Annotated in this window: 95 protein-coding genes, 35 pseudogenes, 1 riboswitch and 1 other annotated feature (1 of these 132 running past the window's edge); of the genes and pseudogenes, 91 read left to right on the forward strand and 39 right to left on the reverse strand. The window is 40.9% G+C overall.

Annotated features, from left to right (window positions below; all coding sequences use genetic code 11):
- Positions 1–166 precede the first annotated feature (166 nt).
- The 6 genes from motA (at position 167) to JCM19033_RS10805 (ending at position 4638) form a co-directional block, all read left to right on the forward strand.
- Entirely contained in the window at positions 167–982 is an 816-nt protein-coding gene (motA, locus tag JCM19033_RS10785) for a flagellar motor stator protein MotA (protein ID WP_054636318.1), read from the forward strand.
- A complete protein-coding gene (gene motB, locus JCM19033_RS10790; protein WP_054636319.1) occupies positions 960–1709 on the forward strand; it encodes a flagellar motor protein MotB in 750 nt (249 codons plus the stop codon). Before motA ends, motB begins: the two co-directional genes overlap by 23 nt.
- Positions 1710–1810: 101 nt before the next feature.
- Positions 1811–2395, forward strand: coding sequence for a TetR/AcrR family transcriptional regulator (locus JCM19033_RS10795; RefSeq protein WP_054636320.1), 585 nt, complete (start codon positions 1811–1813; stop codon positions 2393–2395).
- 236 nt (positions 2396–2631) lie between these two features.
- Positions 2632–3213, forward strand: coding sequence for an MATE family efflux transporter (locus JCM19033_RS27425; protein ID WP_306301316.1), 582 nt, complete (start codon positions 2632–2634; stop codon positions 3211–3213).
- A complete protein-coding gene (locus tag JCM19033_RS27430) occupies positions 3165–3749 on the forward strand; it encodes an MATE family efflux transporter (protein WP_306301317.1) in 585 nt (194 codons plus the stop codon). Before JCM19033_RS27425 ends, JCM19033_RS27430 begins: the two co-directional genes overlap by 49 nt.
- A gap of 271 nt (positions 3750–4020) precedes the next feature.
- Positions 4021–4638: a YpjP family protein gene (locus tag JCM19033_RS10805; RefSeq protein ID WP_054636321.1), complete on the forward strand. Its 618-nt coding sequence runs from the start codon at positions 4021–4023 to the stop codon at positions 4636–4638.
- A gap of 65 nt (positions 4639–4703) precedes the next feature.
- Here the strand turns inward: JCM19033_RS10805 and JCM19033_RS25675 are convergent, their stop codons facing one another.
- Both JCM19033_RS25675 and JCM19033_RS10815 read right to left on the reverse strand, forming a co-directional pair.
- The gene (locus JCM19033_RS25675) at positions 4704–5186 is read right to left on the reverse strand and encodes a hypothetical protein (RefSeq protein WP_269758137.1); all 483 of its coding nucleotides are present in this window, start codon (positions 5184–5186) and stop codon (positions 4704–4706) included.
- 241 nt (positions 5187–5427) lie between these two features.
- The gene (locus JCM19033_RS10815) at positions 5428–5721 is read right to left on the reverse strand and encodes an HPr family phosphocarrier protein (protein WP_054636323.1); all 294 of its coding nucleotides are present in this window, start codon (positions 5719–5721) and stop codon (positions 5428–5430) included.
- Between the two features lie 400 nt (positions 5722–6121).
- Here JCM19033_RS10815 and JCM19033_RS28150 point away from each other — a divergent pair.
- The 5 genes and pseudogenes from JCM19033_RS28150 to JCM19033_RS10840 all read left to right on the forward strand — a co-directional run bounded on the left by JCM19033_RS28150 (position 6122) and on the right by JCM19033_RS10840 (position 12593).
- Positions 6122–8478: pseudogene (locus JCM19033_RS28150) on the forward strand (glycoside hydrolase family 31 protein).
- A gap of 224 nt (positions 8479–8702) precedes the next feature.
- A pseudogene (locus JCM19033_RS10825) lies at positions 8703–10382 on the forward strand (alpha-glucosidase).
- A 121-nt stretch (positions 10383–10503) separates the two neighbouring features.
- On the forward strand, positions 10504–11280 hold the full coding sequence (locus JCM19033_RS10835) for a DMT family transporter (RefSeq protein ID WP_269758138.1): 777 nt from the start codon (positions 10504–10506) through the stop codon (positions 11278–11280).
- A gap of 259 nt (positions 11281–11539) precedes the next feature.
- Positions 11540–11842: a DUF2600 family protein gene (locus JCM19033_RS27450; RefSeq protein ID WP_306301320.1), complete on the forward strand. Its 303-nt coding sequence runs from the start codon at positions 11540–11542 to the stop codon at positions 11840–11842.
- Positions 11832–12593, forward strand: a complete 762-nt coding sequence (locus tag JCM19033_RS10840) for a tetraprenyl-beta-curcumene synthase family protein (RefSeq protein ID WP_306301321.1) — start codon at positions 11832–11834, stop codon at positions 12591–12593. The genes JCM19033_RS27450 and JCM19033_RS10840 overlap by 11 nt, the downstream gene beginning before the upstream one ends.
- A 45-nt stretch (positions 12594–12638) precedes the next feature.
- On the opposite strand, the gene JCM19033_RS10845 is transcribed toward JCM19033_RS10840, so the two are convergent.
- Positions 12639–13403 (reverse strand): DUF4397 domain-containing protein, encoded by a 765-nt coding sequence (locus JCM19033_RS10845; protein ID WP_054636325.1) that lies wholly within the window; start codon positions 13401–13403, stop codon positions 12639–12641.
- A 181-nt stretch (positions 13404–13584) separates the two neighbouring features.
- Here JCM19033_RS10845 and JCM19033_RS10850 point away from each other — a divergent pair, with 181 nt between their 5' ends.
- From JCM19033_RS10850 to JCM19033_RS10860, 3 genes are read left to right on the forward strand one after another with little or no spacing between them, the layout of a single operon-like run.
- Complete coding sequence (locus JCM19033_RS10850) at positions 13585–14442, forward strand: alkaline phosphatase family protein (RefSeq protein WP_054636326.1); 858 nt, start codon at positions 13585–13587, stop codon at positions 14440–14442.
- 26 nt (positions 14443–14468) lie between these two features.
- A complete protein-coding gene (locus tag JCM19033_RS10855) occupies positions 14469–14780 on the forward strand; it encodes a hypothetical protein (RefSeq protein WP_054636327.1) in 312 nt (103 codons plus the stop codon).
- Positions 14741–15163 carry a hypothetical protein gene (locus tag JCM19033_RS10860; protein ID WP_054636328.1) on the forward strand — a complete coding sequence of 141 codons (423 nt, stop codon included), beginning with the start codon at positions 14741–14743 and terminating at the stop codon, positions 15161–15163. The genes JCM19033_RS10855 and JCM19033_RS10860 overlap by 40 nt, the downstream gene beginning before the upstream one ends.
- A 190-nt stretch (positions 15164–15353) precedes the next feature.
- Here the strand turns inward: JCM19033_RS10860 and JCM19033_RS25680 are convergent, their stop codons facing one another.
- From JCM19033_RS25680 to JCM19033_RS10875, 5 genes are all read right to left on the reverse strand, one after another.
- Entirely contained in the window at positions 15354–15488 is a 135-nt protein-coding gene (locus JCM19033_RS25680) for a hypothetical protein (protein ID WP_269758139.1), read from the reverse strand.
- 28 nt (positions 15489–15516) lie between these two features.
- A complete protein-coding gene (locus JCM19033_RS10865) occupies positions 15517–16374 on the reverse strand; it encodes a hypothetical protein (RefSeq protein ID WP_054636329.1) in 858 nt (285 codons plus the stop codon).
- 141 nt (positions 16375–16515) lie between these two features.
- Positions 16516–16965 (reverse strand): alkaline phosphatase family protein, encoded by a 450-nt coding sequence (locus tag JCM19033_RS10870; RefSeq protein WP_198153484.1) that lies wholly within the window; start codon positions 16963–16965, stop codon positions 16516–16518.
- Positions 16966–17269: 304 nt separating this feature from the next.
- A complete protein-coding gene (locus JCM19033_RS25685) occupies positions 17270–17539 on the reverse strand; it encodes a hypothetical protein (RefSeq protein WP_269758140.1) in 270 nt (89 codons plus the stop codon).
- Positions 17536–18171 carry a diacylglycerol kinase family protein gene (locus JCM19033_RS10875; protein WP_269758141.1) on the reverse strand — a complete coding sequence of 212 codons (636 nt, stop codon included), beginning with the start codon at positions 18169–18171 and terminating at the stop codon, positions 17536–17538. Before JCM19033_RS10875 ends, JCM19033_RS25685 begins: the two co-directional genes overlap by 4 nt.
- A 318-nt stretch (positions 18172–18489) precedes the next feature.
- Here JCM19033_RS10875 and JCM19033_RS28155 point away from each other — a divergent pair, with 318 nt between their 5' ends.
- The 10 genes and pseudogenes from JCM19033_RS28155 to JCM19033_RS10925 all read left to right on the forward strand — a co-directional run bounded on the left by JCM19033_RS28155 (position 18490) and on the right by JCM19033_RS10925 (position 25026).
- Positions 18490–19206: a nitrate/nitrite transporter gene (locus tag JCM19033_RS28155; RefSeq protein WP_374701230.1), complete on the forward strand. Its 717-nt coding sequence runs from the start codon at positions 18490–18492 to the stop codon at positions 19204–19206.
- Positions 19124–19684 carry a nitrate/nitrite transporter gene (locus tag JCM19033_RS28160; protein WP_374701231.1) on the forward strand — a complete coding sequence of 187 codons (561 nt, stop codon included), beginning with the start codon at positions 19124–19126 and terminating at the stop codon, positions 19682–19684. Before JCM19033_RS28155 ends, JCM19033_RS28160 begins: the two co-directional genes overlap by 83 nt.
- Before the next feature lie 115 nt (positions 19685–19799).
- Positions 19800–20096 carry a hypothetical protein gene (locus JCM19033_RS10885; RefSeq protein WP_054636331.1) on the forward strand — a complete coding sequence of 99 codons (297 nt, stop codon included), beginning with the start codon at positions 19800–19802 and terminating at the stop codon, positions 20094–20096.
- Between the two features lie 435 nt (positions 20097–20531).
- Complete coding sequence (locus JCM19033_RS10895) at positions 20532–20843, forward strand: cache domain-containing protein (RefSeq protein ID WP_054636333.1); 312 nt, start codon at positions 20532–20534, stop codon at positions 20841–20843.
- A 17-nt stretch (positions 20844–20860) separates the two neighbouring features.
- A complete protein-coding gene (locus tag JCM19033_RS10900; RefSeq protein ID WP_269758151.1) occupies positions 20861–21214 on the forward strand; it encodes a cache domain-containing protein in 354 nt (117 codons plus the stop codon).
- Positions 21215–21246: 32 nt separating this feature from the next.
- Positions 21247–22269, forward strand: coding sequence for a methyl-accepting chemotaxis protein (locus tag JCM19033_RS10905; RefSeq protein ID WP_054636335.1), 1023 nt, complete (start codon positions 21247–21249; stop codon positions 22267–22269).
- Positions 22270–22528: 259 nt separating this feature from the next.
- Entirely contained in the window at positions 22529–23149 is a 621-nt protein-coding gene (locus JCM19033_RS10910; RefSeq protein ID WP_054636336.1) for a cell wall hydrolase, read from the forward strand.
- Positions 23150–23454: 305 nt separating this feature from the next.
- Positions 23455–24071: pseudogene (locus tag JCM19033_RS10915) on the forward strand (TetR/AcrR family transcriptional regulator).
- 428 nt (positions 24072–24499) lie between these two features.
- Positions 24500–24711, forward strand: a pseudogene (locus tag JCM19033_RS10920) (acetyl-CoA carboxylase biotin carboxyl carrier protein subunit).
- A 123-nt stretch (positions 24712–24834) separates the two neighbouring features.
- On the forward strand, positions 24835–25026 hold the full coding sequence (locus JCM19033_RS10925; protein WP_054636337.1) for a hypothetical protein: 192 nt from the start codon (positions 24835–24837) through the stop codon (positions 25024–25026).
- A 151-nt stretch (positions 25027–25177) separates the two neighbouring features.
- Here JCM19033_RS10925 and bioA read toward each other — a convergent pair.
- From bioA to bioF, 6 genes and pseudogenes are all read right to left on the reverse strand, one after another.
- Positions 25178–26510 (reverse strand): annotated as a pseudogene (gene bioA / locus JCM19033_RS10930) (adenosylmethionine--8-amino-7-oxononanoate transaminase).
- 52 nt (positions 26511–26562) lie between these two features.
- A complete protein-coding gene (gene bioD, locus JCM19033_RS10935) occupies positions 26563–27258 on the reverse strand; it encodes a dethiobiotin synthase (RefSeq protein WP_054636338.1) in 696 nt (231 codons plus the stop codon).
- Positions 27259–27333: 75 nt separating this feature from the next.
- Positions 27334–27597 carry a hypothetical protein gene (locus JCM19033_RS10940; protein ID WP_054636339.1) on the reverse strand — a complete coding sequence of 88 codons (264 nt, stop codon included), beginning with the start codon at positions 27595–27597 and terminating at the stop codon, positions 27334–27336.
- Entirely contained in the window at positions 27591–28148 is a 558-nt protein-coding gene (locus JCM19033_RS10945) for a methyltransferase domain-containing protein (RefSeq protein ID WP_054636340.1), read from the reverse strand. Before JCM19033_RS10945 ends, JCM19033_RS10940 begins: the two co-directional genes overlap by 7 nt.
- Positions 28145–28915, reverse strand: a complete 771-nt coding sequence (locus JCM19033_RS10950; protein WP_083465395.1) for an alpha/beta fold hydrolase — start codon at positions 28913–28915, stop codon at positions 28145–28147. The genes JCM19033_RS10945 and JCM19033_RS10950 overlap by 4 nt, the downstream gene beginning before the upstream one ends.
- A pseudogene (gene bioF, locus JCM19033_RS10955) lies at positions 28867–30062 on the reverse strand (8-amino-7-oxononanoate synthase). The gene JCM19033_RS10950 and the pseudogene bioF overlap by 49 nt, the downstream one beginning before the upstream one ends.
- Positions 30063–30251: 189 nt before the next feature.
- Here bioF and JCM19033_RS10960 point away from each other — a divergent pair.
- Together JCM19033_RS10960 and JCM19033_RS10965 are read left to right on the forward strand one after the other, a co-directional pair.
- A complete protein-coding gene (locus tag JCM19033_RS10960) occupies positions 30252–30938 on the forward strand; it encodes a futalosine hydrolase (protein WP_054636342.1) in 687 nt (228 codons plus the stop codon).
- Positions 30935–31761, forward strand: a pseudogene (locus tag JCM19033_RS10965) (1,4-dihydroxy-6-naphthoate synthase). The gene JCM19033_RS10960 and the pseudogene JCM19033_RS10965 overlap by 4 nt, the downstream one beginning before the upstream one ends.
- 75 nt (positions 31762–31836) lie before the next feature.
- Here the strand turns inward: JCM19033_RS10965 and JCM19033_RS10970 are convergent.
- Positions 31837–32046 carry an MFS transporter gene (locus JCM19033_RS10970; RefSeq protein ID WP_157049842.1) on the reverse strand — a complete coding sequence of 70 codons (210 nt, stop codon included), beginning with the start codon at positions 32044–32046 and terminating at the stop codon, positions 31837–31839.
- A complete protein-coding gene (locus JCM19033_RS10975; RefSeq protein ID WP_054636344.1) occupies positions 32037–33092 on the reverse strand; it encodes an MFS transporter in 1056 nt (351 codons plus the stop codon). The genes JCM19033_RS10970 and JCM19033_RS10975 overlap by 10 nt, the downstream gene beginning before the upstream one ends.
- 127 nt (positions 33093–33219) lie before the next feature.
- Between JCM19033_RS10975 and JCM19033_RS10980 the strand changes: the two genes are divergently transcribed.
- The gene (locus JCM19033_RS10980) at positions 33220–33612 is read left to right on the forward strand and encodes a nitroreductase (RefSeq protein ID WP_306301322.1); all 393 of its coding nucleotides are present in this window, start codon (positions 33220–33222) and stop codon (positions 33610–33612) included.
- A gap of 266 nt (positions 33613–33878) precedes the next feature.
- Positions 33879–34952 carry a branched-chain amino acid aminotransferase gene (locus JCM19033_RS10985; RefSeq protein WP_054636345.1) on the forward strand — a complete coding sequence of 358 codons (1074 nt, stop codon included), beginning with the start codon at positions 33879–33881 and terminating at the stop codon, positions 34950–34952.
- Positions 34953–35163: 211 nt separating this feature from the next.
- Here the strand turns inward: JCM19033_RS10985 and JCM19033_RS10990 are convergent.
- Together JCM19033_RS10990 and JCM19033_RS10995 are read right to left on the reverse strand one after the other, a co-directional pair.
- A pseudogene (locus JCM19033_RS10990) lies at positions 35164–36171 on the reverse strand (cytochrome d ubiquinol oxidase subunit II).
- 18 nt (positions 36172–36189) lie between these two features.
- A pseudogene (locus JCM19033_RS10995) lies at positions 36190–37523 on the reverse strand (cytochrome ubiquinol oxidase subunit I).
- Positions 37524–37817: 294 nt separating this feature from the next.
- Here JCM19033_RS10995 and JCM19033_RS11000 point away from each other — a divergent pair.
- The 4 genes and pseudogenes from JCM19033_RS11000 to hpf all read left to right on the forward strand — a co-directional run bounded on the left by JCM19033_RS11000 (position 37818) and on the right by hpf (position 40412).
- The gene (locus JCM19033_RS11000; protein WP_054636346.1) at positions 37818–38021 is read left to right on the forward strand and encodes a hypothetical protein; all 204 of its coding nucleotides are present in this window, start codon (positions 37818–37820) and stop codon (positions 38019–38021) included.
- 13 nt (positions 38022–38034) lie between these two features.
- Positions 38035–38396: pseudogene (locus JCM19033_RS11005) on the forward strand (spore coat protein).
- Positions 38397–38418: 22 nt separating this feature from the next.
- Positions 38419–39554: pseudogene (locus JCM19033_RS11010) on the forward strand (zinc-dependent alcohol dehydrogenase).
- A gap of 312 nt (positions 39555–39866) precedes the next feature.
- Entirely contained in the window at positions 39867–40412 is a 546-nt protein-coding gene (hpf, locus tag JCM19033_RS11015; RefSeq protein ID WP_054636347.1) for a ribosome hibernation-promoting factor, HPF/YfiA family, read from the forward strand.
- A gap of 212 nt (positions 40413–40624) precedes the next feature.
- Here the strand turns inward: hpf and JCM19033_RS27460 are convergent.
- The 3 genes and pseudogenes from JCM19033_RS27460 to JCM19033_RS11025 all read right to left on the reverse strand — a co-directional run bounded on the left by JCM19033_RS27460 (position 40625) and on the right by JCM19033_RS11025 (position 41538).
- Positions 40625–40857 (reverse strand): annotated as a pseudogene (locus JCM19033_RS27460) (universal stress protein).
- Positions 40858–40877: 20 nt separating this feature from the next.
- On the reverse strand, positions 40878–41060 hold the full coding sequence (locus tag JCM19033_RS27465; RefSeq protein ID WP_306301324.1) for a universal stress protein: 183 nt from the start codon (positions 41058–41060) through the stop codon (positions 40878–40880).
- Between the two features lie 31 nt (positions 41061–41091).
- Positions 41092–41538 carry a universal stress protein gene (locus tag JCM19033_RS11025; RefSeq protein WP_054636348.1) on the reverse strand — a complete coding sequence of 149 codons (447 nt, stop codon included), beginning with the start codon at positions 41536–41538 and terminating at the stop codon, positions 41092–41094.
- 194 nt (positions 41539–41732) lie between these two features.
- Here JCM19033_RS11025 and aroD point away from each other — a divergent pair, with 194 nt between their 5' ends.
- Positions 41733–42506 (forward strand): type I 3-dehydroquinate dehydratase, encoded by a 774-nt coding sequence (gene aroD, locus JCM19033_RS11030; protein WP_054636349.1) that lies wholly within the window; start codon positions 41733–41735, stop codon positions 42504–42506.
- Between the two features lie 140 nt (positions 42507–42646).
- On the opposite strand, the gene fbpA is transcribed toward aroD, so the two are convergent.
- On the reverse strand, positions 42647–42823 hold the full coding sequence (fbpA, locus tag JCM19033_RS22205) for a Fur-regulated basic protein FbpA (RefSeq protein ID WP_232725509.1): 177 nt from the start codon (positions 42821–42823) through the stop codon (positions 42647–42649).
- Positions 42824–43076: 253 nt separating this feature from the next.
- Between fbpA and JCM19033_RS11035 the strand changes: the two genes are divergently transcribed.
- The 6 genes and pseudogenes from JCM19033_RS11035 to JCM19033_RS11055 all read left to right on the forward strand — a co-directional run bounded on the left by JCM19033_RS11035 (position 43077) and on the right by JCM19033_RS11055 (position 47683).
- Entirely contained in the window at positions 43077–43532 is a 456-nt protein-coding gene (locus JCM19033_RS11035; RefSeq protein WP_054636350.1) for a MarR family winged helix-turn-helix transcriptional regulator, read from the forward strand.
- Positions 43532–44401, forward strand: a complete 870-nt coding sequence (locus tag JCM19033_RS25690; RefSeq protein ID WP_269758142.1) for an MATE family efflux transporter — start codon at positions 43532–43534, stop codon at positions 44399–44401. Before JCM19033_RS11035 ends, JCM19033_RS25690 begins: the two co-directional genes overlap by 1 nt.
- Complete coding sequence (locus JCM19033_RS25695) at positions 44398–44910, forward strand: MATE family efflux transporter (protein ID WP_269758143.1); 513 nt, start codon at positions 44398–44400, stop codon at positions 44908–44910. The genes JCM19033_RS25690 and JCM19033_RS25695 overlap by 4 nt, the downstream gene beginning before the upstream one ends.
- A gap of 316 nt (positions 44911–45226) precedes the next feature.
- The gene (locus JCM19033_RS11045) at positions 45227–46438 is read left to right on the forward strand and encodes an NADP-dependent malic enzyme (RefSeq protein ID WP_054636351.1); all 1212 of its coding nucleotides are present in this window, start codon (positions 45227–45229) and stop codon (positions 46436–46438) included.
- Positions 46439–46570: 132 nt separating this feature from the next.
- A pseudogene (locus tag JCM19033_RS11050) lies at positions 46571–46950 on the forward strand (hypothetical protein).
- Positions 46951–47120: 170 nt separating this feature from the next.
- Positions 47121–47683 (forward strand): annotated as a pseudogene (locus JCM19033_RS11055) (shikimate kinase).
- A gap of 41 nt (positions 47684–47724) precedes the next feature.
- Here the strand turns inward: JCM19033_RS11055 and JCM19033_RS11060 are convergent.
- From JCM19033_RS11060 to JCM19033_RS11070, 3 genes and pseudogenes are all read right to left on the reverse strand, one after another.
- Entirely contained in the window at positions 47725–48450 is a 726-nt protein-coding gene (locus JCM19033_RS11060; protein ID WP_054636352.1) for a lactate utilization protein C, read from the reverse strand.
- A pseudogene (locus JCM19033_RS11065) lies at positions 48447–49872 on the reverse strand (LutB/LldF family L-lactate oxidation iron-sulfur protein). Before JCM19033_RS11065 ends, JCM19033_RS11060 begins: the two are co-directional and overlap by 4 nt.
- A gap of 1 nt (position 49873) precedes the next feature.
- Entirely contained in the window at positions 49874–50596 is a 723-nt protein-coding gene (locus JCM19033_RS11070; protein ID WP_054636353.1) for a (Fe-S)-binding protein, read from the reverse strand.
- A 297-nt stretch (positions 50597–50893) separates the two neighbouring features.
- On the opposite strand from JCM19033_RS11070, the gene JCM19033_RS11075 reads away from it, so the two are divergent.
- The 10 genes and pseudogenes from JCM19033_RS11075 (at position 50894) to JCM19033_RS11115 (ending at position 60402) form a co-directional block, all read left to right on the forward strand.
- A complete protein-coding gene (locus JCM19033_RS11075; protein WP_054636354.1) occupies positions 50894–51277 on the forward strand; it encodes a hypothetical protein in 384 nt (127 codons plus the stop codon).
- Positions 51278–51456: 179 nt separating this feature from the next.
- Entirely contained in the window at positions 51457–52128 is a 672-nt protein-coding gene (locus tag JCM19033_RS11080; RefSeq protein WP_054636355.1) for a phosphatase PAP2 family protein, read from the forward strand.
- Positions 52129–52151: 23 nt separating this feature from the next.
- The gene (locus JCM19033_RS11085; protein ID WP_054636356.1) at positions 52152–52829 is read left to right on the forward strand and encodes an MOSC domain-containing protein; all 678 of its coding nucleotides are present in this window, start codon (positions 52152–52154) and stop codon (positions 52827–52829) included.
- A 255-nt stretch (positions 52830–53084) separates the two neighbouring features.
- Positions 53085–54074, forward strand: coding sequence for a hypothetical protein (locus JCM19033_RS25700; RefSeq protein ID WP_269758144.1), 990 nt, complete (start codon positions 53085–53087; stop codon positions 54072–54074).
- Positions 54071–54643 (forward strand): ATP-binding protein, encoded by a 573-nt coding sequence (locus tag JCM19033_RS25705; RefSeq protein ID WP_269758145.1) that lies wholly within the window; start codon positions 54071–54073, stop codon positions 54641–54643. Before JCM19033_RS25700 ends, JCM19033_RS25705 begins: the two co-directional genes overlap by 4 nt.
- Positions 54640–54909: a response regulator gene (locus tag JCM19033_RS25710; protein WP_269758146.1), complete on the forward strand. Its 270-nt coding sequence runs from the start codon at positions 54640–54642 to the stop codon at positions 54907–54909. The genes JCM19033_RS25705 and JCM19033_RS25710 overlap by 4 nt, the downstream gene beginning before the upstream one ends.
- Before the next feature lie 944 nt (positions 54910–55853).
- Positions 55854–57533: a DASS family sodium-coupled anion symporter gene (locus tag JCM19033_RS11100; protein WP_054636398.1), complete on the forward strand. Its 1680-nt coding sequence runs from the start codon at positions 55854–55856 to the stop codon at positions 57531–57533.
- A gap of 202 nt (positions 57534–57735) precedes the next feature.
- Positions 57736–58711, forward strand: a pseudogene (locus JCM19033_RS11105) (ring-cleaving dioxygenase).
- Between the two features lie 31 nt (positions 58712–58742).
- Positions 58743–59348, forward strand: a complete 606-nt coding sequence (locus tag JCM19033_RS11110; protein ID WP_054636357.1) for an alpha/beta hydrolase — start codon at positions 58743–58745, stop codon at positions 59346–59348.
- A gap of 62 nt (positions 59349–59410) precedes the next feature.
- Positions 59411–60402 (forward strand): annotated as a pseudogene (locus JCM19033_RS11115) (acryloyl-CoA reductase).
- A gap of 42 nt (positions 60403–60444) precedes the next feature.
- Here JCM19033_RS11115 and JCM19033_RS11120 read toward each other — a convergent pair.
- Complete coding sequence (locus tag JCM19033_RS11120) at positions 60445–60975, reverse strand: transcription repressor NadR (protein WP_054636358.1); 531 nt, start codon at positions 60973–60975, stop codon at positions 60445–60447.
- On the reverse strand, positions 60975–62114 hold the full coding sequence (locus tag JCM19033_RS11125; RefSeq protein WP_054636359.1) for a cysteine desulfurase family protein: 1140 nt from the start codon (positions 62112–62114) through the stop codon (positions 60975–60977). The genes JCM19033_RS11120 and JCM19033_RS11125 overlap by 1 nt, the downstream gene beginning before the upstream one ends.
- 88 nt (positions 62115–62202) lie before the next feature.
- On the opposite strand from JCM19033_RS11125, the gene nadB reads away from it, so the two are divergent.
- The 4 genes from nadB to JCM19033_RS11145 all read left to right on the forward strand — a co-directional run bounded on the left by nadB (position 62203) and on the right by JCM19033_RS11145 (position 67237).
- The gene (nadB, locus tag JCM19033_RS11130) at positions 62203–63771 is read left to right on the forward strand and encodes an L-aspartate oxidase (RefSeq protein WP_054636360.1); all 1569 of its coding nucleotides are present in this window, start codon (positions 62203–62205) and stop codon (positions 63769–63771) included.
- A gap of 5 nt (positions 63772–63776) precedes the next feature.
- Positions 63777–64628 (forward strand): carboxylating nicotinate-nucleotide diphosphorylase, encoded by an 852-nt coding sequence (nadC, locus tag JCM19033_RS11135; protein WP_054636399.1) that lies wholly within the window; start codon positions 63777–63779, stop codon positions 64626–64628.
- Entirely contained in the window at positions 64615–65718 is a 1104-nt protein-coding gene (gene nadA, locus JCM19033_RS11140; RefSeq protein WP_054636361.1) for a quinolinate synthase NadA, read from the forward strand. Before nadC ends, nadA begins: the two co-directional genes overlap by 14 nt.
- 124 nt (positions 65719–65842) lie before the next feature.
- The gene (locus JCM19033_RS11145; protein WP_054636362.1) at positions 65843–67237 is read left to right on the forward strand and encodes a hypothetical protein; all 1395 of its coding nucleotides are present in this window, start codon (positions 65843–65845) and stop codon (positions 67235–67237) included.
- A gap of 221 nt (positions 67238–67458) precedes the next feature.
- On the opposite strand, the pseudogene ilvD reads toward JCM19033_RS11145, so the two are convergent.
- Positions 67459–69148: pseudogene (gene ilvD, locus JCM19033_RS11150) on the reverse strand (dihydroxy-acid dehydratase).
- A 191-nt stretch (positions 69149–69339) separates the two neighbouring features.
- Here ilvD and JCM19033_RS11155 point away from each other — a divergent pair.
- Both JCM19033_RS11155 and JCM19033_RS11160 read left to right on the forward strand, forming a co-directional pair.
- Positions 69340–71355, forward strand: a complete 2016-nt coding sequence (locus JCM19033_RS11155) for a methyl-accepting chemotaxis protein (protein WP_054636363.1) — start codon at positions 69340–69342, stop codon at positions 71353–71355.
- 200 nt (positions 71356–71555) lie between these two features.
- Positions 71556–72029 carry a hypothetical protein gene (locus JCM19033_RS11160; RefSeq protein WP_054636364.1) on the forward strand — a complete coding sequence of 158 codons (474 nt, stop codon included), beginning with the start codon at positions 71556–71558 and terminating at the stop codon, positions 72027–72029.
- Between the two features lie 123 nt (positions 72030–72152).
- On the opposite strand, the gene JCM19033_RS23430 is transcribed toward JCM19033_RS11160, so the two are convergent.
- Positions 72153–72311 carry a hypothetical protein gene (locus JCM19033_RS23430; protein ID WP_157049843.1) on the reverse strand — a complete coding sequence of 53 codons (159 nt, stop codon included), beginning with the start codon at positions 72309–72311 and terminating at the stop codon, positions 72153–72155.
- Between the two features lie 548 nt (positions 72312–72859).
- Here JCM19033_RS23430 and JCM19033_RS11165 point away from each other — a divergent pair.
- The 7 genes and pseudogenes from JCM19033_RS11165 to JCM19033_RS11195 all read left to right on the forward strand — a co-directional run bounded on the left by JCM19033_RS11165 (position 72860) and on the right by JCM19033_RS11195 (position 81398).
- Positions 72860–74220, forward strand: a pseudogene (locus tag JCM19033_RS11165) (aminotransferase).
- Positions 74221–74457: 237 nt separating this feature from the next.
- The gene (locus JCM19033_RS11170) at positions 74458–75348 is read left to right on the forward strand and encodes a nitrilase-related carbon-nitrogen hydrolase (RefSeq protein WP_054636365.1); all 891 of its coding nucleotides are present in this window, start codon (positions 74458–74460) and stop codon (positions 75346–75348) included.
- A 17-nt stretch (positions 75349–75365) separates the two neighbouring features.
- Positions 75366–76744, forward strand: a pseudogene (locus JCM19033_RS11175) (NAD(P)-dependent oxidoreductase).
- Between the two features lie 35 nt (positions 76745–76779).
- Positions 76780–78062, forward strand: a pseudogene (gene preA / locus JCM19033_RS11180) (NAD-dependent dihydropyrimidine dehydrogenase subunit PreA).
- A gap of 14 nt (positions 78063–78076) precedes the next feature.
- Positions 78077–79495 (forward strand): dihydropyrimidinase, encoded by a 1419-nt coding sequence (gene hydA, locus JCM19033_RS11185; protein ID WP_054636366.1) that lies wholly within the window; start codon positions 78077–78079, stop codon positions 79493–79495.
- Between the two features lie 128 nt (positions 79496–79623).
- Positions 79624–81111, forward strand: coding sequence for an NCS1 family transporter (locus JCM19033_RS11190; protein WP_054636367.1), 1488 nt, complete (start codon positions 79624–79626; stop codon positions 81109–81111).
- A gap of 71 nt (positions 81112–81182) precedes the next feature.
- Positions 81183–81398 carry a hypothetical protein gene (locus JCM19033_RS11195; protein ID WP_054636368.1) on the forward strand — a complete coding sequence of 72 codons (216 nt, stop codon included), beginning with the start codon at positions 81183–81185 and terminating at the stop codon, positions 81396–81398.
- 172 nt (positions 81399–81570) lie between these two features.
- Here JCM19033_RS11195 and JCM19033_RS11200 read toward each other — a convergent pair whose 3' ends face one another.
- Positions 81571–83211 carry a PucR family transcriptional regulator gene (locus JCM19033_RS11200; RefSeq protein ID WP_054636369.1) on the reverse strand — a complete coding sequence of 547 codons (1641 nt, stop codon included), beginning with the start codon at positions 83209–83211 and terminating at the stop codon, positions 81571–81573.
- Between the two features lie 404 nt (positions 83212–83615).
- Here JCM19033_RS11200 and JCM19033_RS11205 point away from each other — a divergent pair.
- From JCM19033_RS11205 to JCM19033_RS11215, 4 genes and pseudogenes are all read left to right on the forward strand, one after another.
- Positions 83616–84325: pseudogene (locus JCM19033_RS11205) on the forward strand (NlpC/P60 family protein).
- 272 nt (positions 84326–84597) lie between these two features.
- Positions 84598–85770 (forward strand): MalY/PatB family protein, encoded by a 1173-nt coding sequence (locus JCM19033_RS11210; protein ID WP_054636371.1) that lies wholly within the window; start codon positions 84598–84600, stop codon positions 85768–85770.
- 103 nt (positions 85771–85873) lie between these two features.
- Positions 85874–86026: a hypothetical protein gene (locus tag JCM19033_RS23435; RefSeq protein WP_157049844.1), complete on the forward strand. Its 153-nt coding sequence runs from the start codon at positions 85874–85876 to the stop codon at positions 86024–86026.
- Positions 86027–86121: 95 nt separating this feature from the next.
- Positions 86122–86616 (forward strand): YwpF family protein, encoded by a 495-nt coding sequence (locus JCM19033_RS11215; RefSeq protein WP_054636372.1) that lies wholly within the window; start codon positions 86122–86124, stop codon positions 86614–86616.
- A gap of 13 nt (positions 86617–86629) precedes the next feature.
- Here the strand turns inward: JCM19033_RS11215 and JCM19033_RS11220 are convergent.
- Positions 86630–87252: pseudogene (locus JCM19033_RS11220) on the reverse strand (stage II sporulation protein M).
- Positions 87253–87486: 234 nt separating this feature from the next.
- On the opposite strand from JCM19033_RS11220, the gene ytkD reads away from it, so the two are divergent.
- From ytkD to JCM19033_RS25720, 3 genes are all read left to right on the forward strand, one after another.
- Positions 87487–87996 (forward strand): RNA deprotection pyrophosphohydrolase, encoded by a 510-nt coding sequence (gene ytkD, locus JCM19033_RS11225; RefSeq protein ID WP_054636400.1) that lies wholly within the window; start codon positions 87487–87489, stop codon positions 87994–87996.
- 470 nt (positions 87997–88466) lie between these two features.
- A complete protein-coding gene (locus tag JCM19033_RS25715; protein WP_269758147.1) occupies positions 88467–88820 on the forward strand; it encodes a S9 family peptidase in 354 nt (117 codons plus the stop codon).
- A 23-nt stretch (positions 88821–88843) separates the two neighbouring features.
- The gene (locus tag JCM19033_RS25720) at positions 88844–89263 is read left to right on the forward strand and encodes a S9 family peptidase (protein WP_269758148.1); all 420 of its coding nucleotides are present in this window, start codon (positions 88844–88846) and stop codon (positions 89261–89263) included.
- A 17-nt stretch (positions 89264–89280) separates the two neighbouring features.
- On the opposite strand, the pseudogene pckA reads toward JCM19033_RS25720, so the two are convergent.
- Positions 89281–90866 (reverse strand): annotated as a pseudogene (pckA, locus tag JCM19033_RS11235) (phosphoenolpyruvate carboxykinase (ATP)).
- A 360-nt stretch (positions 90867–91226) separates the two neighbouring features.
- Here pckA and JCM19033_RS11240 point away from each other — a divergent pair.
- Both JCM19033_RS11240 and metK read left to right on the forward strand, forming a co-directional pair.
- Complete coding sequence (locus JCM19033_RS11240) at positions 91227–91637, forward strand: thiol-disulfide oxidoreductase DCC family protein (RefSeq protein ID WP_054636374.1); 411 nt, start codon at positions 91227–91229, stop codon at positions 91635–91637.
- A gap of 106 nt (positions 91638–91743) precedes the next feature.
- Positions 91744–91853: riboswitch (SAM riboswitch) on the forward strand.
- A gap of 202 nt (positions 91854–92055) precedes the next feature.
- On the forward strand, positions 92056–93264 hold the full coding sequence (gene metK, locus JCM19033_RS11245; protein ID WP_054636375.1) for a methionine adenosyltransferase: 1209 nt from the start codon (positions 92056–92058) through the stop codon (positions 93262–93264).
- Positions 93265–93445: 181 nt separating this feature from the next.
- Here the strand turns inward: metK and JCM19033_RS11250 are convergent, their stop codons facing one another.
- Complete coding sequence (locus JCM19033_RS11250; protein ID WP_054636376.1) at positions 93446–94336, reverse strand: helix-turn-helix domain-containing protein; 891 nt, start codon at positions 94334–94336, stop codon at positions 93446–93448.
- Positions 94337–94497: 161 nt separating this feature from the next.
- Between JCM19033_RS11250 and JCM19033_RS25725 the strand changes: the two genes are divergently transcribed.
- On the forward strand, positions 94498–94626 hold the full coding sequence (locus JCM19033_RS25725; protein WP_269758149.1) for a hypothetical protein: 129 nt from the start codon (positions 94498–94500) through the stop codon (positions 94624–94626).
- A 99-nt stretch (positions 94627–94725) separates the two neighbouring features.
- Here JCM19033_RS25725 and JCM19033_RS11255 read toward each other — a convergent pair whose 3' ends face one another.
- The gene (locus JCM19033_RS11255; protein WP_054636377.1) at positions 94726–95280 is read right to left on the reverse strand and encodes a gamma carbonic anhydrase family protein; all 555 of its coding nucleotides are present in this window, start codon (positions 95278–95280) and stop codon (positions 94726–94728) included.
- Positions 95281–95406: 126 nt separating this feature from the next.
- Here JCM19033_RS11255 and JCM19033_RS11260 point away from each other — a divergent pair.
- Positions 95407–96188, forward strand: a pseudogene (locus JCM19033_RS11260) (lysophospholipase).
- A gap of 69 nt (positions 96189–96257) precedes the next feature.
- A complete protein-coding gene (locus JCM19033_RS11265) occupies positions 96258–97313 on the forward strand; it encodes a tetraprenyl-beta-curcumene synthase family protein (protein ID WP_054636378.1) in 1056 nt (351 codons plus the stop codon).
- Positions 97314–97344: 31 nt separating this feature from the next.
- On the opposite strand, the pseudogene JCM19033_RS11270 reads toward JCM19033_RS11265, so the two are convergent.
- A pseudogene (locus JCM19033_RS11270) lies at positions 97345–97919 on the reverse strand (class I SAM-dependent methyltransferase).
- A pseudogene (locus JCM19033_RS11275) lies at positions 97916–98886 on the reverse strand (TIGR01212 family radical SAM protein). The pseudogenes JCM19033_RS11270 and JCM19033_RS11275 overlap by 4 nt, the downstream one beginning before the upstream one ends.
- Positions 98887–99132: 246 nt before the next feature.
- On the opposite strand from JCM19033_RS11275, the gene JCM19033_RS23440 reads away from it, so the two are divergent.
- Both JCM19033_RS23440 and leuS read left to right on the forward strand, forming a co-directional pair.
- Positions 99133–99273: a hypothetical protein gene (locus tag JCM19033_RS23440; protein WP_157049845.1), complete on the forward strand. Its 141-nt coding sequence runs from the start codon at positions 99133–99135 to the stop codon at positions 99271–99273.
- A 92-nt stretch (positions 99274–99365) separates the two neighbouring features.
- Positions 99366–99590 (forward strand) — a binding site (T-box leader).
- Positions 99591–99695: 105 nt separating this feature from the next.
- A pseudogene (leuS, locus tag JCM19033_RS11285) lies at positions 99696–102111 on the forward strand (leucine--tRNA ligase).
- A gap of 300 nt (positions 102112–102411) precedes the next feature.
- On the opposite strand, the pseudogene JCM19033_RS11290 reads toward leuS, so the two are convergent.
- Positions 102412–103695, reverse strand: a pseudogene (locus JCM19033_RS11290) (NAD(P)/FAD-dependent oxidoreductase).
- A 182-nt stretch (positions 103696–103877) separates the two neighbouring features.
- Here JCM19033_RS11290 and JCM19033_RS11295 point away from each other — a divergent pair.
- The 8 genes and pseudogenes from JCM19033_RS11295 to JCM19033_RS11315 all read left to right on the forward strand — a co-directional run bounded on the left by JCM19033_RS11295 (position 103878) and on the right by JCM19033_RS11315 (position 108933).
- Positions 103878–104281: pseudogene (locus JCM19033_RS11295) on the forward strand (secondary thiamine-phosphate synthase enzyme YjbQ).
- A 158-nt stretch (positions 104282–104439) separates the two neighbouring features.
- Complete coding sequence (locus tag JCM19033_RS27470; RefSeq protein WP_306301325.1) at positions 104440–104601, forward strand: hypothetical protein; 162 nt, start codon at positions 104440–104442, stop codon at positions 104599–104601.
- Positions 104602–104618: 17 nt separating this feature from the next.
- A complete protein-coding gene (locus JCM19033_RS27475; protein WP_306301330.1) occupies positions 104619–105209 on the forward strand; it encodes an oligosaccharide flippase family protein in 591 nt (196 codons plus the stop codon).
- Positions 105164–106069, forward strand: a complete 906-nt coding sequence (locus JCM19033_RS27480) for a polysaccharide biosynthesis C-terminal domain-containing protein (protein ID WP_306301326.1) — start codon at positions 105164–105166, stop codon at positions 106067–106069. Before JCM19033_RS27475 ends, JCM19033_RS27480 begins: the two co-directional genes overlap by 46 nt.
- A gap of 206 nt (positions 106070–106275) precedes the next feature.
- Positions 106276–106626: an FtsW/RodA/SpoVE family cell cycle protein gene (locus tag JCM19033_RS27485; RefSeq protein WP_306301327.1), complete on the forward strand. Its 351-nt coding sequence runs from the start codon at positions 106276–106278 to the stop codon at positions 106624–106626.
- 118 nt (positions 106627–106744) lie between these two features.
- Positions 106745–107445, forward strand: a pseudogene (locus JCM19033_RS27490) (FtsW/RodA/SpoVE family cell cycle protein).
- 84 nt (positions 107446–107529) lie between these two features.
- Positions 107530–108201 carry a hypothetical protein gene (locus JCM19033_RS11310; RefSeq protein WP_054636381.1) on the forward strand — a complete coding sequence of 224 codons (672 nt, stop codon included), beginning with the start codon at positions 107530–107532 and terminating at the stop codon, positions 108199–108201.
- Positions 108202–108203: 2 nt separating this feature from the next.
- A pseudogene (locus JCM19033_RS11315) lies at positions 108204–108933 on the forward strand (pseudouridine synthase).
- Between the two features lie 216 nt (positions 108934–109149).
- Here the strand turns inward: JCM19033_RS11315 and JCM19033_RS22220 are convergent.
- Positions 109150–109368, reverse strand: coding sequence for a DeoR family transcriptional regulator (locus JCM19033_RS22220; protein ID WP_083465399.1), 219 nt, complete (start codon positions 109366–109368; stop codon positions 109150–109152).
- A gap of 261 nt (positions 109369–109629) precedes the next feature.
- Here JCM19033_RS22220 and pepV point away from each other — a divergent pair.
- Positions 109630–111038 (forward strand): annotated as a pseudogene (pepV, locus tag JCM19033_RS11325) (dipeptidase PepV); the annotation flags it as partial.
- A gap of 48 nt (positions 111039–111086) precedes the next feature.
- Here pepV and cysK read toward each other — a convergent pair.
- Positions 111087–112019 (reverse strand): cysteine synthase A, encoded by a 933-nt coding sequence (cysK, locus tag JCM19033_RS11330; RefSeq protein WP_054636383.1) that lies wholly within the window; start codon positions 112017–112019, stop codon positions 111087–111089.
- Positions 112020–112373: 354 nt separating this feature from the next.
- Between cysK and JCM19033_RS11335 the strand changes: the two genes are divergently transcribed.
- The 6 genes and pseudogenes from JCM19033_RS11335 to JCM19033_RS11360 all read left to right on the forward strand — a co-directional run.
- The gene (locus tag JCM19033_RS11335; RefSeq protein ID WP_054636384.1) at positions 112374–112823 is read left to right on the forward strand and encodes an HAD family hydrolase; all 450 of its coding nucleotides are present in this window, start codon (positions 112374–112376) and stop codon (positions 112821–112823) included.
- A 26-nt stretch (positions 112824–112849) separates the two neighbouring features.
- Positions 112850–113143, forward strand: coding sequence for an RNA 2',3'-cyclic phosphodiesterase (thpR, locus tag JCM19033_RS11340; RefSeq protein WP_054636385.1), 294 nt, complete (start codon positions 112850–112852; stop codon positions 113141–113143).
- Positions 113140–113430 carry a 2'-5' RNA ligase family protein gene (locus JCM19033_RS11345; protein ID WP_054636386.1) on the forward strand — a complete coding sequence of 97 codons (291 nt, stop codon included), beginning with the start codon at positions 113140–113142 and terminating at the stop codon, positions 113428–113430. Before thpR ends, JCM19033_RS11345 begins: the two co-directional genes overlap by 4 nt.
- A 110-nt stretch (positions 113431–113540) precedes the next feature.
- Positions 113541–113809 (forward strand): annotated as a pseudogene (locus JCM19033_RS23445) (CidA/LrgA family protein).
- 76 nt (positions 113810–113885) lie between these two features.
- A pseudogene (locus tag JCM19033_RS11355) lies at positions 113886–114478 on the forward strand (LrgB family protein).
- 121 nt (positions 114479–114599) lie between these two features.
- Positions 114600–115343: the 5' portion of an NERD domain-containing protein gene (locus JCM19033_RS11360; protein WP_054636388.1), read on the forward strand. 234 nt of this gene lie beyond the right edge of the window; only the first 744 of its 978 coding nucleotides appear in the window; it begins with the start codon at positions 114600–114602; its stop codon lies off the right edge, out of view.

Raw genomic sequence — 115343 nt, forward strand, 5'->3', positions numbered from 1 at the left:
TAACGATAATAATGATAGAGAATACAAAAGGGCTATGTTAAAAAGAGTGGGGTTTTGGTGTGCACTGGTTTCAAAGGGTCAATAACAATCAGAGCTGAACCCAGCACACTTCCCGTTACTCTTACATCTTAACAAGGCTAATTTACTATAAAGCGGGGGAATAAAGATGGACAAAACATCTTTTATCGGAATTATTATAGCAATAGCAGCTATTGGAGTAGGGATGGTAATGAAAGGAGTAAGCGCGGCAGCCTTATTTAACCCGGCCGCGTTATTAATCATCTTTGCCGGGACTGCGGCAGCTGTCATTATCGCTTTTCCTATGTCAACTATCAAAAACGTTCCTACACTTTTTAAAATTATCTTTACACAAAAGAAGGGGCCTGACCTGAAGTCCCTCATCAACACCTTTACTGAAATGTCTTCCTTTGTCAGAAGAGAAGGTCTTTTATCATTAGAGCAGGAAATCGAGAAAACAGAGGATCCTTTTTTAAAGTCCGGCCTTAGGCTTGCCGTAGATGGACAGTCTCCAGATTTTATTAGAGACGTATTAACAGAGAAGGTTTATGCCATGGAGGAAAGGCACAAGGAAGGAGCTTCTGTTTTCACACAGGCCGGTACTTACGCACCGACCTTGGGTGTTCTTGGAGCTGTTATTGGGTTAATTGCAGCTTTAGGATATATGGAAGATACGGAAGCATTAGGACATGCCATCGCAGCAGCATTTATGGCAACTTTGTTTGGTATTTTTTCAGGGTACATGCTGTGGCATCCTTTTGCTAACAAACTAAAAGAGAAATCTAAGAAGGAAGTGCAGGAAAAGCACCTCATTATTGAAGGGATTGTGTCTATTACCCATGGTGAATCTCCGATGGTCGTTAGAGATAAGCTGGGATCCTTTTTATCTCATTCCGAGTTAAAGAAATTAATTGAGAGTGAAGGAGAAAAGGAGGAAAACAGTGCGGAAACAGAAACAGCATAGTGACGAGCACGTTGATGAATCATGGTTAATTCCTTACGCTGATATGCTTACTCTCCTTCTTGCCTTATTTATTGTTCTTTTTGCAGCAAGTGAAATTGAGAGTGAGAAATTTCAGGAAATAGCCCAGGTCTTTCAATCTGAATTTACAGGTGGAGAGGGGATATTAGATAACGGACCAACTCCTCAAGAACTGCCAGTATCCTCATCAGACACTCAAGACAAAGAAAGTGATGGTCTGCCTGAACTTCGAGAGTTGGAATCATTAGAACAAGAAATTAACCAGTATATAGTTAATAGAAATCTTGAAAATATGCTGGAAACTAATCTTACAGAAGAAGGTCTTCTCCTTACTCTGCTTGATAATGTATTCTTTGATACGGGGAGTGCCAATGTCAAATTGGAAGGAGCAGAGGTAGCGAGAGAAATTTCAGAACTTCTATATACAGAGCCGACTCATGAAGTTGTGGTCAGCGGCCATACTGATGACCGGCCTATTTCCACCAGCGAATTTCAATCAAACTGGGAATTAAGTGTGATAAGAGCAGTGAATTTTATGAGCCTTCTTTTGGAAAATGATAAATTTGATCCCCTTCAATTCAGTGCCAAAGGTTTTGGAGAGCATCGCCCGATCGCAGAGAATGATAGTCCTGAAAACAAGGCGAAAAACAGAAGAGTAGAAGTATTAATTTTGCCTAACCAAGCAATAGATACTAATAGTGAGTACTAAGAAGACGTTTCTGAATTGAAACGTTTTTTTATTTTTCCTTTCCGCTCGCGGGTAACCTGTTATAATGTTAACGAACGATCGTTAACCGGGAGATGATAAGTGTGAGTGCCCAAAAAATAAAAGAAGCTGCCTTACGGTCTTTTGCCCAATACGGGTTTGAGGGAGCATCTTTAGCTGTCATTGCAGATGAGACAGGTTTAAAGAAACAATCAATATATGCCCATTTTGAAGGGAAGGACGATTTATTTCTGCAAACCTTGAAAAGTGCAGCAGAAAAAGAACTTCATAAGCTTGAGGTTTTTTTGCAATCCCATTTTGAAGAGCCTCTTCATGATTTCTTATACAAAGTGTTATTAAATTACATTGATAGATACCGCAATGATTGTAATATGAAGTTTTGGCTGCGTGTGTCCTTTTTTCCGCCTTCTCATTTACATCATACGGTTATTGACTATGTCAACAAACACATTGCTAAAGTAGATTTACTATTCTTTGATCGTTTTTTGAAAGCCGTAGAGACAAATGAAGTAAGGTACCAGGACATTGAGTCAATGACCATGGCTTTTTCTTCATTAATCGATTCTATATGTGTAGAGCTTGTCTACGGAAGCAAAGAGAGGACAGAAAAAAAACTGGAGGCCTCGTGGAGAATATATTGGAATGGAATTGCGGATAACTTTTCATAAGGAAGTACTCACGCTGGGAAGAAACTTTTGCAAATAGTATAGATAAGGCCGGGGACCCGGCCGTTGGTAATGGAGGACGCAGGTATGTATCACGCCAAGTCTAGGAAAGACAAAATGGTATTATTTTTCACGATTTTCTGGCCGATTATGGTGACACAAGTAAGTTTTTTTGCGATGAATTTAGTTGATACGATGATGTCCGGTCGCGTTGGGACGGAGACTTGGCTGGAGTCGCAATGGGATCCAGTTTGTGGATGCCTATTTTTACTGGAATAAATGGGGTGCTGCTGGCTGTTACTCCTATAGTGGCCCAGCTCATAGGAAAAGGAGACAAGAAAAGCATAACAAACTCAGTGAATCAAGGTCTCTATCTATCCCTTGCGTTAGCTATTCTTGTTATTCTCTGTGGAGTTATGTTTCTTCATCCCATCATCACATTGATGAACCTGGCCCCAGCAGTTGAACATATTACTTTTCATTATTTAGTCGGCTTGTCATTAGGTATTATTCCCTTATTTGCAGCGAATGTTTTACGTTATTTTTTTGACGCTCAAGGTTATACACGCATCACAATGATAATTACTGTCCTGGCCGTACCGTTTAATGTTCTTCTTAACTATGGATTTATCTTCGGTGGATTTGGTCTTCCTATGCTTGGTGGTATTGGTGCAGGCTATGCCACTGCTTTAACCTATTGGATCATTTTTATATTGAGCATATGGATGACGTTTCGAATGGAGGTCATCCATCAGTATAAGCTGTTTGTAAAATGGGCGGTGCCTCCTGGAAAGAGCAGCTGGCCATTGGCATTCCGATAGGTCTGTCTATCTTTTTTGAAGCCAGCATTTTTTCTGTTGTCACCTTGTTAATTGGAACCATGTTTAGCACCGTAACTATTGCAGCACATCAAATAGCCTTTAGCTTCACATCACTTATTTTTATGATCCCGTTAAGCATTTCAATGGCCTTAACAATCGTTGTGGGCTTCTCCGTTGGAGGAGAAAGGTGGAGTGCAGCCAGGGAATACGGACGTTTAGGAGTGATTGGGGCAATAGGAATCCTTGCCATTGGTTCAGTTTTCCTTTTCTTTTTACGTGAGCCAATTGCTTATCTTTATACTGATGATCGGCCTGTTGTCACCCTTGCAGCCCAGTTTTTTATCTTCGCGATTTTTTATCAGATTTCTGATGCTGCCCAATCAGCTCTTCAAGGAGTGTTAAGAGGGTATAAAGATGTAAAAGTTCCTTTTATTACAGCTTTTGTTTCATACTGGATCATAGGGATTCCTTCCGGCTATCTCCTCGCTTCCTACACACCTTGGGGCCTTTTGGTTTCTGGATTGGCATCACAATAGGTCTTACTTGTGCAGCAGCAGGATTTTTCATACGTTTAAGAGTTATACAAGCAAGGGCTGAACATCTGCCTGATGGTGAGCAAGCATTACCCTAGTGATGAACAGGATGTGAAGTCACTCCTTTTTCTAAAGAAGATTACATTTTTATGAATTTGAGAAGGCCTTTACCCAGCTCAACACAACCCTATGGTACAATTAAAAAAATTGATTCTTGGAAACTTTGAAATATATTGAGATTTTCAAAGAGATTTGGCACGAGGGGGAATGAAATTTGAAGCTTTGGTTTAAGAAGATATCAGTTATCCTTATAACCTTTATGACTCTTGGTGTGTACATTCCTCCTACATACTTGGATTCCAGCTCATCTGCTTCAGCTAAAGAAGAGAAATCAGGCAGTGATGAGCAGCATTATTCTGTCGCTGAAATAGAAGAGCATTCGGAAATCATTGCTCAGGACTATGAAGAAAACATTGAAGTGTTGGATGACGAGCATTTTATAGACATTATTGTTGAACAAGCGAAAGAACAGTCTGTAAAAAAGCTCGGTCCTAAAATTTTAAAGCAAGTTGAAGCTGACTTTATGACTGACATTCTCCCTAGTATTGAGAATGTTCTTAAAGACCTGGTAGAAGAAGCAGGGATGGAAGAAAGCAAATCCTATGTCATTACAGAAGAGCCTTCTCAAGGAAGCGGAGAAAAGATATTTAATGTGTATGATGATAAGAATAAAAAAGACATTGCCAAATTTCATGTGAGACGGGATCTTCGTCCTAAAGAAGGATATTGGTTTAATTTTCACTATCACTTACATGAAGATAACTTTGAAGAACACCATCAGATTGGAGACGTATACTGGGATAAAAACACTCCTCCAAAGTGGATGTCTTAATTGAAAGGACAAGCTGGCACATATAGCAGCTTGCCCTTTTTTTGTTTGATTACGGGTGAATTTATTTATTGCATTAATTGCTGGCAAAGCTGTTGAATTTGCTGAAGCTTTTGAGCTGCTGTTAATTCTCTCTGGGCAAAGCCCTGAAGCTGGTTTGGCATTTGCGTATCCTGTGAAAATGACTGCTGAAACTGACGTGCGTTTTGTCTTTCTGTTTGCTGCAGCTGCTGTGCCAAATGTTGGATTTGTTGAAGAGCTTGCTGAGACTGTCCGTTTTGAAACCCTTGTTGATTCTCATTGTGATTCATATGCTGAGAAGAACCAGAAGAAAAACTTTGCTGCTGCGGTGAGAATGTCTGATAATTGGAACCTTGTGCAGCCTGAGCGTTTTGCTGTCTTACTTCCTCCACATTTGTACCTGAAAAACCAGGCTGCATGGCTGATTGGGGATTGTGTTGAGTAAAGCTTTGGAATTGTGGAGCTTGCTGTCTTGAAAAGCCTTGCTGCATGCTTTGGGAATTTCCTTGCTGGTTAAATGGATGATTCATATATGAAGACCTCCTAGAATAAGATTCGTTTTATTTTAGGACATAATTTGTGAAATATACGACATAAAAAATGCTGCGTACTGAATAAGAAAAACACCTCCTGGACAGATACCCAGAAGGCGTATTTTTCATTTTCTCCTTTGTGTATTTAGTTAACAGGCAGACAATCCATTTGCCACCGCGGGTCCACAGTAGCTTTTGACGTTCAAACCCACTAAGAAGTTACCTTTCATGATAGTTGTTAATTTAATAAAGGATAAGAAGAACGCTCTTCTGTAAAGATTTTCTTTTCAATAAAACCTTGCAGTAATGAAACTGCTTCTTGGGAATCCCTGCCGACTGCCCTTATTGTTATCTTATCCTGAGCTTTTAAAAAAGCAGAAGTGCTTATGAGGCTTTTACAATTAATGACTGTTGTGCTCGTTTCCAATACAATGTAGCTGTCAAATTGATTCGCCGTTTGCACAAGCTGCAGGATCCTTTCATAGCAGATTTTCTCTTTCCCTTCAATGTTAAGTGATGCAGATGCTTCCATACGATCCCTTCCTTTCAAAGGTAAATGTAAAAAACCAGCGGCTTGAAAGAGACAGTGAAAAGAGTAAAAGTGTGGCTTACTCCACACGTGAACCGGGGAAGCAAATTACCTGTTAGTTTTAGCAACAAAATTAACAGGTGTAAGTAATTATAAGCATAAAAAGATCAAAAGAGGGTTATTTCGTAAGGAAATATTCCAATGTTTTGGAATTTGGCTGGACTCATATTGACCAGGCATTGCCATGAGATCGCCAAAGGACATAAAGATTCTTCTTACATTTCATACAGTTCTTACCTGCCAAATATGATTTTACTGATGTATTCACTTTATTTAACAGGATAATGGAATCGTGCAGAGAACCTATGTAGAAGATGCCAGATAAAAAGGAGTGGGCTTTTATATGGAGGATACAAGTTTTGCAATACATCCGGGGCTAAAAAGAAAATAGCAGGAACAGCTTTAGGGATATAGGCAATCTTATTTCTTATTCCCTCAGCGAAAATAAAAGCTTCATAGGGAAATGTGAGGCAGGATGATCCAAATTCTTTTTTACAGGGACGATATTGTCAGAATTATGATGGATCCCAAAAAAGAACCATCTTTATCTTCCAGTCATGCTGTCGTTGCGGAACCAGAAAAAGTTGACCTAAGAGTACACGATGAAGACTCGTATATCACAATTCAGTCACCTTTATTAACACTTTTTTTATATAAAAATCCATGTCGTATTAAGGCTGTGGATAAGGACGGAAGGACTTTGGTATCAGAAAAAGAAAAAAGGAATGGGCCACAGTGCAGGAGGTGAAGTGATCTGTTATAAGGAAATGGATAGAGAAGACCATTTTTATGGATTTGGTGAGAAAACCAGTTTCCTTGATAAAAGAGGAGAGAAAATGACCATGTGGAATTCAGATGTCTTTGCTCCTCACAACCCTGAGATTGATGCTTTATATGAATCCATCCCATACTTTATGACAGTAAATCAGGGAAAGGCGTATGGCAGTTTCTTTGATAACACCTATAAAACTACTTTTGACATGAAGACCTATGAGGAAACGTATTCTTTTTCGGCAGAAGGCGGGCTCATCAATTATTATTTGATGGCTGGGCCAGAGCCAAAGGACGTGATTACCCAGTACTCCTATTTAACTGGACGCATGCCCCTGCCACCCAAATGGGCGATAGGATACCATCAGTCCAGGTACAGCTATGAAACAGAAGAAGAAGTAAGGGAACTGGTTAAAAATTTTAAGGAAAAGCAAATTCCATTAGATGCGGTTTACTTAGATATTCATTATATGAATGGGTATAGAGTGTTTACCTTTGACGAAGAACGTTACCCGGATCCAGGCAAGTTAATGAATGATTTGAAAAAAGAGGGCATTCATGTTGTGCATTGTGGACCCTGGAGTCAAAACAGACCCGGAATACCCGTCCTATCTGGAAGGTGTGAAAGGAGATCATTTTTGCAAGTACGTAGATGGAAAAATGTATAACGGGGATGTTTGGCCGGGAAACAGCGCGTTCCCAGATTTCACAAATGAAAAAACTCGTAAGTGGTGGGGAGATAAGCACGATTTTTATGTGAACAAAGGAATTGAAGGTATCTGGAATGATATGAACGAACCCGCCGTTTTTAATGAAACAAAAACAATGGATACTGAGGTCATGCATGGAAACGACGGCAATCCTAAAACACACAGGGAACTTCATAATGTTTATGGACTGCTTATGGGGAAAGCGACATATGAAGGAATGAAGGCACAGTTGAAAGGGAAGAGGCCCTTTTTACTGACACGTGCAGGGTATTCAGGAGTGCAGAGGTATGCAGCAGTTTGGACGGGGGATAATCGAAGTTTTTGGGAGCACCTTCAAATGGCACTGCCCATGTGCATGAATCTAGGAGTCTCCGGAGTTCCTTTTTGCGGGCCGGATGTAGGTGGATTTGCTCATGATGCTACGGGCCAGTTATTAGCACGCTGGACACAAGTAGGAGCCTTCACTCCTTTTTTCAGAAACCACTCAGCATTAGATACCGTAAGGCAGGAACCATGGAGTTTCGGGAAAGAAATAGAAGATATCGTAAAGAAATATATAGATCTTCGGTATGTTTGGATGCCGCACCTCTACACTCTTTTTAAAGAAGCAAGTACTACCGGAATTCCGGTAATGAGACCCTTATTTTTAGAATATCCGCAAGACAAGGAAACCACCAACCTGTCAGATGAATTTATGATCGGTGACTCTGTCATCGTTGCTCCGATTCTTCAGCCTGACAAAAATCACCGAGCCGTTTACCTGCCTGAAGGAACCTGGATTGATTATTGGACAGGCGAGGAATACCGAGGATCCGATTATCATCTTGTAAAAGCACCCCTTGATAGACTTCCTATTTTCATTAAAAAGGGTGCAATCATTGCTCTTGGAGAGAAAAAAATGTCGACTGAACAGAAGGAGGAAAAAATTACTTTTCACATTTATCCTTCTTCAAATGGCGGAGAGTATTATTTTTATGAAGACGATGGAAGTACATTTAATTACAGGGAAGGAAAGATGTATGAAGGCGTTTTGAGGTATGAGGTAATTGGAAATGTTATTGATCTTACCTTTGAAACAAAAGTAAATGCTTATGAGCCTGACTTAGAAAAAGAAGTGGTAATACACAGCGAGGATGAAGAGGTAACGCTAAGGATTAATGGAGAAGAAAAAGAAAATACAGATGGGCGCTCTCGTATGATTAAAGCCAGCCTGCTGTGAAATATTTATCGGAAGGTCCCTTTTCAGGGCTTTCCGGTATTTTTTATGTATGAATAACCTTTTATGGGGCTTTACTCTTCATAGGTAATGTGAGGTTTTCATTCTGTACATAAATTGGTATAACTGGGAGGAGTCCTCACCACGTTTTGAAGCTTTTAGCGTGTCTGTTTGTGAAAATAAAATAGAATGATTTCTTTCGTACTTTTAGCTAGGAGGAATGAGAAATGACCCAAACACCCTGGTGGAAAAAAAGCGTTGTCTACCAAATTTACCCAAGAAGCTTTAATGACAGCAACGGAGACGGAATTGGAGACATTCCGGGAATGATTCAGAAGCTTGACTACATAAAGGAATTAGGAATTGATGTCATCTGGCTTTCCCCCGTATATGATTCCCCAAATGACGATAATGGTTACGATATACGAGATTACCAGGCTATCATGAATGAATTTGGAACCATGGAGGATTTTGATCTCCTCCTTCAGCAAATTCATGAACGGGGCATGAAGCTTGTAATGGACCTGGTCGTCAATCATACTTCTGATGAGCATGAATGGTTCATTGAGTCACGCTCTTCTGCAAAAAGTCCGAAACGGGACTATTACATTTGGAAAAAAGGAATAGACGGAAGAGAACCAACCAATTGGGCTTCCAATTTCGGTGGTTCTGCGTGGGAGTATGATGAAAATACAGAGGAATATTATCTTCATTTATTCAGTAAAAAACAACCGGATTTAAATTGGGAAAACCCACTTCTTCGTGAAGACATATATGAAATGATGAATGGTGGCTGGATAAAGGGGTAGACGGCTTTCGAATGGACGTCATTAACTTTATTTCAAAAGACCAGCGCTATCCCGATGGAGAGGTGAATCCTGGAAACAAGTATGCCTCCGGATCAAGCTACTTCAGAAACGGCCCAAGAATTCATGAGTTTCTTCAGGAAATGTATACGAAAGTTCTGTCCCACTATGACACCATGACGGTAGGAGAAATGCCGGGAGTTGGAGTTGAGGAAGGAAAGCTGTACACAGCCGAAGAAAGAAAAGAGCTTAATATGGTTTTTCATTTTGAGCATATGGGTCTTGGTGACGGAGAACATGGGAAATGGTCAGCCCTTTCCTGGAAGCTTACAGATTTGAAGAGAATTATGACAAAGTGGCAAAAAGGGCTGGATCAAAAAGGGTGGAACAGTCTTTACTGGAACAACCACGATCAGCCTCGGGTGGTATCAAGGTTTGGTAATGATAATGAAAAATTTCGTGAGAAGTCTGCTAAAATGCTGGCAACCTGCTGCATGGAATGAAAGGCACTCCCTATGTGTATCAAGGAGAAGAAATAGGGATGACAAATGTGGCTTTTCCGACAATTGAGGATTATGAAGACATTGAAACCTTGAATTGGTATAAGGAGCAAAAAGAAAAAGGTATCGAAGAAGCAGAAATGATGAGAGCTATTTATGCCAGGGGGCGGGATAATGCCCGTACACCTATGCAATGGAATGACAGCAAGCACGCAGGGTTTACTACTGGAGTTCCATGGCTGCAAGTTAATCCAAATTATAAGAGGATTAACGTAACGAACTCTTTAAACGACCTCATTCGGTTTTTTACTATTACAAAAAGCTAATAGAATTAAGAAAAAAGGATGAAACAATTGTTCATGGGAGCTATCATTTGCTTCTTCCTGACGATGAAGACGTGTATGCCTACACTAGAACTTACAAGGACGATATGCTTCTTATCGTTTGTAATTTCAGCTCCTCTGTTCAGACGCGTTCGTTTAGTGAGCTGGGAGAAAGGAAAGTAGATCGTATTCTTTCAAATGAAGATTCTAAACAAACGTATTCCTTAGAAAACGTGGAGCTCTCACCCTATGAGGCCTTTATTTATCGGCTGACATAACATTCGTGGAAAGACTATGGCAAGGAATGAGTGCCATAGTCTTTTTGTAAATAAAATTACCTCTGTTATTCACTTCATGATAATCTTGTTAGTATGACAGTCAGGGGAAGGAGAAAAATATATGACTAATCGTCTGGCTTATTTTGCAGTAATGCTAGGGGCAGCTTTATGGGGAAGCACTGGTTTATTTGTACAAAACTTGTATACATATGGTTTTACTCCCTGGGAAGTTGTGGCAATTCGCTTGCTTTTTTCAGCTCTGCTGATAACACTGGCCTTAGGAATATACAGACGGGATCTGCTTAGGTTTCAGTTAAAGGATATCCCGCTTTTTATTGGTACTGGCATTGTCAGCATTGCCTTCTTTAATTATTTCTTTTTTACTGTAATGGAGGCTGCGTCTGTGTCGCTGGCTGTTGTTCTTTTATACACGGGCCCGGTTTTTGTAGCAGTCATGGCTCGTTTTATTTTTAAAGAGCCTTTCACCGTGACCAAGGCCCTGGCTCTACTTGTTATGGTCCTTGGCTGTGCTTATACCGTAGGAATGCTTCCTCTGGGTTCTGAAAGCATAGGGATCATGGCCATTCTTTTTGGTATTGCTTCCGGATTTTTTTACGCCTTGTACAGTATTTTCGGGAAATTTTTAAGCGGACGATACCACTCTCTGACCATCACTGCATACTCTTTAATTTTTGGCTCTGTTTTTTTACTTTTCACAAGCCCCATTATGAGTAAAGCACACTTATTAACTGAACCAGGAGTTCTTTTAAACGGACTTGGTTTAGCTTTGTTTGCTACTGTTTGTGCTTATTTTCTTTATACAGCGGGTTTAACATATATCGAATCAAGCAGGGCTGCCATCCTTTCAATTATTGAACCGGTAGTGGCAATTGCATAGGTGTTCTTGTGTTTGGAGATATTCTTTCTGGGTGGCAAACGGTTGGTATTCTTCTGATTTTTGGAGCCATCGCCTTGACAGTGTATGGACATGTTCTCTTTAACATGGCGTTTCCACGCGAAAAAAAGACTAGAACGTTAAATGAATAAAGAGGGAACTGTTTGAGGAACAGAGAGAAAGAAGCTATTCCTGCGTTATGGTAATACCTGTATGTAGTCAGGGCATAATACTTTTAAAGGAGTATAAGGAGGTTATTACTTTGAAAGTACCGACTACCCCTTGGACTCTGCTGTCTAAGGTTTATAAAGAAGTGCTCCCCGACGTTCGTTTATGTTTAGGAAGCTGGAGGCAGCGGGCCATGGAAATCCCTAATAATCAATTACGAACCCAGGCTTTGTCCAGTTTAACGGAAAAAGCCTTTCATTGTGAAGGCGGAGCAGTTTACGGGTTATTGGCAGGTGAAGAAAGAAATAAGATTATAACATTTATTGTAGCCTATCAAACCATCAGTGATTATTTAGATAATCTCTGTGACAGAAGCACTTCATTAGATGAAAAATGACTTTAGAGCACTTCATCAGGCTATGTATCATGCGCTAAGTCCAGGAGCAGAACCTGTGAATTATTATAGGTATCGTGAAGATCAAGATGACGGTGGGTATTTACAAGCTCTTGTTACGACATGCCAGAGTGTGTTACCAGAACTCCCTGGATTTCCAAACGTACAAAAAGCGATGCACCATCTGGCGAATTATTATTGTGATTTGCAAGTGTTTAAGCATGTGGAGCCTGAGAAGAGAGTGGATCTGCTGGAGAGCTGGTTTGCCGATCATAAAGACGACTTACCTTCTATGACCTGGTACGAGTTTTCAGCATGTGCAGGTTCAACGTTAGGGATATTCTGTTTTGCAGCTTATGCTGCAAAAGATTGTTTAAGTCACGAAGAAGTATCCCAGCTGAAAGCAGGATATTTTCCGTGGGTTCAAGGTCTTCATATTCTCCTTGACTATTTTATTGACCAGGAAGAAGACAGAATGGAACAGGATTTAAACTTTGTTTCTTATTATCCAAGTGACGAAGAAATGGTTAAGAGAATGAAGCATATAAAAGAAAAGGCAGAAGAAAGTATTCGAAACCTGCCTGACTGGAAGTTTCACAAGCTCATTAATAAAGGCCTTATTGCTATTTATCTGGCCGATAAAAAAGTACAGAGGGATAAGGAGATTAAGAATAAAGCGAAACAGTTTATTCGTTTTGGAGGCCTTCCCACTCTTTTCTTTTATCTAAACAGCTGGGTATTTCGAAAAGCATAAAGAAAATGCTGTCAGGTGAATATCACTTTGACAGCATTTCTCTTTTTAAGGCTGTATAATTAACGTTTCCAGTCTCGGAGTCCCTTCAGCCAATCCCATAGCAGTCACTGAATAAGCCTGCCCTCCACTGAATTGCAAATTACGCAGAGTCATGACCGGCACCGCAGTTCCGGCAGAACGAACTTCAAGCGTGTAAGAACCGGGAGAGAGTTCAGCGTACTCCGTCACCTCACCAAAAGATACATCACTGAAAATAACTTCTCCCTCTTCATCAGTAATGTCTACAGCAGGTGCGTCTGGAGAGAGATGCCAAAACCTGACCATGGCAGCATCGGCAGGAGCTTCCTGAGCCTCTGTTACCTCATAAAAGTCCAAGTTGTCTAGCGTTCCTCCAACCGCAAAGGTGTAGTGTTCATCCTCTTCTAACGAAACAGTCCCGCTTAAAACTGGTGTTTCTGTCTGTCCTGCCTCATAAATCTCAATTTCATGCTCTCCTTCAGGGAATGTAAGATACCTGCTTAAAATTTGATAAGACACATTATCAAAAACCTGCTCTCCATTCACATATACATCAATGGCCGGGGTACCAGGAGAAGCGTGAAGGAACCTTACTAACGCTTGGTCCTGTCTTCGTTTATGGTCAAAAGAAGGACCTGGAATCCCTTGCGTTTTGGCCATTAACTGATGCATACATTGAAAGTGCAGCTTGTAGTAGTGAATATGCAACCGTGGATCTCTGTACTTATAAAAGTCTGCCATGAGGTTATAACAAAGGCACTGCTGCACAAGAGACGGGTGAAAGGGATACATAAAAACACTCCTTTGTAAAAGAATTGCCCAGAGTAGCATATGCACAAAAAGTGAGGAAGTGTTTCAAATCCCAAAAGAACTTTTTGCATGAAAAGGAAAGGAACAGGCACACTATAGGAAAAATATCCTTTACGATCCTTTTACTAAATTGAAGTTACAGAGAGGATAGAAGGTGAATACCATGAGGAATGTTTTTCTAGTATTTCTTGTGCTTTTATTATGTTCATGTAGTGGAACTGAAAAAGAAGAATATGAACCGGATATTCAAGCCAACGATACAGACCCCACTAAGAATGTTGTTATGATTATTATTGATACGATGATGGGGAGTTCCCTCGATAAAAGCATGGAAGAAGGGAATATTCCTGCTCTTGAGTTTCTGGTAAATAACGGTCAGTACTATAAGGATCTGGTAGTGCCTTTTCCCAGTATGTCAGTAACAGTGGAAAGTACTTTAGTTACCGGTGAAATGGCAGATAAACATCGAGTGCCGGGTTTATCCTGGTATGACCAGCAAAGTGACAGGGTTGTTAATTACGGGTCCACTGTTCCTTTTTGGGTAAGGAATGGTTTTTCGGAAGGGATATTTGACGTCTTCTACCGGCTGAATAACGAGCATTTAAGTAAAGATGTCAGTACAGTCTTTGAAGAATTAGAACGCCGAGGACATACTTCAGGAAGCATAAATGCATTAATATACCGGGGGAGTCACCGCCATGAACTGAACATGCCTCCATTAACGAAAGAGCTTACAGATCTTCCATCCTCCATTAACACAAGGGGACCAGACATCTTAGCCTTTGGGCAATTTGAGAAGCCAGGGATTCTAAAAAGAAAGCAGTTTAGTGATGGGGTTTTTCATCGTCTCGGCTTACATGATAAATATACTGTAGAAGTAACTCAGGAGTTAATAGAGGAAAATATCCAGCCTGATTTTATGCTTTTGTTTCTACCTGACAACGATAAAAAAATCATAAACACGGGCCTCATTACCGACGGGGCCTTGAAGCTGCGGAAGGTCATCTTCAAGACATTTTAAACAGCTATGGCAGCTGGGAGAAGGCTTTGGAAGAGAACATTTTTATCGTACTTGGTGACCATGGGGCAGATAAACTACTTCCTGAAAAGGAGGAAGTGGCCATCGATTTAGACCATTTATTGTCTTCTTTTTCTATTGCCGAACTTGGCCAGCCTGTAAGTGACGGGGACATTGCTCTTGGAGTAAATCAGAGGATGACTTATGTCTATGATGTCCATAACGAGGGAATTCTTCCTGAAGTGATAGAGACGTCGTTACAAGAAAAAGGGATCGATTTAGCCGTCTGGCAAGAGGATGGGTGGATGAAAGCTTTCAGCCTGACCACGAGGGAGAATTAAGATTTAAAAGAGGAGACGTGTGGAAGGATCGCTACAACCAAGGTTGGGAGATAGAAGGAAACGAAGAAATTCTGACGCTTGAGCTGGAAAAGGAAAAGAAACAAGTCAAGTACGTTGACTACCCCGACGTCTTGAATCAGTTGGAGTCTGCCCTTGCGAGTCATGAGACACCTAAAGTTATATTGGCGGCTAAGCCAGGACACTCTTTTCTCGCCGAAGGGATTGCTGTTCATGAGGATGGCGGAGAACATGGGGGTCTTCATAAAAATGATCTGTTAACAGCAATGGTGATTGCAGGCACAGAAAAAGAGCCGGCTTCTCTTAGAATGGTTGATCTGAAAGAATACGTTCTTGACCTCTTTGATAATGAAGAAACAAAATAAGCGGCCGGGTGAATATAGAGTCAAGAATATAGGAATCAGTGTGACCTTCCCTTAACAAATTAGAGTAAGGGGGGGTTTTTATTTACCGAAAGCCAGAGTAGAAATAAGAAAAAGCGGCGAAGGAAAGCCGCTTTTCTTATTACAATTATGTTACATTCTCTATGGGTGCCAGGCACCGAAAAACAGAATGTTATTTTCTTTTTGCTGCTTCTTTGATCATGTCTGTCGTCAGCTCGTCTTCAAAAAGATGCTCGTACTCGAACGCGAAAATTGAGTGTAGAATTTCGCTCATTAGGTCTTTTATATAAAGCAGGGCTTTAAGCAATTTGTCATTCCTCCTATAGTAAGTTTATTCATGAACGGGGAGACTGGTGCTGTATGAGGTGGAGAATCCACTTTTTTAAATCAACAATGCGCCGAAATTCAGGTGCTGTATCAGTCCCTGCAACCATCATCGGAATAAGTGAATCGTTCGAATGGAATCCCCCGTGGCTTGCTCCTCCTGCATGGGAAGGAGTACTTTCACTGATGAATTCATAGCCTGGCTTCACAGAGACTGTAATAAACTCTCCATTATGGGAATGAAGAGCGCTATATAAGCGTGCCAAAGCATCTGGAAACCGGCCAAAGGTAACTGCATTCTCATGTAGTTGTAAATCTAAAAGAGAATCATCGCCCTCGATTTCCCAGGTTTGATTGTATTCATCAACCCAGCGCCCTTCATGCTTAAATTGACAGGTTTTAGTATTACCTCCAGCAGTCACTTCAATCCATTCACCTTTTTTCCAGGCAATCATTTCTATTCTTGTATCCTTTTGGAGCTTCTCTACAAGTAGAGAAAGGGGAACCTCAGAAGGAGATAAAGTATAAATAAAGCATGACCTCAAGTTGGGAGCAAGTACCACTTGGTCTTCCTTCCTGACTCCATTTCTTAGCTTAGTGATTTTTAAGGGAGCCAACAGTTTCCGTAAGTCCACTAACGCTGTTTTACTGTCATTATTTACATGAGATTGTCCGTTATCGCCAATTAAAATCCATACCGCGCTTTCTAGAGCCTCTTCCCAGGAGGGAAAGGTATTTAGAATAGTTTCAAGCTGTTTATCCATGTCTTTAATTCCTTGTATGTCCATCGGGCCATGTTTGTGTACATTTTTATCATGGTCAGGTAAATAAACTATGGAAAAAGAAGGCAAGTTCTCATTTTCAATCAAATGAGAAAACTCCTGCACAGAAAAATTATTATTAAATCCGTATTTACTCCAGATTCTCCCGTACTTTCTTAAAGCTGAGCTGGGCAAGTCGCCCATAAACAAAAGTAGAGGCGGCGTTTGTAGTGATTTTTTTCTCACATGCTACAAAAAACGGATGAGAGAAGGAATAGTAATGGTTTGAGAAGTTTTTCCCCGGTGTATGAGAGGATTTATGGAAGCGGATGATTTTCCCTGCTCGTGAAGTTCTTCATGTATGGTTTTTACGTTTTCATTTAAGTGGGAATGATTAAGGCGGTATAAGACATCGTACATGCTCCTAGTAAGTCCTAGTTTCATCAACTCCATAATATGGGTTCCATAGTTAATAATTCTATTTTCAGTCTCGCTGTACCAGGCTAAAGCTGGTACATGATGATGGTTTGAATATTGCCCAGTCAGCAAGGTGCTCTCTACGTTTACAGACATTGTAGGGTAGGGAGCCACGATGTCTGGATAATAATAATTGGCTGTTTTCATAAAGAATGAAAAAGCAGGAAGGTTCTCTTCTTGCAACGCTTTTTGAAAAGGTTTATCCATTAATGTATCAAGCATTATCATAATTACTTTTTTGATGACGCTCTGTGGGGATTCATGCCGATCATCCTTTTTATATAATATGGCTTTCTTCAAGGTGGAAAATTACATATTTAAGCTGTCGAGTGACCTCCATTGATTATTCCTTCCGCTTAAAAAATCGGGGACCTTCAGGATGGCTGTTACGTAAAGGTAATGAAGTAAAGATTCCCAAACCCTCTAAATAAAAGGGAAGAGACCAGATTGTATGCCTTATTTAGTTTGAAACAACGGAAACAAATTATGTAAAAAAACAGCCTTTATAAAAAGGCTGAAAAGATATTTATCCAACTGAAGTGAAGACTTGAAGATGACGAGGTAAAACCGTAAACTGAAAATCTTTTACTCGATGTTCATCCCCATCCAAGTTCAGGCTGATTTGTTGAGGGATTGTAAAGGAGCCAGTTTGAATGGTTGTATGCTGAATAATGGTCGCTTTATTAGGGACCTGTAACAGCTCACAAAGAAGAACGAGCAGTAAAGCCGCACGGCTGCTAGCTTTACAAGTCAGGAGATGAAAGTGGGCATCCCTGTTTTTATTACTTTTTATCAAGCGCTCAAAGGTCCCACCCCATTTCCGTTCATGATTAAAAATAATGAAAGGTCTGAGAGCAGTTCTTGCGAAGGAAGATTAATGGAGATGGGGTGGGATTGTTTAGACATAAAAAAGGTTTTTAAGAAACAAAATACATATGCCCATTCTCCAATGTAAGCTTTCAGATAAGACGGAGTTTTATAAGTGATATCAGAAAGCCAGCCAGCTGAAGCGATATTAGCGAAATACTTATCACCAAATTTGCCTATGTCAATCGCCTTTGTCTGTCCATTTCTGATGACTTGGAATACCTCCTCCATTTGAGAAGGCATACCAATATATTTTGCAAATTCGTTGCTGGTTCCTAGAGGGATAACGGCGATAACCGGCCTATGCTGTTCTGTTGCCAGGGTTTGAAGAGAGCTGTTCACTGTCCCGTCACCACCAGCAATAAATATCGCATCCCATTTCTTTTGGCAGGCTTCTTTAATGGGGGTTTCAATATTTTGGAAGTCAGTTAACTGGTGAATCATAAGCTGGTATCCTAATTGGGTCAATCTTTCAACAATAAAAGGAAAGGCACTGTGTCTCTTTTTCTTTCCTGATTGTGGGTTATATATAAATAATGCTTTTTTGCTTAATGTTTTCATGAATATACCCCGTTTATTTTAATGAAGTATTCGTATTTTGTTCTATCAAGCATTATTTATAAAGGTTTTAAGGTGAATAATATTGACAAATAAGGAGAAAAAGAGTGGGGGAGGAACTAAAATACTGTGCAGCCAGTTTTAAAGGGAAGAAGCAATGATACAATCCAAACTCCACATGTTAAAAATTCATGTTAGGTTTTATGACATGATCACCCAAATTCATCATAAGGAACGATAAAATAAAATTTGTCGGGATTTTATTTTAAATATGTATTTTATATACAGCAAAAAGTTTCTATAGTATTGGGGTGAGAGTGTATGGAAGAACAACAGAAAATAAGCAGAAGAATATTATTACTGACAACTCTTGCAATGGTTTTCTCGTTTACTGTTTGGGCTTCTTTATCGCCCTTAGCGAATCAATTTGAGACGATTTACGGATTAACGGCAACGCAGACCAGTGTATTAGTAGCAATCCCCGTGCTCTTAGGGTCTGTTATGAGAGTGCCCCTTGGAATTCTAACTGATCAGCATGGGGGCAGAAAGGTTTTCACTGCTTTGTTGATTTTTACTATTATTCCCTTGATAGGCATTGGTTTTGCCGATTCATACTACTCTTTGTTAATTTGGGCGTTCTTTTTAGGTATGTCTGGAGCTTGTTTTGCAGTTTCCATCACCTTTGTAGCAAAGTGGACTCCAACAGAAAAGCAAGGCACGGCATTAGGGATAAATGGAATGGGGAATATAGGAACGGCTCTTGCCGGGGCCGCTTTGCCTACCATCGCTGTGGTGTACGGTGTGCAATGGGCTTTTTGGATACTGGTTGTTCCTATCGTTATAATGGCCGTCATGATTTGGTGCTGGACTCCCGAAACCCCAAAGCCAGCTGAAAAGAAAACATTAGCAGGGACACTTTCGGTATTAAAGCATAAGGACAGTATTATTTTTTCTTTTGTTTTATTTCGTAACGTTTGGTGCATTTGTAGCTTTTGGTATTTATCTGCCGACGTTATTAATGTCTCTCCACGATCTTAGCGCCGTCGACGCAGGGGCCAGAGCAGCTGGTTTTGTAATTTTAGCGACTCTTGTTCGTCCTTTTGGTGGATACGCAGGCGATAAAATTGGAGCTGGAAAAGCAATAACGGTTGTATTTATAGGGATTACATTAGGAGGATTAGTACTTACTTTTGGCTTGGAAAACATGGCTTTAATGACGGCTGCCTGCTTGCTGATTGCCCTCATGTGCGGGATAGGAAACGGAGCGATCTTTAAACTAGTACCAGAGAAGTTCCCGAAATCAACGGGTGCGGTAACTGGAATTGTCGGGGCGGCAGGAGGACTTGGGGGGTTTTTCCCGCCAATCCTGCTTGGAATGGTCCAGGACGTAACAGGTACCTATATGCTTGGGTTTCTGCTCCTGTCTATTCTGGCTCTCGTTTGTTTTGTCATTAATCTAAAACAATACGACAACACAAAATACACAAGGTTAGTAGATGTAAAAGCTGGCTCCTAGAAAAAAACGCTTAATCCTTTATTGAGATTAAGCGTTTTTTGTATGGATTAGAATCTTCTAAGTGAGAAGGAAGAATACAGACAAGAGAGAATAACATATCCAAGGGAGGTGTAGTATGAAACTGAGCTTTATGATAGCGTCTTTGTCAGCAGTTGTCGTTTTTACTCTTAGTCTGATCACGGGCAGTTGGTACTTCCTTATATATATATCAGGTTCCTTGGGTGTTATGAGCTTGTTCCTGGCTTTTTTTGTTTATTTAGATTCGGTTATGCAGGATAACAAAGAATCCTTTTTTTCCGAGTACGGAGTTAAAAAGGATAGAAGGGAGGCGGCGAAAGTACATGCAGCTGCTTCTGTTCCCAACCTGACAGTTGCACTTATATATTTATTTGTCTCCCATTTTATTTTTTAGTAAAGCTTGTTACATCTTATAGTTAATTTTGTAAAAAGCGCTCGTTTGCACTAAAAGGTACAAGTACGGGCAAGCATTCATTCTTCATTTCATTCACGGTCTCATAGCCTCAGCTTCCCTGGGAAACTCAACCTGCAGGACCTTCTGCTCATCCTCTCCCCAAGGGTCTCACACAATCTATAACGTGACTGATGCAACATTAGCCTTTACCAGTTCCTATAGGAAAAGCCAGAAATGAGGTATTTTTTTGTCTCTTCTGGCTCACAATTTTATCCTCCGGCGGGCGTTCGATTTCTTCTACTTCACTAAACTCCCTCTCTCCTTGCTATTACCTTTCCCATTATTTTATTGTAAACGCCTTCAACTTATAGAAAGAGAAGACGATAAAGCATATAAGGAGTTAGAAAATTCTATATTTTTGAAGGAGGGAGAATAATGGGGTTAAAAGGAAGGCTGCTATTACTGTGTTTGGTTACATTAATCGTTCCCATGAGTGTTTTAGGGTGGGTAAGCTACAAAACCGCAGAAGCTGAACTTACACAAGCAGGCGAGATCAATTTAGAAAACAATGTTAATCTTGCCATGGAATTAATTAATAGTGTGCAAAGTGATGTGGAAGCCGGCGGACTTTCTTCAGAGGAGGCACAGGAGATGGTAAAGGAAAGTCTGGTCGGAGTGTTGCAGGAAGATGGGAGCGCAAGATCACAGAACAAATTGACCTTGGGGAACATGGTTATTTTTACATAATAGACAGGGACGGGACACTGCTTGCCCACCCATTGTTAGAGGGGGATAACATTTGGGGGGAACAAGGAGAAGATGGCTCCTTTTTTATTCAAAATGTTATTGAAGAGGCCGTCGCCGGTGGCGGATTTGTCTCTTATGACTGGCCGCTCCCTGATAACCAGGAGCAAGCTGCTCCTAAAATTATTTATTCCAGTCTTGACGAAGAGTGGGGATGGGTGGTTGCAGCAGGCTCCTATTATGTTGATTATAATGGAGGAGCTCAGGGAGTCCTGCATGCTTTACTGCTGACGGTTGCTATTTCTACACTTGTGGGTGGAGGAATTATTTTTTATTTTTGCAAACCGCATCTCCAGGCCTGTAAAAAGAAATAGAAAAAGAGCTGACGGAAATAGCAAATGGAGTATTGAGCAAAAAAGAGCTAAGAATAACAAGAAGGGATGAAATAGGTTCTCTTGGAACGCAAGTAAACATGATGAAACAGTCTATACGCTCTATTATCGAAAATGTAAATGAAGCAGGTGAACAAGTTTCAGCAATGGCACAGGAGCTTAATGCTGCGACAAATGAAAACACGCGTGCCTCAGAACTGATCTCCTCCTCGATACAGGAGGTAAGTGATTATGCCGGAGAACAAATAGCGGCCAGCAGAACAAATTCTGGAATTATGAATGAAATTAGTAATACCATTGACCAGCTGAATAGAGAAATGACAGCTGTCCGGCAATCAAATACAAACGCCAACGCCAATACAGAAACAGGAAAAGAAATGGTGAGAACCCTTGAAAAACAAATGAAAAATCTACAGGAGACGGCTATTTCTACAAGCAAAGAAATGGAACAACTGAAAGATAAATCAGCTCAGATTAATTATATTATTACTATTATTACTGATATAGCAGATCAAACAAATCTCCTGGCATTAAACGCAGCTATTGAAGCTGCAAGAGCAGGTGAACAAGGAAAAGGATTTGCTGTTGTAGCTGATGAAGTGAGGAAATTAGCAGAACAGTCCAGCGATTCGGCTAAGGAAATCAGAGCATTAATCGGCGATATTCAGGGAGGGGTTGAAAACTCAGTCAAGGCTATTGAAGTAAACAATAAACATGTGGAAGAGTGCCAGACAACCACCGTTCACACGGGTAAAGAATTCAACAGTATAGCAGAGGCTGTGACGTTGATAAATACGCATGTAAACAAAGTAACCTCCTTACTAAGAGAGGTTGTAGGGAAGACTGGCAGATCTTTAGAAAGTATTCAAAAAGCAGAAGAGGGTGTCAGCCACACCGCACAAGAGGTGGAGCAAGTAGCTGCGGCTACAGAAGAGCAAAGCGCTTCAATGGAGGAAATCAATGCTTCAGCTGAGAATTTAAGACAAGTTTCTGAAGATATGCAGAAGACAATTAATAAATTTTCACTTACAAAATAAAAAAGGTCTTAAAAAGCACTCTCTAAAATTAAAAAGAGAGTGCTTTATTTATTTTTTATTTTGTTTCTGCTCTATAGACTGGCTTAAGATTCTTTCTTCGTGGGCTAGGGACAGACTCCAACCAATCATCGAGGCACTCCATTCTTCTTCTTTTCCAGAGAGCTCTATCTTTTGCTTCCTTGTTGAAGAGATGAGGACTGATTGTTAAGATAAGCATCGTGTTACATTACATCATTACATTTATTGGAGGTTTTATTTAATGCGTAAGTGGGTAGGAGCTCTTTCTGTGTCTATGGCTGTTATAATCTTTGGTGCAAACGAAACGGAGGCATCAAGTTCGCATACAGTGCAAAGCGGTGATACGCTCTGGTCCATTGCAAACAATCATGATGTAAGTGTCGAGGAAATTAAGAATACGAATAATAAAAGTGAGAGCATGATCCATGTTGGTGAATCCTTGCAAATTCCTTCGACTGACAATGAACAGGATCATAGCCCATCAGCAAATGAATATAGTGGTACTGCCAGTGAGGAAGATAAGCGTTTGTTATCCCAGTTAGTTACAGCTGAAGCAACCGGTGAGCCATATGAAGGTCAAGTAGCTGTGGCTGAGGTGGTACTTAATCGCGTAGAAAGCTCTAAGTTCCCAAATACTATTCAAGGCGTCATTCATGAGCAAGGACAATTTACGCCTGTTCAAAACGGATCAATTAACCAGGTCCCTACAGACACTGCAGAGAGAGCAGTAGAAGAGGCGTTGAACAATAGTGGGCAAGGGCATGGTTCTTTATTCTTCTACAATCCTCAAACAGCAACAAACTTATGGAATGCAACAAGAGAAGAGACAAAAACAATCGGCAATCACGTATTTTCAAAATAAATTCTATATCAAAAGTCACTAATCAGAGTGTTCAAAGAGAGACTGTCACAAAAGTAATTTTGCTGACAGTCTCTTTTTTGAAGAGGAAAATGAATTCTGGCTGTTTTATGCTATGTACTTGCTCCACCTGCTCTTTTATCTATTATAAAATGACTAAAAAATTTTATATTAGCCTTTAACAGGACCCAAAAAATTAATAATCACTGCTCGTAATTTTCAGACACAAGTGATAAAGTAAGTAAATGAAAAAGGGCGAATGTTATGAAAATCTTTTTGTGTAAGAAAGTAGAGGAGAGGTGAAAGAGATGGAGAAAAACCTGGTTCCATCTATTGTAAAAGATCAGCACCTTGTTAAGCGAAGAAGAGAACAAATGGTTAATGCGGCTGTCGTGTTACTGAAAAAGAAAGGTTTGACAGGATTACAACAAGAGAGATTGCCAGGGAGGCAGGCTTTAGTATTGGGACACTTTATGAATACATAGGAAGAAAAGAAGATATTTTATATCTTGTTTGTGATTCAATTTTTGAAGAAGTACGTGATCGCCTTGAGGCCAGTTTGACGAAAGGCGGAAATGGCATTGATTCACTGGAAGAGGTTATTTCTTCTTTATTTAAAGTGATGGATGAAATGCAGGACGAGGTGCTGGTGATGTACCAGGAAACAAAATCTCTCCCCAAAAATGCTCTTCCTTATGTTCTTAAAAAGGACGAGGAGTTAACAAAAATTATTGAAGAAACGATATTAAACGTTAGGGAAGCAGGCGGGATTTCCCTTTCCGATAAAGAGTGCTGGCTTTTGGCTCATAACATTATTGTCAGCGGGCAAATGTGGACCTTCAGACGGTGGGCTCTTCGAAAAACGTGCACCCTGGAAGAGTATACAAAGATGCAGGTTAATTTATTGCTGCATAAGTTGGTTTAAACAATTGGATAGCGGGCTGTCCCAAAATTTTTTCAGCTGAAATACAATGAGCTTTTACCTAAAGTCAAAAGTGCGGCATCCGTTCAAGCTTCATATCTTTCCTATTTATGGTTTCTTTTAGCCTTTGGAAAGCTTCATCTGAAAGTCATTTGAAAAAATTGCAGCGTCACTGTGGGACAACCCCTTCATGACAGGAGAGTACTAGTAGTTCCTGTTTTGATTTCAGATATTTCCCAAATTTGATAATGAAATTTTCTTAATATTATGATATAGTGAGTAAAGATAAACATCTCCTTGTACATGTAAGAAATGGTTTTTATTTACCACCAACCTGAACGATTGTTCAGTCTACAGTCATAAGAGGAGAGTACAAAGTGAGATTAGATTCGAAAATAATGAAAGCCTTTACATAGGCAGGGAGGATTGTTATGAGCAGCATTAAAGCAGATATGGCAGGGAACTTGTGGAAGGTATTAGTCGGGGAAGGGGATCAAGTCAAAGCAGGAGAAGAGGTTGCCATTTAGAATCAATGAAAATGGAAATTCCTATTGCTGCTGATAAAGATGGAGTGGTTAAGAAGCTTCTTAAGCAAGAAGGTGATTTTATTAATGAGGGTGATGATTTGATAGAGTTAGAGTAAAGGCGGGTCGAGTAATAGGCCAGATGAAATGAACATTGCCCCCCCAGAAGAAAGACAGTTAGAAATTACTTATGAACTCACTTTCCTTATATTCACACTATAGATTGAGAGAGGTGACAGTTCGTGGAGGATGTAATTAAGTTATTAAATTGTTCAATTGATAATTTAAATGAGCTGGAACGGGAAATAAAAGGATTAAATGAAAAAGAGTTAGAAACAGTAGCGTCTGCATATCCATTTAACCACCACTTTCTTGAAATGATTGATAGCTTATCCAAATGGAAGAGAGAGATTGAAAAAGTAAACACTAACTAAGGATTATTAATTATCATTTAAGAAGGATGGTGCTCAAAAGCTTTACTTTTGAACACCATCCCTTCTTTTTAGTTGAGCATGCCAAAGTCTTCTTTTGGCAAGATAAATATCACAATGAAGCCGAAGAGATGTGACCCACTTATATATGAACTCAACTCATTTCTGACTTATTAAATATAGTTTCTTCGATAGATTGGTGTATGATCGCTGTCATTTCTTTTATTTCTTGTTCCGATGCACAAAGAGGCGGCATAAAGATCAGCGTGTCACCAAGAGGACGAGACAGCATGCCATTTTTTCTCATCGTTAATGTTGTTTGATAAGCTATTCTGTCTTCAAAAGGAAAAGACTCTTTCGTTTGTTTGTCCTTTACTAGTTCAATTCCCACCATAAAGCCCAGCTGACGTACATCCCCTGTATGAGGGAGCTGTTCTATAGGTTGTAATGTTTCTGATAACACCTCTGCTTTTTTCCGCACACTATCCACGATGTTTTCTTTTTCAAACAGTTCTAAGTTAGCCAGAGCTGCGGCACAGCCAAGCTGGTTTCCAGTATAAGAATGACCGTGAAAAAGAGTCTTTAATTTCGTGTAATCATCATAAAAAGCCTGATGAACTTTTTCTGTTGTTAAGGTTGCGGCAATTGGAAGGTAGCCCCCGGTTATTCCTTTTGCAACCGTCATAATGTCAGGCTTGATGTTCTCGTGCTCTACAGCAAACATTTTTCCTGTTCTGCCAAACCCTGTGGCTACCTCATCAACAATTAATAATACGTTATATTCCCGGCAAAGGCGTTCCACTTCCTTATAGAAACCTTCAGGCATAATTTTCATGCCGCCTGCTCCTTGAATTTTCGATTCCATGATGAGGCCGGCAATTTCTTTATGATGGTTTTCGAAAGTATCTCTGAGAGCCTGCAGGGAATCTTTCATCGCTTCGCCACCATTTCCGCTAGGATGACGATATGCATCAGGAAAGGGTACTTTCAAGCTGTTAAACATCAATGGATTATATATTTTGTGAAAAAGGTCCACAGCCCCTACACTAATTGCACCCACTGTATCGCCATGATAACCGTTAGTAAAAGTTACAAATTTAGTTTTCTTGCCATTCCCCTGGTTGTACCAATATTGAAAGGCCATCTTTAAGGCAATTTCAATAGCTTCTGCTCCGCTGTCAGAATAAAACACCCTTTTTAAGTTAGCAGGAGAGAGAGCTATTAATTTTTCTGCCAGTAATGTTGCAGGAACGTTCGAGGCACCTAGCAGGGTAGAGTGGGCAATGGAATCAAGCTGATCTTTAATGGCCTGATCAATTTCCTGTTTCTTATGACCATGAACATTAACCATAGGAAGAGTATCCGTCGTAGTATTCTTTTCCGTATATATCTGTTAGCTTTACACCTTCTCCTTCTTTAATGATTAATGCATCCTGCTCGTAATCTTTCATTTGGGTAAAAGGAAGCCACAAATATTCCTTGCTCATCTCAATTAGTTTGTCTGGGTTAACCAATTGTTTTCACCTCTCAGTATGTTTACTAATTTTTCTGTTTCAATAAAAGGGGCCAGTGTTGCAAGTAAATCGCAGAGCCAATTTTTTCTTCTATCTCGCGGACTTTCGGGATCGATCCCAGCACCGGGGCAAACTGCTGAATGTATCGAATGTTTTCTTCTTCTATAAAAGTTTTTTCAGCAGGGACATTGGAGAATATAACCCCCGCTATTCTCAGGCCTTTCGATTTTGCATAATAGATCGTCTGCAGGGTATGGTTTATGGTCCCTAAATTAGGACGAGCCACGATGAGAAGAGGGAAACCGGCTTCTTTGGCTAAATCGGCCATGTCTTTCTGTTCATTTATAGGGACCGACAGGCCGCCTGCTCCTTCCATAAGAATCGAGTTGTAGTTACGAGAAAGATTTCTCATCGTCTCAAATATGACTGGGAAATCGATTGTTGTACCGACTAGCCTGCTGGCAAGATGAGGAGAACAGGGTGGTTCAAAAAGATAGGCTGAAAGATTGCTGCTGGCCTCTCTCACACCTGATTTTTTATACATCTCCACGTCAGGAGCAAGAGAGTGTCCTTCATCCTGGGAAATCGTACCCGTTTGTATTGGCTTAAAAGGCACAACATTGAAGCCTCTTTCATGCAGTAATTGATAAAGAAGACAGGTAACGATTGTTTTCCCTACTTCTGTGTCTGTCCCTGTTACAAAAAAACCATTCGCATTCATTGGCGTTCCTCCCTGAATGTAAACCTTAATATAAAATTGGTTGACAATGAAGATATAAATATTGGTTTCAAGGTTTTAAAGTTCCCTTGTCACATAAAGGTAAAGAGAATGATAGGTAGCTGGAATTCTTTGATCCTCAGTTAGGAAATTGTCATTGTATGTCTCAATCATTTCTTTAAACAAAGAAATGGATTGACTGTAATGGTGGCTGTTGCTGTTTGATGCACCGATTTCTTTTACACTTTTCAAGAACGCTTTTACATCAGGAAAAAGCTCAACGTGCCTTTCTTCTGTTCCGTGGAAGGAGAAATGTTCTTTATCTATACCGGCCTCTAACATAGCAAAGAGATCCTGTAATGAATAAAAATCCTGCTGACCTTCACTCTTTTGTTATAAGAAAGTCGTTCAACTGCCCATTTCACAGCTTGATTCAGTTCACAAAAGGTAGAGGAGCCGAAGGTGGAAAAAAGAAATAAGCCTCCCTCATTTACATGCCTGCACGTTTTAACGAGAGTTTCCGGAAGGTAATTGAACCATTGAAAAGCGGCATTCGAAATAACTAAGTCATAGGTGTTTTCAAAAGTGAACTCTTCAAAATCTGCACAATGAAAGGAAACATTATCATTGGTAACATACCTTTTTGCTGTCTCAACCATTCCTGGAGCCAGATCGACAGCATCAATTGAAGCGTCAGGATACAAATTTGCAAGCTTTTTTGTCATGGTGCCTGTCCCAGAGCCAATTTCTAAAATGGAAAGAGGTTGTTTTTCCAGTTGGTTCTCACAATAATCAAGAAGATGATTGGCCATTTTTCTTTGTACGATTGCATGGTCATTATAGGTTGCTGCTTTGTCGGAAAATCTTTTTTTTACAAGTGTTTTATTTATCATGACACGACCTCACTGGTACAAGTAATAATCTTAGCTGACGTCTCTGGTAATGAGAAAAAAGGTAAGTGGCCGCACTCTAATTCGTGAAATGTACCATCAGGTAAATGACCTGCCAGGTTGATGCCAGCTTCTATTGGTATAATCCTGTCGTATTTTCCATGAATAATGTGGACGGGAACATGTATGCAGTGAAGCTTTTCTCTTACATCTTTTTCAAGTAAATAATCAAGTCCCATCTTCAGATCAGTTAGAGGCTTGTTTCGTTGAGTTTGCTGCTTGAAAAAGGAATCTAAGGAATGTTTTTCTTTATCGGTTCTTGAAAACATTTTCCGGTGAAAGGACTCAAGGACAGTGTCTGCATTTGCTGTTAGACTGTCTCTCATTTTTTCAACCGAGCGATTACTCCATCCATAAGAAACATTGGCTGCAGAATCCTTTGTGAATCGGGGCGTTGCGCTAAAAAGATACATGTTTTCTATATTGCCAACTTTCTTTGAAGCTGCCTCGAGGGCTGCAATTGAGCCTAAGGACCAAGCAATAAGAGTAACAGAGTCGAATTTTTGCAGTGTTTCTTCAACTCTCTGGTCAATATCCTCGACAGATGAAAGATGAAACCAGGAAAGGTACTCTATATGAACCTTTTTCGGCAGGAAAGGAAGAAGAGGCTCCCAAATTGTCTCGTTCATAGCCCATCCTGTTAAAAAGATAAAAGCAGAACTCATGTTATCACCCCGAGTTCTTTTCCAATTCTTTTTATGACCTGGCATGCGCTTATCAAATCTTCATCACTGTGAACAGCCATAGTGCTTAAACGTATTCTTGCTTCCCCAGGGGGAACGGTAGGAGGTCGGATAGCAACAGCAGATATTCCTTCTTCCATAAGCAAAGAACTGAAGGTGAGCGTGGTTTCATTGTCTCCTGTCAGGATAGGAACAATATGAGAACCAGATAAACAGGTATTAAAGCCTGCTTCAGTTAGTATGCTTCGTACCAGCTTGCTTTTTTGAAGCAGGTTCCTGCGTCTTTCTTCATCTTTCTGCACTAGAGTTATAGAAGCCTGAATGGCTCCAAGAACAGAAGGAGGGAGGCCGGTAGAAAAATAAAACTCCTCATTTTATTTACCAGGTACTGAATCACAATCTGATCCGCCACCACATATGCCCCGAATGAACCTAAGGCTTTTCCGCAAGTCCCTACAAACAGGTCGATTTCCTCGTCCACCTTTTGCTGGTAGGAGTAACCCCGGCCAAAAGGTCCGTATATACCGCTGCTGTGTGCTTCATCAACAATTAAAAATGCTCCGTAATGTTTTTTTAACGTAACTATGTCCTCTATCGGGGCAAAATCACCATCCATGCTGAAAAGGCTGTCTGTAATAATAATCTTGTTTTCTATATCTTTGTCTTTTTTTAAAAGGCTTTCAAGATGGTTCATGTCATTGTGGTTATAACGTCTTTTCTTTGCTCTGCTTAAAACAATGCCGTCAATGATACTAGCGTGATTTAACTTGTCACTGTAGACAACGGCATTTCTGGAAGCAAGCGCAGATATAGCCCCTACATTTGCAGTGTAGCCGTTATGTACAATTAAAGCAGAATCACGTTGCTTCCATGATGTAATAGCTTGTTCAGTTTCTTCATAAAGTGGGTGGCTGCCCACGATGAGACGAGAGGAGGAAGCACTGGCTCCATAATCATGAATGGCTTGTAAAGCACCTTGTTTTACTTCAGGATGGCCGGCTAAACCTAAATAGTCATTAGACGAAAAGTTAAGCATCAGTTTACCATTTCTTCGTATCCACCCCTTTTCTAACGGTTTATGGGAAACAAGACTTCTTGTTAGTGACTGTTTTGCTATGTCTTCTAACTCATTATTGATAGTCTGATAGAGAGGTGACTTTGTCCTTTGCCTCATAGTTTCACCTGCCTTTTCTTCCTATCATACAAGATAAGTTAAATAATGTTAACCTTTAAATTTAAAAGGTTAACAATGAACGGTGGAACAGGTAAAAAACTGGTTCAGGAATTAGAGACCAGATCAAAGACATGGTATGATTGAATGGGAAAAATACTTACCTAATAGGCTGCCAGTGGAGGTCGCTTTATGAAACAGAAACAACAAAAGAATCAATCAAGGATAGAAGATAAGCATGTTCTTATCGTTACCTCTGTAGAGGCTGAAAAAGAGGCAGTAAAACGAGGGCTTCAAAATACCGGAAAATTTACTGTCATTACAGGAGGGGTTGGCCCTATGGCCGCAGCGGCAAGTACTGCGACAGCTATTGCCGCCCACCCATATGATTATGTAGTTGTAATGGGTATTGCAGGCGGCTTTAAAGGGAGAGCACCGGTCCGGTCTATTGTTGTGGCGACAGAGTTAATAGCTTCCGATATGGGGGCGGAAACAGAGGATACGTTTTTAAGCCTTGATGACTTAGGCCTTGGTACTTCTTCCATAGAAGCCGATCGTGCTATATCGGAAGACCTTGCCCTTTGCTTTAACCATAGGCAGGTTCCAGTATACCGGGGTGCTGTTTTAACTTCTGCGACCGTTACGGGAACGAAACAGAAAGAAGAGGTACTGAGGAGACGTTATCCTAATGCTGCAGCTGAAGCAATGGAAGGGTTCGGGGCAGCTACTGCTGCCGCGCAAAGGGGCATACCAATTCTTGAAATCCGCTCTATTTCTAATGAAGTTGGGCCAAGAAACAGAGAGGCCTGGGATATAAAAGGGGCGCTCTCTTCCTTAGAGACAGCTGGCGCAGTTTTAAAGGAGGCTTTTCTAAAATGAATATTGCATATTCACCATGTCCAAATGATACATTTGTATTTCATGCCTGGGCTCATGGATTACTTCCTGAGGCACCAAAGCTTAATGTTACATACGCTGATATTGATAAAACAAACCAGTGGGCTATGAATAAGGAAGGGCCTGAGATTATGAAGATTTCCTATGGAGCCCTCCCATGGGTATTAGACGATTACAATCTGGTTCCTTGCGGAGGTGCTCTGGGAAGAGGGTGTGGGCCTCTCGTTTTGTTGAAAGACCAAAGTGAAAACCCCGCTTCCCTTTCTGGAAAAAAAGTTGCTGTTCCTAGTGAGAGATCGACAGCTTATTTGCTATTTCGTTTATGGGCCGCGCAAAACGTCCCAGATGGATTGGGAGAAATTGTGGTCCTTCCTTTCAATGAAATTATGCCAGCAGTCCGAGACGGGAAAATTGATGCCGGGCTTGTGATACATGAAGCCAGGTTTACATATCAACACTACAATTTATCCTTGATGGCAGACTTAGGAGAGTGGTGGGAAAAGGATACAGGCTGCCAATTCCCTTAGGAGCGATTATTGCCCGTCGTTCCCTTAACGTGGATGACGTAACAAAATGGATCAGAAAATCGGTACAGTACGCCTGGTCCAATCCTGCTGAGTCTGATGCATACGTTATGGAGCATGCTCAGGAAATGTCTGCTGAAGTAGCAAAACAGCACATTGACTTATATGTAAACAAGTTTACTGAAGACTTAGGAGAAGAAGGATATGCTGCTGTAAGAGCTTTATTAGGAAGAGCTGCCAAAGAAGGACTGGTACCGTCTATAAAGGGAGGTTCTCTGTAACAGACGAGAATAATCCGGCTTCCTTAGAGAAGAAGCCGGATTATCCTCCGGTTGTTTGTAGAAAAGCGTGTACGTTTAGATGTGAGGAGCTGTTTCTTTCCACTGTTTTCTTTGTGAAGCCTGGAGATAGACAGCCCCGGCACCGGCTATGAATGTAAGAACTGCTGAGAGCAGGAAAGCACTTAAGTAGGACTGAGTATAGTCAATAAGAAAGCCTGTAATAATTGGAGAAATAAGCTGCCCTATGCTGAATAGCAAAGTAATAAATCCCATAGCTACCGGCACAAATTTAACCTGACATAATCTCCCGCGCTTGCGTTCATTATTGTGGGAACGCCCCAGAGCGTTATTCCGTATAAAAGAACCTGTACCAAAATAAGCCCGCTGTGGGTGGAAATGCTCAAAAACACCAGCATAAAAAACTGGATAAAATAAACGAAAGCAAGAGCCGGCATTCTCCCAATTTTGTCAGAGACGGAGCCCCAAATAAAGCCGCTGACTATACTGGCTGCTCCGGCAGCAGCAAAAAACAGTCCAGCCTGGCTGCTGTTAAACCCTCTGTCGACAATGAGGTAATCAACGAGGAAGGTAGAAAAAATTAAGTAGGCAATTCCCCACAAGAAATAGAGTATGCCAATAAACCATAAGGTCTTATTGCGATACACAGTATCTGTTTTTAAAACTTCCTCCGCTTCCTCACGAGCGGCCGGGTTCTTCTTTTCTTTACTGGAAGCTATGGGACTCAGGTTGATTTCAGACGGAGTATTCCGTAGAAAAAGAACATGCAAAACGGCGATTATAATTACTGTGATGGATAAGATATACCAGCTGAGCCGCCATCCTGAACCGTCAGCAATGTCAACGATAACTGGAACCACAATTCCGCTGAATACAATGCCAAAGCCTGCTCCGGCCATGACAATTCCCATTACCATTCCACGCATTTTAGGGGAAAACCATTGGCCGATTAACCCGAGGGACGGGACATATGCTCCACCGCTTCCTACCCCAATGAAAAAGCAGCCGATGTAAGCATGAACAAAGGATGAAGCATTTGCAGTAACAATCATTGCTAAACCAATAAGAAGCAAGGAAAATATAATGACTCGTTTGGCTTGAAACCGAATGACAAAATAACCGACACTAGTAACTGAAAGTAAGTATCCTAGGAAGATGGATGAGGCAATGAGCCCGGTTTCACGGTAATCAAAGTGAAGGCCTTCTCTCATAAATGGAAGAATGGCTCCAAAGGAAAAACGCCCAAATCCTAAGCAGGCAAACACACTGAGTACGATTAGAAACAGGATCAGCCACCCTTTATGTACGCGCATAATTCTCAGCTCCTTACATACTAAGAATAGGTATAATGTGCTGGATTGTCCATTCTTTTAAGCAAGGTTTTGGCAGAGAAGAAGAACGGGTTAAATTTAATTTAACTTTATATGGGAGGGAAACGTAATGGATGTACTTGAAGCAATTAAAACAAGAAGAAGCACAGGCCTGGTTTCACAGGAGCCTGTACCTGAGAGCCTCATTGAACAAATACTTGAAGCAGGAACCTGGGCCCCAAGTCATCACCAGACCGAGCCGTGGAAGTTCTTTGTCATGACAGGGGAGGGGAGAAAACCTTTAGGAGAAGTGCTGGCAGACATTGCAAAAGAGGGAATGGACGAACCTTCTTCAGAGGAAAATGTAAAAAAGCTTGAGAAAACAAAAGAAAAGCCCTTCAGAGCCCCTGTAGTGATAGCAGTTGCTGTTGAACCTAGCGATAATCCTAAAGCGATTCAAGTGGAAGAGTACGGTGCTGTATTTGCTGCCACTCAAAATATGCTTCTAGCTGCCATGCTTTAGGGCTGGGAGGGTTCTGGAGGACAGGAAAACCATGCTACCATTCAAAAATGAAAAAGCTTTTTGGTCTTTCTGAAAATGGCGATATTCTGGGTTTTCTTTACATCGGATATCCTCAAAAAAAGAACCCTGAAGGGAAAAGAAGACCTTACCATGAAAGTACAAAGTGGATACAAAAGGAAGATGATTTCAATTAACCAGCAGGGCACTTCCTGCTTGCTTTGATAAACTGTTACTCATTGACAACATAATACCGAGGAGTGGAAGTCATGTCCGAACCGATTTTAGATATTACCCAAAACCCACATAAGAAAGCAAAGCCGGATCCTGAACATTTGAGCTTCGGAAAAGTTTTTACCGACCATATGCTTACCATGGAATTTTCCAGAGATAAAGGGTGGCATAGTCCGCAAATCGTCCCTTATGAACCTGTGTCTCTTGACCCGGCAGCGATGATCCTTCATTACGGACAAACCGTGTTTGAAGGCCTTAAAGCTTATCGGGGGGCTGATAATCAAATCCTGCTGTTCCGCCCGAAAAAGAACTTTGAACGCTTAAACCGTTCTAGTGACAGGATGAGTATCCCTCCTGTCAATGAAGAACTGATGCTGGAGTACTTAAAGCAGCTGATCAGCCTTGAAAAAGACTGGGTACCGGCAGCGGAAGGTACCTCCTTATACATTCGCCCTTTCATTATTGCAACTGAACCAAACTTAGCGGTCGCGCCATCCTATTCGTACACGTTAATGATTATTTTATCCCCGGTAGGTTCCTACTACCCGGAAGGGATACATCCAGTCAGCATTAACGTAGAATCTGAATACACAAGAGCAGTGAGAGGCGGCACAGGAACGGCGAAAACAGCCGGGAATTATTCAGCTGCCTACAAGGCTCAGGAAAGGGCAACAGAAAAGGGACACGCTCAAGTTCTTTGGCTTGATGGCGTTGAAAAGAAATATATTGAAGAAGTAGGCAGCATGAACGTTTTCTTTAAAATCAAGGGTGAAGTTATTACTCCCGAGCTCAGTGGCAGTATTTTAGAAGGGATTACCAGAACTTCTATCATTGAGATGCTGAAAGATTGGGAAATACCTGTAAGTGAAAGAAAGATCACCATGGAAGAAATCCACCAGGCTTATGAGGAAGGAACCCTGGAGGAAGCGTTTGGTACTGGGACGGCAGCTGTCATCTCGCCAATCGGTGAGCTTCATTGGGAAGACAAAGCGATGGTCATCAACCACAGACAGACAGGCGAATTATCCAGATCCTTATATGATACGTTAACAAGTATTCAAACGGGCAAGCTTGAAGATCCTTACGGATGGACAATAAAAATAGACTAAAAAAAGAACGAGGTGATAAGCCTCGTTCTTTTTTTATGCCCAGCGTGTAAGGTTAATGAAAGAAACGACTGATAAATGATAATAGCATGATCCCGGCAATTACAAAGCAGACAATGACCAGGACTTTTTCTTGATCTGTCGTTTTCTTTCCCTGTTCTGTATTTTCATTCATATAATAACCTCCTGTCATAAGCGAGTGAAAACATTGCCGTTATCTGCCACGTGCGTATTCAGCATTAAAGATAAACAGTCTCATTAAGAGAAACAGAGAAGGCACGAGAAGAAGAAGACCTGCAAGGAAAGCAAGAATAAGGGAGATACCCATTTCCGGACTGGTGATATTTTCATAAATGGTAATATGCGGGTAGAGAATGTAGGAAGATGAGTGTATCCATAACCAAAAAATGCAAATCCATATTGGAAACAAACGAAGAGAAAAGCAGTCCCCATAAATTTTCTTTTATATATACAGAGGATCGCTGCTAAAAATGCCAGCAAAGATAATACAAACAACCAACCTTCCTCCACCATAGCCTGAAAATGATCAGGATTATGGGTGCTTAAGGTTAAAAACACTAAAAAGCTCAAAAAAATGGTAGGTCCTCCCCAAATTAAAAGAAAATTTCCTCATGAGTTCAAAGGCATCCTTATCTTTCGCTACGTTGGCGTAATAGGTTAAAAATGAGGCACTGATAAAAAGGACACTAACAATCGCAAGCATAACGACAATCCATGAATACGGACTTACAAACAGTTCACCTAGAAGCAGCTGGACATTTGAATCGTCCACTGTGATGAATCCACCTTCTGAAATGGTTAAGACAGTTGATAAAGCTGCTGGGATCAAAAGCCCTGTAATACCGTACAAAAATAAATATACGTTGCTTTCTCTGGCACCATAGTTCGCAAACGCATAAAATGACCCTCGGATAGCAAGAAGCACTAAAGCAATGCTGCCTGGAACAAGTAGAGCCGTTCCAAAGTAAAAGGCTGAAGCCGGAAAAAAACCGACCAGGCCAATCATAAAAAATACAAGGAATACATTGGTGACTTCCCATACAGGCGAAAGGTAACGGTCAATCACCTGCCTGATTGTATGCTTTTTGTTTGTCACCTTGGCATAGTAGGAATAAAACCCAGCTCCAAAATCTATCGAACCGATAATCAGGTATCCATATAAAAACACCCACAAGACGGAAATACCGATTGTTTCTATCACACCGAGCACCTACTTTTTCTATAAAATAATGTTTTGATTTTCGATTTCTGATTCCACGGTCTTCTTTTTAAACAAGCGGATCAGAATGATAGGCAGTAATATAGCCAGGGCTAAATATAAAGAAGAAAAAAGAAGAAGCATTTCAAAAACGTGTTCAGAGGTAGTAGCCGCTTCTGCCACAGTCAGATACCCCCGTAAAATCCATGGCTGTCTGCCTGCTTCAGTCATAATCCATCCAAACTCAATAGAAAGAATAGAAAGAGGAGCACAAATGATAATGGCTCGCAGCAACCACTTGTTTAACGAGTTAAACCGATTAAAGTAATAAAAAACTAAATAGGCAAAAGCCACGGCAGCAAGAAACATACCAATTGTTATCATTAGGTTAAAGAAATAATGGATATAGAGAGGAGGCCAAAGTTCTTCAGGAAAATCGTTTAACCCAATAACTTCAGCTGTCGGCCGGTTAAACGCCAAGATACTTAGTGCGTAAGGAATACGTATACCAAACTTTACTTCCTGCTCATCAGGGTCCAGAATTCCTCCTAACAATAAGGTGGCACGATCCTCTGTTTCAAAATGCCATTCCGCAGCGGCCAGCTTTTCTGGCTGATAAACTGCGAGGAATTTTCCTCCAATGTCTCCATTTACAATAGTGGCAATCGAAAATACGAAACATCCAATCATGGCTAAGTGAAGAGCTTTTTTGTAATAGATGTGTGTCTTTCCTCGAAGGATATGAAAAGCTGCGATAGCAGCTAACAAGAAAGCTCCGGTTAAATACGCGGTGGTAAGTACATGGGAAACCTTAGAAGGCATCGCAGGGTTAAACATAGCTACTAAAGGCTGGACGTTCATAATTGTACCTTCTGCCAGATCAAATCCTTGAGGAGTATTCATAAAAGCGTTCACACTTGTAATAAAAAAAGCAGACGCCGATGAACCAATAATGATGGGAATGGATAAAAGCCAGTGGTATATAGGATTTTGAATCTCTCCCACGTATATAAATAAATCCCCAGGAAAATAGCTTCAAAAAAGAAAGCGAAGGTTTCCATAAATAAAGGGAGACTAATAACATGACCTGCGGCCTGCATGAAGCTTGGCCACAATAATGATAATTGAAACCCGATGATTGTTCCTGTCACGACCCCAACGGCTACTAATATCGTGTATCCTCTTGTCCACCGGCGTGCAAGCAATATGTAATGGGGGTCTTTTTTTTTGATTCCAACCAGTTCAGCAATGGATATAAAAATTGGCAAGCCTACGCCAATGGTAGCCATCACAATATGAAAGGCCAGGGTCACAAATGTTAATAATCGGCTTAGCACTACCGGATCATCGATCATTCTTTTCCTCCTCCATTGTATTCTCTGTGGCATACGGCTCCTTAGATCTGCTTACCCAAAAGAAAAAAACAGCTAAAGAAATGAAAAATTACCATGACGGGCAAGATCATAATCATGAAATTATTGATCACTGTACCATCCTCCTCTTAATGCTCTTAGTATGACTGCATAAATGTGGAAATATGTAGGGTGAGAAAAATCAGGATAGTGGGAGAAGGTTTGTTGCATGTGATGAACTGAATAAAGCTTTCTTTCATTAGAGAAAATAAAAGGGGTTGATCAGGAGGTGAAACGATGAGGAACTCATTTGCCGATCATGAAGCAATGGAAGCCCATGAAATTCTGAACTTCAAGACCGTCTGTCTGTTAAAGGCCAAAATGATGCAGGGTATTGTCTTTGATCAGGATTTGCGGGCGTTGATGGAACAGGATGTTCAACAATCAATTCTAGATATAAAGGAACTGGAGCGTTTGTATAAGGAAGGAAATATGCAGTAAAGGAGAAAAAAGGATGAATGAAGATTTTTTAGACCCGATTAATGCTGTTGGAATGCCTGATCAGGCTGATTCAGCTATAGCCTTAGATTTTCTGTTGACTGCTAAAACAGGGGTAAGATATTATTCTATGGCTTTAACAGAAACAGCAACACCAGAGTTAAGGACAGCATTAATTAATCAAATGACAGCCGCGATTAACCTTCATGGGCAAATATCACAGCTTATGATGAATAAGGGATGCTTAGGCCGTTTGATGTGAAAGAGCAATTTGAACTAGACATAAAATCTGCACAAACAGCAGTGGAGATAGCAAATTTAACTCTCTTCCCTAATGATACAGATCGGTTAGGAACGTTTGCGACTCCATATGAATAATTAACCTGTAGGAGGAAGAGGAATGAAAGCAGTGACATATCAAGGATCAAGGATGTAAGAGTCAAAGAAGTCCCTGCACCCAAAATCGAAAAACCAGATGATATTATTGTCAAATTAACCACAACTGCTATATGCGGCTCTGATCTTCACCTTATTCATGGAATGATTCCAAATTTTCCAGAAGATTATATTATTGGCCATGAGCCACAGGGTATTGTAGAAGAAACAGGTCCGGAAGTAACCAAAGTTAAAAAAGGGGATCGGGTCATCATTCCTTTTAACGTCAGCTGTGGAGAATGCTGGTTTTGTCAGCATGAATTAGAAAGCCAGTGTGATAATTCAAATGAAAATGGGGACATGGGAGCTTATTTTGGATACTCAGATACAGCAGGAGGGTATCCGGGCGGACAAGCTGAATATATGAGAGTGCCCTATGGAAATTTCGTTCCTTTCAAAATCCCTGAAGATAGTGAAATTGAAGATGAAAAGCTGGTTCTCCTTTCTGATGTCATGCCCACGGCCTATTGGAGTGTTGATAACGCCGGGGTGAAAAAGGGAGATACAGTAATTATTCTTGGGTGCGGACCTGTCGGCCTTATGGCTCAAAAGTTTGCCTGGCTGAAAGGAGCAGAAAGGGTCATAGCCGTCGATTACGTGGATTATCGTCTTCAGCATGCCAAGCGTACAAATAATGTAGAAATCATAAACTTTGAGCAGCAAAAAGAAATAGGGTTACACTTGAAGGAAATGACCAATGGCGGTGCGGAAGTAGTAATTGATTGTGTAGGCATGGACGGTAAGATGACTCCCCTTGAATTTTTGGCGACAGGAATGAAATTACATGGCGGTTCCATGAGTGCGATTACTATGGCAGCTCAGGCTGTGAGAAAAGCAGGTACTATTCAATTAACGGGCATATATGGAATGCGTTATAATGCTTTTCCTCTTGGCGATATATTTCAGCGCAACGTCAATATAAAAACAGGCCAGGCTCCAGTGATTCATTATATGCCTTCCCTTTACAAAATGATTGCTGAAGGAACAGTCGATCCTGGGGATATTATTACTCACGTTCTGCCGTTAGAAGAAGCAAAACATGGGTATGAGGTGTTTGATACAAAAACAGAAGAGTGTATAAAAGTCGTATTAAAACCGTAAAAAGAATTGATGTAGAGAGTATCTCTGGTGCCCAGAGGTGCTTTTTATTTATTTTTTAATGGCTTTGTTACATTTTGCTGGTGATTTTCGTTAAAAGCCGCTCGCTTGCATATAAAGGTACACGTGCGGTACCAGGTGTCTCGAAATTTTGTCAATCAAATGAGTTAAAAAACAACATAGAGCCTCTTTACTAGCAAAGGATAATGTGTGATAAACTTCACATCATCTTTATAAAGGAAAAGATATAGTACTTATATAAGCTTCCATGTAAGAGGAGCTTGTAAATGGTGAACTGGTAAAGGAGAGATTCTAATGGAATTTGTCATAAGAGGTAAAGGAATGGAAGTAACAGAGAGCTTAAGAGAGTATTCTTTAAATAAACTCCAAAGAATTGAAAGATTCCTTGATCAAGCAAATGAAGCTGTTGTTCATGTAACGTTGAAAGTGACTCGGAATCAGCAGGGAGTGGAAGTTACAATTCCAAATGCGCCTATCATCCTTAGAGCTGAAGAGATGAACAAAGACATGTATGCTGCGATTGATGCTGTTATTGAAAAATTAGAACGTCAAATGAAAAAGTATAAAACTAAAGTTAACCGTAAATTCAGGAATGACAACAGCTTAAAAGCAATGAACAGCGAGGAGTATGGAGGAGGACAAGCTGTCCTTACAGAGGATCCAGAAGAAATTATACGGAAGAAAAGATTTGCATTAAAGCCTATGGATGAAGAAGAAGCAATTCTTCAAATGAACATGCTTGACCATCAATTCTTTGTTTACAAGGATATGGAAACAAATGAAACGAACGTCGTGTATAGACGTCATGACGGAAGGTACGGTCTTATACAGGGAGCGTAAGTATGATAAAACTAACTACAAACTCCTTTTGCTGTGAGAAGCTCTTCTCACAGCTTTTTTACATAACCTGTGAAATGTACCCTGGGGGCTCTTCGGCTCACTCAATTCCCGAAGACATTTTGAGCTCTACAATCAAACAATGCCTACCTAACAAAACCTTATAAAAATAGCCCCCCATTTACTAAATGAGGGACTTTTAAGTTTCTTTTGCTCTAACGTCTTACGATCAAAACATCACGTTTTGCGTTTCTGGCAACTTGTTCAGAAACGCTGCCGATGACAAATCTTTCTACGGCTCCCAGCCTGTTGCGCCGACAACAATCAAATCAGCCTGCCATTTGTCTGCAATTTCTCTGCCGAGCATGACTTTAGGGGAACCAAAATCCAGGGAGGTTTCTACATTCTCGATCCCGCTTTCAACGGCTTCTTTTTTATATTGATTCAAAAGCTGCTGTCCTGTATCTTCTATCCAGTTAGTGAAATTAGGCTGTACGGCTCGATTCGAGAAAAGGAACGCAGGTCCACAACATGGGAGATGATGAGACGTGCTTTAGACTTTTTGCTAATCTTTAACGCCTTTTCGAAAGCATGTTTTGCCCCTTCTGAGCCATCAACAGCTACTAAAACATTCTTATATTGTAAAGTCATCTTTGTTTCCTCCTATGAAAAATGGTATAAACTAATCAGTAGACTTACGAACAATTAATACGTCGCAATCAGCACGACGGGCAATGTTTTCCGAAACGCTGCCAAGAAAGATCCGCTGTGCTGCATTAATGCCTGTAGCCCCGACTATGATTACGTCAGCTTCATGTTTTCTGGCAATTTCTGTTGGTATTTTCACTTTGGGTGTTCCATACTCAAGGACGGTTTCCACGTTGTTGATTCCACTATTGATTGCTTTTTCTTTATAATTTTCAAGCAGTTCTTCACCGTATTTTTTAGCTCTGAGAAATGCGGCGTCATCATATTGTTCGAGGGAAGAGGTAATTCTTGTATCTACGACATGGGAAATGATCAACTTAGCATCGTTTTCTTTGGCCAGCTCAAATCCTTTTTTGAGGGCTTGAAAGGATTCTTCTGAACTATCAACAGCTGCTAGAAGCGTTTTATATTCTTGGTCCATGTTTACTGCCTCCTTATTAAAACTCTCTATACACATATTATAAAAAAAGAGAAGGGAGCAAGGTGTGAGATCTGTCACACTTTATGGGTTTTAATTTTTGTGACCAGAAGTATATTTTGAGGCATCTGACTCTTCATTGATTAAAAAACTATGATCATTTAAAGTAATAGAATATATTAGTAAGGAGAAATTATATGAGTGAAATAAAAGGTAAGCTAGAAAATGGGAAAAATGCAGTAGGAGATAAACCTGAGATTTGTGTCCCCTTGATTGGTAAGGATGAGCAAGAAATCATGCAAGAGCTTGAAAAGATAGTGAAAGATAAACCAGACATTATAGAATGGCGGGCAGACTTCTTTAAGGACTTATCTAATGTTGAAAAAGTAATTTCCACCCTTCAAAAAATCAAAGAGAGTGGGAATGAAATACCCATTTTATTTACGATTAGAAGTGAAAAAGAAGGAGGACAACCTGCAAGAATTGGGGAAGAGGAGAAAATAGAAGTGTTTGCACAAGTTTGTGCAAGCGGATACGTTTCTTTTGTAGACTACGAATTAGCCAATAATCATGAAAGTATAGCAAGGCTTAGGCGTGTTTCGAAGGAAAATGGTGTTAAACTGCTCATTTCCCACCATAACTTTGAGGAAACCCCGGAATTGTCAGAAATGATCTCCACATGTAAAGAAGCAGAATTATTACAGGCTGATATTGTTAAAATTGCTGTGATGCCAAATAATATGGATGATGTTCTTTTGTTGTTGGAAGCAACAAATAAATTATCTAAAATGTTAAGTGTCCCGTTAGTAACAATTTCAATGGGCAAGTATGGAGCCATAACAAGGATGTTAGGATGGGTCTTTGGTTCAACAATCACTTTTGCAGTTGGGGAGCAGAGTTCAGCACCGGGCCAAATACCAATAGAGAAACTTAAAGAAATGATCAAACTAGCAGATGAATCAATGTCCTAACCTTTTATACCTCCTATAGTTGGAAAAGACTATTTCCAGCTAGGGAGGTTTTTGTTATGAAAACAAAACAAAAAGAACTCAATTGGATAATTCCAATGTAAGTTCTCTATTAAGAAAAGTAATAGAGTTTTGTATAAGAGTTATGCAGAAAAGACAGAAATCGTTTCACCCAAAAGTAAGTAAAGCTCGTTCTCTAACTCTTTCTCTGTTGCCTGATACAGCTGTCTGCCATCAGACATTTTATAAATATTGTGGTGCAAAAGGATATCAATCATTTCATTTTTATTGATGTAGTTTGATGTAACAGTAAAAGACATAGAAACCATACCCCTAATATGTAAGCGCTTTCAATTTAATTATAGTTTATCTCTATGAACCTGTCAATTTGCAATTACAAAAATTAGTAAATGAATATATTATTTTCTTACTTCCATTTTTTTCTTAGAAAATTTTATTAGCTTCCTAATAAAAAAGAATAGCTTCTATTACCATATATTTATGATGATTATCTCATTTACATTAGGAAAAGAAAGGAGTATACTCATTAATTGTTTAGGAGGCTAACTATTTATGAAAAAGTTAGAGGAAAATTTGAGCTATAACATAGGAGTGCTGGCTCACCTGTTGCGTAATCACTACAACCAGGTATTGATGAGTTTTGATCTGAGTTTTTCGCAAGCTAAAGTTCTTTATTTTTTGCATGAGTTTGGTGAGCAAAGTCAATCTTCTCTGCAAAAACGGTTATATATACAGCCTTCATCTATGAATGGACTGGTAGAATCAATGGTTAAGAAAAACCTTATTGAAAAAAAAGAAAGCCAGCTTGACCGAAGGACAAAACTCATTTCTTTGACCGAAAAGGGAATAGAAACAGAAGGAAGACTGCGAGAAGTAAGAGAAGAGGTTGAAACCGACCTTGTGAGGGACTTTGAGCCGGCAGAAAGGGAATTGCTTCTTAGCTGGCTTAAGAAAATGACTCTGAGAATGCAGCAAAGAAACGGACAGAATGAAAAGGAGTTTAAGTAATGAAAAAGCAAAGTGACCAGCTTGGAACTGAACCGATTCCCAAGCTATTAAGAAACATCTCCGTCCCTGCTATGATAGGGATGTTTGTCATGGCTTTATATAACGTAGTTGATACAATCTTTATTTCTCATGGGGTTGGTCTGGACGCAGTAGCAGGAGTGACGATTGCCTTCCCTGTTATGATGATTATGATGGCTGTAGCAGCGGCTTTTGGAATGGGTGGTGCTTCGGTCATTTCACGGCGGCTTGGAGCCCAGAAAAAAGATGATGCCGATAAAGTATTAGGAAATATCCTGTTTATGATTCTTTTGATAGGGGCTGTTTCCTTTATAGGAGCTTTCACGATCATTGAGCCGCTTGCTCAATTGTTCGGAGCAACTCCCGAAGTTCTTTCCTATGCAGTAGAGTACCTGTTTCCGATTCTTATTGGGTCCGTTTTCTTTGCTTTTGGTTTTACAGCAAATGCCATTATTCGATCAGAAGGGAATTCCCGTTTTGCCATGTTGACGATGGTCATCCCTTCGATTCTAAATATTATTTTAAGCCCCATTTTTATATTTGTATTTAACATGGGTGTAGGCGGGGCTGCAATAGCTACTGTTTTGTCACAAGGAATTATTAGTGTCATTGTTCTATGGTATTTCCTTACAGGACGGAGTACATTAACGATTAAGATTGAAAACCTGCTTCCTCAATGGGTGATTATCAAGGAAGTGTCTGTTATAGGGTTTCCGGCTTTTGTCCGTCAGTCATCAGGAAGCGTAATGATGATAGCAATAAACACAATGCTAATCCGTTATGGCGGTGAATTCTATGTCAGTGTGTTTGGTATTGTTCAAAGAATAGCGATGTTTACGTTGATGCCATGATGGGGATTCTTCAGGGAATGCAGCCTATCGTAGGGTATAATTACGGAGCAAAACAATACGGGAGAATGAGGGAAACCATTCTCCTGAGCTTTAAAGTTGTAACTGTTATATCAACTTTTATTTTTGTTCTAATGATTGCTGTACCTGCCCCATTTATGAGAGTCTTTACAAGTGACCCTGCAACGATAGAATCCGGTGTGGAGGCTATAAGAATTATGTTTGCTGCAGCCTTTTTGATTGGGGCGCAGGTGTTAAGCGGCGGATTATACCAGGCATTGGGCATGGCAAAACCAGCTCTTGTGTTATCAATGGCAAGGCAAATATTGTTTTTGATTCCTTTGGTCCTTATCCTGCCATCATTTTTAGGGGTGTACGGTGTATGGATAGCTTTCCCCCTTGCAGATATCCTTGCTTGCGCACTAGCTGCCATTTTCTTATGGAAAGACAGAGAGTTGTTTTTTAAGAAAAAAGACAAAGATCATACAATGGAACAGGAAGCAAAAGCCTAGAATAGTAATCAAATAAAAGCTGAATATGAATCTTTCTAAGGGCCGGTCCCATATGAGAACCGGTCCTTTTCATGTAAGGACCAAAGCAGGTTTTCTCCCATTAAGGGAGAGAAAACGACAAGGAATTTAGATTTACTATAGACAAAAAGCAGAAAAACAAATAAAATAAATATTCAGAATAATTTTTCAAATCATAGGGAGGGCAGCAGGAAAGGTAAGGAAATAATCTGGGTGATTGTTAAAAAACGTAAGAGAAGTATTCATGCCCTTTTGGCTGGCTTTAATATTTCCTTATGAATAAGAAAGGGGAAGAGACATGAGCAATCTTAGGGAGAGAGCTTTAGCTCTGCACAAAGAACATAGAGGAAAGTTACATGTGAACGTTAAAATGCCTGTTAATGATGGAAATGATCTTAGCCTTGTCTACTCCCCTGGAGTAGCTGAACCGTGTAAAGAAATTGCCGAGGATCCTGAAAAAATTTATGACTATACGAGCAAAAGTAATCTAGTAGGTGTAGTCTCAAATGGTTCGGCCGTTTTAGGATTAGGAAATATTGGGGCAGGAGCTTCGATGCCAGTAATGGAGGGGAAAGCAGCATTATTTAAGGAATTTGCGGGCCTTGATGCTTTTCCAATTTGTTTGGATGAATCAGACCCTGAAAAATTAATCCAGACAATTAAAATGCTGGAGCCCACTTTTGGAGGTATAAATTTAGAAGACATTGCTGCACCTGATTGCTTTTTGATTGAGCAAAGGTTGAAAGAAGAAATGAATATCCCTGTCTTTCATGATGACCAGCATGGAACAGCCATTGTGACTGCTGCGGGTCTTATTAATGCCTTGAGGATCGTGGATAAAAAGGTGGAAAATATCAAGGTGGTTATTAACGGTGCCGGCTCTGCAGGTGTGGCTGTTACCAAGCTGTTAAGAACAATTGGAATAAATAATATCATCATCTGCGATTCTATCGGTCCTATTTATAAAGGGCGCACTGAAAGAATGACACCGGTTAAAGAAGAATTAGCAGAGTTGACCAATAGTCAGGGCGTGCAGGGCAGTTTGGAGGATGCCACTATCGGAGCCGATGTGTTTATTGGCGTATCGGTGGCCGGCGCACTCACACAAGAAATGGTGGAAGTAATGAGTGAGGACAGCATTATTTTTGCCATGGCTAATCCTGTTCCTGAGATCATGCCTGCTGAAGCGTTAGCTGCAGGAGCGAAGGTAATAGGAACAGGCAGGTCTGATTTACCTAACCAGGTAAATAATGTGCTGGCCTTTCCAGGTATTTTCCGGGGTGCACTGGACTGCCGCGCCTCTACAATTAATGAGGAAATGAAGCTGGCAGCCGTGTATGGGATAGCAGACCTTATACCAGAATGGGAGCTATCTCCTGAATATATTATCCCTCAGCCATTTGATAAAAGAGTGGTTCCCGCGGTGAGGGGGGCAGTAATTGAGGCGGCTATCAATTCTGGCGCTGCCCTTCTGAAGAAGGGAAATGAGTCTGTGAAGACAGGAATTTAATGCGTTTGTAAATAGGTAAAGGAGTTAGAAGGTTTCGTTCTAACTCCTTTCTATATTTACATAATGATGGGGAAAGCGAATGGATACCAGGTATGAAACAAACACTACATAAAAAATACAGGGTGATCGGCGTTGAAGAAAAACAAGGTGACTAAGCTGACGAGGCATGAACCTCTTGAGCTGAACAAGATCATTGAAGGATTAGGATTTACAAAAAATTTTCGCTCAGCTACTGCAGAGGAATGGTATGTATTTATACCCGGCTTTGAAGATCCTTCCCTTGGGGGAGCACCTGCAAAGGTGTTTATCCAATACGATCTACAAGGAAACAGGGATGTGTTTATCAATACCACGATTATAATAAATAATCCTGAACTGCATCAGCAAGAAGAGAGCCTGCTCATACAGCAGATAGCTGACGAACTGATCAACAGGCTGGTAGGTACGCAGATACGCTTCTTACAGTTCATGCAGGAGAAAATAGTTACGATGCGGAATACATTAAAGAGTAAGTCATAAACATAACGGTCACACTTTAAAAAGGTTGAGCATACTCATGGAAGAAAAAAAGGCACAAATATTTTGGAATGGTCATTTCTGCCTTCTTATTGACTTTCACTATTTACTGCATTAAAATTTTCACCATAATATGTGACCTTCATAAAAAAGGAAGTTGTTATAAATGGGACCAAAAGTTTATCCGTTAAGAGAGCGAAATATTGTTTTAATAGGTTTTATGGGTGTGGGAAAAACAAGCGTAGGTTCTTTGCTTGCCAAAAATCTATTTCGTGATTTTATAGACATAGATCAGGAAATAGAAAAAAGTATAGTATGAAGGTGCCGGATATATTTAAAGAACTGGGAGAAAAGAAATTCAGAGAAATGGAAAGGGAAATGACGATCAGCTGGTGCAGGGATACCCGCTTAAAAGTCATTTCTTTAGGTGGAGGAGCATACGCACAGCCTGATATCAGAAAGGTGTGCTTAGAATCTAATATCGTTATTTCTTTAGATTTGACGTGGGATTCCTGGAAAGACCGGCTTGATCTGATTATAGACAGCCGCCCTGTGCTTCAAAACAAAAGTCTGGAAGAAATTGAAGCTCTTTATAAAGAAAGAGAACAAATGTATAAGCTTAACAGCTTTGAAGTAGAAACCGATGAGAAAGACGTTGAAGAGGTTGTTGATTATATCGTTAGCTCGTTAAAGCTAGGCTGGGAATTGTACCAGCCACAGCCGGAATAAATGAGAGGTCCGGGCCTAATATATAGTGGCCCGGACCTCTTTTATTTGTCATCAATAATAATGTAGGTAGCCCTGACAGGACCATGGACACCGACAACTAAATTTAACTCAATATCAGCACTGTTGCTTGGACCGGAAATGAAGTTGACACATGAAGCCACATCATTGCCTCTTTCGATTTCATGATGAATGAAAGAAGCAGCCTGGGTCATTCTTGGTACTAGCGAGCTTTTAGGAATAAGAGCAATGTAGTTTGTTGGCAGTAAACTGACTGATCGTCCTTTACCAGACCCGCTAAACAAAACCACTGTTCCTGATTCGGCCAATGTTATATCACTAAAAGTGATTCCTACGTCAGCTTTTTCAGTCATCTTGACATTTTCTTCTCTTGAAAGGGTGGGATCCCATGTAAATGAATCGATATCCTGCTCCGGGCATTCTTTTGTGAAAAATTCAGAGAGCCCATATTCGAAAAAGCGCTCATCTTTCCAGGTGACAAGAGAAGAAGCATTAAGATTCATTAGTTCTTGGCGTATGGTTTCTTTTAAGTCAGACACAGAGGTTTCTACAAGCTGAGTGTGAATAGCCAGGCATTGTTTTTTCAGTACCTCGACAAGCTCCTCCTGGTTGGCATCACGTAACACTTCCCACTGGGGAGAGTTTTTCCATACAGGGCGAGCCACTGGGTCAGTTATACGGGGACGGTTTAATTTATCTGCAATCATTCCTAAAAAGCTGTCTTTGTTTTCCACGGTTCCTTTGTTCATGATTGGCCCTCCTTCCGGTGCTTTTTAAACCACTCTCTGAAAGAATTTTTTTTAGGAGCAGGAAGATCACGAATATCAGTCCACGGCTTCATTGGTCCCGGGCCTCTGGAAATAATTTCGTTTCTGGCGAACGGAACAGTCATTTGCGGGGCTGACTTTACACCAATACGATACCAGGTGGAAGAAGTGGCTACCATTTCAAATCCTCTCATTGCCATTCTTTCTCCAAAGCTTGTTTTCTTTTCTTCCTCCACGATCTTTCGACGATGGCTGATTAGAAGCTCATGAAGAGGAATTTTTACCGGACAGGCATCTGTGCATGCAGCGCATAAAGAAGAGGCATAAGGCAATTCTTTATAATCATCATAGCCCCCCAAAAGAGGTGTCAGTACTGCTCCGATGGGCCCGGGATAGATAGAACCGTAGGAGTGACCGCCTACATGTCTGTAAACAGGGCATACATTTATACAGGCAGCACAACGAATACAGTGAAGGCAGATTGAAATTCTGTTCCCAGGATATTCGAGCGGCCATTATCAACAATGACCAGGTGAAATTCTTCAGGTCCGTCTGCATCTTCTTCATCTTTTGGACCTGTAAGTCCTGTAATATAGCTTGTCAGCTTTTGTCCGACAGCGCTTCGGCATAACAGGGAGACCAGTATATCAAGTTCTTCCCACGTTGGAACAATTCTTTCCATCCCCATAACGGCAATCTGAGTTTGGGAAGTGAGGAAACGAGTCTTGCATTTCCTTCATTTGTCACGAGAGAAATGGAACCTGATTCTGCAACGGCAAAATTACAGCCAGTAATACCCAGGTCAGCAGACAAAAATTCTTTCCTAAGCATCTCTCTTGCAAAGAGGGTAAGCTCTTCTGGTTTTTCAGTGTTGGTGTAGCCCTTTTTTTCACGAAAAGTATCACGAATTTGTTCTTTATTTTTGTGGAGAGCAGGGACAACGATGTGGGAGGGAGGGTCGTGATCGTCAATTTGAAGAATGTATTCACCGAGATCCGTTTCAATCACTTCACAACCCATCTCTTCCAAGACGTGATTTATGTTGATTTCTTCTGTGACCATGGACTTTGATTTAACGATCTTTTTAGCTTCCTTAGTCTGAGCTACTTTTTTAATATAGTCATTTGCCTCTTCCGGTGTCTGAGCAAAAAAGACATGACCCCCTCGGCTGCTGAGGTTTTCAGCCAGCTGCTCTAGGTAATAATCAAGGTTTTCTAACGTATGTGAACGGATTTCTTCACCAAGCTCCCGCCATTTCTCCCAGTCTCCCAATTCTTCAGAGGCTTTTGCCCGCCTGTCCTGCATGCGTTCTTGCGCTCCTGCTACAGCTTTTCGCATAAAGCTGTTTTGGATGCCGTCTTCAACCCGTCCAAAAAAATCTTTTTCTCCTATTTTCATTGGCATGTTATTTCACCTCGTTATTCAAAACTTCGGCAATATGCATTACTTTAATTGGTTTCCCTAAGCGGTTAATCCGACCGCCGATATTCATCAGACAACCGCAGTCTCCCCCAATGAGAATTTCTGCTCCTGTCTCTTCTATGTGGGCTACTTTCTCATCTACCATTTGTTCGGAAATCGGTGTCATTTTCACAGAGAAAGTTCCCCCGAACCCGCAGCAGTCCTGGCTGTTAGGAAGTTCTTTTATCTCTAAGTCCTCCACTTTTGAAAGAAGGTTTTGGGGAGCGTCAGTCACCTTTAACAGACGGGTCATATGACAGGATTTATGATAAGCAGCTGAAGCGGGAAGTCTTGCAGAAATTTCTTCAACCTTTACTACTTCCACTAGAAATTGCGTAAGCTCATAGGATTTCCTGCTTAGGTTTCTCGCTTTATCCGCCCAATCCTTGTCCTTGCTTAATAAGTGCTCATATTCTTTTACCATGGCTATACAAGAACCAGAGGGAGCTACAACATAATCAGCATCCTCAAACACTTCAATGAAATGTTTAGCGATTCTTTTCGACTCTTTATGATAACCGCTGTTATAGGCTGGCTGCCCGCAGCACGTTTGGTTTACTGGGAAATCAACTTCGCACCCATACTTTTCAAGCAGCTCGACTGTACTTTTTCCAACGTTTGAGTACATTACATCAGCTAAGCATGTGATAAATAATGAGACTTTCATTCTAATCCCCTCGCCTTTTGAGAAATCGCTTACAAAGATCTTTTAAAGCCATTTTAACAGAGTAATGTGAGAAAATGCTTTATTTTTTGATAATAATAGATAATGAATTGTTTTATCCTGGCGTATAACGTGTTTTTTTCTTTATTGACGGTTTCAATACCTGATTTATACTTAAAGCTATAGTGGCAAACGGGGATCGTTGGGGATAGAAAAGGAAGAAAATATTCATATGTGTGAAAGAATGGAACCATAATATAGTATGTATACTTACTAAGTTCCCTGGAAAGGAGGCAGAAGATGAAGCTTTTTCTTCTTTGCAGTTTAGGCATAGTTACTTTCTCTATGACAACAGGTCTGGATAAAGCCCATAATGTCTTATTGCTGCCTTCAGTAGCATACAGTGATGGGGAAATGGTGCCAGAGCCGTTGAATATTTTTTATACTTCAGTGAAAACGGGATATATATATTTCCTCGAAGCAAATAGAGAAGAAACAACGAATATTGAATTTATATCTGATGAGTCGGTTGCACTTATGTTAAAATATTTATTGTCTTTACCTGTGAAATTCCAGTCTACTTTTATCTTTGATGAGATTGCTGAGAGAATATCAAAGGTAAAGGAGGACAACGTATGGAAAGCAGAGCTGGTAATGAAACAAAAGAAGCTCTACGCGGCCTGACTGTAGGAGTTATCTTAATGATCGTTGGTTTTGCGATTGCTCATTATGTTTTCGGTATGCCTTTTTTTCCAAATTAAAAAACAAGAGGAGCTGTTACTTCCCATGGCTCCTCTTTCCTTTTAAAGGAGCCAAGAATGCGCACTTTCAGATGAATAAGGAGACAAGGAGATTTTTTACATATGGATTTTACTAACAAGAAAATAACAGCTGGACTGGCTTTAATGATGTTTGTTATATCCTTCCTTATCGGGAGTTGGACTTTTGCCATTGATTTTGATATCTTTCATTGGTTTCAAGGAATAACAGAAACAGCGTTCGGCCAGTGGCTCTATAATGCAGCACTCATCTTTTCAAGCCTTGGAGCCCCGGAGATCATTCTATTTGTCACCATATTTTCAGCACTGTTACTTTGGATAAAAAAGTATAGATTTGAAGCTTTGTCTTTTGTACTGCTTACTGGTACTGGAATTGTTTTTAATTATCTTTTAAAAGTATTTTTTCAAAGAGAACGGCCGGGAGAAGCGCGAAGCATAGAAGTTTTCCAGTTTAGTCTGGATATTCCGTCCTTTAGCTTTCCAAGCGGACATACGATGCGTATTACGCTTCTATGCTTATTGCTTTTTTATGTATGGGACAGGGTCATAAGAAAAGGCGGGATGGTAAAAGGCACCGTCATTCTTCTTCTTTTTGTTATTGCTATTGGAACCTCGCTTGCTCGGGTAGTCCTGGGCTGGCATTACCCAACTGATATCCTGGCCGCTATATTGTTTTCACTTGGTTTATTTCTTTTGTTTTATTCTGGTGAGGAGAAACTTAGAGGTAAATTCCAACAAAGCTTTCTTAGGAAGTAACTAGTCAACAAAGGATATTATTTATGGTGGGAGCTGGTACAGTGGAAAAAGGAAGCGTAGTTTCATTAAATACTGGCAAGGCAAAAAAATTAAGCCATCAAGGGGAAAAAGAAATATTGTCTGGTATCTATAAGGAGGCAGTAAAAGAGAAGGCCCTGTATTTATCCTTTTATAACCTTGACGGAGATCAGCAAGCTGACCTGGTAAATCATGGAGGGATAGATAAGGCTGTATGTGTGTATCCATTTGAACACTATAAGTATTGGAAAAACAGGTTTCCAGGCTCTTGGCCATCAGGCTCCTTTGGTGAAAATGTAACTTTACAAGGCTATACGGAAACGAACACGTGCATTGGAGATATATTTCAGTGGGGGGAAGCCCTTGTAGAAGTAGCTCAACCGAGAAAGCCCTGTCATAAGCTGGCCAAACGCCATGGAATTAAAGAACTGCCTTTGGATGTACAAAATACGGGTTATACTGGCTATTACGTCAGAGTTCTCGAAGAAGGGTATGTGTCGGACAATGACTTGTTTATCCTGAAGAATAGAGGTTCAGATGTCTCAATAGATTTTGTGAATCAAGTTACCTATCACCATCAGCCTGATCAAAAAAGCCTGAAAAGGTTGACTGAGCTTCCACAGCTTACTGACAGTTGGAGACTTTCATTTGAAAAGAAATTAAAAAAACTAGAAGAAATGTAAAACATTACAACCTGGCGTTCAATTCTATTAAAATTTTCAATGAATTGAGCGCTAATTTTGTATGATAAAATATAATCAATACGTTGAGAAAAAACATAAAAGCTGAACATCAACCAAGACTTTTGATATAGTGTCTTTAGCAGAAATGCAGAACAGTGGCTGACGTGGTATCCTGCCTCCAGCAGTCACAGCCGGGGAGAGTTCCATGCGAGAGATCTTAGAAAGAGTTAGAAAGTCTATTGGGCTCCAAGCTGGATGACAATATTAATATGTATTGTGCTGGTCGTATCCCTTGCCTTAACCGGAGTGTTCGCGGGCAATTACACGACACACCAAACACGTGAGCATCAGGCTGATAAGGTTATGTCGATAGCGAGAAGTGTAAGTTGGTCGGAAGCAGTACAAGAAAGCTTACATAATGAAGAGGCTGATGAACATGTCCAAGCCTACACTCGTACCGTTCAGGAAGATACAGAGGTAGAATACATTGTGGTTATGAATATGGAAGGTTTACGTTTTTCCCATCCAGTACAAGACAGAATTGGAGAATATTTTGTGGGGAACGATGAGTCGAGAGCTTTTACCGGGGAAAGCTATACGTCCATTGCAGAAGGGACATTAGGGGAATCACTACGTGCCTTTGTGCCCGTATGGTCTGGTGACGAGCAATTAGGAGTCGTTTCTGTGGGAATTTTAATTGATAACATTGAGGAAGAAGTGTTAGAGTCTCAATCTGTTGTATTCTTTGGCACATTGATGGGTCTTTTAGTGGGACTTTTAGGAGCCCTTGCTCTGGCCCAAAGAGTGAAACAAACCATGCACGGCCTGGAACCTCAAGAAATTGCCCAGCTGGTTAAAGAACGAGATGCCATGCTTGCTTCAGTACGGGAAGGGATTATTGCTGTAAATGATAAGGGTGAAGTCGTTGTTGCTAATGAAGAGGCTAAAGAGTATTTCCAGCGAGCAGGTTTTATGAAAGATCCTATCGGAGAACAAATTGATACCTTTCTCCCTGAGCTCGGAATGAAAAACATTATCGACAATGAAAAGGGTGAGTATGACCGCGAGGAAACGCTTGGAAGTATAGATATTATTATCAGCAGGGTTCCTGTCATAACTGATACGAAGATTGTAGGGGCAGTGGCAACATTTAGAGAGAAAACAGAGCTTACTACATTAATTGATCAGCTTACTGATGCCAAAACGTACGCAGAAACCTGCGTGTCCATACACACGAATTTATGAACCGTCTTCACGTGATGTCCGCCATGGTTCATACTGAGTCATATGAGGAGTTAAAGGAGTATATTGATCAGATCTCCAAAAATTATCAAAAGGAAATCGGCTCTGTTTCCCGCCTTGTAAAGGATCCTGTATTAGCTGGATATATACTGAACAAAATGAGTCAACTGAGAGAAGAGGGTGTGACAGTAGATCTTAAAGGTGAATATCCGTTACCTGACCTAAAGGATTCAGAGCAGATGGATGGTTTAATTACAATCATTGGGAACTTAAGTGAAAATGCTTATGAAGCAGTTAAAAATCAAGAGGAAAAGAAAGTCACATTTACTGTAAATTATGAAGAGGGTTATTTTTATTTTAAAGTCCAAGATAATGGACATGGAATTGACCCTTCCGATAAAGACTATATATTTGAAAAAGGCAGGTCAGGAAAAGGACAGAATCGCGGGTACGGCTTGTACTTAACAAAGAGAGCCCTTGATAATGTAAATGGGTCAGTGGAAGTCATATCTGAAAAAGAAGAAGGTACGACATTTGCAGTGAAAGTTCCTTATAAAGGGGAAGAAGTATGATAAATGTGTTAATAGTAGAAGACGATCCGATGGTTGCTAAGTTTAATAAAATATATCTTGAAAAAATTAATGGTTTTCATGCGGCGGGTATTGTTCATAACGTTAAAGAAGCATGGAAGGTTTTGAAACAAGAGAAAATCGATCTTCTTTTATTGGATGTTTATATGACTGACGATACTGGTCTTGATATGCTCGTTGAACTGCGAAGAGAAGGCAGCAATATTGATGCAATGTCATTACGGCTGCCAATGATAATACCTCTATAAAAACGGCTTTACGCTATGGAGCGGTTGATTATTTGATTAAACCCTTTGACTTTGAAAGATTTAAAGAATCTTTACTGCAATACAAAAAGAAAGCTGAATTAATGAAAGATGAACAGGCTGTCAGCCAGGAGGAGCTGGATGCGTTTCTTTTAAGAAAAAAAGATCTAATTATAACCCCCTGGAACTGCCTAAAGGCTTACAGAAGTTACTTTTGCTATCATTGCTAAACAAATTCTTGACTGGGAAACGACATCGTTTTCCACAGCGGATGTGGCTAAAGAAACGGGGATATCACGTGTGTCTACTCGAAAATACTTACAGCACCTTGTGGATATAGAAATATTGCTTGTCCAGGTGAGTTATCAAACGACGGGGAGACCCCTTCATAGATATCGCCTGAAATCAGAAAAAAAGGATGTGCTTCAGTCTTTTGTAGCCTCTGTTGACTAGCTCTGGATACATTGTGAGAATATCCAAATGTAATGTCAGGACATGCTGTTGAGAAAGGATTTTCAACAGCATGTTTTTACTGTTTAAACCCATTATTCCTATAAGTATAGTAAAAAAAATAAGCTGTTTTTCATGAGGCATATGAGGAAGCAATAGAAACCTCTGATCTGTTTTTTTCGCAGGAGATCAAAGAAAACACATGCTTGGCTCCTTGAATACATGAGCAAGTGAAAATTTTTTCTCTCTGCCATATTTTCAAAAGACAATCTGTCTGCTCCTTCTTTACTTATCCAGGTGCGGGAAATTACTCGTGTTTTCGTTTTAGTAAGAAAGAATCTGTTAATTGTAACAGTCGTTTCTATAAAATTCTTAAAATAGGGAATATATTTGATTTTTTTACTTACAAAAGGTTTGTAATAGTTACAAAAGATATACTTCGACAAAATATTCAATTAATCTTATGGTAAGCGTTTACAGGAAGGGTGAAAAAGCTTATGGAAAGAAGTTCACTTACATCGTCGATTTGGAAAAGTCTATGGGCTTCTTCAACTCAGACAAAGAAATTGTTAACTTTTTCTCAATTTAAGGAAATGGGTAACAAGAACAACGGTGCTGATTCACAAGAAAAGAATACTGATTCGAATACTTCATCCGGTGGTCCCCAAGGTCCGTCTGGAGATTCAAATAAGCCTGCTTATACTCGTGCACAATTAGTAGGTCTTATTTTAGGGCCATTGTTATTTGCCCTGACACTTATGTTTTTCAGGCCGGAAGGATTATCTTCCGAAGGGCTTGCAGTGCTGGCAGTTACAATGTGGATTGCAACATGGTGGATCACGGAAGCCATACCTATTCCGGCTACCTCGCTCCTGCCTATTATTCTCCTGCCTCTTACAGGAGCATTAGATGGCGACACGGTTGTATCAGCTTATGGAAATGATATTATTTTCTTATTCCTTGGAGGATTCTTTATTGCGACCGCAATGGAAAAATGGAACCTTCACAAGCGGATGGCATTAGCCATTATAGGTCTTATTGGTACAAGCACACAGCGTATTATTCTTGGATTTATGATTGCCACAGGTTTTCTTTCCATGTGGGTTTCCAATACTGCAGCGGTTATGATGATGATTCCAATCGGCCTGGCCATCACCTATCAAGTATCCGAAGCGTTGAAAGGTGATAAAAGCAGTGAAAGTGAAATTAAGAAATTTGAGAAAGCCATTATTTTTGGTATTGGATATGCAGGAACAGCTGGTGGACTAGGTACATTGATTGGTACACCGCCGAATATTATCCTTGCTGGGACTGTTAATGAATTATTTGGTACCGAAATTTCGTTTGCCAGCTGGATGGCATTCGCAGCACCATTAGTATTTATCTTGCTTGTAGGTACATGGCTGTACCTTACAAAAGTGGTTTACCCTATTAAATTAAAACAACTTCCTGGTGGAAGAGAGCTTATTCAAAAAGAAAAGGCGGCTCTTGGAGTAACATCACCAGAAGAAAAAGCAGTACTAGCTGTCTTCTTGTTTGCAGCGTTTATGTGGATTACACGAACGTTCTTATGGGATGCAGATGGAATCGTGGAAATCCCAGGTCTTACGGATGGTATGATCGCTATTACGGCTACCATTCTGCTGTTCCTAATTCCAGCGGGACAAGGAAAAGAAGCAAAGATTTTGGATTGGAAAGATTCAAAAGAGATTCCTTGGGGAATTCTGCTCTTGTTCGGTGGTGGTTTGGCTATAGCTGCCGGCTTTAGTGAAACAGGACTTTCCGGATGGATTGGAGAGCAGCTGACAGTTCTTGAAGGCATGAACTTTATCTTAATTGTACTAGTAGCAACAGCTTTGGTATTGTTCTTAACAGAAATCACTTCAAATACTGCTACGGGAACGATGATCCTGCCAGTAGTTGCGTCTCTTGCGATTGCTTTAAATATCCACCCGTACGCTCTGATGGTACCTTGTGCGATGGCAGCTAACTGTGCATTTATGCTTCCAGTGGGTACGCCGCCAAATGCCATTATCTTCGGGACAGGAAAACTGAAGATTATCGAAATGGTAAAGAACGGTTTCTGGATAAATATTGTTGCTATTATTCTCATCGTGGTGTTTGTCACTCTCTGGCTTCCAATGCTATGGGGAATTGATCTTCAGCAGGGGCTCTAACGATAACAAAATAGTCGTTCCTTTAATAAAACAGGTCCGCCAGGTTGATCATATAACCGTGGGCCTGTTTTTTTATGTTTGGAAAGCGTATTGGTTTTGTTTTAAAGAAATGTACGTTATTTTATACTTATGTCACTAAAAAAAGGTTAGTAACGTATGAAAAGTGTAAGGTGACGTTATTCGATAATAAGGAGTGAGAGCTGTGGATCTGAAAGAGCTAAAAGGGGTTCACCATGTTTCGGCTATAACCGGGGACGCAAAGAAGAACTATGAGTTTTATACAAATATTTTAGGCATGAGACTTGTGAAAAAAACGGTAAACCAAGACGACACCTCTGTATATCATTTGTTTTATGCTGATGAAAGAGGAAATCCGGGAACAGATTTAACATTTTTTGAAATACCGAACGCAGGAAGCACTCATTACGGAACAAACAGTATTTCCACTACCTCCTTACGAGTTGCAACTGATGCATCCTTAGGTTACTGGGAAAATCGTTTTAATGAGTATGACGTAGAACATGACGGTATCACACAGGAGTCAGGAAGAGCGGTTTTGCCGTTCCGTGATTTTGAAGGCCAGCGGCTCGTTCTGGTATCAGATGAGAAGAATAAAGGAGTCCCTGCAGGAAAGCCTTGGGAAAAAGCCCGGTTCCTGCAGAACACGGCATAAGAGGGTTGGGTCCTGTCACTTTGACTGTGTCCAGGCCGGAGCTGACAGCCAGTGTATTAACGGATCTTTTAAGCTTTAAGGAAACAGGAACCTTCACTTCTGCAAAAGGCTCATCCACCATTAGAGTGTTTGAAACCGGAGAAGGAGGAACAGGAGGAGAAGTGTTTCTGGAAGAAAATAATGATCTTCCGAGAGAAAGACCAGGGAGAGGCAGTGTGCACCATGTCGCTTTTCGTGTAGAAAATGAAGAAGAGCTGAGAAAATGGGTGCAGCTGTTCAATGATAATAACCTTCCTAACTCTGGTTTTGTCGAGAGGTACTATTTCCGTTCATTATATTTTCGGGAAGCAAACGGGATTCTTTTTGAGCTTGCCACAGACGGACCTGGTTTTGAAGGGGATGAGCCTTTGAAACCTTGGGAGAAAGCCTGGCGCTCCCTCCTTATTTAGAGAATCAAAGAGAATCCATAGAAGCGCGACTGAAGCCCCTTGATACAAAACAATAGGTGTTAAAAGGCCATAGAGAGGAGAACGACGATGGAACACATTTATAACAAAGGAAGTAACACAGACGCTCCAACATTATTGCTCCTCCACGGAACGGGGGGGAATGAACGTGATTTACTGCCACTGGCACAAATGATAGCTCCAGAAGCTTCTGTATTGGGAGTACGGGGGAACGTGCTTGAAAATGGAATGCCCCGTTTCTTTCGGCGTCTTGCAGAAGGTGTATTTGATGAGGAAGACCTGGTCTTTCGCACCAGAGAACTGCATGAATTTATAGACGAATGCGCAGGGAAATATGGCTTTGATCGTCAAAATGTTGTCGCAGTAGGATATTCCAATGGAGCAAACATTGCAGCAAGTTTGCTGTATCATTATGAAAATTCTCTATCAGGAGCAGCTCTTTTTCATGCCATGGTACCCCGCCGCGGGGTAGAGCTTCCTTCCTTAAATAAAACCCCTGTTTTCATCGGGGCAGGCAAACAAGATCCCCTTATTCCTGCTGAGCAGACAAAAGAGCTTAGTCGCCACTTACAGGAGGCGGGAGCTTCAGTTACTGAGTACTGGACAGAAGGCGGTCACCAGCTGATAAGAGAGGAAATAGAAGAAGCAAAAAAGTGGTTTGAACAATATTCTTGATTTAGACCAATAAGTAAACATCTGATAAGCAGAGAAAAGAAAAAGACAGGGAGGGAAGATGAGTGGAAAATTTCCAGGCATTTGTAATAAATAAGGAAAACGAAAAAGTAACAAGAGACATCAAGACATTAAGCCTGTCAGATTTGCCTGAAGGAGAGGTCACCATCCAGGTTGCGTACTCAAGTGTGAATTTTAAAGATGGGTTTGTTGCCATACAGGGGCAGTTTGTAGAGAGTTATCCGCTGGTTCCAGGAATCGACCTCGCTGGAAGAGTCATGGAGTCGAAAGATGAGCGATACCAAGAAGGCGATGAAGTTATTGTTACGAGCTATGATTTAGGGACCGGGCACCACGGAGGGTTCAGTGAGGTAGCTCGGGTGCCTGGAGACTGGGTGGTTCCCCTGCCTAAAGGACTTAGTATGAAAGAAGCAATGATCCTAGGCACGGCAGGATTTACGGCTGCCTTATCCGTTCAGCGCCTGGAAGATAATAACCTTAAACCGGAAAACGGTCCTGTCTTAGTTGCAGGAGCAACCGGTGGAGTCGGCAGTATTGCTGTGGATATTCTTGCAAACAGAGGATACCACGTGACAGCAAGTACCGGAAAAACAGATGAAAAAGATTATCTGAAGAAGCTTGGAGCCCGGGAAGTTATCCACAGAGAAGAAATTGTGGATCATGAAGGAAATCCTATGCGTGAAGAGCGCTGGGCTGCTGCCGTAGATCCAGTGGAGGGCAGACTCTTCAGTATATATTAAGCACTCTTCAATATGGAGGTTCTGTTGCTACGAGCGGACTGACTGGTGGGACAGACGTTTCTACGAAGGTCTTTCCTTTTATATCAAGAGGCATTAACTGGCTGGGGATTGACTCAGTGACGTGTCCTATGGATATTAGAAAAAAAGTCTGGGAGAGACTAGGACATGACTTGAAGCCCAGTCACTTAAATGACGAGATTGTAAGTGAAATATCCCTAAATGAACTTCCTCAAGTGTTAGAAGATATATTACAAGGGAAAGTCCGGGGACGTACAATTGTTACATTAAGCAAATAAAACAGAAAGTCAGGCTGAAAGCCTGGCTTTTTTTGTGAAAGGTTATAACAGAAACCCGGCTTCCTTTAGTGATTTCTCGGTTTCAATCAGTATTTTTTCCTCAGGGGCTTCAATGGTGTGCAAGTGAACACCACCAGTTAATTCTGAAAGAAGAGTTGCTTTTGTCTCAGTAAACTTTTTTATGAATTCATGTACATCCCTGCGGCTTGCAATCATAAGAGAAGCGGTGATATCACCATAAAGCTGATGCTCTACTGACACATCCAAGACAGTGGCTCCCTGATCCACAATGATTTGCAGTTCCTCTTGAGTTACATTCTTATCAGCCGAGTGACAGCAGGCTATTTTTTTTCTAAACGCATTCGGTCTTGAAGGAGAAATCAGAAGGTATCCCTGGGATGTAGAAAGAATAGGAGTATTTCTGGCTTTTAATATGGAAATATCCTGGACAATGACTTGACGGCTTACATTCGTTTTTTTTGCTAAAACGCTACCTGTAATGGGCTCGTGAGCTGTTTTAAGCCACTCTAAGAGAAGCTTTCTTCTATCTTCTCCTATTAATTTTTCTTTCATTATATCCCCCCTGTCATTTCCCTGCTGGCCAGGTTTTTCATTATTTCCACGGCTTTTTCAATATCATCTCTTGTCGTAAATTTTCCCATGGAAAGACGGATCAGACCATGTGCTTCCTCTGATGATCTCCCCAAAGCAATCATGGAGGCTGGTGGAGAAGAGCTCCCTGCACGACAGGCACTCCCGGTGGAAACGGCAATCCCCCGGCGATTGAGCTCAAGCATGATATATTGGCCTTCTCTTTGATCAAAACGCAAAGCAAAGTGTCCTGGAATCCTCTTATCAGGATGGCCTTCCAGGATGATTGATTCCTCTGAGAGCACAGTTTTCGTAAAGTGCTCGCTCAGCTTTCTTACTTTCTTTTCAATGTCTGTTTGCATAGAATAAGTCTCCTCGGCTGCAGCAGCAAATGCGGCTATTCCAGCAGTGTCTACTGTTCCAGGTCTCAATCCTTTTTCATGAGACGTATGAGGAAAAAAAGAATCCCAACTCGTTTGCGGGGAGATATAGCAAGCCCCTGCACCCTTTGGCCCGTAAACTTTGTGAGAGGAAATAGAGAAGGAATCAAGATGTGCTTCCTTTACTGGTATCATGACTTTTCCAAAGGTTTGGACACAATCACTATGAAACAAAGCTCCATGCTCTTTTACTATGTCACCAATGCTTTCAAGGTCCTGAATGGTACCCAGTTCTGCACTTGCATGTCCGATAGAGACCAAAACGGTCTTTTCCTGTAAAAGTTCCCGCAAATGGGATAAACATACTTGGCCATATTCATTTACTCTGACTTTTGAAACAGTAAAACCTTGTGATTCTAAGTAAGCAAAGGTTTGTAAAACAGATGGATGCTCAAGAGGAGTAGTAACAAGCTGTTTTCCATTACGTTCGTTTCCCTTCGCAAGGGCGATTAAAGCAGAACTGTTAGCTTCTGAACCACAGCCTGTAAAATAAATACTGCGGGGGGTGACAGTAAGCAGGGAAGCTATTGTAGATCGGGCTGATTCGATAATAGAAGCAGCATCTGTTCCGCAGGTATGAAGACTGCTAGCGTTTCCAAAGTAATGTGTGGAAACATGCATATATGTTTTTAAAGCAAGATCGGATATGGGAGTAGTAGCAGAATAATCTAAATAAATCATGATATCACCTTTAATTTTGTCTTGTATTTATTGTAAAGTTGTGTAAACATAAGTGTCAAGACACATGTTAAGATTCGGAGTGAAGGGAATGGAGCATCAAGCAGATGTGGTTGTGGTTGGAAGTGGTTTAGCAGGATTGGTTGCAGCTGAATCCTTAGGTTCTTCCTGTCAGGTGACCATAATAACGAAGGGAAGAAGGCAGCAAAGCAACTCGTTTTTAGCTCAGGGAGGGATTGCAGCAGCAATAGGAGCAAACGATCACTGGAAGCTCCATTACCAAGATACGCTGTCGGCAGGGGGAGCTCATCAACGAAGAAGAATGGTAAAAAAGCTTGTCCAGAATGGCCCTGATATTACAAAGTGGTGCCAGTCGAAAGGGATTATTTTTGATATTGATTCAGCCGGCAACGTGGCCTTAGGAAAAGAAGGTGCTCATCAAAGAAGGAGAATCCTTCATGCGGGTGGTGATGCAACAGGGGCCGTCATGGTATCTTCATTTCTAAAAACTGTTGAAGACTATGTTACATGGCGGGAAGATGAAACAGCCTATGAATTGATTGTCCATGAAGGAGAGTGCCGAGGGGTACGTACGGTTACACCGGAAGGCCATTATCATACATACTTTTCAAAAGCTGTCATATTAGCTGCGGGAGGAGCCGGTCAGTTATATCCAGTCACTTCGAACGGCAAGCAGGCAACTGGGGATGGATATTCCCTTGCTTACTTGGGCGGGGCTCTGCTGACTGACTTAGAAATGGTTCAGTTTCATCCCACAGTGACAAGAGGGGACAATGGCAATACTTTCTTAGTTTCAGAGGCAGTGAGAGGGGAAGGGGCACGCCTGATTACAAAAGAAGGAATCCCTATTATGGAAAGTCATCCGTTAAAAGATCTGGCACCTCGGGATATAGTGGCAAGAGAAGTAACCAAGTGGAGAAATAAAGGACAAAAAGTATTTTTGGATATTCAACATATAGTTGATTTTTCAACAAGGTTCCCAACGATATATAAATGGTGCAGTGACAACCAAGTTTCATTTTCAGGCGGGAAAATCCTGATTGAGACGGGGGCTCACTTTAACATGGGAGGCGTGGTCGTAAATAGCAGAGGGCAGACAACCCTGCCAGGACTGTTTGCTGCAGGAGAGACAGCTTATACAGGTATTCACGGGGCAAACAGGCTTGCCAGTAACTCTCTCCTTGAGGCATGCGGGTTTGCAAGATGGTGTGCCGAAGAAGTGAAGAAAATGGTAGAGATGAAAAGTGATTTTCCAGGTGAGCCAGCGGAAGAGAGGAAGAATCCTTCCTTCACAAAAAGACATCTTCCATCCAAGGAAGAGATAAAACAGAACATGCATGATGGAGCTGGTGTGATCAGGCATGAGCTGGCCATGAAGAGATCGTTAAACTGGTGTAAAAGACATTTACAGGCTATCGAAGACAGCTTTGTGCCCGCAACATCTGAGGAAGCAGAAATAAGGCACATGCTTGTCACCAGCTCTTTAGTACTGGAGAGTGCCCTAAATCGTGAAGAAAGCCTCGGGGCTCATTACCGTAACGATAGTCAAAACAGGGAAAGAAAAAAACAGTGGATGTGTCATAACGGCATGACAAAAACACTGATAAAAGCGAGCAAACCACCTGAAGGAGGCTTTTGAGAAAAGTGAATAGCATTTTGATGAGGGAAGAAATAGCTAGATTTTTAAAAGAAGATATTGGAGCACAGGATCTTGCATCGGAAATTATTTTTTCAAAAGAGGATTATTCTAAAGGAACGTGGGTTTGCAAAGAACCTGGCATTGCTGCAGGCCTGGAAGTAGTAAAAGAAGGATACCGGTTCATTTCACCTGACATTAAAGTAACCTTTTTCGTAAGAGAAGGGGAAGAAATGAAAAAAGGCCAGACGATAGGAGAGGTAGAAGGTCCTGTACAACTCTTATTAAGCGGAGAGAGAGTCATGCTTAATCTTTTTCAGCGTATGAGCGGAATTGCAACTCTTACAGCACAGGCAGTAAGTAAATTATCTGAAGGGAAGACAAGGGTTTGTGATACAAGAAAAACCACTCCTGGTCTGCGAATGTTTGAGAAAGAAGCCGTTCGCGTAGGGGGAGGGTTTAATCACCGTTTTGGTCTCTATGACGCAGTGATGGTTAAGGATAACCATATAAAAGCTGCCGGAGGCATTTCAAAAGCAATAGAAAAAGTAAGGAAGCACGTTGGGCCGACTGTAAAAGTTGAAGTTGAAGCTACAAATCAGAAAGAAATAGAAGAAGCTGTGGTAAGCGGAGCAGATATTATTATGTTTGATAACTTTACCCCTGAAGAGATAGAGAGAACGATATCATTAGTGCCTTCCTCTATACTGACTGAAGCTTCAGGAGGAATCAATTTATCAAATTTAGATAAATACAGTCAGTGCGGTGTAGATTTTATTTCCATGGGATGTTTAACTCATTCAGCCCCATCCCTTGATATTAGTTTTAATTTGGAGGTAAAAGCATATGAGCTTTCTTGAGATGATTGAACAAATCCCTCGTCTACCAGAACATTATTTACAAATGAATCAGGAAGAACTGCGTGAAAGGGTGATGGCACATAAGAAGAGGCTGGGTCAGCGCCTTTATATTCCCGGCCATCACTACCAAAAAGATGAAGTCATAGAATTTGCTGATGACACGGGAGACTCGTTGCAGCTCGCCAGACTTTCTGAGCAAAACAATAAGGCAGAGTATGTGATCTTTTTGGGCGTGCATTTTATGGCTGAAACAGCCGACATACTTACTTCTGACGATCAAAAGGTAATCTTGCCTGACTTACGGGCAGGCTGTTCTATGGCCGATATGGCCGACATCGACCAGACAGAAAAAGCGTGGGAAAAACTCATGGAGCTTTTTGAAGATACTATTGTTCCTCTGACGTATGTGAACAGCACCGCAGCTATAAAAGCTTTTTGCGGAAAACATGGAGGGGCCACTGTTACTTCTTCTAATGCAGGTGTGATGTTTGATTGGGCACTCAGCCAAAAAAAGAGGGTTCTGTTTTTGCCCGATCAGCATCTTGGGCGGAATACTGCTTATGATAAGGGCATTCCTCTTGAAAACATGGCTGTGTGGGATCCGATAAAAGGCAGCCTTGAATATGAGGGGAGGATTGAAGATGTTCAAGTTATTCTATGGAAAGGGCATTGTTCTGTCCACGAAAAATTTACCGTGAACCAAATTCAAACCTTAAGAGCCGCTGATCCGGAAACAAAGATTATCGTTCATCCAGAATGCTCCTGGGAGGTCGTTCAGGCTGCTGACTACAACGGTTCGACGAACAAGATTATAACGACAATAGAGCAGGCCCCGGCTGGGAGCAAATGGGCTGTTGGAACCGAGATGAACCTGGTTCAGCGTCTAAAACATACTCATCAAAATAAAGAGATACATTCGTTAAATCCTGCCATGTGTCCTTGTTTAACAATGAACAGAATTGACCTTCCTCATTTGCTGTGGTCCCTTGATTCAATAAAAAAGAACCACCCTCATCACATTATCAAAGTGGATAAGGACACTGCTGTTTTTGCGAAGACAGCATTGGAGCGAATGCTTTCCTTTGCTTAACCAAACAAGAGTGTAAGCCTCTCATGAGAGAGACGGCTTAGTCTTATTGTGAGTTAACTGAAAATTATATATATTCAATGGGAGGTGCAGTATGTTATATTTGTGGGAAAGGGAGGGATTTTGAATGGAAAGCTATCTCCTGTGTAACATAAGGGAAAATCAAAAGACAATCACACTTAAAGCTGAGAAACTTGTTATGTATCTTCAAAGCAAATGGGTTGAAGCTTTCGATGAGAATGGCCATGTATACTATTTGCTGTTTTACAAAAATGACTATATTACATGGACGAAGCCAGTCTGGCAAAACAGACATTCCCACCTGGAACAATCCTTTAAAAAAGGTATGACTTTTCCAGCGCCCCACCCTTTTCTTGTTAATCTGCTTGCAACGAAAGAAGTATTTCCGAAAGTGGCTGTATCTCATCTCCCTGAAAAACTCCAAAAAAGCTATACTCCTCATGAAACCTCTCTAATTCTTACCTTCTTAGATTCATTTGAATCAAAAGGTACTATTTTTAAACCAATCCAGTCAATTTATTATAAATACAGGCGAAACGGTCAAATGTTTGCAGGCTATCGGATCATTCGAATTCTTCAGGACTTTTTGCCAGAACACTCCTGGGTTAAAGATATTGCAAGTTCCTTTGAGTTTGAAAAATACAATAGTATGTATCACTTAGTTTCAGAAGAGCTGATGGAAAAGGATCCATTATTTTCCGAAAAGTCTTTATATAAAAGCACAGAAGAAGAAGATTCTTATCGCTTACTGGAACTAATGAAGAAAGAACATCGCATTCTCGATCACACAGCCCTGTCCTTGGAAGCTTACCGGAAGTTCAAATCATTATCATCCTATACTCTTATGAAATCTTTACTCGAGGACGCTTTCTCAGTGGCCGAACAAATTTATATTATAGAAGAGCTAAAGGGTATAAGTGGAAAAAACAATCACATCCTTCAAGATCTCTTACACCTCTACCTAAAAGAAAATGAAGTAGAAAAATTGTGTAACTTACTCGCTCAAGACGCCATTACGCTTACGGTTGAACAAAGAAATTCGTTTGAGAAGATGCTTCTTACTATGGACTTTGAGGAAAACCGGGTACAGGTAGAGAAGCTGAATTCTTATCTTCTTCCTATTTTAGACACCAACTCCCTCAAAGCCAGTGAGCTTCTTCAAAACTGTGTCAGCCGTCTTCTTTCTGAATATGACATCTCTTATGTCCTGGAATGGCTTGAGCCGTTAAAACGGAATGAGGAAGCAGGGAAGCTTTACTATACTTTTGAAAAGATGAGCCATTTAGTAGATGACCCGGATCAACAATTTTTGTTAGGGGAACTATATTATGAGTTTCAACGTTTTGACGCAGCGATTGACTGTTTCAGCTGGCAAATGGAGCTGGATAAAACAGATCCTAAACCAGTACAATGGCTTTCAAAGATTTATTTGGAAACTGGGAAAGAAGATGAATCAAAAGCATATCAGCAGCTTTACCAGGAGATGTCAAAGGAAGCGTAAATAACATCATGGCTCTCTTTAGAGGGATGACAGCCTCTTTTTAAGAGGACTACACTTCTAATTACGGGGTATTAAACTTATGAAAAAGGCGGTTGAGAAGATGTTCTCAACGCCTGAATAAAGAGGGGGGCTACGTAAGCATTTTTGCATTAACCTTCAGCTGAAACCGTCTGGGAGGTCTCATTATTCTGTTTGATTTCTTTATCAAAGTAATAATTCCTTTACAGGTCTGCGTCTGTTACGGCTCCTTTGGCACTTGACGAGACAAGTTTTGAATATTTACCAAGAATCCCTGTTTTGTATTTAGGTTCTAATGGTTTCCACTCTCTCATCCTCTTATCAATTTCTTCAGAAGAGATGTTAATATTGATCTCCTGTGTTTCACTGTCGATAACAATCGGATCGCCATCCTTTAATATAGCGATCGGTCCTCCGGCTTGAGCTTCTGGTGCAATATGGCCGATAACGAATCCGTGAGATCCCCCTGAAAAACGGCCGTCCGTGAGGAGGGCAACCTTCCCTCCCAATCCTTTTCCAACAATCATAGAGGTTGGTGAAAGCATTTCAGGCATTCCAGGTCCGCCTTTTGGTCCCACATTCCTAATGACCAATACATCGCCTTCTTGTATTTCATTGCTCATAATTGCTTCTGTTGCTGAAGCTTCACTGTCAAACACTTTAGCTTTTCCATCAAATCTGGTAATTTCAAGACCTGACATTTTGGCCACCGCTCCTTCAGGTGCAAGGTTCCCGCGGAGTACAACCAGGGGACCTGTTTTTTGATAGGACGGTCCAAAGGAAAGATGATGTCTTGATCTTCTTTTAGAGAAGGCGCTTCATCCAGGTTTTCAGCGAGCGTTTTTCCAGTCACTGTTAAGCAGTCTCCGTGAAGAAGTTCTTTTTCTAGTAATAGCTTCATCACTCCCGGAACACCGCCGATTTCATATAAGTCCTGCATGACATATTTTCCGCTTGGTTTCAGGTTTGCGATATGCGGCACTTTCTCTCTTATCTTTTCGAAATCCTCATAAGCAAGATCTATACCGGCTGAATGGGCAATAGCTAACAGGTGTAAGAAAGCATTCGTAGAACCGCCTAACGCCATCACTACAGTAATTGCATTTTCGAAGGCTTTTTTTGTCATGATGTCTTTAGGGTAAATATCTTTTTCAAGAAGGCGGACAACCATTTCTCCTGCCTGTCGGCATTCTGTTTCCTTATATTCATAAATTGCAGGAGTAGAAGAAGACCCTGGAATGCTCATACCAAGTGCTTCTACGGCAGCAGCCATCGTATTGGCTGTGTACATGCCGCCACATGCGCCGGCCCCTGGACAGGAGTGACATTCAACCTGATGAAGCTCTTCGTCATTAATTGTTCCTTGGTGATACTTTCCAACGGCTTCAAAGGAAGAGACAATATCAAGATCCTCTCCGTTTAATTTACCAGGCTGAATGGTACCACCGTATACGTAAACGGAAGGAATATTCATACGACCGATAGAAATAAGGCAGGCTGGAGTAGTCTTGTCACAGCCTCCAATGGCTACCACACCATCAAATCTCTCAGCCCTGTTACAGTTTCAATTGAATCGGCAATAACTTCTCTGCTCGGTAAGGAAAAATTCATGCCTTCGTGACCCATGGCAATGCCATCGGAAACAGTAATGGTATTAAAAATTAAGGGAGCACCTCCGCTTTCAGACACTCCTTCTTTTGTTTCCCGTGCAAGCTTATCAATATGTATATTACATGGTGTCACTTCACTCCAAGTGCTCGCTACTCCTATTTGAGGTTTCTTGAAATCCTCGTCTTTGAATCCAACGGCCCGAAGCATGGCTCTGTTAGGGGTCTTGTTAACACCTTCGCTGATCACTTTACTACGTATGCGGAGATCTTTTTTTTCCGACATATAATCACCCTTTCTGAATTGATTGATATCCCTGTCCCAACCATACTTGAAACAAAATTATCAGTCAATTATATAAGGCTCAAACTTTTCCACTCAGAGCCGATGAATAATATAGGTGTCAGACACAATAAGAGATATGTATTTCTTCTTTCCAGTGTTTGCACGAATATTTCCCAGCGGAGGGGTCTTACATGAAGAAGAGAATAAGACAGCTGACAGGTGGAGGATCACTTAGAAAGAAGCTAATAGCCTGTTTTTTGCTAGTTGGTCTGCTTCCTATGATTATTTCTACATATTTTGTCTATCACTCAAGTAGTGATGAAATCGTTGCTAAGGAACAAGAGTCCATGGAAAGCATCGCGGCAGGCACAGCCGATGCTATGGAACGGTGGCTTGACAGACGAATGGGAGAAATAAAATTAACAGCACAGACAGAAGCAATTGAATCACTAGATACAGAAGCCCAGCTACGTCTAATGCACCGTGTCAAAGAACAAAATGAAACCTATGAAACCGTAGTATTTACTGATCCTGAAGGAATAGTTAGGGCGCACACTACTGAGGAAAATATTGGACAATTAAATTTAGCAGACCGAGCCTACTTTCAAAATGGCATGGATGGAGAAGATACGATTTCCAGTGTGCTGGAATCCAATGCTACCGGGAACAGAATTGTGGTCGTGGCGACGCCAGTGAGAGAACAAAGCGGAGAAATTACCGGGGTGTTATCTGCTTCCGTAAACTTTGAAGAATTGATTTATCAGTTTCTTGATGAGGAGTCTTCAAATATTGGTGGACTGCCTCTTCTCATAGATGATCAGGATATCATTCAACTTTCTCCAGATGAGGAACAGATAGGGCTAGTAACCAATGAAACAGGACTAGGCCAGGAATGGCTCACTGCTTTTGAAAGCGGTAAACAAGAAACAGGGGCTACAGTATTAAGCAGAAACGGGCAAGACGTCCTTTTAGCCTATGCTCCGATTTCTTTAGCGGGTTATGGTCTATATATGGTTACGCCCATGGAAACCGTACTGGCTGTATCTTCTGACATTCTTATGCAGACAGTCATTATTATTAGCATTGCGGCTTTACTTATTATTTTCTTTGCCTGGTTTATTGCTCAAAGAATAAGCAAGCCTGTGAGAGCTGTAACAGAGGAAGTGAGAAAAGTTGCAGCTGGTGATATAAGTGGAGAAGAAATATCAGTCTCTTCTCACGATGAAATAGGTGAATTGGCGGCAAATGTAAATCATATGACAGCAAATCTCAAGAAGCTGATTAGGCAGGTAGATGAAAGTGCAGTTCTTGTAGCTGCTTCCTCAGAACAGCTTACAGCAAGTGCTGAACAATCAAGCAAATCATCAGAAGCAATAACGAATGCTATGCAAGAAGTAGCAGCAGGTTCGGAACAGCAAAACACCGGTGTTCAAGAAAGCCAGTTATCAATGGAGGAAGTTACGAAAGGGGTACAGCAGGTCGCAGAATCCTCCGCAGCTATTACTGAAAGCTCCAATACAACAATTGAAAAAGCAGAAGAAGGAGGGCAATTTGTACAGCAAACCCTGGAGAAAATGGAAACGATCAATACGTCAGTGAATGAATCTAGTTCAATAAATCAATCATTAAATAATCACTCAAAAGAGATTGAAAAGATATTGGGAGTGATTACTGATATTGCAGAACAAACTAATCTGCTAGCTTTAAACGCAGCTATAGAAGCTGCCAGGGCAGGTGAAGAAGGACGGGGATTTGCAGTAGTGGCTGAAGAAGTGAGAAAGCTGGCGGAAGGATCTCAAAAGTCTTCTAAGCAAATAGCAGTGATTATCGGGGAAATTCAGCAGGATATGGAAAGATCAATCAACTCAATGAGCAAAGTGACTAAGGATGTAGAAGAAGGGTTAGAAGTGGCTCAAGGCACAAAAGAAAAGTTTCAGGATATTATAGAAAACACGACTTTAGTGGCAGAACAAATCGAAAATCTGGCTGCCACCTCCGAAGAGATGTCCGCAGGTACTCAGCAAGTGTCTGCTTCTTTTGAAGAGATAGCGAAGGTTATTCAAGCTACGACATCAAGCACTCGTCACGTAGCTTCGTCCTCTGAAGAACAACTTGCTTCTGTTCAAGAAATAAATTCATCAGCTCAGTCATTACGTGATATGTCCCTCCGTCTTAATGAAGTGATAAAAGAATTCAAGGTAAAATAAATGACAGAGAGGTGGGATCCTATAGAATGACTGCCTTTTTATTTAACTTCATCAGATGAAAAAGTCTCTTGGGACAGCCCTCCTTCCCTTGTGAGGAGATAAAAAACCTGTTTTGGTTCCACCTTTTAAGGGAACAAAAGACAAAAACAGTTGATGAATTTTTTTGTCTACCTTAGCCTTTAATTAGTTGGAGAGATCATATGGCCATTCAAAAGAAAAGCGTGTTCCTGTTCTATCTTGCAAGCATTATTCTTATTGCAGTCAGCTATGCTGCCCATAACCCTGAAATTATCTCACCAGCAGAGGGAGTTACTTTTACATTTAGTGACTTTCTCCTCTTATTTGCAATGAAAACATTGCTTTTTGTTCTGCTCATTCTTACTTCATTTCTTGGTCTGCCATTCTTGCTTCTGCCTCTTATCATTTGGCAGATCGGTGCAGCTGGTGCTGAAAGCCCCCTGACTCCACTAAGCTACTATAGTATGTCATTTATACCGATAGCATTGAATCTTTTTGTAATGTTTATTGTATTTATGTTTACCATTTACCATGTCAGGATGCTTTTCCGGTTTTTAAAAGACCGGAGTGAAAAAGAAAACCTGAAAGGGTTATACATATCCTTTTCAAAAAGGTATCTCCCTATTATATTTATCCTCATTTTATATCTTCAATAGCAGAAGCGTTAGTCGCAAATATGCAGTATTTATAAGAAATGCCGGTTTTAAAAGCAGCCAGAAAAAAGACTGAGCATGATCGTGAAGGTATCCGATCATACGCAGTCTTTTTTCTTTTATTATTTATAGGGATTGGCGCTCAGAGGTATAAGCTAGTGCATCAGCAATACTGTAAAAGCAAAGCTGGACATCTCTTTTCCCTTCTTTTGCAGATTTAACAAGGCAGTAATGTTCATCCATTTTTTCAACAGTCAGTTGATCGTTGATTTTGTAGTTTTGCATACTTATCACCTCCATTAAGTAGTAGAAATTGAATAGAAAATAAAAGGTCTCCGAAAACAGAGGACCATCTTTCATTAAGAGAAAATCTGACCATAAACTGCATGGAATTACGCAATGGGTATAACTTCTTTACACAGGCTCTCTTCTTTATAATTTATATTAACATCATAATTAATTAAAAATCAATACTAATTTATAACTCTTATTAAAAAGTACAAATTTAAAATAAAAATTGTTAAGCTAAATAGTTCATGAACCACCAATGTAATGGGGTGTATCCATGAAAAACCTTCTTTTGGAGGACACTGAAAATGAGCAATTTCATTCAACAGAACTTTTTATAGAAAAAATATATTTTCATTCACGTTCTTTCATTCCCAATTAGAAAGAATATAAACACTTTTTCGGAGCCTCTTCTCAGTCTGTCATAAAAGACAAAACGTCTAACTTCTTAGGAAATTTCTGCACAATTTGTGAAGTGAATGTTCAAACTGCCTGGTGATAGCATGGATGGCAATACGGATAAAGGAGCTGAGGTTTTGACTTACGTGTCTACTACAAAAGAGAATAATGAAAAGGAAGAGCTGCTGGATAAGGACAGGCCCATCTTTGGCATCATATGTCTCCTCATAATGATCATCCACATGTTTTTGTAGAAGGAAAAGCCAGCTGGATTAAGGATATTGACGGAAATAATTATTTAGACGGCATGTCTGGCCTATGGTGCGTAAATATAGGGCACGGTCGTGAGGAAGTAGCCAGGGTAGCAGCGGCTCAAATGTCAAAATTAGCATTTGCTCCTTTATCGCAAAGCCATGTTCCCGCAATTGAATTATCTGCAATGCTTAATGAATGGCTGCAAGGAGATTATAAAATTTTCTTTTCTAATTCTGGTTCAGATGCAAATGAGGTAGCCTTCAAGATTGCAAGACAGTACTTTTCACAGACCGGAAAAGGAACAAAATATAAGTTTATTTCAAGGTACAGGGCGTATCATGGGAATTCGATGGGAGCAATGGGTGCTACTGGACAAGCTGAAAGGAAAGTGAAATATGAACCGGGCGGTGAAGGATTTAAGCATGCCCCTCCCCCTTATTGCTATCGTTGTCCTTTTGGGCAGGAAAAAGGTCATTGTAAGATGGAGTGCGCTCAAGCGATAGATGAGATGATCGAGTGGGAGGGAGAGGAAACTGTAGCCGGAGTCATTCTGGAGCCTGTGATTACAGGCGGGGGCGTCATCGTGCCGCCGCCAGAATATTTGAAAGAGATTCGTGAGATTTGTGATCGGAGGAATGTCCTCTTAATTGTAGACGAGGTGATTTGCGGTTTTGGGCGCTCTGGAGAAAAATTTGGCCACCAGAACTTTGGGGTGAAACCAGACATTGTGTCAATGGCAAAGGGTATGACCAGTGCTTATGCTCCATTATCTGCGACAGCTGTTTCCTCACATATCTATGAACCTTTTAAAGAGAAGGGAAAAACGAATCATTTTCGTCATGTTAATACATTTGGAGGTAACCCTGTTTCATGTGCCATTGCGTTAAAAAATTTGGAAATACTAGAAAGAGAACAACTAATCAAACAGGCAAAAGACAAGGGGAAGTATGTAACAGAGCGCCTTGCTGGCCTAACAGAGCTTTCCTTAGTAGGAGATGTTCGTACATTTGGATTAATAGCTGGAATTGAATTAGTAGAAGATAAAAAAACAAAAGTGCCTGCTTCTCCAGAGAAGGTAGCCAATGTGCTGGCAATGTGCAAGAAACAAAACATACTAATAGGGAAAAATGGAGATACCGTACCTCGCCATAATAATGTTATCACTGTTGCTCCTCCTTTTGTTACGACGAAAGAGGAACTAGATCTTATTGTAGAAACACTATATATAAGCATAAAAAATGCAAACAAGTAGAAAAAAGGCTGCCTGGTTCAGCCTTTTTTTGCTGTCTTGCACGAAGGACTGAATATTTAAATATTATCCGTTATGTTATCTGACGCTTGAAGCTGCTGAAATTAGTGAGATATTTACACTTTGTAAAGAATGCTTAGAACAATCTACACAAAATGTCACATGGAGGATGAAGTGTTTTTTTATAAAATGATCACCAAGATAGTAAGAAACAATTTCTTCCTACAAGGAGTGATTCATTTGTCAGATCAAGTGAAAATAGGGATTATTCAAGCATCTAATGAGGTGCATGGTGATGAACCGGTTGAAGTTCACAAGGAAAAGGCTATTGAAAAGCATATAGAGCTTATAAAAGAGGCTGCCGCTGGTGGAGCTCAGATTATAGGGCTGCAAGAAATTTTTTATGGACCATACTTTTGCGCTGAACAAAGTACAAAATGGTATGGAGCAGCTGAACAAATACCCGAAGGCCCTACTACTAAACGTTTTCAAGTGCTTGCCAGGGATCTTCAAGTAGTTATCATCCTGCCGATTTATGAAAGGGAAGGTATTTCCACATATTACAATACAGCAGCCGTAATTGACGCGGATGGTACTTATTTAGGAAAGTATCGAAAAAATCATATACCTCATGTAGCGGCAGACAACAGAGGACATGGTTTTTGGGAGAAGTACTACTTTAAGCCGGGAAATCTGGGCTACCCAGTCTTCGATACAGCCTACGCCAAGGTAGGAGTCTACATCTGCTATGACCGCCACTTTCCAGAAGGAGCAAGGCTTCTTGGATTGCACGGGGCTGAAGTAGTCTTCAATCCATCAGCCACTGTTGCGGGTTTATCAGAATATTTGTGGAAGCTTGAACAGCCCGCTCATGCTGTAGCTAATGGCTACTATCTGGCAGCAATTAATCGAGTGGGAACGGAAACTCCATGGGAGATGGGAGAATTCTATGGTCAGTCTTATGTCGTAGATCCCCGTGGGAATTTCTTAGCCGTGGCAAGTCGGGATCAAGATGAAGTGGTCATAGCAGAAATGGATAAGAAGAAGATCCGTGAAGTAAGGGACACGTGGCAATTTTACCGTGACCGTCGTCCTGAAACCTATGAGAGAATGACTGCGTTAATCCCTTAAGAAAAGGAGTGGAGTATATGGGAGGTCCAAACAAGAAATCATGGATTTCATTGGAGGACATTAAGAAAAACTTTATGGAAGAACGACGGGGGATGCCGGACAAAGAAGCGATTGATGAGGCAAATCGCTGCCTCTACTGCTATGATGCTCCTTGTATCACTGCCTGTCCGACGGGTATTGACATTCCTAAGTTTATCAAACGAATTTCCACAGGTGACTTGAAGGGCTCTTCTAAAACAATAATGGAAGCGAACCCAGTAGGAGCCAGCTGTGCACGGGTTTGCCCAACAGAAGAACTGTGTGAGGGAGCGTGTGTGTTAAATCACGCCTCTACCCCTATAATGATTGGTGACTTACAAAGATATGCCACAGACTGGGCAATGAAAAATGAGCAGGAGTTCTTTAAAAAAGGTGAGGCGCTGGGGAAGAGTATTGCAGTGGTAGGTGGAGGGACAGCAGGGTTGTCCGCGGCTCGTGAGCTGGCCCGTTTTGGATATGAAGTGACAATCTTTGAAGCTAAAGAGAAAGCAGGAGGATTAAATACTTATGGAATTGTATCTTTCAGACTCCCACAAAAAATTTCAGCCTGGGAGGTTGAACAGGTTGAAAAGCTTGGAGTAAAAATCAAAACAGGTGTGAAAGTTGGGAAGGATGTTTCAGCAGAAGAGCTTCAGAAGAATTATGATGCTGTCGTGCTGGCAGCTGGAATGAGTAAGGTTCCAGCTTTGGGCATTAAAGGAGAAACTAGTAAGGATGTTTATGACGCTATTGACTTTGTAGAAAAAACAAAAACTGAAGAGTTAACAAATGAGCTGTCTGGAAAACGTGTAGCTGTAATCGGGGCAGGGAACACCGCTGTAGACGCAGCAACCTGTGCTAAAAGACTTGGCGCAGAATTGGTGAAAATGGTATATAGAAGAACCGAAAAGGAAATGACAGCTTACCAGTTTGAATATGAATTTGCAAAACAGGATGGAATAGAGTTCAGCTGGCTCACTTCTCCTCTTTCTATCTTAGAAGGTCCGGAAGGGGAAGTAAAGGGACTGGAATGTATAAAGATGGAACTAGGTAAACCTGATGAGGGAGGGAGAAGGCGTCCGGTGCTATCCCAGGAACCGAATTTATAATGGAAGTTGATGTAGTCATTAAAGCTATCGGGCAAACACGACATTTGTCATTAGTAGAACAGTTTGGCCTTTCTCATGATGAGGGTGTGGTGATTGTCGATCATGAAACGATGACAACATCGAAAGAAGGTGTCTTTGCTGCGGGAGATGTGGTATTTGGGAACGGCCAGGGTGAAGCCATGGTGGTGACGGCAGCAGAGCAAGGGAAGAAGGCAGCCTACAATGTTCATAAAAAGCTGATCAATCAGTCAGTAGAGCTTTTAGGATAGTAATGATTAATAAGAAAGAATAAGGAGGAATCACAATGGCAGATTTACAGACCAATCTAGCAGGCATAAAATCTCCTAACCCTTTCTGGCTTGCCTCAGCACCGCCGACAAATAGCGGGTATCAAGTCCAAAGAGCCTTTGAAGCAGGATGGGGGGAGCTGTCTGGAAAACACTAGGCGATCCTATATTAAATGTTTCATCCCGTTTTGCAGCCACCTCTTTTAATGGACAAAGAGTTGCCGGTTTTAACAACATTGAGTTGATTACAGACCGTCCCTTGGAAGTTAATTTAAAAGAGATTGAAGAGACGAAGAAAAGGTTTCCTCATCATGCTGTAGTAGCTTCACTAATGGTTGAACCTAGGCAGGAAAAATGGCATGAAATTGTAAAAAAAGTCGAAGCTGCCGGCGTCGATGGTTTGGAATTGAATTTTGGTTGTCCTCACGGAATGGCTGAAAGAGGCATGGGGGCAGCGTCTGGCCAGGTGCCTGAACTTGTACAGCAGCAGACGGAGTGGGTAAAAGAAGTTGCAACGTCTCCTGTTATTGTCAAGCTTACTCCAAATATCACGGATATCACTTATACGGCTCAAGCAGCTGTGCAAGGCGGAGCAGATGCAGTCAGCATGATTAACACAATTAACAGTTTGGCTGGGGTTGATCTGGATTCATGGGAGACTGTACCTAATGTTGCAGGAAAGGGAGCCCACGGAGGGTATTGCGGCCCGGCAGTAAAGCCTATTGCCTTAAATATGGTCGCAGAATGTGCACGACGTTTGGATATTAATGTTCCAATATCTGGAATGGGAGGAGTTTCAAGCTGGAGAGAAGCAGTTGAGTTTATGCTTATGGGAGCTTCAAACGTTCAAGTCTGCACAGCTGCCATGCATCATGGCTTCAGAATTGTAGAAGACATGATCGATGGTCTAAGCAACTATTTAGATGATAAAGGAATAGAGTCCTTGCAGGGTATTATTGGTAAATCTGTTCCTAACTACTCAGATTGGGGTGATTTGGATTTAAACCACCGTGTTGTGGCCCGTATTAATAATGATACCTGTATTAACTGCAATAAATGTCATATCGCTTGTGAGGATACGTCCCATCAATGTATTGATATGTTGACAGACACCGAGGGCCAGCCCGTGCTAAAAGTCAGAGAAGAAGATTGTGTAGGGTGCAATCTTTGTTCCATTGTATGTCCCGTTGATGGAGCGATTGATATGGTGCAGGCACCCAGTAAAACTGGAGAAGGTTCAATGACCTGGAATGAACGCCAGACTGTGTTATCCAACATGGCTGAAATGCCTGTGAAATAAAAAGGAGGGATTAGATGTCAAAAAAATTGATAACAAATGGGACAATCGTGACAGCCAGTGAAGTGTATGAAGGTGATGTCTTGATCGAAGGAGGAAAAGTTTCAGCTATTGGAAAAAATCTTGCCAGGGAGGGAGCTGAAGTAATTGATGCCAAGAACCATTATTTGTTCCCTGGGGGCATAGATCCTCATACTCATCTTGAAATGCCTTTTGGAGGAACCGTAACAAAGGACGACTTTGAAACAGGAACGATAGCAGCTGCTTTTGGCGGAACCACCACTATTATTGATTTCTGTCTTACTGAAAAAGGAAAACCTCTAAAGGAGGCAATTGATGTCTGGCATAACAAGTCAAAAGACAAAGCAGTGGTTGACTACAGTTTTCATTTAATGATAGGGGAGATAAATGAAGAAGTTCTCAGCCAACTTCCGGAAGTAATTGAAGAAGAAGGCATCACCTCTTTTAAAGTGTTTATGGCGTATAAAGATGTGTTTCAGGCTGATGATGAAACTTTATACCAGACATTAATTGCAGCCAAAGAGTTGGGAGCTCTCGTAATGGTTCATGCCGAAAATGGTGATGTGATCCATTACTTAACGAAGAAGGCTCTTGAAGAAGGAAAGACTGATCCTATCTTTCACGCTCTGACTCGTCCTCCAGAAGCTGAAGGGGAAGCGACTGGAAGAGCTGCACAGCTTACACATATGGCTGATTCTCAGCTATATGTAGTCCATGTTTCCTGTAATGAAGCAGTAGAGAAAATTTCCGAAGCGAGAAGAAAGGGGGCCGAGGTTTATGGAGAGACATGCCCCCAATACCTGGTTCTTGATCAGTCATATATGGAAAAGCCTGATTTTGAGGGAGCGAAGTATGTATGGTCTCCTCCACTGCGGGATAAATCAAACCAAGAATTATTGTGGCGTGCTTTAAAGAATGGAGAGTTACAAACTATTGGATCAGATCAATGTTCCTTTGATTTCAAAGGGCAAAAGGATCTAGGGAGAGGGGACTTTACAAAAATCCCTAATGGCGGACCGATAATAGAAGACCGCTTTAGTCTCCTATATTCAGAAGGTGTTGCCAAAGGAAGGATTTCCCTGCAGAAGTTTGTTGAGGTTACGTCGACAAATACTGCAAGATTATTTGGGCTTGCACCGGAAAAAGGAACAATCGCTGTTGGAAGTGACGCTGATATTGTAATTTTTAATCCTGATGCTTCAAGAACTATCTCAGCAAAAACTCACCATATGGCTGTTGACTATAGTGCCTTTGAAGGAATGGAGGTAGAAGGAGAAATCGTTTCTGTATTATCGAGAGGTGATTTCATTGTTAAAAACAAAGAACTCACCGCTGTACCAGGAAGAGGAGAATTTCTTAAACGGAAAAAATTTAATACTTCAGAGAGATCAGAAGAGAGATTTACTGTCATGTAAAAAAGACCTATTTTGATGAATTCTCCCTGCTAAAAAATCCCTGCTTGCAAAGATAAATATACACAGCTTCCAGCCCGGAATGAATGCCCTTTTCATATATCTGAATATTCAGTAATAGGAGGATGAACATGAAAAAAGATAGTTATTTAAAATCTCCGGATTTGCTGCCTGTAAAGCACTCTGGAAAGAAGATAAGCACATTTGGGTTTTCGGTGATGTGGGTAGGAATGGCTGTGGTACTTGCTGCCTTTGCCATAGGGGGTGAAGGGGTAATACATTTACCGCTTGGCATGGTGCTTCTTGCTACGCTTATCGGGACGATTGCGATAGGCTTGTTTATTACAATCGTTGGTGATATTGGGATTGAACATGGACTCTCATTTCCTGTTTATATGAGAGCGCCATTCGGAACGGTTGGTACCCATCTCCCCTCTATTACCAGAGGTGTAACAGCATCTTTCTGGTTTGGGATTAACACGTTTTTTGGTTCAACTGCTATTAACGGAATATTAAACATTTTGACAGGGTTTGATAACTGGCTTCTTTGCTATGCGGTATTTGCCACGGTACAGCTTGTAAATACAGCTATTGGAATCAAAGCAGTAGAAAGATTTGCAGACTTAGCAGCTCCTGTTATTATTCTTATCTCCATATGGATGTTCTATGTGCTTGCAGGGTCAGCAACATCGCAAGGAAATAATATTTGGACATGGGTGGAAGCTCCTGTCTCAGGGACTTCTGCATTGATGGCATTTATCGTGGTTATTTTTGCTAACATGGGTTTTTGGGCGACTCTGGGAGCAGATATCCCCTCAATTTCCAGATTCATTAAGGCTCCAAAGAATGAAAGAAGCTGGCTGAAAAGAAACAAAGGTACGCTTGTGGGCAGTGTGGTTGTGCTTCCAATCATTCAAACATTCATTGTCAGCATCGGTGCAGTAGCTTACATTTCACTAGGGGTGTTTGACCCCGTAGAAGCTTTGCAGCAGACAGCAACTGGGGCAGCGCTGGCGGTGTTACTTCTTATGATAGTCTTTTCTCAGTGGTCAACAAACACATCAGCAAATGTAATTCCTGCTGCAACAATTTTTTCAAACGTAGGCGGCCCTAAAGTTCCGTTTTATGTTGGTGTATTCATGGCTGGGGTGGTAGGGACTGTTGTACAGCCCTGGAACCTATTTAATATTCTTGTCCCATTTCTTTTAATTATTGGAGGCATTCTCTCGGCGATAGTAGGGATTTTAATCGTAGACTACTATGTTATTCGCAAACGTCGGGTAAATGTCCCTGATTTATATAAAAGTGAGGGCCAATACGCTTATTACAAAGGAATTAATGCAGCTGGTTTTATTGCATGGACTATCGGCGGAATCAGTGCCTATCTATTCATGGATTTCTCCTTTATTGTCGGTTTGGTTGCTGGAGGCACAAGCTATTATATTCTGGCAAAATACTGGTGGTTTAAGAAGTATAATCAAGCTGAACTAGAAGATGAAAATGATGAGAAGTACCTTGGTATCACTGTGGGAAGAGACTGGGTGATTGAAGAAGAAGCGGTGGGAGCAGAAGATCATGAAGGGGCCGACGAAGAAGTTGCCGGCACGGGGACGATATAAAAGTTCAGCTTTATAGATTAGTGTCTTGGCAGTAAATCCTTAAAATCAAAGAGACAGACAGGAGGAATAGGATGAGAGAACATGAGGAATACATGGAAGAAAAAAATGAAATCGATAGACTGCTCGAAGAAGGGTATACAATTTCAGGAGTGATAGAAAACCTCGAAGGAGCTTTTGTGAACTTTACAAAAGATACAGAGATGGTACAGCTTCACATTCAAAATTCAGATGCCAGGAAGTACTTTTCCTTTGTACTGATGAAACAAAAAGAACAATTTAATAGGTAAAGAGGCTGGGACAAATCAGCCTTACTAAATATAAAAAGGTACCGATTATCTTCCTATGATGATAATCGGTACCTTTTTATATTAATCATAGACGAGTGGTGATATGCCGGTCGGTATATGTGTCCACGTTCATCACCATCACTGGCCCTCATTATTTAGTGTTTCTCTTTTGTTACTTATTATTGAGGTTGAATGAACCGAAACGGTATTCATACGCGTAAAGAGCCATCTCTAATGAGAGACGTTTTGGATTTTCTAATATATCATGACCTAGGAGTTCTTCAATTTTCTCCAACCGGTTATATAGGGTTTGACGAACAATAAAAAGAGATGAGGCTGTTTCTTGTTTTGCACCAAGGCAGGATAGATAGGTTTGGAGTGTCTGTAGAAGAACTCTTGATTTATCGGAACTTTCAAAAAGAAGAGGCCCTAAATATTCATTTATAAAGTCATCCAGTTCTCCCCTTTCATCCATTTGAAGAATGCTGCGATAAATATGAAGGTTTTCATAAAAAGGGATGTTCATAGGGCCGATCTTTTGTTGAATTCGAAGTGTTTCTTTTGCGGTGCAAAAGCTTTTTTGTATGTCCCTACTCGATGTAACAAATTTACCAAAGGCAAGCTGCTCATACATTTTTGCTTGGCCTTCTTGCTCTGTTTTTTGAAGCTTTTTGTAGCATTCATAGACTCGCTGAGGAAAAGAAACTGTTGGATTTCCAGCCGTATTAATGAGGACATACACGATGAAATTTTGAAGAATAGCAGGAATAAATAATATCTTCTTTGCTTCAAAATATGCTCTGGCTACCATTGACTTTTGGATGAAATAAGATTCAAAGCTTTGCTGGTTCACTTGGATGGAAGTCTTATCAATCACACATATGGAGCCTTCCGTGAAAGAAACACCAGGATGCAATTCCATTAGTTTCGTGGTCAGCTCTTCCTCGTCATGGGCACCCTGAAGCCAATCATGAACCCATGCCTCTTCCTCATATCTTTTTCTCTCTTCTATATAAACAGTGCGCATGACTTCTTGAGCTGCTGCCGTGGCACAGCGATCAGCTGCCAGTTCATTAAATTCTGTTATTTTCTTACCAGGTGAGTAAAAAATCAGATCAGCGAAATGGTGTCCTAAAATAGTAACGGGTTTACACAAACTAGAACATGCTGGAAGAGATGACTGTTTATTTATCCATTCATTTATAAAATTTTGTTGTTGTTTAGTTGAAAGTGGAGGAAAAAAATAACTGTCTCCCTGGATAGGCACAAAGAAAACATGAAGTGATGTTAAACGATGAAACTCCTTTAATAGGGCGAAAAGTCCTTTTCCATTTAAAAGACATTCATTAAGTGCAGTAGAAACATTTTCAATTTCTTTAAGCATGTAATGATAATGATTAATGAAAAAGCTGTGAAGATCCTGTGTAATATCTATATACCTTACTTCCTCATGAAAAAGAATTAAAGGAAAATCATGCTCCTTTGCTAGATTAATCATACTCTCGGGCAGTGAAGAAGTATATGTTCCAAGCTCGATACATAACCCTGAGGCATTGCTTTCAATTAGCTGCTGCAAAAACGTATAAGAAAGCGTCTCGTCATCATGCCATCCTATACCGGTGGTAAGTATAAGTTCGTTTCCGTTAAGAAGTTCTTTTACTTGCGTAACCTCCATGATATGAACCCAGGAAACAGGACGAGTAAGGGATTTGTCGTTTCCTATAAGAGACACATGTTGAAAAAGGGGACGGGTTAAAATATCACGAATTGTAATTTGGGTTACGGGCCGAAGTAATTCTGTATTAGTACTCATAAATTCCTCCTTTAAACGATTATGTTCACCAGGCAGAAATTGTACAGGTTGTCTACTAAGTTACATTAATTGGATAATCCTTTTGTTTTAGTGTATAGAACAATTATTTGAATAACAGGCGGGTTGTAATGTATTCTTACAAAAAAATTCAAGTTTTAGTAAGCGACAAGTTGTCTATATTTAGGGATGAAATTATAAAAGGCTACTGAAGAGAAAAAACAGAAAAAAGTCGAAATCAAATGATTTAAAAGTAATCTTGGATCGGGTAAAATGAATGGGAAATTAATAGATGGAGTGTGAATCTTTGAAAAAACTTTTTACTATTTTTCTTGTTTCTAAGTGTTCCTTCCGCTGTGTATTTATATTATGAAGCCGCCGCAGGAGATGAGGAAGCAATCGTCCGAGTGGAGGGCCATGAGCTGTCTGTGCATCAAAGCCCTCTTATTACTGAGGAAACAGTATTTCTTCCTGTTAAAGATATAGCAGAGGAAGCAGGTTATGAAATTGATTGGCTTCCCGTTAATGAAGAGATAGTCATATACAATGGTGAAAGAGAAATTTCCTTTCGTGTGGGTGCAAATACGGCAAGAGTGAATGAAGAAAACGCAGATCTTCCATCTACTTATGTCAGTGAAGAAGGAAGCGTTATGGCAGAAATAGCTTTTTTTGAAGAAATACTCAAACTGGAAACCGTGTGGGATAGTAGCAGCCTTACTGCTGATCTCTATCTACCAAGAGAGATGAAAGTAAACGGGGTAATAGAATCAGCAGAACAATATTTGGACACTCCTTATGAATTTGGGGCTTCTCCTCATACAGTCGATTATTTTGATTGTTCCTCTTTTACTCAGAGAGTGTATAAAGAGAATGGTATATCCCTCCCTCGCGTTTCTAGAAACCAAATTACAGCGGGAGACCAAGTTAACAAAAGTGAAATAAAAAAAGGAGACTTGGTTTTTTTGATACAGAAGAAGATGATACTATTAATCATGTAGCAATATATATCGATTCAGAAACCTTACTCCATGCTACCGATACGAACGGGGTTGATTATACTCCTTACACCGACTACTGGAAGGATAGTTACGCTGGAGCAGCAAGAGTCATAAATTAGAGAATTGTCCTGAAAAAAGGAACCCGGATATTAGTGCAGCCCCCCGTATTTGTTGGGGTTTTTTTTGTGGTGAAGAAGAGCGCCAGTCCCAACAGTTTAAGAGTCAGCTTCCTTTGGTTTGAGTGAAACTTTTTGAGAAAAAGGTTGAAAAACAGGAGAAAATAGTGTTTCTTGAAAAATCACAAAAATAAGTGCAAACTATTAAGAAATGTGAATTCTGAAATACAGTAAGAAACTGAGTACATAAAGAGGTCCAAGGGAGGCAGCGAGATATGAATTTTGATGAGGTTTTTGAAAGAAAACAAACAAATTCAATGAAATGGGACTTATTAAAGGAACGATATCAATCAGAAGATTTATGGCCAATGTGGGTGGCTGACATGGACTTTCAAGCTCCACCACCAGTATTAGATGCGATGAGACAGGTGGTGGACCACGGAATTTTTGGTTACCATGCACGGCCTGATTCCTTGCGTGAAGTAACAGCTGGGTGGCTGAAGAAAAGGTTCAAGTGGGAAGTTCAAAAAGAGGATTTTGTTTTTACGCCAGGAGTAGTCCCGGCGATCAGTCATCTGATTAAGACATTTACCGCTAAAGGAGATCAAGTAATCATCCAAACACCTGTTTATTATCCTTTTTATTCATTAATCAAAAATAGTGAGAGGACTCTTGTAAAAAACCCTCTAAAAGAAACTGATGATGGATTTGTCATGGATCTTGATGACCTGGAAGAAAAAATGAAGGCAGGGGCAAGGATGCTCCTTTTATGCAGTCCACACAATCCAATTGGACGTGTATGGAAAAAAGAAGAGCTAAGAAAAGTTGGGGAATTAGCCGAAAAATACAACGTGCTTGTTGTATCAGATGAAATTCATGCTGATTTAATATTAAAAGGAGAACATGTGCCCTTTGCTAAGGTTAATAACGATTTAGATGTTTCAGTCATTACTTGTATGGCCCCGAGTAAAACGTTTAATTTGGCTGCCCTGCAGCTGTCTTACGTAATATTTCAGGATAGTGAAGAAAGAACGTTATATGAAAAACATTTAAGTAATGAATTTGTCGGCATTGATAACCCGTTTGCTACTGTTGCTGCTGAAGCCGCCTACCTTCATGGAGAACCATGGCTTGAAGCACTTCTTGAATACATTAAGGGCAATGTGGAATTAGTTAAGCAAGATATTGAAACAAATATGCCGAAGATAAAAGTAGTTGAGCCGGAAGGTACTTATTTAATCTGGCTGGACTTTAGAGAGTTTGGTATGTCCGGATTGGAGCTCCAGGAGTGGCTTAGAAAAGAAGGGAACCTTGCTTTGAGTGACGGGCACATTTTTGGCCCGGAAGGCAGTGGTTTTGCCCGCATGAATCTAGCATGTCCAAAGTCTCATGTCGAGGAGGGTCTTCGTCGACTTAATCAAGCCTATAACTCATATAAAGTAAAATAAACAGGAATTTAGCAGGAATATTATTTTTCTCCCCGAAATAGAAGGCGTATAGGCTTGGGACAGAGAGAACCTGGAGAAAGTTTGTTGTAAAGGGGCTTATAGGATGGAGAAGGAAGTACTGCAGGATTTTTTAATACAACAATGCAAAATAGAATTAAAACGGGACTTAACAACAGGTGAAAAAGAGTTTTTGCAGTGGGTGGTCACTAGAAAAGATGCAGGGGACAAAAAGCAGGCATCATTAAGGCTTTGTTAAACAAATAGTAAGAAAAGGCGGGCTGCAGAGAGAGCCTGCCTTTTTTTAATTATGGTACAATTAAAGAAAAGATACGGTCGTTTAGGAGTGATGGAATGAAGACGTTTCGGCTTGTAGCTATGCAATTGGTACTTTCTGAAGAGGACAAAATTATTCAAGAAGCTCTTCCATTGCAGGATGGATTAATCATAAATCGTGAAGAGAAAAACAGCCTTTGGTTAATTGAAGCAGTGATCCCCAAAGAGAAACAAGAATTATTTGAGAAATGGAAAGAAACTCAGGAAAAGTTTGTGGTAGAAGTAACGATAACTGACGAGAGAAACGACCCCGCCACAATGACTGCTCAGGTAAGGGATGTTATTACTTTATCCAATTCTATAAGTGTTTTATTTGATGGGAAAATGGCAGTACAAAAAGATGATGTCTTTAATGTCATTCTTGAAGGCCTCATTGAAGACGGTTTTTCTGGAGAAAAGCTTTTAGAGGAGTTCAAGAACAGAAAAGAAGACCAAGGCTCATGGTCTCACAGAGTTGCGGAAAACTTATACAAAGAAGTAAAAGGAGAAAGAAGCGAGGATTCCCGCTCCTAATATCAAATCCCCTTTACTCCATCATGTCGAGAAAATGAGGAGTGACAAATCCTTCAATAAGTGCTGCAATAATAATAAGTGGAACGACCACCCCAAAGTAAGTTTTAAAAGCCTGACCGATCCTGAGTGTCAACTCAATGGAATCCCTGTTCGGGGAAAAGATTTTCTTGGCAATACTCAGGCTAATATATATTCCTGCTGCACTGCATAAAACAAGCCGATCATTTCAATTATTCCATGAGGAAGGATCCCCAAAGCGAATACAGATAGAGGGTTTTCCCCAGCTGCTTGTGTAAAGGCTAACACAACGCTAACGGATAAGCCGGTAATGACAGGGCTGAGAGCTGGCAGGAAAAGGACGGGAATAAATCCAAGGATTAAAACGAAGAAAGAAACTTGAAGATTATTTAAAACGATGACCCAAAACAAAGTTGAATGTTCTGCGTCTGGACCCGCTCCCATATTTTCAAATTGCGCTCCCAATTGTTCCATGGCTGCATGAACGATTGGAGGATTACTTATCAGAAAGATATAGCCTCCGGCAGCGATAGCTAACGTAAGAATAAAGACGATGAGAAAAGGGAGTTTATAAATATCTTTAGCTTTCTCCCATTCTTTTTGATAAAACTCTTTCATCGTGAATAACTCCTTTAACAACTCCTTTGCTGAGCACACATACAGGATTAATGAACTGTTCAGCAGGGAAAGAGTAATACTGAAAATCTTGTTCCCTCGTCCTATAAAAAGCAAACATAACCAGTGAAAAAAGCTTGTTGTATTACGTTACTGTTTAAGTGAATAATCAGGAATGGTATGATGATAAACAAAGTAACGGAATTTTATTTTGGTGCAAGAGATGAGGCAGGTACAATGAATTTTTTTACTTTCCATGATTATTACAACAATCAAGTTAAACTAGCCTTTTCTTCCAATCCCTTTTCAGAGCAGCCAGGCCATGTTTGGGTGATTTGTGTGTTTAAGGATCAATGGCTTCTTACTCATCATCCTAGAAGAGGTCTCGAGTTTCCTGGTGGAAAGGTTGAAGCTGGAGAAACGCCTCAAGAAGCTGCCAAACGTGAAGTGTGGGAGGAAACAGGAGGAGAAGTGAACACCATAGAATACATTGGTCAATATGAGGTAAAAGGAAAAGCTGATACCGTGGTCAAAAATATTTATTTTGCCACCATTGAAGACTTAATTGAAAAAGCTGATTACATGGAAACAAAAGGACCAGTTATACTAGAAAACCTTCCCAGAGACCGGAAGAGCCTTTCAAATTATAGCTTTATTATGAAAGATGAAGTACTTACGCATTCTTTGCAATTTTTGTCTGATAATGGATTGCTTCCTGCCTCACAACAAAGAGACCTTCCTAGCTAATGAACTCCACCCCCATTGTTAGACACATCATCTAACAATGGGGGTTTTTTATGGCTGAATGTAAAGTAGAAGGGAAGTTACAAGCTGTTGCTCGTACTTGAATAGAAACGATAATGAGAAAGTATCGTATCTATCGGCTCCATCCGTTAAGAGGGCAGTCATCGTTTTTGTCTTCTCCTGAAAACGGTTGACAGGATGCCATTTACCTCTTTCTCTTAAAAAAAGCCTTTTTCAATTGCTGCATAAAGGGGAGTATAGAAAATAGGACAAATTCCCTCGGCTATTGTAACGGTTTCGGGCGACGAAGAATGGATGCATGACGTTGCAGAAATAAGCCGGTGGAAACAGAACAAGAGCGACTCGGTTCTGCAATCCCTTCGCAGCTACTCTCCATGAGTGTTTTGAGGATGGTGTAAACGTAAAGAGAGTGGATGGTGATTCCTATAATAAAACAAAGGAGAGGATGATCTTTGACTACTTTTCAACAAGTACCCTCCACGTCTAGTACTGTGAAGCTGTATGAAGTGACTTATCAAAGTGGTCCTTATCAAGTAAAAGGGTGTCTGGCAAAACCTGTTAAACATACTGCCACATTGCCAGGTTTGTTATATCTGCGCGGAGGATATAAATCATTCGGCATGGTTAGCAAGGAGTGGGTAACCACACTTGCAAAAGAGGGATATGTAGTGTTTGCCCCATACTACCGGGGAAATGAAGGAGGGGAAGGCTCAGAAGATTTCATTGGGGAGGACCGGGAGGATGCTGCAGCTGCATTTGACGTATTAGCCGGCCATGAGGGGTTGATGAGAGAAGAATCCACATAATGGGTTTTTCAAGAGGGGGAGCAATGGCTTTGTTCACAGCCATTGCCAGGCCTCAGTCTTCTTCTGTGGTAGTATGGAGCGGTGTAACCGATATGCGGCTGACGTATGAGGAAAGGGAGGACTTACAAAAGACATTTCGAAAGGTTACAGGCGGCACTCCCGCTCAAGAGCCGGAAGAATATGAAAGGCGGACCCCTATAAAGTATATTGAAAAATTATCCGTTCCATTGTTAATTATTCACAGCAGAAAAGATGAGAATGTTTCAATCAATCATGCTTACTTACTCCAGCGGGAAATGGAAAAGTATGAAAACCCATGCGAAGCAAAAATATATAATGATTTTTCGCACCATTTAAATGACCTTGATCGTAAAAAGGTACTTCAAGAGGCTTGTGACTGGATGAAAAAATGGGAGGAAAACAAAAGAAAAGACGCCCTCTAAGGCGTCTTTTTCATCATTTAGATTGTAGGTCCAGCATTTTTGATTTCTTCTAACGTGTTTTCAAACTTTGAGAAGTTCTGTTTGAATTTAGAAGCAAGCTCTTTTGCTTTTTTCTCGTAAGCTTCAGGATCTTCCACGTTTGCTTTGGCTGCAGGACTTCATCTGGCACTCCCGGACACTGAACAGGAATGTTTAAGCCAAAGATTGGATCTACGGCTGTCTCGACAGAATCAAGCTCCCCTTGAAGTGCAGATTGAATCATAGCCCGAGTATAAGGGAGGTTCATTCTCTTTCCGATTCCGTATGGACCGCCGGACCAACCGGTGTTGACTAAGAAAACCTGCACGTTATGCTGAGTGATCTTTTCTCCGAGCATTTCAGCGTAATGAGAAGCTTCTAATGGGAGGAAAGGAGAACCAAAGCATGTTGAGAACGTTGCTTCAGGTTCCGTTACCCCTCTTTCAGTACCAGCCAGCTTACTCGTATAACCGCTTAAGAAATGGTACATTGCCTGTTCTTTTGTTAACTTGCTGATCGGAGGCAGGACGCCAAACGCATCAGCAGTTAAGAAGATAATTGTTGTTGGATGCCCGGCCATACTTGGCACAAGAGCATTATCAATATTATCAAGAGGGTAGGCTGCACGCGTGTTTTCCGTCAAAGCCGTGTCTTCATAGTCAGGTTTTCCTGTTTTCGCATCAACCATTACATTTTCAAGAACAGAACCAAAACGGATCGCATCCCAGATTTGTGGTTCCTTGTCGTAAGAAAGATTCACACATTTTGCGTAGCAGCCGCCTTCGATATTAAAGACACCGTTATTTGACCAGCCATGTTCATCATCACCGATTAAAAAACGATGAGGGTCAGCTGAAAGAGTCGTTTTCCCTGTACCTGAAAGCCCGAAGAATAATGCTACATCACCTTCTTCTCCCACATTTGCAGAGCAGTGCATCGGTAGAACATCCTTTTCCGGGAGAAGGTAGTTCATTACTGAAAAGATTGACTTCTTCATTTCACCTGCGTATTCCGTTCCGCCGATCAATACAATTCTCTCTTCAAAAGAAACGATGATAAACGTTTCCGATTTTGTGCCATCAACTTCAGGATCGGCCTTAAATTCAGGAGCAGAGATAATCGTAAATTCCGCTTCATGGCGGTCAAGTTCGTCTTCCGTTGGACGAATGAAAAGCTGCTTTGCAAACAGGTTATGCCAGGCGTATTCATTTATGACCTGAAGAGGAAGACGATAAGCAGGGTCAACACCAGCATATCCACGTGTAACATATACTTCGTCTTTTTCTTGAAGGTGAGCAAGCACTTTTTTATACAGATTAGAAAAAATTTCTTTATCAATAGGCTGGTTGACAGGACCCCAGTCCACCTTTTCACGTGCAGGAGACTCATCAACAATATATTTATCTTTAGGAGAGCGGCCAGTATATTTTCCGGTATCTACACTAAGGGCTCCAGAAGCTGTCAGTTTCCCTTCGTTCCTCATTAAAGATTTCTCTACTAATTTAGAAACAGGCAAATCATAAAGGACATTTCCCCCGTGTAACACATTTTTTAATTCGGTAGTGAAGCAGACGGTATTATTCATGGCAGCAAAATCCTTTCTATCCAAAAAGTTAAAATTAAAGTAACCTTTATCCTCTATGTTGAAATTAGTATAACACATTTAAAGATATAGTCTATACTATTTTTAAAAATTTAAGTGTGTTTATGATTTTTTTGGAAAAAAGCCCAGTAAAAGCGGTCTTCAGGGAATGGTTTAATATTAGAGTATGGACTACTGTGTTTTATGTACCTTATGTTAATCCTTTTACCTTTTGTGGAATATGTCACTACAACGATATTTTTACTTCCTATAATTAATTGTGCTTTTTGGAAAGTGATTTCTGTGATTTTTAGATGCTGTGGAGGTAGAAACATACTATAAAAGTAGAGGAAGGTGGACGCTATGGCAGCCAGCTGGTCAAATAAATCTTACATCGTCTTTTATGACAGTTTATGTCCTTTGTGTAAAAAAACAAAGAGATACTTTGAACGTCTGGATTGGTTCAATCGAATGCACTGGGTTTCTATTCATGAACCTGGATTGAAAGAGAAATTTCCATTTTTACAGCAGCAAAAAATTCAAGAAGAGATTCACTTTATTGTTAACGGTACTTACCTGTATACAGGTTTTGAAGCGGTACGAAGAATGATGCTCTTAATGCCTGCTACTTCTCTTATTGGGGCACTCCTGCATTCTCCCGGAATGTTAAAAGCCGGCCGGAGATCCTACAAATGGATTGCAAAAAATCGTTATTCTATGCTGAATGAAACATGCGAAGGCGGTGCTTGCTCGATTCAGCAAAGATCGAATTAAGTTATGCTATTTTAAAAAAAGGTAACGTATTTCTTTAGAATAGCTTATAGATGTTTCTAAGTTGACATAGCAATGTGACTACGTTATGATATGTCGCGAACGGATACTCTTATCCCGAGTTGGTGGAGGGACAGGCCCTGTGAAACCCAGCAACCACCCAGTGAAATGGGGGAAAGGTGCTAACCTGGCAAGACAGTTTGTCTTGGAAGATAAGAGGCGAAAAAGGTGAAACGATCAAAACCCTTTTCCTCGCCAAGGAAAAGGTTTTATGCTATACGATCAGTCTTATAAGATCGTATGAAAATAAGGAGTGCTGACCATAGCCGCCTTGTTTAGATTTTTCTTTCTCCTTTTACACTTGCCGCATCTGGGAATGAGTGCCGTATTATTCGTAATCGGAAAAGGAGGATATAATTAGATGGAAGCAAAAGGAAAAAGACTTTTCACTTCAGAATCTGTAACAGAAGGACATCCAGATAAAATTTGTGACCAGATCTCAGACGCTATTCTGGATGAAATCTTAAAAGAAGATCCAAATGCAAGGGTAGCATGCGAAACAACAGTTAACACTGGCTTAGTACTGGTGGCAGGTGAAATTACGACATCTACATATGTCGATATCCCTAAAATTGCAAGAGAAACGTTAAAAAACATTGGGTATACAAGGGCAAAGTATGGTTTTGACTATGAAACGTGTGCCGTTTTAACGTCCATTGATGAGCAGTCAGCTGATATAGCCCAGGGTGTGGACAAAGCACTTGAAGCAAGAGAAGGAAATATGACAGAGGAAGAAATTGAGGCAATTGGGGCAGGAGACCAAGGATTAATGTTTGGTTATGCAGATAACGAAACAAAAGAGCTTATGCCTTTGCCAATTTCACTTTCTCATAAGCTTGCCCGCCGTCTCACGGAGGTACGTAAAAAAGAAATTCTTCCATATTTACGTCCTGACGGAAAGACTCAGGTAACGGTTGAATATGGTGAAGATGGAAAGCCAGTCAGAGTGGATACCATTGTTATTTCTTCCCAGCATCACGCGGATGTGACACTTGAGCAGATTGACCTCGATTTGAAGGAGCATGTCATTGAGCCAGTAGTGCCTGCAGAACTATTAGATGCAGAAACGAAATACTTTATTAACCCTACAGGCCGTTTTGTTATTGGCGGACCCCAAGGTGATGCTGGGTTGACCGGCCGTAAGATTATTGTTGATACGTATGGAGGGTATGCCCGCCACGGAGGTGGTGCGTTTTCAGGTAAGGATCCTACAAAGGTCGACCGCTCTGCTTCTTACGCTGCCCGCTATGTTGCAAAGAACATCGTTGCAGCAGAATTGGCAGACAAATGTGAAGTGCAGCTTGCTTACGCGATCGGAGTAGCACAGCCAGTATCCATTTCAATCGAAACGTTTGGCACAGGAAAGGTTTCAGAAGAAACACTTGTAAAAGTGGTGCGGGAAAACTTTGACCTGAGACCGGCAGGAATTATTAAAATGATGGACCTTCGTCGTCCTATTTATAAGCAGACTGCTGCCTACGGCCACTTTGGACGGACTGATATCGAGCTTCCATGGGAAAACACCGATAAAGCAGAAGCGTTGTCTTCCATGGCCCAGCAATATGAGTAAGTAAATAAACAGGCTGTTGAGAAGTCTTTCTCAGCAGCCTGTTTTTCTATGAGTCAGCTTATTCAATTCCCCAAGTCCGTGCCTGCCAGGATTTTGTCGGACTCTTTATTCTGCAGGTGTCTGGAACATATGTGAAAGCTCAAAAAAACCATGATCATATATCATGGTTAAAGGTGAAGTACTATTGATCATAAGATTTTAATTTTTCTCTGAGAAAAGCTTGTTCTTTTTCAACGATTCTCCCGAAATGATCCTGGTTCGTAGCTTTAAAAATTGCAAACGCGTTGTTGCAGCAGGAAAGAGCCTCGTCGTAATCATTGAGTAATACCAGGTTTTTTCCTTTTTGATAATAAAGTTCTCCAAGTATATAAAGACTTCGTGCGTGCAAGGATAAGGTAATACCTTCTTCACAACAAGAAATAGATTCTTCGTAATCTTTTACTTTTGTAAGCGATTTAGATAATGTGTACAAAAGTCTGATTGGAATCGATGGATCTTTAATTCTTTGAAACGCCTGTAGTTGCTTTAAGGTTTTTTCACAGATTGCAATAGCTTCTTCGCACTTATCCTCAAGGTTGAGAATAACAGCTATACTATTATATATTTCCCCTTTTCGTTCTGTAAAATCAGACATTTCATCTACCTGTAACGATTGCTGAAGCAATGACAGGGCATTAGCTGGATCCTTATCTACATGGTAAGCACAGATTCCTTTGTGCCACAAAAAGAACTGAAGATTAGACCCAGACTGAAAAAGCGGATTGTTTCTTTCTTGTTCCATTACATTCCTGACTTCCTTATAATCCTGAGAGGTAATAAGTTCTCTGATCTGATAAAACACCTCTTCGGCATAATAGGGACGGTCAGACCGCAGATCATCAAAAAAGTAATAAATATCGGTACCCAGGCGTTCAGCAATTTCAAAAAGAGTATTTGAATAAGGGATTATTGTTCCATTTTCTATTTTGCTGATTTGAGCTTGAGTACATATTCCTTTGGCTAGGTCTGCTTGTGTCATTTTTTGATATTTTCGTAGTTCGTAGATCTTTTTACCTACTCTTGAGAAATCCATAGGATCCTCACTCCCCCGCTATGCTTAAAATTATTTTACTCTATGTTTTCAAGAGAAGGAAGAAGAAAATTGTGGTTTTTTTTAACAGGACGCTGAATAAAAGGGATTTTTCAAAATTATTCAGTGATTATAATAGGAAGTAGAAGAGGGAGGGGAAGAAATTGATCATTTTACCATTTGTTTTTATTGGGGGAACGTTTGGGAGTCTTATGTTACTTAATAAACAAATTAATAAAAAAGAAGCTGAGGAAAACAGAGCTGACTTACGTGATCTGCCTTATCATCATTAATAGAAAACAAAAAGAAGAGAAAGGCTTCCCTTTCTCTTCTTTACATATTGGTTTTGGGACATCTTGTTTTGATGCATTAATGATTCACTATATTCGCATTTAAAAAGATGCAGTGACATCTTCTCTGCTAAGCTCCATCTTACTTTCCTGCATTTCTCTGTAATACTGTCCTTTGTCCCGATATGATTGCCTGACTCTTTCCATTTCTTTTAAATCTTCTTCATTCAGCTCTCTGACAACTTTTGCCGGTCTGCCTAAAGCAAGAGTATTAGGGGGAATTTTCTTCCCAGGCGGAATTAGGCTTCCTGCCCCTATGAAGGCCCCTTCACCAACCTCTGCCTTATCAAGTATTTGCGCTCCCATCCCTACGAGGGCACCTTTTCGTATAATGCAGCTATGTAGAAGTGCCATATGACCCACGGTCACATCATCCTCTAGGAGCAGTGTATTTTCCGGACTCTGATGGAGAACCGAATTGTCTTGTATATTTACTCGGCTGCCAATAATAGTGGGGGCTACATCCCCTCGGATGGCAGTATTAAACCATACACTTGATTCTTCCCCAATTGTTACATCACCTGTAATTGTCACGTATTCAGAAATATAAGCAGTCTTAGCTATCCTGGGAGATTTCCCTTTAAATGGATAAAACATAACATCCCTTCCTTTTTGTAAGATAGTACTGTAAGTGTAGCAAATAACATGTAAAATAAATAGAATAGAGACAGCTGTTATCTAGTAACGGGGAAGTCGACTTTCTAGAAAGGCAGGACGATCCAAATGAAGAAATGGAACAGCGAACATGCTATCGGAGTAGTAATCATAATTCACGGGGCTGGCGAGCATCATGGACGCTATCGCTGGGTCATAGATAAATTTAATAAGGAACGTTTACATGTGGTAGCAGGTGACTTGCCAGGGCAAGGACAGACTCGTGGAAAGCGGGGCCATATAGATAGTTTTGATCAATATATAGATACAATTTATAACTGGTATAAGGAGGCTGCTGAATATGACCTCCCGGTATTTCTATATGGTCACAGCATGGGAGGATTGATTGCGATTCGCTCAATGATGGAGAAGCATATGCCTATGAAGGGAGTCATTTTGTCTTCCCCTTGTCTTGGCTTATACGAATATCCAGGAAAAATGAAGGAATGGGCAACGAAGCTTCTTCATAGAGTTACCCCTACATGGGGCGGTGAATCAGGGATTCGCACAGAATATGTAACGAGAAGCCCGGAAATCAGAGAAGCTACAGGAATGATGAACTCCGGGTCACAAAGGTGAGTTACCGCTGGTATCAGGAATTAATCAAAGCAATGAGAATCAGCTTGATGGAAGCTGAGCGCTTCCCGGATGTTCCTCTTTTCACTATGGTTTCCGGTGACGATTATGTAGTTGATAAATATGCCGCTCATCGCTGGTTTAACCAGCTAACAACAAGTGACCGCTCTTTAAAGGAATGGAAAGGGCTATACCATGAACTATTGAACGAACCAGAAAGAGATTTGGTCTTCCGCTATGTTATGCGATTTATCCATACAAGATTGGAAGAGTAATCAGTAGTTTTGTGAATCAAAGCATGGTATCTTGATTAAATGAACAAATAAGTTTTAGGAGGACCAACGTTGAAAGTTCCAACTCAACCATGGACGATACTATATAAATTAAACAAAGAAACGATACCAGCCGCTCATTACTTCTTAAAAGAATGGAAGATAAAAGCCAGCGAAATTCCTAACCAGGAACTGAGAGAGCAAGCATTGGACAGTCTTACAAAAAAATATTTTCATTGTGAGGGCGGCTCGGCATTTGGATTGCTCGCCGGTCAGAGACAAAATCAAGTCATTCAGTTTATGGTAGCATACCAGACAATCTGTGATTATTTAGACAACTTATGTGATCAAAGTGAATCACTGGACCCGAATGATTTCAGGACTCTCCATAATGCCTTGGACGATGCCTTGACACCTGGTGCAGAGCTTAAAAACTATTACTATTACAGAGAAGGGCAGGAAGACGGCGGTTACCTTCATTCCCTTATTGAAACATGTCAAAATACATTAAGAACGTTTCCTGGTTTTCCAATGGCACAAGAGGATATGAGAGAGCTGTCTTCTTACTATCAGGATCTACAGGTTTATAAGCATGTGAAAAAGGAAGAAAGAGAGCCTCTCTTAAAAGAGTGGTATAAGAAACATGAAGACGTAATGCCAGATTTAACATGGTATGAGTTTTCTTCTGCCACCGCCTCCACGCTTGGTGTATATACTCTTGCCGGATATGCGGCCCGCGGGGAAGGAACGCCCTGGCTTTTTTCTAACATTAAAAATGCCTACTTTCCAGCTGTTCAGGGTCTTCATATATTACTAGATTATTTTATTGATCAAGAAGAGGATCACGCGGATGATGAACTTAATTTTATAAACTACTATGGAAATGAAGACGAGATGGTGCATCGTATGCACTTTTTTATGGATAAGGTGAAAACCAGTATTGAGAGACTGCCGGACCAAAAGTTTCATCAATTAATTTACCAGGGAGTTATCGCAATTTATCTAACAGATAATAAAGTCCAGTTGAACAAGGAAATGAAAGAAACAGCCAAACAAATCGTTCGATTTGGCGGCTTGTCATCAAGATTCTTTTATGTGAATAGCTGGGTGTTTCGAAGAATTAAATAAAAAAGAAAATGAAAAGAGGCTGACTCTGTTGTCAGCCTCTTTTTTCTATCGCTACTATAAAGGGGGATTATTCGTTTGATTCGTAAACTGGTAACGTAAAACATGAGCTTCCTGCTGATTCAGGTTTTCAGTAAAGGACAGAAGCTCATCACGTTCAATTTGTCCTTCTGCATGGCCATGATAAATGACGAGAATAATTAACCCCCCATCAGGCATAATGCTAAGAAGGTTTTTTACTGCGGTGATTGTTGTTTGAGGAGACGTGGTGATTGTTTTATCGCCCCCAGGGAGGTACCCAAGATTAAAGATAGCTGCTTTTAGTTTGAGGTGTTCCGACTTGGGAATAACGTCTGCTGCCTTGCAATGACTTTGTTGGAGCAGTGTGACGTGAGTCTCTAAGCCCGCCTTTTTGAGACGTTCCTTTGTGCTTTGTATCGCTTCTGGCTGAATATCAAAGCTGTAGACTCTGCCACTTTCACCTGTACGTTCAGCCAAGTATAACGTATCATGTCCATTCCCGGCAGTGGCGTCAACTGCTATATCGCCTTCCTGGACAACCAGATCTATGAGATGGCGGGCAAAAGGGAGTATGCGGTATAGATTCACGTTCCCCTCACCTCGCTTGGATGATAGTATTTTCCTTGCCATGTATCCCTTTTCTGAAATTCTGCTTCTATTGCATTTAACACTTTCCATTTGTTCATGCTCCACATCGGACCTACTAATAAATCTGCAGGTGCATCTCCTGTTAGACGATGAACAATCACCTGAGGAGGAAGGAGTTCAAGCTGGTCAACCACAAGACTTACATATTCATCAAAGTCCATAAACTCTACAAGACCTTTTTCATATTGCTTAATCATAGGGGTTTTTTCATCAGATGAAGAAGGTGAATCTTAATCCCCTGGATATCAAGCTTTGACACTTCTCGAACAGTTTCACGCATCATCTCATTTGTTTCTAAAGGCAGGCCATTGATAATATGGCAGCAAACCCGGATTCCGTGTTTTCTGAGTTTGTTGACCCCTTCAATATAACAGGCATAATCATGAGCTCTGTTAATCAGTTGAGAGGTTTTTTCATGTACAGTTTGAAGCCCCAGCTCTACCCATAAATAGGTGCGTTGATTAAGTTCAGCGAGATACTCTACTACATCATCAGGGAGACAATCAGGGCGAGTGGCAATGGAAAGGCCGACAACCCCTTCCTGTTGTAGAATGAGTTCATACATTTCTCTTAACTCTTCCACGGGAGCATAGGTGTTGCTAAAGGCTTGGAAATAGCCAATGTATTTTCCACTTTTCCATTTTTTATGCATACGCTCTTTTATCCCATGAAACTGCGTAAGAAGGTCGTCTTTGCGGTCACCTGCAAAATCACCTGAACCCCTTTGGGAGCAAAAAGTACATCCCCCGGACGCTACCTTTCCGTCTCGGTTTGGACAATCAAATCCTCCGTCCAAAGGTACTTTAAAAATTTTTTCTCCAAAATGGCTGCGAAGCTCATAATTCCATGTATGATAACGTTTATCTCCCCATAGCTGAGGAGTGTTCTGATAAGCATTAATAGACATTATTTTCTCTCCTTGTCAGTGTAATCTTGTCTTCCTTTATTGGTGACAAGAGAGTCCTAGTAGTAAACAGTACGTCTTATTGTAGCATGACTGCTTAATGGGAGAAAGTTGATGGGCTGCCTCAAGAGAAAGCAAAATTTTTCAGAAATAGGCTGCTGTTCACATCAATGGACAAATAAAGCCTTCTTGCTAAACGTCAGCCTTTCCCATACAATCAATTCGAAAGTCGAAATAGGGAGAGAGGGAATGCCTAAATTGATCTGGCTTTTAACCATTGGCATGATGATTAACGTAACAGGGATATCTTTCATCAAGGAAAAAAGAAACCGCAGCAATACACCGGAAAGGTTATGTTTATATCCTTTTGGATTTGGTGAAAATACTTAAAACGGCAACCTTGACAGGAATTTAGTAAATCCATAAAATATCAAGTATTAGTATGTAAAGCAAAGCTAGTTGTTATACGATTTCATTAATAGACAGCGACGTAGCAGAAGGGCTAGTAGCATTGTATCCGGGATCAGAGAGTTGACGGCTGGTGCGAGTCAATCAAGGAGCAATGTGAACTCACCTTTTAGTCTCAAAAGCGAAAAGGATTAGTAGCTTTTGACGCAGCTCTGCGTTATGGAGGAATAAGTGAGTGCTTTTTTAATAGGCACTAAACAGGGTGGTACCGCGGGAATTGACAGCCTCTCGTCCCTATCGTTTAACGCTAGATGGGAGGTTTTTTTACGTGCAAGAAACATGAATCACAATTTGCCTTTATAAAAAGCTAGTAAAATACTTATAAATTTCGAGGAGGACCACACATGGCATTTTCCCATGAAAACATTGAAAAGAAATGGCAGGAATATTGGGAACAAAATAAGACGTTTAAAACAGAAGAAGAAGAAGGAAAGCCTAAATTTTACGCTCTTGATATGTTTCCGTACCTTCAGGCGCGGGTCTTCATGTCGGGCACCCGGAAGGATACACAGCAACTGACATTTTATCAAGAATGAAAAGAATGCAAGGATATAACGTTCTCCATCCTATGGGATGGGATGCATTTGGACTGCCGGCGGAGCAGTATGCCCTTGATACAGGAAAACACCCTAGAGAATTTACACAGTCAAATATAGATAATTTTCGCCGCCAGATTAAATCATTAGGCTTCTCCTATGATTGGGACCTGGAAATTGATACAACAGACCCAAATTATTATAAGTGGACTCAGTGGATCTTTTTACAATTGTATAAAAAAGGGCTTGCCTATATGGATGAAATTGCTGTTAACTGGTGCCCGGCACTTGGTACTGTTCTTGCGAATGAGGAAGTAGTAGACGGGAAAAGTGAACGAGGCGGCCATCCCGTTGAAAGACGCCCCATGAAGCAATGGATGCTTAAAATAACAGCATACGCAGATCGTCTGCTAGAAGATTTAGAGGAACTGGACTGGCCGGAAAGCGTCAAGGATATGCAGCGCAACTGGATTGGCCGCTCTGAAGGAGCAGACGTGAACTTTACCATTGATGGGACAGACAAGTCATTCACCGTATTTACAACTCGCCCTGATACCCTATATGGAGCTACGTACTGCGTCTTTGCTCCTGAACATGAGCTTATTGAAGAAATTGTAACCCCAGAGCAAGCTGATAAGGTAAAAGAATACCAGCAAAAAGTAGCCACAAAAAGTGACTTGGAACGTACAGAGCTTCAAAAAGAGAAAACAGGGGTCTTTACGGGTGCTTATGCAGTGAACCCGGTAAATGGTGAAAAGCTTCCAATCTGGATTGCCGATTATGTACTTGTCAGCTACGGAAGCGGAGCCATTATGGCAGTTCCCGCTCATGACGAGCGCGACTATGAGTTTGCAAAACAGTTTGACCTTCCTATTAGAGAAGTAGTAGAAGGCGGTAACATAGAGGAAGAAGCCTATACGGAAGACGGTCCCCACGTCAATTCTGGTTTCTTAAACGGATTAGGTAAAGAAGAAGCGATTAAAAATATGATTGAGTGGCTGGAAGAAGAAAAGAAGGGCACAAAACAAATTACCTACCGCCTACGGGACTGGCTGTTCAGCCGCCAACGGTACTGGGGAGAGCCCATTCCTATTATTCACTGGGAGGATGGCACAATGTCTCCTGTTCCAGAAGAGGAGCTGCCTCTTGAGCTTCCTGAACTGGATGAGTTCAAACCGTCAGGGACAGGTGAATCTCCCTTGCAAATGCAGAGGGCTGGCTTGAAGTAACAGATCCTGAGACAGGCATGAGAGGCCGCAGGGAAACAAACACGATGCCTCAATGGGCAGGGAGCTGCTGGTACTACCTGCGGTATATCGACCCACAAAACAGCAAGGAAATCGCTGATCAGCAAAAAGTGAACCGCTGGCTGCCAGTAGATATTTACATTGGCGGTGCAGAGCATGCCGTTCTTCACCTTCTTTATGCCCGCTTTTGGCATAAGGTGCTTTATGACATTGGTGTGGTCCCTACCAAGGAGCCATTTCAGCGATTATATAACCAGGGGATGATCCTTGGGGAGAACAACGAAAAAATGAGCAAATCAAAAGGAAACGTAGTAAATCCAGATGAGATTGTAACCAGCCACGGGGCAGATACCCTTCGTCTGTATGAAATGTTTATGGGACCTCTTGACGCCTCGATTGCCTGGTCAGAAAATGGCCTGGATGGAGCAAAACGGTTTTTAGACAGAGTGTGGCGCTTGCTTGTGACTGACGATGAGAAGCTTAGCAATGCTGTGACTGAAGAAGAAGGCAGCAAGGAGTTTGCTCGTACTTATCACAAAGCTGTTCAAAAGGTTACAGAGGAGTTTGAAAACCTCCGCTTTAATACAGGGATCAGTCAGCTGATGGTATTTATCAATGAAGCCTACAAGCAGGATAAGCTTCCTAAAGAATATGTGGAAGGCTTTGTTAAGCTTCTTTCACCAGTAGCACCTCACATCTCGGAAGAGCTCTGGGAAAAGCTTGGCAATAATGAAAGCATCGCCTACCAAGAATGGCCGACGTATGAGGAAAGCATGCTGGTAGAAAATGAAGTAGAAATTGTTCTGCAAGTTAATGGAAAAGTCCGTTCCAAAACAGTTGTTCCTGCAGATGCCGACAGAGATCAAATGGAAGCTCTTGCAAAAGAAGACGAGAAGATTCAAAGTGCAATTGAAGGAAAAACGATCCGCAAAGTCATTGCGGTTCCAGGGAAACTGGTAAATATCGTTGCTAATTAAGAGAAAAGGCTGCTCGCTAATCGTATACATTCGTTTAGCGGGCAGCCTTTTTTTGTTGAGGAGAAAGTTTATCAGAATAATGGAAAGAGAGAATCTAAATTTGAATAAGCCAAATCTATAGCAGGAATCTTTAATCATCTCACGCCTAATTTACTGTGTATAAATGAAAGTTATGTGTATAACTTTGTGGATAACCATGAGATTTTTACACAATCTTTAAAAAAGCTAAGGTTAAACCCTTAAAGTAAGGCATTACTTATTCACAAAGCAGAAAGATAGTTATCCACATTATGTGAATAACTATCTTGAGGAACCTTGGTTATGCTCGAGAGCCTGCTCAGCAGCACTTTGTCCTGCAGTAAAGCCCGTAGAAAACGCTACTGTTATATTAAAGCCGCCAGTATATCCATGGATATCAAGAACTTCCCCGCAAAAATACAGTCCTTGCTTTAATCTGGATTCCATTCGTTTTGGATGAATCTCTTTTATGGAAACTCCGCCTCCGGTTACAAATGCTTCTTCAATGCTTAACGTACCATGAACATGAAAACGGAAGTCATGGAGAAGCTGTGCCAGTCTGCGAAGGTCCTGATTATTTGTTTCCCCAAGAGGCACAGATTCCTTAATTTCTGATCGGTGTAAGTAAAAAGAAAGCAGACGTTCGGGAGCCATGCCTCGCAATGCATTTTTAACAGCTTTGTTTGCCAGCTCTTTCTTTCTTTTGATTAATTCCTGAAAAAATCTTCTTCATTTTTATCAGGCTCTATGGAGATCCCCATTTCGATCGAGTCCACCGGAAACTTTTTAAATGCTTTCACAACATATTGGCTGCACCGAAGAGCAATAGGACCGGAAACCCCAAAGTGAGTAAAGATCATATCACCACGGTGAGACTTAATTGGCTTTCCTTTAGGGTTATACACAGTAAGTTCTGCCCCTTGAAGAGATAAGCTTGAAGAGATTTTTCTTTAATAAAGCTCTCCTCGGAAGTAATCGGAACTTCTGTAGGGTAAAGCTCTGTAATTGTATGGCCAGCTGCTTTGGCCCATGGATATCCGTCACCGGTTGACCCGGTATGAGGAACAGATTTGCCCCCCGTAGCGATTATGACTGCATTCGCATCAATTGATTCTTTGTTTTGAAGGGTGATGCCAAGAACTTTTTTATCGCTGTACCTGATTGTTTCCACAGGAGTGTCTGTTAACGTCTCTACCCCAAGTTCCTTCATTTTATTCAATAAAGTTCTTACCACCGTTATTGCCTTATCATTTACCGGAAACATCCGTCCCATGTCTTCCTCTTTTAAAGAGATTCCCATTCCTTCAAAAAATGCGATGATATCCTCGTTGTTAAAAATCGAAAATGGACTGTGCATAAACTTCCCATTGCCAGGAATATGAGCAATCAGATCTTTTGTCTCCATTCTATTGGTGACATTACAGCGTCCGCCGCCAGAGATAGCAAGCTTTCGACCGAGTTTTTTACCTTTATCAACAAGGAGAACGCTTGCACCATTTTTGCGGCTCCAATAGAGGCCATCAGCCCGGAAGGCCCTCCCCCAATAACAATTACATCATATTTCATCGATCTATCTCCTTTTCCTTGTATAACGATTACCATTCCAAGTGTGCTATGGTTGCTAAACAATAAATTGTAACGATATCATAACAAAGGAGAGAGAGCATTGCGACTTGAGACATTTTTATAAAAAACGGGTTGAAGTTGTGGAAAGAAGAGGGTATACAAAAAAAGGGAGGAGGATTAGGATGTTAACAAAACTTTCAATTAATACTGCTACAAGAGACGAAATGATTGATATAACTAGTAAAGTAAAGAACTTCATCAAAGAAAGTAATGTAGTTTCAGGTATTGTGACAGTCTATACAGCCCATACTACAGCAGGCATTACTGTAAACGAAAATGCAGATCCAGATGTCAAACATGATATGCTGATGAGGCTTGACGAGGTGTATCCCTGGATCATTCTAAGTATCGTCACGCAGAAGGAAATTCAGCCTCACATTTAAAAGCGAGTACAGTAGGAACACAGCAAACGTTAATCATAGAAGAGGGAGAAATAATCCTGGGAACGTGGCAGGGAATCTACTTTTGCGAATTTGATGGACCGCGGACCAGAACTGTCTATGTTAAGGTTATGAGTGAAGAATAAGCCATAATCAGGGAGGGCATGGATTATACTTAGTTGTCCTCTCTTTTGTATGGAAGATCTGTACGTATTATATATGTTTTTTACTAGGCGTTTTTATAATCTTATCAAGGCATCACATGTAACCCTTAAAGAGAAAGTACATAATTGGAGATGAAGGAATGGGAGATTCAAAATTTTTACGTGGGACGATGATCATGTCGTTGTCTACATTTTTATCTAAATTCTTAGGAATGATCTATGTCTTTCCTTTTGTTGCGCTTGTTGGAAACCAGGGCATGGCTTTGTACCAGTATGGGTACCTTCCTACACTCTCTTGTTGAGTTTGGCAACACTAGGGGTGCCGATGGCTGTATCCAAGTTTATCTCCAAGTATAATGCTCTGGGAGATTACCGTACGGGCCAGCGATTGTTTCAATCAGGGCTTATTTTTATGACGATCACAGGGTTTATCGCTTTTATTTTATTATTTATGATGGCGCCAACGATTGCAGGCTGGATCATTAGTGATCCTGATGATTTAAGCGGTAATGCTCTATCAGATGTTGTATTTACGATTCGTATGGTCAGTGTTGCTCTTCTGATTATCCCTGCTATGGCAGTGATCCGCGGTTATTTTCAGGGGTTTCAATCTATGGGGCCGACAGCTGTATCCCAGGTTGTAGAGCAGATCGTACGAATTATTTTCATATTATCAATGGCTTATTCCATCCTCTACATTTGGGACGGGGAACTTGGAACTGCAGTTGGTTTTGCTACCTTCGGAGCGTTTGTCGGAGGAATTGGAGCGCTGGCTGTTCTGTTGTATTACTGGAAAAAAAGAAAACATTTAATTAACAAAAAATCGAGGAAAGTACTGTCGATCACAATATTTCCTTGCCCTCTATGTACAAGGAGCTTATATCCTATGCACTTCCTATTTCGTTTGTAGGGTTAGCCATCCCTTTGTTTCAGCTGGTAGACCTTTTTTCTTTCAATAATGCATTAATTAACTCCGGGGCATTTATTCAAGGAGAGGCAGAAACTGCTTTTGGTGCTTACTCTGGTTCAGCACACAAATTAATTTTAATCCCAGTGGCTCTGGCGACTGCTATGTCTATCACCTTGATCCCGACTATTACAAACTCCTTTACAAATAAGGACCATAAGCTTTTGCAAAGCCAAATCACGCAGACTTACCAAATTATTTTATTTCTGTCGATTCCGGCAGCAGTAGGTTTATCCATTTTATCTTATCCTTCGTTTGGTGTGCTATTTGGTTTTGAAGACGTATCCGTTGGAGGGTATATCCTTAGATACTATGCACCGGTAGCTATATTCTTTTCATTATTTTCAGTAACCGCAGCAATTTTGCAAGGGATGAACCTGCAAAAATTTGCTGTCGTCTCGCTGACCACCGGGGTAGTCTTGAAGTTGTCATTAAACTACTGGTTTGTATTTATCATGGGGCCTGTGGGAAGCATTATGGCCACTTATATTGGATACGCTGCGGCGATTACGATCAATGTATGGGCAATAGGAAAGTATGCAAAATACGACTATACTCTCCTTGTGAAAAGATTCGGTCTTATTGCAGTGCTTGTTGCAGTAATGGGAATAGCCGTCTGGATTGTACAGGGAGGAGCTATGGTCCTCTTTCCGTTAGATTCTTGGTTTAATGCATTCCTTGTTCTTTCATTTAGTGTCTTTACCGGAGGAGTCCTGTACTTGGCAGCGAGCATGAAAACAGGATTGGCAGGAAAGGTGCTTGGGCATCGTTTTTCTATCTTAAAAACAGGGGACAAGTCATAGAAGATGAGAGGCGTCATTTATTGTTCACGAAAAGGGAGGCTCACTTGCAAAGGCAGGGGAAAGGGCTAATGTGCTGACTCCTTTTGTCGAGCGTTAATAGATGAATAGCCCCTTCATCCTCTTTCTCTAAGTGATGCAGGGTGATATAATAAGACAAACTACAGGTCGTTAATCTGTGGATAGATTGGGAGAAATTGGGGGAGGCCATGAAGTTAGAAAGGTATAAGGATTTTGACTGGATTCTGATAGGAGCTGTCTTTTTATTAAGTTTCTTCGGGATTATCATGGTCTACAGTGCCAGTTACCCGCTGGGAATCGACCTTGCCGATGATCCTGCGTACTTTTTTAAGAGACAATTAATATTTTTTATCGTAGGAACTCTTTTATTTTTTGTGGTGATGCATTTTCCCTACCGTTTTTATCGTAAGCTGACTCCTTTTATTATAACTGCATCTATCATTATGCTTGTGCTCGTCCTGCTGGTGGGATCAGAAGTAAATGGAGCTCAACGGTGGCTGGGAGTAGGGGCATTTCGAATTCAGCCTCTGAAATTGTAAAGCTTGGCATTGTCATATACTTAGCTCAAGTCTATTCTCAAAAGCAGCAATATATCAACTTATTTATTAAAGGGGTTATCCCCCATTAGTAGTGGTAGTGTTTATTTTTACATTAATTATGCTTCAACCGGATTTGGGGACAGCCACAGCAATTCTGCTGGTGACCGTTATTATTGTCTTTTTATCAGGAGCTCGTTTCCGTCACCTTGCTGTGCTGGGGGGCTTTCTGCTGTTGTTGTAGCCTGGCTGGCATTTCAGGCTCCTTACCGGGTCCAGCGTTTAGTAGCCTTTAGAGATCCTTTTGAATTTGCTGGTGATGCTGGCGGCTACCAGTTAGTACAATCATATATAGCCATCGCTCACGGCGGAATAACCGGAACGGGTTTAGGGCAAAGTGTACAAAAGCTTCATTATCTTCCGGAGCCTCACACTGACTTTATTCTGGCAGTAATAGCTGAAGAACTAGGAATGCTGGGAGTAGGGTTTCTATTAATCTGTCTCCTCGTTATAGCAGTTAGAGGACTTATGATCGGAATTCGCTGTAAAAACACATTTGGAACGCTGCTTGCTTTGGGTATTATATTTCAAATGATGAGTCAGGCTATTTTTAATGGCGGGGCAGTAACAGGACTTCTTCCTATTACAGGGATTACCCTTCCTTTTATCAGTTATGGCGGATCATCTCTTTTGGTATCTTTAGTCGCAGCAGGTATATTAGCAAACATCTCCAGAGAGAATTCGAAGGAAAAAAGGCTTGCTGAACAAGAGCCTGCTCATTATTCTAAAAAGCCTCATCAGGCTAAAGCGCATCACCTATAAGGATTCGGAAAGAACGTTGTCAGCCAAAGGCGGACAGCGTTTTTCATTCATTAGGATTCATGATTAAGAAGAGGAGGGTGTAAATTGTTACTGGTAGGATACGGGAAACTGGGAAGAGCGGTAGCTGTCTCAAAAAACAATGATCCTGTTAATGTTTATAATCGGACTGAAAGCAAAATAAAAGAAGAGCAAGAGGCTAATCTTATATACTGCGGACCGGAAAATTTTCACTTATTTTCCAGTGTGCTATTGTGTCTGCCTCCGCAAGCTTATGAGTCTTTCTTTACAAAATACGGCAGTTATTTTAAAGAGGGAACCATTATATACCATACAGCAACGGCAATGATGCAAAGTGAAGTCCAGCCTTTAGCTCAAGGATTGAAGGTAGTCCCATGCAAGTTCGCAGGCCATGCCCTACAATCAATAGAAGACCGAAGTGGCGGCGTATTTGTTATTCCACGGGGTTACCGGGAGGAGAGAAAAGGGCTGGAGGACTGGCTTTCTTCTTCTTTTAAAGTAATAGAAGGAAAGGAAGAAGATGTCCTTGAAGCAAATAAGGCTTCGACTGAAGAAGCAATGAGAATGATCTATTCTCTGCAAAAAAGGCTGGAGAAATCCTCTCTTCCTGATGAAGCAGCAAAGCAGATTATTACTCAAATTCCTCGAGGGGTAATTAAATCGTATTTACAAGGTAATCATGGCCATTTCGCCAAGAAAGTCCTTGAGGAGCTAACGAGCGAAGGTGAGGAGAGATAGGAATGCGATTAGATAAATTACTGGCTAACATTGGTTATGGAAGCCGAAAAGAAGTAAAAAAAATGCTGAAACAAGGAGGTGTCTTAATTGACGGAGTCCCTGCTAAAGGCGGCAATGAACATGTAGAGCCTGAAAAACAGGAGATCAGTGTATTTGGGGAGCCTATTGAATATCAGGAATATATTTATCTAATGATGAATAAGCGCTGGTGTGATTTCAGCAACCGAGGATGAGGTCCAGGAAACAGTGATAGATCTCCTTGAATTTGAAGATGCTGTACGTGGAATGTTTCCTGTAGGGCGACTTGATAAAGACACAACAGGACTCCTTCTTCTTACAAATGATGGGAAATTTTCACACGCTCTGACTTCACCGAAAAAAGGATTAACCAAGACATATGAAGCGCTTATCAACAAGCCGATAACAGAAGAGGATGTGCTTGAATTTCGCGACGGGGTTTATTTAGACGATGGCTATAAAACAAAGCCGGCCGTATTAAGCCAAAAAGAAAATGGTCAGCCTAATGAAATTACATTGGTCATAACAGAAGGTAAGTTTCATCAAGTGAAGCGTATGTTTGAATCAGTGGGAAAAAAGGTGCTGCAGCTTAAGCGTACGCACATCGGCTCCTTGCCATTGGATGAAGATCTTGAGCCAGGAGAGTACCGTGAAATGGCCAAGGACGATGTAGAAAAGCTTCTTGAAGAAGCGTACCAGAAACCAGGGGATTAATTTTTATTGTACGTTTTTCCGTTGCTGAACTTCTATTTTCTTTCAGATCAGGCCTGGATTTATCTCATGCTCTACGGAAAAAGAGAAAATAGGCAGGGGAAAGCTGGTGATCCACAATCGTGTAGTTGTTTCAAAAGGTTGAATCTGTTAAAAGTGCAAGCAAAAAAACCGGCCAGACGGCCGGAGTATATATAAGAATCGTAACAATTATTGTAATCAGGATACTTTTGTTTTCTTTTTGGTTGTGGTCCAGGTCCCTCGTGACGGGCTTTGGACAAGGTTGTTATACTCCAGAACATTCAAGTCGCGCTGTATGGTGCGCGGGGTGATACCGAACTCATCAACCAATTCCCTGGTTGTCACTGACCCCCTTCTCTTAATATAGAGGTAAATGGACTTAATTCGGGTAAGCATACGGTCGGTTGAAGTTCTCAAAAAACCACTCCTTAACCTTTTTTATGGTTGGAACAACCTGTTACCTGGGCCTCTCTCTTTTTATTACTATATTGATAAGGAGCTCTAACATGCTTCTTCTTTTGTCCTGATGCATATGACTTATATTTTATGGGACAAAATAGAAAAGCGTATGCACAAGAGCCAATAGTCTTATCAATAGCCCTGGTTACTATTTTATTGTACAATAATTCCGAACATTTGGCAAAAAAATCAACTTATAATTCAGGAAGGATGAAAAAAATGACTATAAATTGGATGGACGAAGTCCTGCAAAGAAAAGAAAAAATTTTAAAGTGAAACAAGTGAGTTTCTTTCTATTCCAAGCATATTGGACGAAACGACGGCAGCACCGAACGCTCCTTTTGGAAAAAAAGTTGCAGAAGCACTGGAATACATATTAGAAAAAGGGACGAAAGATGGGTTTTCCACTAAAAATGTAGAAGGGTATGCGGGCCATATACATTATGGTTCATACAAAGAAACTGTAGGAGTGCTATGCCATGTTGATGTAGTGCCACCAGGGGACGGATGGACTAATGATCCATTTAGCCCGGTAATTAAAGACGGCAAACTCATTGCACGCGGGGCGATTGATGACAAGGGACCGACAATGGCTGCCTATTTTGCTCTGCAGTTGATTAAGGATCTTGAACTGCCACTATCAAAAAACATAAGGTTAATCATCGGGGCGGACGAGGAAAGCGAGTGGAGATGTGTCAAACGCTACTTTGAAGAGGAACCAGTACCTGATACAGGTTTTGCTCCTGATGCTGAGTTCCCTGTTATATTCGCAGAAAAGGGCATTTGTGATTTTTTCTTTAAGGGGGCAGGAAGCAAATCAAAAGATGGGAAAGCTGACTTCCATTTAGATAAATTTAATGCTGGTCACCGCTTGAACATGGTGCCTGAGAAGGCGGAGGCTCACATTACGGCTGAGAGTGGACAGAAAGCATCAGATATGGCTGAACGTTTTGAATCTTTTCTGAAAAAAGAAGAGGTCACAGGCAGGAAGGAAAGAAGTGGAGATACACTGGTGTTAACACTCGAAGGTAAAGCCGCACATGGCTCTCTTCCTCAGCAAGGAATCAATGCTGGCGTAATAATGGCCCAATTTCTAAATAAGGTACCAATGGATAAACGTGGAGGGTCGTTTGTCGAGCTCATTAGTACCCATTTTTCCGATTTTGTAGGAGAAAAAGCGGGTATCGAAATAGAAGATGAGGTAAGCGGCCATTTGACAATCAACCCAGGACTGGTCCGGTACAATGAAGAGACAGATGAGCTTGGTGTAAATATTCGCTACCCCGTAAAAGCGTCTTACGAGACAATTAAAGCTCAATTGGAGCACATCGCCCAGAAGTTTGAGATGAAAATAGATGTGGCGGCTCACAAAGGCCCTCATTTTGTTGATCCTGAAGACCCGTTAGTTCAAACTCTCCAAAAAGTATATGAAAAGTACACAGAGGACAAGTCGTCTCCTATTGCGATAGGAGGGGGAACTTATGCAAGAGCTATGACCTCTGGCGTTGCTTTTGGCCCTCTTTTCCCAGGGAGAGAAGAAGTGGCACACCAAAGATGAACATATTTTTGTAGAAGATTTATTGAAGTGCACAGCTATCTATGCGGAAGCGTTGTACGAGCTATCAAAAAATAAAAGAAGCGCCCGAAAACCGGGCGCTTCCTTTATTAGAACCAGGCTAGAACTCAAACAGGTCTGTTGATAAGTAACGTTCTCCTGTATCACAGGTGATAGCAACGACTGTTTCCTCTGGGGTTAGACGTTTAGCTACTTCTAATGCTGCAAAGCACGCTGCACCCGAGGACGGCCCAACAAGTATTCCCTCTTTTGCGGCAAGTTCCCGTGTGGTTTGGTAGGCATCTTCATCGGTTATTTTGAAAATTTCATCGTAAACCTCTTGGTTCAGGACTGGAGGGATAAAGCCTGGGCTGGTGCCTACAAGTTTATGTGGCCCTGGTTTACCTCCTGATAGAACTGGAGACCCAAAAGGCTCCACTACATGAGCAGTCATACGGGGAAAAAATTTCTTTAATTCCTCGGCTGTTCCCGTAATTGTGCCTCCTGTTCCTGAAGCTGCTACAAAAGCACTTAAAGGCTTTTGTATATCTTCTTCTACTGCTTCTTTGATTTCCACAGCCGTTGTTTTTCGGTGAGCATTTGGGTTGGCTTCATTCTCAAACTGCATAGGTAAATAGCTGTTGGGTATTTCTTGTGCCAGCTTGTGAGCTTTGTCAATGGCTCCGGGCATTTTTAAATCTCCTGGGGTTAACACGACTTCTGCCCCGTATGCCTTCAGAAGGTTTATTCTTTCCAAGGACATCGTATCAGGCATGACAAGAATGGAACGATAGCCTCTTGCAGATGCATTCATTGCTAAGCCAATTCCTGTATTTCCTGAAGTTGGTTCAATAATTGTTGTATGCTGATTTATAAGTCCGGCTTTTTCTCCTTCAACAATCATATTTTTAGCTGCTCTGTCTTTCACACTGCCACTTGGGTTTTGAAACTCCAGTTTAAGGTATACAGAGGCGCCAGTATTGCCGGGTAATCTATTCAGTTTTAGAAGAGGAGTATGTCCTACGAGGTCCGACATGTTGTTGACCACTCTCATTATTTCACTTCCTTCTTGGATGCAGCATCTTATAACGATGAAGAACACTGTTAGTTTGTATATTCTTCAATATTTTATCATAATTGAAATTACAAATCCTATCCCCTGATCTGACGTAAGAAAAGAGTAAGCAAAATGAAAGGCGTGTTGTTAGTGTATAAAGGAGTTATGTTTGATATGGATAATACCTTATTATCCTCTACGATAGATTTTAAAAGAATGCGAAAGGATTGTTTCCAAGTTGTAACCAAATATCATGAGGAAGGCTCTACGCTTTTTTCACCAGACACTGCCGCTCCTGCAGAATGATAGAATGGGGAAAAAAGCAAGGAAACAAAAACAGGTAACCATGCAATGGTTGAGGAAATGCTGGCCTGTGTTGAGGAATGTGAGAAAGAAGGCATGAAAGAAGCGGCCTTAGAGCCTGGGGCAAAAGAGGTTCTTTCTTACCTTTTAACTAAAAAATATCATGTAGTGGTTGTTACTAACAATGCCACAGCCTCAGCCGAGTATGCTTTAAAAAGGACAGGAGTGGACCACCTTTTTAAGGACATCATAGGCAGAGATAAAATGAAAGCTTTAAAGCCATCCTCTGACTCAGTCATGTCTGTCTTAAAAAAGAATCCTGCTATTCCTGCAAAAGGGTGGCTTATGGTGGGGGATTCCTGGATTGACGGGAAAGCAGCAAACGGAGCAGATGTCCCCTTTATATTGTATAAAGGACAAAGGGAAGAGATAAGAGAAAAAGGGGTAAAGCTCTTATCACATATCCAGCACTTAAATGAATTGTACAAAATATGTTAAGTCAAAATGTAAAGGAGGAATGTCCCTTGGCACAGCATCCACATTATTTTATCGGCCTGACTGTCTCTGAGGACGCAAGGAAAGAGCTTCATACGATGGAGCAGCGACACTCTCAAACCTTATTATTTAAAAAGTGGGTACATCCCCAGGATTACCATATTACATTGGCTTTTTTAGGAGGAAGTTCCGATTCACAAATTGAGAAGGTGAAACAAGAGGTGAGAGAATATGTTAAGGATATCCCCCCTTTCTCCCTGGCTTTAAAAGGAGTTGGAACATTTGGCAAAAAAGATGAGCTAGAATATTCTGGGCGGGTGTGACAGAGCCAAAAGAACTTCACACCCTTCAGCGGCAGGTTGTTCACGCCTGTGAGACAATTGGTTTTACTTTTGACAACAAGCCCTTTCGTCCTCACATCACACTTTCCAGAAAGTGGAAGGGGGGAGGGTCTTATCAAAAACATGTGGAAGAATCACAAATTGAAAAAGATTTAACTTCTAGCTCATGGAAGGTGACAAACTGTGTTCTTTTTCGGACTCACTTAGACCGGACACCGAAATACGAGATCATGGCCACCTTTCCTTTTGTGAACGTGGAGGAGAAATAATGGACGTTATCAGAACAATTTTGCATATTGCTATTTTATATGGTTTTTATGTATTAGGAAGCTGGATTCAGGAATTGTTTAATTTAGTGATACCAGGAAGTATTATAGGAATGCTTCTCCTGCTGTTTCTTTTTTTACAAAAGTATTGACTCCTAAAATGGTGGAGAGAGGAGCAGTCTCTCTCCTTTCTCATATGCCTATATTGTTTTTGCCCATTACGATTGGCATTATCGAATTTCTGGATGTTCTTTCGGGAGGTGGAGTGCTGCTGATCTTTGTAGCGCTTATTAGTACAGTGATTGTAATGGTCGTTTCATCATTGGTCAGTCAAATACTAGCTAAAAGGAGGGAGAGACAGCTTGAACGAATGGTGGATTAGTCTGATTGCTGTGGCTGCTACCCTGGTTACATACCGGCTGGGGATATCTTTGTACCGGATGCTTCCAAGCCCGTTTATGCTGCCGCTGTTAAGTTCTACAATTCTGATTGTAATTTTTCTTTTAATTACCGATATATCCTATGATACATACATGATTGGCGGGCAATGGATTGAAAGCTTGTTAGGTCCTGCTATTGTGGCACTCGCTACCCCCTTTATAAGCAGGCGGAAATGTTAAAAAAATATTTTTGGCCAATAATCGGTGGAGTTTTGCTGGGAGCCTTTGTGGGAATTTTGTCAGGGATTTATTTAGCAAGGTTATTTGGTATTGAAGAATTTCTTTTGTTTTCGTTAGTACCCAAGTCTGTAACTACTCCGGTAGCAATGGAAGTTGCAGCTTCAATAGGCGGCGCCCCACCCCTGGCAGCTGTGTTTGTCGTGGTAGCAGGGATAGGCGGTGTTGTCCTCTCAGGTTATTTATTCAAACTATGTAAAATTGATCATTTTCTTGGAAAAGGAATAGGCCTTGGTGCTGCATCTCATGCCATTGGCACTGCGAAAGCTTTGGAAAATAACGAAAAAGAGGGCGCCGCAAGTTCCATTGCTATGACGTTAAGCGCAGTTGTTGTTTCCATCTTAGCCCCGCTTATCATAATTTTTCTATATTGATTGGCGGCTGCCAGAGAAGAAATAACAAGGTTCTTAGTATCTGGCTGATCAAAAGTTAAAGGACTGTATGGTATAATGAGGAAAATCTGAATTGAAACAAACTTCGTTGGAGGTTGCGTGAGTGGCTCACTTGATTAAGCTAGACGATTACATTTCCAGGTACCAATTAGATTTACAAAGATATCCGAGCCAGTTTACCCGTTTAAAAAAAGAGCGGTGGGAGCTTTTAAAAGGCTCCTGGATCCAGGTAAATACAACAAGGCTTGAGAGCAAAAAAGAAGATGTTTACGATGACTGGTTTGAAGACGTCAATAAAGGGTTTGTAGCAAAGACTTTTGAAAAAGTAAAAAAGCTTCGAAAGCCTGCTAAAGAAGATGGTGCGGGAGAAGACTCTTCATTCTCCTACTTAAAGGGGAAAACAAAAGAAGATATCAGGGAAATATTTTATTATGAGTTATTTCAATCTCAGTTAAAGTGGGCCAGCTCATCTTTATTAGAAGAGTCAAGAGTACATCCTCGCTATAGGTATGATTATCGTCTTCGGGATTTTTTACGGGATTTTCCTGATAATTACTTTTTCATGTATTATCCAGTTTTCGTAGTAAAGGGTGCGCCAGTAGAAATGGAAATTATTATTTTGTCACCCACTGAAGTATGGTGTTTATCTGTTCTTGAAGGCAAAGATCATAGTGTGTTTGAAGCATCATCTGACCGCTTCTGGAATGAGTACATTGATAAGGAAAGAAAAAAAAGACTTAGCCCTTTGCTCTCTCTAAATCGAATGTCAGCAATTATAAAGGCAGTTATGAAAGAAGAAGGGTTTTTTATGCCTGTCAGGCAAGGAGTACTTGCGCCTTCATCCATG

This window comes from Thalassobacillus sp. C254, from assembly GCF_001310615.1.

Coding starts and splice junctions, on each gene's coding strand:
- hydA (WP_054636366.1), top strand. CDS start 78,077: ATGTCAAAAAAATTGATAACAAATGGGACAATCGTGACAGCCAGTGAA.
- JCM19033_RS10980 (WP_306301322.1), top strand. CDS start 33,220: ATGGATGTACTTGAAGCAATTAAAACAAGAAGAAGCACAGGCCTGGTT.
- JCM19033_RS11070 (WP_054636353.1), bottom strand. CDS start 50,596: ATGAAAGTCTCATTATTTATCACATGCTTAGCTGATGTAATGTACTCA.
- JCM19033_RS10975 (WP_054636344.1), bottom strand. CDS start 33,092: ATGCGCGTACATAAAGGGTGGCTGATCCTGTTTCTAATCGTACTCAGT.
- JCM19033_RS11120 (WP_054636358.1), bottom strand. CDS start 60,975: ATGAAAGAAAAATTAATAGGAGAAGATAGAAGAAAGCTTCTCTTAGAG.
- JCM19033_RS23430 (WP_157049843.1), bottom strand. CDS start 72,311: ATGCAAAACTACAAAATCAACGATCAACTGACTGTTGAAAAAATGGAT.
- JCM19033_RS10835 (WP_269758138.1), top strand. CDS start 10,504: ATGACTAATCGTCTGGCTTATTTTGCAGTAATGCTAGGGGCAGCTTTA.
- ytkD (WP_054636400.1), top strand. CDS start 87,487: ATGAATTTTTTTACTTTCCATGATTATTACAACAATCAAGTTAAACTA.
- JCM19033_RS10945 (WP_054636340.1), bottom strand. CDS start 28,148: ATGATAAATAAAACACTTGTAAAAAAAAGATTTTCCGACAAAGCAGCA.
- JCM19033_RS11145 (WP_054636362.1), top strand. CDS start 65,843: ATGGAAAGCTATCTCCTGTGTAACATAAGGGAAAATCAAAAGACAATC.
- fbpA (WP_232725509.1), bottom strand. CDS start 42,823: ATGTCTTTTACTGTTACATCAAACTACATCAATAAAAATGAAATGATT.
- motA (WP_054636318.1), top strand. CDS start 167: ATGGACAAAACATCTTTTATCGGAATTATTATAGCAATAGCAGCTATT.
- JCM19033_RS23440 (WP_157049845.1), top strand. CDS start 99,133: ATGCCTAAATTGATCTGGCTTTTAACCATTGGCATGATGATTAACGTA.
- JCM19033_RS11190 (WP_054636367.1), top strand. CDS start 79,624: ATGAAAAAAGATAGTTATTTAAAATCTCCGGATTTGCTGCCTGTAAAG.
- JCM19033_RS11250 (WP_054636376.1), bottom strand. CDS start 94,336: ATGGATTTCTCAAGAGTAGGTAAAAAGATCTACGAACTACGAAAATAT.
- JCM19033_RS11035 (WP_054636350.1), top strand. CDS start 43,077: ATGAAAAAGTTAGAGGAAAATTTGAGCTATAACATAGGAGTGCTGGCT.
- JCM19033_RS25675 (WP_269758137.1), bottom strand. CDS start 5,186: ATGAATCATCCATTTAACCAGCAAGGAAATTCCCAAAGCATGCAGCAA.
- JCM19033_RS11240 (WP_054636374.1), top strand. CDS start 91,227: ATGGCAGCCAGCTGGTCAAATAAATCTTACATCGTCTTTTATGACAGT.
- JCM19033_RS27430 (WP_306301317.1), top strand. CDS start 3,165: ATGGGCGGTGCCTCCTGGAAAGAGCAGCTGGCCATTGGCATTCCGATA.
- JCM19033_RS11060 (WP_054636352.1), bottom strand. CDS start 48,450: ATGAACAAAGGAACCGTGGAAAACAAAGACAGCTTTTTAGGAATGATT.
- JCM19033_RS11160 (WP_054636364.1), top strand. CDS start 71,556: ATGGCCATTCAAAAGAAAAGCGTGTTCCTGTTCTATCTTGCAAGCATT.
- JCM19033_RS11000 (WP_054636346.1), top strand. CDS start 37,818: ATGAGGAACTCATTTGCCGATCATGAAGCAATGGAAGCCCATGAAATT.
- JCM19033_RS10845 (WP_054636325.1), bottom strand. CDS start 13,403: ATGTATCCCTTTCACCCGTCTCTTGTGCAGCAGTGCCTTTGTTATAAC.
- JCM19033_RS11075 (WP_054636354.1), top strand. CDS start 50,894: ATGAAGCTTTTTCTTCTTTGCAGTTTAGGCATAGTTACTTTCTCTATG.
- JCM19033_RS25690 (WP_269758142.1), top strand. CDS start 43,532: ATGAAAAAGCAAAGTGACCAGCTTGGAACTGAACCGATTCCCAAGCTA.
- cysK (WP_054636383.1), bottom strand. CDS start 112,019: ATGAGAGTGGTCAACAACATGTCGGACCTCGTAGGACATACTCCTCTT.
- JCM19033_RS10985 (WP_054636345.1), top strand. CDS start 33,879: ATGTCCGAACCGATTTTAGATATTACCCAAAACCCACATAAGAAAGCA.
- JCM19033_RS11255 (WP_054636377.1), bottom strand. CDS start 95,280: ATGTTTTATCCATTTAAAGGGAAATCTCCCAGGATAGCTAAGACTGCT.
- JCM19033_RS27470 (WP_306301325.1), top strand. CDS start 104,440: ATGGGAGATTCAAAATTTTTACGTGGGACGATGATCATGTCGTTGTCT.
- JCM19033_RS11085 (WP_054636356.1), top strand. CDS start 52,152: ATGGTGGGAGCTGGTACAGTGGAAAAAGGAAGCGTAGTTTCATTAAAT.
- JCM19033_RS11335 (WP_054636384.1), top strand. CDS start 112,374: ATGGTTGAGGAAATGCTGGCCTGTGTTGAGGAATGTGAGAAAGAAGGC.
- JCM19033_RS23435 (WP_157049844.1), top strand. CDS start 85,874: ATGGAGAAGGAAGTACTGCAGGATTTTTTAATACAACAATGCAAAATA.
- JCM19033_RS10940 (WP_054636339.1), bottom strand. CDS start 27,597: ATGTTAGAGGCCGGTATAGATAAAGAACATTTCTCCTTCCACGGAACA.
- JCM19033_RS10840 (WP_306301321.1), top strand. CDS start 11,832: ATGAAAAATGACTTTAGAGCACTTCATCAGGCTATGTATCATGCGCTA.
- aroD (WP_054636349.1), top strand. CDS start 41,733: ATGAGTGAAATAAAAGGTAAGCTAGAAAATGGGAAAAATGCAGTAGGA.
- JCM19033_RS27480 (WP_306301326.1), top strand. CDS start 105,164: ATGTACAAGGAGCTTATATCCTATGCACTTCCTATTTCGTTTGTAGGG.
- nadA (WP_054636361.1), top strand. CDS start 64,615: ATGAGCTTTCTTGAGATGATTGAACAAATCCCTCGTCTACCAGAACAT.
- JCM19033_RS25710 (WP_269758146.1), top strand. CDS start 54,640: ATGATAAATGTGTTAATAGTAGAAGACGATCCGATGGTTGCTAAGTTT.
- JCM19033_RS28155 (WP_374701230.1), top strand. CDS start 18,490: ATGGAAGAACAACAGAAAATAAGCAGAAGAATATTATTACTGACAACT.
- JCM19033_RS27485 (WP_306301327.1), top strand. CDS start 106,276: ATGAAGTTAGAAAGGTATAAGGATTTTGACTGGATTCTGATAGGAGCT.
- nadB (WP_054636360.1), top strand. CDS start 62,203: ATGGAGCATCAAGCAGATGTGGTTGTGGTTGGAAGTGGTTTAGCAGGA.
- JCM19033_RS11045 (WP_054636351.1), top strand. CDS start 45,227: ATGAGCAATCTTAGGGAGAGAGCTTTAGCTCTGCACAAAGAACATAGA.
- JCM19033_RS11110 (WP_054636357.1), top strand. CDS start 58,743: ATGGAACACATTTATAACAAAGGAAGTAACACAGACGCTCCAACATTA.
- metK (WP_054636375.1), top strand. CDS start 92,056: ATGGAAGCAAAAGGAAAAAGACTTTTCACTTCAGAATCTGTAACAGAA.
- JCM19033_RS11125 (WP_054636359.1), bottom strand. CDS start 62,114: ATGATTTATTTAGATTATTCTGCTACTACTCCCATATCCGATCTTGCT.
- JCM19033_RS25695 (WP_269758143.1), top strand. CDS start 44,398: ATGATGGGGATTCTTCAGGGAATGCAGCCTATCGTAGGGTATAATTAC.
- JCM19033_RS10960 (WP_054636342.1), top strand. CDS start 30,252: ATGAAACAGAAACAACAAAAGAATCAATCAAGGATAGAAGATAAGCAT.
- JCM19033_RS10910 (WP_054636336.1), top strand. CDS start 22,529: ATGCGTAAGTGGGTAGGAGCTCTTTCTGTGTCTATGGCTGTTATAATC.
- hpf (WP_054636347.1), top strand. CDS start 39,867: ATGGAATTTGTCATAAGAGGTAAAGGAATGGAAGTAACAGAGAGCTTA.
- JCM19033_RS11200 (WP_054636369.1), bottom strand. CDS start 83,211: ATGAGTACTAATACAGAATTACTTCGGCCCGTAACCCAAATTACAATT.
- JCM19033_RS27465 (WP_306301324.1), bottom strand. CDS start 41,060: ATGACTTTACAATATAAGAATGTTTTAGTAGCTGTTGATGGCTCAGAA.
- JCM19033_RS11155 (WP_054636363.1), top strand. CDS start 69,340: ATGAAGAAGAGAATAAGACAGCTGACAGGTGGAGGATCACTTAGAAAG.
- JCM19033_RS10815 (WP_054636323.1), bottom strand. CDS start 5,721: ATGGAAGCATCTGCATCACTTAACATTGAAGGGAAAGAGAAAATCTGC.
- JCM19033_RS10850 (WP_054636326.1), top strand. CDS start 13,585: ATGAGGAATGTTTTTCTAGTATTTCTTGTGCTTTTATTATGTTCATGT.
- JCM19033_RS25720 (WP_269758148.1), top strand. CDS start 88,844: ATGGCTTTGTTCACAGCCATTGCCAGGCCTCAGTCTTCTTCTGTGGTA.
- JCM19033_RS11210 (WP_054636371.1), top strand. CDS start 84,598: ATGAATTTTGATGAGGTTTTTGAAAGAAAACAAACAAATTCAATGAAA.
- JCM19033_RS11100 (WP_054636398.1), top strand. CDS start 55,854: ATGGAAAGAAGTTCACTTACATCGTCGATTTGGAAAAGTCTATGGGCT.
- bioD (WP_054636338.1), bottom strand. CDS start 27,258: ATGAATGCGAATGGTTTTTTTGTAACAGGGACAGACACAGAAGTAGGG.
- JCM19033_RS11215 (WP_054636372.1), top strand. CDS start 86,122: ATGAAGACGTTTCGGCTTGTAGCTATGCAATTGGTACTTTCTGAAGAG.
- JCM19033_RS25705 (WP_269758145.1), top strand. CDS start 54,071: ATGAACCGTCTTCACGTGATGTCCGCCATGGTTCATACTGAGTCATAT.
- JCM19033_RS27425 (WP_306301316.1), top strand. CDS start 2,632: ATGGGATCCAGTTTGTGGATGCCTATTTTTACTGGAATAAATGGGGTG.
- JCM19033_RS10885 (WP_054636331.1), top strand. CDS start 19,800: ATGAAACTGAGCTTTATGATAGCGTCTTTGTCAGCAGTTGTCGTTTTT.
- JCM19033_RS10950 (WP_083465395.1), bottom strand. CDS start 28,915: ATGCCAGGTCATAAAAAGAATTGGAAAAGAACTCGGGGTGATAACATG.
- JCM19033_RS11080 (WP_054636355.1), top strand. CDS start 51,457: ATGGATTTTACTAACAAGAAAATAACAGCTGGACTGGCTTTAATGATG.
- JCM19033_RS11025 (WP_054636348.1), bottom strand. CDS start 41,538: ATGGACCAAGAATATAAAACGCTTCTAGCAGCTGTTGATAGTTCAGAA.
- JCM19033_RS11195 (WP_054636368.1), top strand. CDS start 81,183: ATGAGAGAACATGAGGAATACATGGAAGAAAAAAATGAAATCGATAGA.
- JCM19033_RS10870 (WP_198153484.1), bottom strand. CDS start 16,965: ATGCTTGATACATTAATGGATAAACCTTTTCAAAAAGCGTTGCAAGAA.
- JCM19033_RS10895 (WP_054636333.1), top strand. CDS start 20,532: ATGGGGTTAAAAGGAAGGCTGCTATTACTGTGTTTGGTTACATTAATC.
- JCM19033_RS10875 (WP_269758141.1), bottom strand. CDS start 18,171: ATGAAAACATTAAGCAAAAAAGCATTATTTATATATAACCCACAATCA.
- JCM19033_RS25700 (WP_269758144.1), top strand. CDS start 53,085: ATGACAATATTAATATGTATTGTGCTGGTCGTATCCCTTGCCTTAACC.